We start from the raw sequence: 114,329 nt of genomic DNA, 5'->3' as shown, positions 1-114,329 counted from the left end.
AACCTTCGGCTTAGCCATCTGCTGTGGGGGCGTTTGAATTTGCACCTCTTCTTGCGCTTGTTGTTTGTACTTTACAGCTAAATTAGTCATACCTCTCTCTCCCTTTTATCGTTTTTCAGCGATTCTCAACTTCGCAGAACGCGCACGATTATTTTCTTCTAGCTCTATATCAGAAGGTAAAATCGGTTTTCTTGTAATAAGCTTTAATTTCGGCTTAAATTCATCAGGAATAATCGGTAATCCTGGCGGCAATTGTGGCGTTGTACTATTTCGCTTAAACGTTGTTTTACAAATACGATCTTCTAATGAATGGAATGTTATAACACTAACCCTTCCACCTGGCTTAACCATCTCAATAGCAGATTCCAATGCTTCTTCAAATACTTTTAATTCATCATTTACAGCTATACGAATTGCCTGAAACACTCGCTTAGCAGGATGCCCACCAGTTCTACGAGCAGGAGCCGGAATACCTTCTTTAATTAGCTCTACTAATTCTCCTGTCGTTTCAATAGCTTTATTCTCACGATAAGCTTCAATTTTTCTTGCAATTTGTTTTGAAAATTTCTCTTCACCGTATTGGAAGAAAATCCTTACAAGTTGTTCATATGACCAGCTATTTACAACATCATATGCTGTTAATGGGGCATCTTGATCCATCCGCATATCTAACGGTGCATCATGATGATAACTAAAGCCTCGCTCTGGTGTATCTAATTGTGGGGATGAAACACCTAAATCAAATAAAATACCGTCTACTTCTGTTATACCTATTTCTTGCAGTTTTTCAGCTAAATAACGGAAGTTACTCTTTACTGTTATAAACTGTTCACCGTATGAAGAGAACTTTTCTTTCGCGTTTTGAATCGCTATCTCATCTTGATCAAACGCTATTAATTTTCCACCTTCAGTTAATTGGGATAATAAATAAGAACTATGTCCTCCTCCCCCCAGTGTACAATCTACATATGTACCATCTGGCTTTATATCTAAGCCGTCTACTGTTTCCTTTAAAAGCACTGTTACGTGTTTAAACATTGTTGCACCTACTCTTTTTCCAATTAATTATGTTGAATGTATCCCTTCCTCTAAGCACATATTTCACGCTTAGAGAATGAAATAATACGAAAGAACGACTCATTTAACTTACCAACAAAGGCAACATACTATACAAATCGCTATTTTCTTTTATTATATACTAAATTTTATCATCTTTTGCGGGAATTTAAATAAAAAACTGTCGAAAAAGCGAATAATACGTTTACATTTTGTGCTATTTTGTCATATATTTAAGTATCCAACACAATTACCATATCCAACACTTTTTGATTGATAATTCAGAAAAAAATCACTTCACAGTAAATTCAACGGAATAAAAATAAAATCCTGCTCCAAAGAGCAAGATTTTATAGTTTTATAACATGATGTTTTCCGTCCCAAGAAAAAGGGTTTTCCATTACACGATCAACGAAATCCAAACCAAACTGATTTAAATAATAACATACATTCCACACACGTTCTTGCGGCGCACCTAATGGACGAAGTGCGAATTGTATACGGCGGAATTTATTTAGCTGAACCTCATACTTTTTCTCAACATTTCTTTTCAACATTCTTTCCAGCAGTTCAATTTGTTCATTAATTTTCAATTCGTTTTTCCCTGCAAACGCACCTAATCCTGGCTCTATTTTCTTTACAAATTGCTGTAAAGATATATGAATATCGGCAATTTCTTTTTTCGCCTTTTCAAAATGATCATCAATCGGTTCCTCTACTCGATTAGACAACCAGTTTTCACGCAGTTTATCGACATCATTTAAAAACGGATCACTTTCTCTCAATTGCAGATCGAATAAATCTGTCGCTATATCTCTCTCCACATAAGTAATTGTAAGACGAGGAACGACAGGTGGCATTTGAAAACCGACAGTATGGAATACTTGTTGTAATTCACTCCAATAAGCTAATTCCCCTGGACCTCCAATAAATGCGAGCGTAGGAAATACATACTCTTGCATAAGAGGACGCGTTACAACATTATTACTAAAACGTGCCGGATTTCTCTCCATTTCTTCAATCAACTCTTCATATGAAAAGGAATGCGCCCCATCCTTTCCAACAAACTTACCTTGATGCTCTTCAAGCAATACTCGTTCATTATCTATTTCCATGAATATATGCACTGCATGAGACTTCGTTTCAATAATCGGTTTGTATCCTAGTTCTTTAATTACTTCCTGCTGATTACGAAGCCCCTCTTGCACCTCTTTATACTTACCTATAATTCGCTTAAAAAATGGAATTTCTAACTTTCTTAATTCAGGATGATGTGAATCAACAAGGATTAAACCAGAATTAGCAAAGATTTTCGTAATAAGATGAGCAAAGAAATCTACATACGTATTCGATTTTTTCAAAGCATCATCAACAAATTTTAATACATCCTTTGTAAAATTTGTTTCTGGGTATGTTTTAAAAATCTCTTCAATCCAACTTCTACAATCTTCAACAGAAAGTTCAGACTCAGAAGCACTCGCCTTTTTCGGATTACGATCATAAAAAATAGTTTTTTTCATCTTTTTATTTTTCGCTACAAAAGTATGGTTAATCTCATCCATATCATGATCTTCACCCGCAATCCAGAAGACAGGGACAACTTTAACTCCTAAACTTTCTTCCTTTTCCTTTGCAAGCTGTAAAATTGAAATAACTTTATGAATTGTATAAAGCGGTCCAGTTAATAACCCCGCTTGTTGTCCAGCTATAACAACATATGTATTTTCATCTCCAAGCGCTTTTACATTTTGAAGTGTAGATTCTCCCGCTTGTAATTTTGTATTATATTCTAATAAATGCGCTACTAAATCTTGGCGGAAAAACTCCCTTTCACGCAAATCATGTAAACGTTGTTTAAAAGCATCTTCTGTTAACATATAATCAAAACATGACTGTATCTCTTTTTTACCGTTCATATAGTCCGCTACAACACCTTGTTGCGGAACAGAGATTTCTTTTATCTCCATATAATTCTTCCTTTCGTATCCAGTTCTCTCACCAATCCACATTGTAGTCAATGTTTCACTTAAAAGCAAAGAATAACACTTATACTCTTGTTTCTAACCCCTTTATTGCATCGAACAAAAATTGAAGTGTCGGAACTGGTCGTTGCTGTTTCTTAGCCTCTTCTAATACATACCCAACAATCGCATTAATTTCCGTCTGTCTATTCGCTCTTACATCCGCTAACATAGAGGATGTATTACGAGACGTTCCTTCACACACATTTCGTACCATTTGCCATACCATTTCTTTTTCTCCTCTAATAAGAAATGCGACCTCCTGAAACACTTGCTCCATCATTTGATAAAAAAAACGATTCGTGATTAATTCACCATTCTTTACTCCCAATAACGCCGTCAACGGATTGATACATACATTTACTACTAATTTTTTGCGCATAATCTCTTCCCAATCTGTTTCTATTTGAACTGGAAAATAAGCAACAGGAAAAGAATGAAATATTTTTTTAAAATGTATAGATTGGCCACAAACCACTCCAAATCTCGTTACACCTACTCCAGTATGATGAACGATGTGCCCTCCCTCTTTTTTCGCACCATGTTCTACAATACCAACAGCTATATTTTCACTCCCTATTTGCAGCATCTTTGGGAGATGCGACATTCCGTTTTGCAAAAAGATTAATGATGATGCACCTTCCACAAACGGTAGTATGTCATCTATATGATATTGCTTCACAGCAATAAATATATAATCTAAATTTTGCGCTACCATACTTTCTATCGGTAAAACAGGCGGATATACTGTTTCCCATCTTCCATCTCTAATACAAGTTACACCTGTTTCATTTAATTCTTCAGCCTGCTTAGCTGTTCTTGTAAACAACGTAACATCTTGGTTACTTTTTTGTAAATAAAATGTATACAATAGACCAATAGCACCTGGTCCGACAATTCCAATTTTCATTTTCACACAAGGGATTCACATTAAGTGCCCTTGCCTCCCCCCTTTTTCATATCTTTTTAAAGTACATGAGCACGCCCTATAATTTCGTTGTCCTCTGCCAAACAAATACACTCTCATTTTTCACTATGTATATACTGCCTATTAATACACTTATACTCTTAGTTTAGCAAATCCTCAAAAAAATAATAAAAGAAATATACTATCTTCTTCATAAAAATAAAAAAATGAGTTATACTATTATTATAAATATTTTTACTTTTCTGCATTCAACGAGATAAGAAAAGGATGTGATGTAATGGGATTCCCAAAAGTTGAGCGCTTGCTCATCAATTATAAAACGTTAGATGAATTCAAAAAATTTAAAGGGTGCGGAGCCCAGGAACTATCTATGCTGGAAGAATTGCAAGCAAACATTATTGAAAACGACAGTGAATCTCCATTTTACGGTATTTATTATGGCGGATCACTAATCGCACGTATGAGTCTATATATGAAAAGAAACGGCGGAGAACCATTCGAAATTACAGGTCCTTACCTAGAACTTTATAAACTTGAAGTATTACCAACTTTTCAAAAACAAGGATTCGGACAAATGCTTGTAAATCATGCGAAACAACTGCAATTTCCTATTAAAACGATAGCGCGTATTCATTCAGCTGGTTTTTGGGATAAATTAAATTTCAGCCCCGTATCAGTAACTGATGGAGATTTTTATATTTGGCATCCAGAAACAAATTTGAATGCGGTTACAAATGAAGAATCGGCTTAAGAAATAAAAAAAAACAGCTGTATAACAGCTGTTTTTTTATTTCTTAAGCTTCTCTAACTTCTCAGTCGAGCGAGCATTGTTTCTTTCCGCTACCATTACACTTCTTTTTTGATCGATATAATCAAGCAATGTTCTATACTCTTCCTCATATACTGATAATCGCTCCAGAAGACGCTCTCTTTCTGTTTGTAATGATTCAACTTGTTGTTGCAACACCGTTAAAGAGTTTTCATCTTTATAATTTTGCAAGAAATCAATAACATCATTCAACGTAATTGACGTAGGTTCTAACACCTTTGTCTCTTTCACTTCATAATTTTCTACTTTACGAAGTTGCTTCGCTTCCTCAATACGTTCTTTATATTGCTTTCTTACGTAAGAATTCCATCTAAATCCACATGCTGCTGGTGTACGAGATAAATTTTTCCCCACTTCCTTAAAGGCAGAAAGTTGTGTTCCACCTTCTCGAATATGCCGGAGTACTACTTCTGCCAGAAGCAAATCTTCATCATCAGTCCAAGCATCTTGTCTTGTTGTCGCCATTTCTCTAGTCCTCCCTATGCATTTTTTATTAAGCATATGCAGTTACTAGAAAAGATAGAATACAACAACTAAAGATTAAGACAAAAAAAATAAACGCAGAAGATATCTTCTGCGTTTATTTTCCTGCAATTACTTGCTGATTACTTCTTTACCTTTGTAAGTACCGCATGCTTTACATACACGGTGAGCTAATTTCGCTTCACCACAGCTTGGGCACTCTACCATACCAGGTACTGATAATTTGAAATGCGTACGACGCTTTCTTTTTACTGTTTTAGAAGTTCTTCTAAAAGGTACAGCCATTCTTCCCACCTCCTTAAAAGAAATAGTTATTTTCATATGAAGGCCTGAACCAGTCTTCCGATTATTTGTCAAAAAACTTTGCAAGTCCTGCCAATCTTGGATCAACAGTCTTTTCTTTGTCTTCTTCCGAAATCACTTGCCAGTCTTGACCTTGCGTCGGTGCTCCACCAGAAACATCATCACTGAAAATTTGCATTGGAATCTCCAAAAGTATATTTTCCTTGATTACGGGCAGTAAGTCAAGTACTTCTCCTTCTAAACAATGAATTTCAGCTTCAGTTTCAAATTCTTCTTGTGAAGTTTGGAACACCTCAGTTGTTTTAATGTCAAATGGTAATGTCACATCTACTAAAGAACGAGAACATGGTAAAACCATGCTTCCAGTTATATGTAGATGAAACGTAAACTTACCGGAGCCAAAATCAACTCTTCCCGTTACATGAACAGGATTAATTTCACGAATATCTTTCTCGACCTCTTTTAGCTCACTTACATCTACCATCTCATCCAATGTCAATCCTTTATTTCTCAATTTATTCAATTGATGGATGGACCATTTCATATCATATCACCTCAAGGCAACAAACAAAATTATAGCTAGCCATTTTATATTTGTCAATGTTTTTTCTTTACACTATAATGAAGTCATCATAGTAAATAATATATAGAGTATCACGTTTTTCAAAAAGATGCTACATCGAAAGGAGAGATTACCATAAAAGCTGGTGGTATTGTTGTTGAATATAACCCTTTTCATAACGGTCATCTTTATCATGTGCAAGAGACAAAAAAGTTAACACAATCCGATATAATAATTGCCGTTATGAGTGGTCCTTTTTTACAGCGTGGTGAGCCCGCACTCATTTCCAAATGGTATCGCACTAAAATGGCCTTAGCAAACGGCGTAGACCTTATTGTAGAGCTTCCATACGTCTTTGCAACACAAAAGGCTGAAACCTTCGCAAATGGTGCTATTTCCATTTTAAATGCCCTACGTGTTTCTGAAATTTGTTTCGGTAGTGAGGATGGACAAATCGAAAATTTTTATAATACCATCTCCGTACAAAAAAACGAAGAAGAGACTTTTAACTGCCTTGTAAAACAATTCATGGACGCTGGAAATAGTTATGCAAAAGCAACATCGGATGCTTTCTCACACATTTTAACATCCGAAAAAAACATAGATATGTCACAACCAAATAATATTTTAGGCTTCCAATATATGAAAGCAATTCTGTCACAAAATAGCTCTATACAAGCTCAAACTATAAAAAGATTCGCCTCTCATTATCATGATGAAACATTTAATGACCAACATATTGCAAGCGCGACAAGCATTCGGAAACAACTCTTTAGCGAAGAAGGATCATTTACAACAATTGAACCTTTTCTCCCACAGGCAACCACTTCGCTTTTAGCAAATTACAAACAAAACTACGGGATATTACATAATTGGGAACAATACTTTTCATTTTTTAAATATAAACTCATGACAATGTCTTCAGGAGACTTACGACATATATATGAAATAGAAGAAGGTTTAGAGCATCGTATTTTATCAAAAATACAAAACAGTTCCTCCTTCTATTCATTCATGGAAGCATTAAAAACAAAACGTTATACATGGACTAGACTACAAAGAGCTTGTACACACATTTTAACAAACACAACAAAAGAGGAAATACGTAGCGCAAATATAGAACAACATGCACCATATATCCGCCTGCTAGGCATGTCACAAAAAGGACAAACTTATCTTTCAAAAAACAAGAAAAAAATCGAACTTCCAATCCTTACTCATACAAAAACATTTGACCATGCTGCTTTAGATATAGAGAAAAAAGCAAACTCTGTATATTTCTCCATCATGCACGAACCGTTACGCACGCAACTATTAAAACAGGATATAACACACCATCCTATTCGCTATGATGAAACAACTACAAAATTCCTATAAAAAAACCTCTCTATTTCAGAGAGGTTTTTTCCTTATCCATCTTTTCTAAATATGTTAACGCATCATCCAGCGTATCCACTGGTACAATTTTCATTTTTGTTTTAATGTCCTTTGCAGTCTCAAGTGCATCTTTATAGTTCGATTTCTCCGCTCCTTTTTCATTTGGCGCAAAGAACACCTCGGCCCCAGCATCGCTAGCAGCCACCACTTTTTGATTTATACCACCAATCGGGCCAACTTCTCCTTTTTCATTAATTGTACCTGTTCCAGCTATTTCATGTCCTTTTGTTAAGTCTTCTTCCACAAGTTGATTATATATTTCTAATGTGAACATTAAACCTGCGGATGGTCCACCAATTTCATGAGAATTAATTTTCACTTTCGGATCGACCACTAATTCTCTTTCCGTAACGATAGAAACACCTATACCGACACGTCCATTCCCATTAGGAATCGTCTTTACATTTAAATTTTCTTTCAATTGTTTTCCATTTCTCATGTACTCAATACTTACAGCATCGCTTTCTTTTTTCCCAGTCATATATTCAATAAATTGCTCCGTCTTTTCAAATGTTTTTCCATCAACAGCTATAATAACATCACCAAGCTTAAGCTTTCCTTCTGACGGCATTCCTTTTGCCACACCAGCAACTAATACACCTTTATTTTCAAAAGAAACGGAGCGATTTGCACGTTTATATGCATTATAAATTGCTGCATTTTGTGAATCTTTCATCGCATAATTTTGGCGAAATTGATATTCTTCATTACTCTCACCTTTTTGCAATATTTCTTCCGCTTTTGAAATATGTGTATATTTATTAAACTGTGCCGCTATTAAATTCACCACATTTGCTGGTCCCATTGAAACCGTAACAAGCATAAAATCACCAGATTCTTTCGTTCCACCCTCAACTTGAACGTAAGGCTCTAATTTGGCAGCCATTCCTGGTTTTGTTACATAATACGGTAAACGCACGTAAACAAGTAACATCGCCAATATAACCCCTATTAAGATTGCATATATAAACCGAAAACGCTTAAACATTATGTTTCTCCTTCCACTGCTCAATTAATAAATAAATATTTGAAACATGTTTTTCCGCTTCTACTTCTCCAACTCGAATAATGTCTTCAATGTTTGTAAAAGCACGTGAACTAAATTGCTCTACAGCTGGTCGCATCATTAAATCCGATGCAATTTGCCGATTCATTACAAGCTCATGCTGCATAATTTCTATACTTTGCATGATTACGTCATAAATGGACGTAACATCGCCATTCACCTTAATTGGAGACACATCCACAGCGATAACAATATCGGCCCCTAATTCTTTCACAACCGATACTGGGATACGATCAATAACCCCACCATCCACTAATAATCGTCCATCTATTTTTTCTGGTACAAACACTCCAGGAACAGATATGCTAGCCCTCACCGCATCTGCAACTGGTCCACTTGTAAAAACCACTTTTTCCCCCTTCAATATGTCAGTAGCCACAACAGCCGTTGGGATATCTAACTCTTCTAAATTTTTATTATATGTAAACATTTTAATCATATCTTTGACACGTTTTCCAGCAATAAATCCCATTTTCGGTACCGTGAAATCTAAATAATACTTCCGCTTGAAAACAGATGCCAATTTATACAATCTTTCAACGTTACTACTTGCCGCATAAAACGTACCTATTAGCGCCCCCATACTACTTCCTGCAATCATATGAATAGGGATACCAGCTTCCCTTAAAACCTTTATTACACCAATATGAGCAAACCCTTTCGCTCCTCCAGACCCAAGTGCTAAACCAATCTTTGGTTCTTTCATTTTTCTCACCCTTTAATTTTTTTCATTCCTTTTTCATACTTATGGTCTAAATTCACTACGTATCCACGTATACTGAAATGAACGTTTTTTGGGACAAAGGGGGATTTACTTACATGTATGAAAAATGGAAAACCGCTTTCCTTACCATATCAACGCTTTTTTTAACCTTTTCTCTTGTACTCCACCCCCAAGCCGCTTTACAAGCTTCTATTCGCGGGTTAAATATATGGTGGGAAGTTGTATTCCCTTCACTACTACCGTTTTTCATCATTGCGGAACTTCTAATTAGTATCGGTGTTGTAAAATTTATTGGCGTTATATTAGAACCACTCATGCGCCCACTTTTTCGCGTTCCAGGGATAGGTGGATTCGTTTGGGCAATGGGAATGGCTTCAGGTTTCCCTGCAGGCGCCAAACTAAGCGCTAGACTACGAAAAAGCAACCTTTTAACTCAGATTGAAGCGGAGCGCCTCGTTTCTTTCACAAATTCTTCTAATCCACTTTTTATTTTCGGTGCTGTGTCTATCGGTTTTTTTAATAATCCGAAATTAGGGATTATATTAGCGGCTGCCCATTATTTAAGTAACTTTGCTGTCGGATTAATTATGCGTTTTTACGGCCATAATATCGCTTACAAAAATAATACACACACTACAAAAAAACGCCGCTTTCAAAACCCTTTTTTAATTCTTCACGAGACACGCTTACAAGAAAAAAGACCAATCGGTAAATTACTTGGGGATGCTATCGTTTCTTCTATTCAAACATTACTTATGATTGGCGGATTTATTATTTTATTCTCTGTGTTAAATAAAATGATTACTGTATTCCACATTACAGCAGCTCTTTCTTTTATTATGCAACATATTTTATCATTCTTCCAACTAAGTACAGATTTTAGTATACCTATATTATCAGGTGTTTTCGAAATGACACTCGGAAGCCAAATGATTAGTCAAATAAATGAAACACCCCTCTTACAACAAGCTATGGTAACAAGCTTCATTTTAGCATTTAGCGGTCTTTCTATTCAGGCACAAGTTGCTAGCATATTAGCTGAAACAGACATCCGATTTAAACCCTATTTTTTCGCACGAATTATTCAAAGTATTCTTGCCCCTATTTTTACATTTATATTTTGGACACCATTTTATGAGAAAGTAAGTTCTTTCTCACCTATGCAAAAAGATATTCCTGTATTTTTATCCAAGCACCCTTCTATACTACATGAAATTTGGACATCTTTTATACATTACGGACCAATTTTTACATTATTTTGTCTATATTTATATGTTATTTTATTATTTTTTCGCACGTATAAAGAAAAACCCCGTTCACTTTAACGGGGTTTGAAACTTTTCTTTTAAAGCACGCTCTACAATAGGAGGCACAAGATCTACTACACTTCCTCCATACCTCGCAACTTCTTTCACAATACTCGAGCTTAAAAATGAATATTGGTTGTTTGTCATAATAAAAAATGTTTCAATATTTTCATCTAATTTTCGATTCATAGAAGTAATTTGCATCTCATATTCAAAATCAGAAACTGCTCGTAAACCACGTAATATTGCATTTGCATTACGCATTTTTGCATACTCTACTAACAGCCCACTATGCGAATCTACTTTTACATTCGGGATATCCTTTGTCGCTTCTCGAATTAGTTCTAATCGCTCTTCAACTGAAAAGAATGGTTTTTTAGATGAATTGTTTAAAACGACTACGTACACCTCATCAAATACTTTTGCTCCCCTTTTAATAATATCCAGATGCCCAAGGGTAATTGGATCAAAACTTCCTGAAGAAATAGCTATACTTGTCATTCTGTCCCCTCACCTTCATACTTATAAATCGATATTGCAGTAATCCCATAATTCTCAGCTCGTACTTTTACAAGCTTTCCTATTGAATCAGGTAAAACCACATCATTACCATGCTCTGCCATAATTAATCCATCACTATGTAGCAATCCATGTTGATCCATTACACTAATTAAAGATACAATTTTTTGCTCTTTATATGGTGGGTCTATTAATATAAGATCGAATGACATTTCACGTTTTATAAGCGCCTTTACTGCACGTTCCGCATCATTTCGATATACTTCAGCTTGTTCCTGTATTCTACAACTTTCTAAATTTTGATGAATTACTTTTATCGCTTTACTATCCCTATCAACAAAAATCGCTTTATCGATCCCTCTGCTCAAAGCCTCAATTCCAAGGCCACCACTACCACCAAATAAATCAAGGGCGATACCACCATCAAAATAAGGACCTATCATATTAAAAATAGATTCTTTTACTTTATCTGTCGTTGGACGTGTTGTATTACCAGGAACCGCTTTAAGTGGGTGTCCTTTACATTTTCCTGAAACTACTCTCATCTGTTGTCACTACCTTTATTTCAATCTATCGAGCGATTATAGAAAGCCATTCCCACTTCGGTAACCGTTAACAAATTACATTCACCAAAATATTAGAAAACTCAGCATCAAATAACCACTCATTATTTTTATGTATTCATCTCATCATTCACTAATATGAATCCAATATGTATATTAGTTCCACTTTATCTTTTTTATCCTATCACAAAATAAAAAAAAGAAAAATAAAAAGCCTGACATAAAATTTAATTTCATTATGTATATCTTCATTTAGATTGGACATAAATAATTATAACAACATCACCTTCGATGTTGTTGCCAACCGCGGAGAAGACTTACGTTTCCCCATAAGTTCTTCCTCCGGTTTCTCCTCTCCCTTTGCCTTCTTACTAGTACATGCTAGTATAAGAAGGGCCCTGCTATGCAGGGTTTTTTTTCTTTGTGTGCTTTTCATTTAAAAAGTGAAATGGTACAGTAAAAGAAAGAGGAGGAAAAAATATGATTCAACGCTTTATAGAACTCGGAGAAGGCTACTCTGATTTATATGAATTACTTGAAATTGCCAAAACAAATCAAGAACGTATAGCACATATGTTACAATTTGAAACGATAAAAAACGATAAAAAAGTGTGTTCGCTTGTTGTAATATTAAAACCAACTACTACTGGTGATTTCCAACCATTATACATATGTCGTGAAGGCATTCCTGTATTTGAAAATAAAAAAAGTAAACGTGTCATTTTATTTGAAGAAACGGCAGAGCAACTCGGAAAAAAAGTGGCTACTTTTACTGTAAAGCCATCTACAACTTTCCCAGAAAAAGAACTATTTTTTAATCATTTAATTGGTATTTTACGAATGAACAATTTCATTCCTCCGATGAAATAACACTTTATTTCAATTAAAAAATCCCCCGCTAAATTTAGCAGGGGATTTTTTCTATTAACTATAATCGTATTCTTTTGCTCGATCAGGACGGGAATTTTCAAATTCCGTTTTTAAATACGGGCGATACGACTGTTCTATCTTTTTCACAAAAGGAAGTTTGTTCAATTTATGCATCATATGCTCAATTTGTTCCATGTCACAATATACTACAGCATATTTTAATCGTTTTGATATGTAATGTATGTTACCATATTTCCTTAAAATCTTGGCATGTTTCAATGAATGTAAATAAACAATCATACTTTGTCGTTGCCCGAACATAATCTTCTCCATCTTCTCCTTTTAAAAACATATATTTTATATTCTATGAAAACCAATCAGAAATTTATAACATTACAGGACAAACTCTGTATACGTTTTCTTCCAACTTCTAAAAAACGGGGTACATCACCCCGTTTTTTTACAACCACAACCTCCGCCAGTACCACAACCTCCACCACAGCCACCAGCATCAAAGAATGGATTCCCTGTTGGCACTTTAATGGAAGAAGACACTTCCGAACCGATTGCTACACTAACTTCATCTAATAACTTCTGCAAAGCAGTTTCTGCTCTTTTAAAAGCTGCAACCTTATCATGTAAGTCCACAGAACGCTTTAATTCTCTCATTTTCATCGATACGGTAGTGTAGTCAGGATGGTATTTTCCAAAACGCTGTACTTCCTCATACCGTTCTTTCATCGCTGTAAATTGCTGAATTAACGTCTGAAGTTCCATATCTTCATGTAATTCTCTATAATACTTACGATAATCTTCTGCTATATCTGAACAGATAATCGCTTTTGCAAGCTGCTCTGCCTTATCTAATATTAATACGCTTTCTAGCGTCGCTACAATCATGAGAGACACCTCCGAGTATCCATCATACCACATTTAGATTAGAACTACTAATTGAAGTGACTTACTCAAAAGAAAGATATAATGAAACTATTTTCACACTATATCCGTACACACTTATACAGTAATATGTTCCGCTATATTATATTTAAGAACATCCCATTTCCCACTATTTTGTTTCACATAACTAATACACGCATTTTTTAATGGTGTCTTAAATGTAATTTCATCTGGTTCAATGGCATGTAAAATTGCTTTTATCGCGTGTGAGTGAGCAACAATAATAATACGTTTGCCAAAATGAGTTGTTGCAACATCTTCTAAAGCAGCAAAGCAACGAGCTACAATCTCTTCATCTTGCTCCATACCTTCTACTTTACCCTCAGCAATCAACTCTCTAACAGTCGCAACTGGCTTCCCTGAAGCTTCTCCAAAATTCCGTTCAACAAATCGATCATCTAATAAAATCGATTGTAATCCAGCCGCCTTTGCGATTTCATTAGCCGTTTCTTGCGCTCTAATTAACGGGCTACTTATAATGATATCCCACGTTTCTTCTTGTAAAGCAGCTGCACTTTGACTCGCTTGCTTCTTACCAACTTCATTAAGCGGAATATCTTCTCGCCCCTGAATAATTTCTTGAAAATTCCAATCAGTTTGTCCATGTCGTACTAAACAAATTTCCGTCATGCTGCAACTCCTTTTTAAATAATCAATCTCTATTGTAACAAAAGTTCTGCATGACGGACATATTTTTCACTTGTAATTAGGTTGCATTTTGTTGCTTCATATACTGAAACATATCAATCATGATCGAAGCAACAGCCAATTGATTTTGAAATTTTTCCACTTTATCTGGTATTGTTTTTTTGAAATGTTGCATCGCCGCTAACTCAAAAGCCTCTTTTTCTTCAGGATTTCGTGTTAATTTTCTATACCAGTACGGTTGCTCTCTAATATAGCGAGATAAATCCTCATCAGCCTTTATAAACTCCATAATTTCTGCTCTCATCATCTTTCCCCCCTAATCCTTTTGAAAGAAAAACGGGTTATTTTCTGAAGTACTTTGTTCTTGCTGCGTACGGTTACCTTGAAATTGCTGAATAACTTGTTGCACGCTCCCAATAGCACTCGTCACATTAGCTAAATGGTTCTGCATTTGTTCCACGTCCAACTTTTTAAAAAAAGAAAGCATTTGCCCCATCACATCAGCAGTTTTTTCCTCTTCAGTTCGATTATCTTTTTCTTTTTTATTTTCTTTTACCGAAGAAAACGCAGGCGCTCCATCCGGTCTATAAGTTGCCCATATTGGATCTTCTTCACCAAGTAAGTACCATTCTTCATAAAATTGTTGCCAAGTTTTGTGACCACTTCTAACCTCATGAACCATTTTAGGGTGATGGTTTACAAATTCTTTAAACTGTTGAACCGATGGATGTAACGGCCCTTTTGTTGTTGGCATAATCCTCACCTCTCCATGTATATCTACTATATAGTAAGAAAAAAAAGGCGCATGGTTCGCCTATTTTTAGACGATTCATGCACCTTTTTTTCTGCTATTTGCATACGGTCAGATTCCCACCTACAATTCAGTGAATACGAAGTAACTAATTAGGTGATGTAACACCCCACCGCTTACAGTTTCGCTTTATTTTCGAATAAAGTTTTGTGTATAAAATTTATCGTATACACCAACACCTAATCCTGTAAATTGTTCATTTAATAAATTCTTTCTATGCCCCTCACTATTTAACCAACCTTGCACTGCCGCAATTCCATCACTATGTTGCGCCGCTATGTTCTCACCAGCAAGTTGAAATCCTACTTTCCCGCGCTGCAAACGATCTCCTAGCGTACCTAATGTAGGTGAGTCATGAGAAAAATAATTATTGTCTTTCATATCTTTACTGTGACCAACAGCAACATCTGCCGTTTCCTGATCCCATGTTAATAATGGTAATTTATGACGACTTCGAATGATATTTGTTAAATCAAAAATTTGTTGCATATTCCCATTTTCTACTTGTTTTATCTTTTCTGGAGTCAATGGTTGTTCTGCTATTAATTCACCTGAATAAACGAGCTGATATGGTCTTTGGCGTAATAAAGTTTCGTCATCCATATAACGAACACCCACAAGCTCATGTGTAAATTGATCAAAATACAATTGCGCCCATCCATCTTCTACAGGTATTAACGGTTGTTCCATGACTTCGGTATCAGATAGTTCAAATTGATAACTATTTTTCCCTCTTTTTAATGAAATTTCATGCGAAAGCGGACTTTTTTTATATACTTCTTCATATTTTTCATTTATATAATAAGGTGGAACCTTAACTTGTTCACCAGCAGCGTACGCCGTTATAACTTTACGTTCAGAAACTCCGAATTGAACATACTGAGTTAAATCCTGATTGTATACCCACCATTCATATCCGTATGCAGATGGCTCTATTCGAGAGGGTTCTCCCCACTTCGCTAATAAATTTTCAGAGTCTTCACCAATCATATTTAAAACAGTGTCTGAGGAGTCTTCCTTAATTTGCTTTTTCTTTTTCACAATTTTATTTTCTTGCTTTGATTGAGATGGGGTTAATATATATTGTGAAACGAGTAATTTCCCGTATAAATCAACAGCTAAAATTAAAATTGTAATCATTACGATACGCAATAATTTCTTCAAACGATATACCTCCTGAACAAAACATAAAATTGAGATATACACAAATCCTTTTCTTTCTTTTTGTGTGTACCGTACTCTTTTCACTATATCATATTTTTGTGAAAAAAGTCTGGATTATCCCTTTTCTCTCAATATGAATTGCACTTTCTTATTATTCATACTATTATAAAAATAATGGTGTAACATTAAAAAAGGAGGTATTATATGCAATTTACAAATACGAAATTTAATGGAGCCGTCGTTGAATTAACTCTTTTAACTGAAATCATGGAAAACAACCACTTCGTACTTGCTGGACAGTGGGATTATGAACGGGTTACATACGATTATAAATTTGAAATATTAAAGGATGTTTATTATTTGCGAGTGCAAGGCGTTGCTGTTGAAGGTGACATTGGCAGTAGACACGCTGAAGTAAAACTACTCCCTCCCTTATTAGGAAAACATTATTATCCTCACGGCGTTGAATATGGCGATGATGAGACTTTCCCAACGAATGTACTTCAAAAAAGTGAACAACTCCTACAAAATGTCGAAAAAGAGTTAAAAGAACTTCAAATTATTGATTAACAAAAACAAGCGCATCAATATGATGCGCTTGTTTTTTCCCTCCCCTAAGAATGAATCGTTTTTTTTACTGGATATCCATAAATAGATCCATCTTTTACTTTAATCTCATCTTCCCAAGGAACCTTATATTTACCTTCAGCTAAATCTTTTACAAACGTATATGGATTTTCTTTCACCCCACCAGGAGTTGCTACATATCCTCTTGAACCTAGATTATATATATTATTTTCTAATCCCCATCCTAATCTAGCCTGATCTGCTAGTTCTGGATATACTTCAGCAGTAACAATCTCCCAAGGATTTCGATGCCCCTGTACTAAAGTAGTCCCATCAAAATTACATACTTGTCCTTCACCAAAGTAATAAAATACACCATCATAACCCGCTAAGTTTACCGACAATGTATACATTAAATTCTGCCATGCATTTGAACGATTGGTTAGCATCCATTGTTCACTAACTTGTGTGCTATACCCAGAAATACGAATCAAGACATTTGCACCTTTATAGGCCGCTTCACGAGCTACTTCAGGGAACATGCCATCATGACAAATACAAACAGCTAATTTACTTCCTCCAGGTCCATCACAAACAGGTAAGCCTAAATCTCCAGCTTTCCAAGGCTCGACTGGCACCCAAGGATTTAGCTTACGATACTTCAAAATCATTTCACCTTGTGGATCAATAATAACTGCTGTATTATATGGCTCTCCACCATCAGGGTTTTTTTCCATTATTGAAAAAACACCATATACTTCAGATTCCTTACATGCCTCAGCAAATAAGTCTGTTTCTGGCCCAGGCACTGTACATAAAAATTCTTCTGTAGTCCATTTTTTTGTATTGAGCCCTTGTGTACTATATTCAGGAAATACTATCAATTCTAATCCAGGGTAACCTGATTTGGTCGAATGAATTGTTTTTATGATTTGTTGAATTTGTTTATCAATGTCTGCACGTGACTCTACTACTGGTACTGGATATTGAATTAGCGCTGTCAAAAAACCACTAATCGGCTTTACCATACTTCCACTACTACCCATTTAAATTCCCCCTTAAAATAGTTCGTATTTATTAAAGATAACAATATATATTTGTAACTCTCTAAAAAACTTGCACTACATATGGAATTATTGCGTATGAAAGCTAGTAGTAAATTTTATATCCACTTTTAGTACACGCCTACACTAACTTAACATAAATAATTAGAAAATTCAATTTTTTACAAAAAGCTAAAACTAAAAAAGAAAAAGCGTATGGAATCCCATACACTTTTTTTACTTAGTTTGTAAATACGGCGGCAATTGCTGTAACTGCTCCTTATCCTTTTCACGTTCTCTACGTGCCCATCTAAAGAATACATAGCCTATAATTGTACCGTACACTATTTCCTGGACAATTTTCATTATGATACCACCAGTTTGCTGGTCTTGTACTACTGGCATCCAGTGCAAAAATTCCGGTCCCGTTATATTTAAATCTGATAAAGTGCCCGCTGGTACACATAGTTCCATCGCTTTCATCCAAGCAGCCGGATCCGTATACGTTGCAAATAACGGGGCTGTCGCAAAAATTATTAACGCACAAGCTGGCGTTAATAATATACCATTAGCAAACATGTAACCAAGTTTCTTTATATCACTTAACGTTTGATATTCTGGTAATGGATTTAACATCGGCCACCACATCATGATTGCTGTAAAAAACAATATAGCGAGACAAATAGGATGAGCAATTTGACTTTGTTTTACCGTATCAAAAACAACTGGTAAATGATAAAAAGAAAACAGGCCGTTAAATACAAACAACGCAATAAGTGGTTTAGCAAATACCTTTAATATAATTTGAACGAACTTAAAAGAAGTAATGTAACGATATAACCAAGTTGGTATACCAAGCAACAGTAACGGTGGAACTGCAATATACATGACTGCCATTTCAAACATATGAGCACTAAATATAATATGACCAATTAAATCAATAGGCCCTCCCTTTACAAAATACAAAAGAACAATACCAGTCGTAAAATAAAAAATTTGCTTCTTACTTACCTTCGTCGCATTTTCAAATCGCATTCTATAAGGTCCAATAATTAAGAAGTACCCAATAAGAATCGAAAGCATAAATAATAAAAAAATTGGACTCCATAAAGCCTGAAAACCAAATATCCACAAGTTACTCATTTTCACACCTACCTTCGTAAGGTTATCCCATAATATGAAGAGGGAGCTGTGACAACACAAGCTCCCTTATATTTCACTTTTCAAATCCACACAATTGTCATAAAAGCTAAAATTGTAATTAAACCTATTAGCAGGCCAGAGTAAAGAAAGAAACTTGCTGCTTCATGTCCTTTATGGCTCATATGCATAAAATAATACAATTGAAAAATTACTTGTACCACTGCTAATAGTAAAATAAATGGCACAGAGAAAGTCGGACTAAAAGTTTTTGGATACGCCACTGCTACAAATGCAACTAATGTTAAAAAAATCATTAATGCAAACGTAATAACTTGATGCTTCATTTCCTCCGCACTTTTTCTCTTCCGATAAACAAGATCAACTTTAGGATTATTTGTTTGCTTTATCGCCATTGTTTATCCCACCATTCCCATTAAATATACTACAGTGAAAATAAACACCCAAACTACGTCAATAAAGTGCCAATAAATTGATGCAACATAAAACTTCGGTGCATTGTATAAATTTAGACCTCTCTTCGCATTTCTAAAGATTAATGTTAAAATCCAACACAACCCAAACAATACGTGGAGTCCATGTGTACCAACAAGAGCATAAAATGCAGAGCCAAACGCACTACTTCTCATAGTATGCTTAAATTCATGTGTATAATGATAAAACTCATATATCTCAAACCCTAAAAATCCTAAACCTAGCAATACAGTTACTAGTAACCAAAGTTGCATTTTCTTAAAGTTAAAGTTTTTCATGTGATACATCGCATATACACTTGTTAAGCTACTCGTTAATAAAAGCATCGTCATAATGAAAACGAGTGGCATTTGGAACATTTCTTGAGATGTTGGTCCACCATTTGTAGAATTCTTTAATGCTAAATATGTTCCGAATAAGGAAGCGAACAACACTGTTTCGCCTCCAAGAAATAACCAAAAACCGACAAACTTATTTTTCCCTTCAAGGGTTGCTTTTTCAGGCTCTGCTGGAAATGTTTCATTCGTTAATTTTTCATCTACATGCATTACGCCTTGCCCCCCTTATCATCTAAATCTTCCTTATGAATATGGTATCCATGATCATCGATTACTGAACGTAGGAACATTGCGCCAAATGTAATGATTAAACCAATAATTGCTACTAATAACCAGAACTTATCTTTTCCGCCCTGCATATACATTGCACCAAATGCCGCTATAAACAATCCGAAAGAAATGACAAATGGTGAAAACGAAGGATTTGGCATATGAATATCACCAATTGGTTCCGCTGCTGTCATCTCTTTATTACCTTCACGTTTTTCAATCCAAAACGGATCTAATCCGCGAACAAATGGTAGTTGTTTAAAGTTATATTCTGGTGTCGGTGCTGGCATCGTCCATTCTAATGTACGTGCATCCCACGGATCACGACCAGCTTTTTCTTTTGATACTGTCGTTTTAATTACATTGAATAGAAGAACAATCGTCCCAAGAGCCATAAACACCGCTCCGATAGAACTAATCATATTCCCCATTTCCAACCCTTGCCCTTCAAGATATGTGTAGTAACGGCGCGGCATACCAATCAAGCCAAGGAAATGCTGAATAAAGAACGTTAAATGGAAACCGATAAAGAATAGCCAAAACGTTATCTTTCCTAATGTTTCATTTAATACTTTATTAAACATCAGTGGCCAATAATAATGAGCTCCTGCAAGTAAACCAAATACAACACCGCCAACGATTACATAATGAAAATGTGCTACTACGAAATAATTATCATGAAATTGATAATCAGCTGGTGCAGATGCTAGCATAACCCCTGTAACTCCACCCATGACGAATGATGGAATGAAAGCTACTGCCCACATCATCGGTGTCGTAAAACGAATATTTCCGCCCCACATTGTAAAGAGCCAGTTGAATATTTTGATACCAGTCGGAACCGCAATCGCCATTGTTGCAACTGAGAAAATAGCATTAGCAACTGGACCAAGTCCAACAGTAAACATATGATGCGCCCATACCATAAATCCTAAAAATCCAATTAATACAGTCGCAAACACCATCGATGAATAACCAAACAATCGTTTTTTCGAAAATGTCGCGAAGATTTCTGAGAATATTCCGAAAGCTGGGAGTATAAGAATGTATACTTCTGGATGACCGAAAATCCAGAATAAATGCTCCCATATAATTGTATTCCCACCCAATGCTGGATTAAAGAAACTTGTTCCAAATAAACGATCTAACATTAAAAGTCCTAATCCTACAGTTAACGGTGGAAAAGCGAATAATATAAGCGAAGATGTTACAAATGTCGTCCATGTAAACATCGGCATACGCATATACGTCATTCCTGGCGCACGCATATTAATAATGGTGACAAGGAAGTTAATCCCTCCAATTAATGTACCAATACCTGAGATTTGCAAACCGAGTACATAGAAATCAACACCATGACCTTTAGAGGCTAAAGCTAAAGATGCATAAGATGTCCATCCTGCATCAGGTGCTCCACCTAAAAACCAACTTAAATTTAAAAATACTCCACCAAAGAAAAATAACCAAAATCCGAGTGAATTCAAAAACGGGAACGCTACATCACGTGCACCAATTTGAAGTGGTACAGCGGCGTTCATAAATGCAAACACGAGTGGCATAGCTGCGAGGAAAATCATTGTTGTACCGTGCATCGTCAATACTTGATTATAAGCATCCCCAACAAGAAAAGCGTTGTTAGGAATCGCTAATTGAAGGCGAATAAATAGAGCTTCTATTCCGCCTATTACAAAAAACAATCCACCTGCAATTAAATAGAGAATGGCAATCTTTTTATGGTCTACTGTCGTTAAATAATCCCATATGACAGCACCCATCCCCTGTTTTTTTGCTACAGAACTCACGTTTTCAACCTCCCCTTCGCGAATAATCCCTCTTTACTTTTCAACTTTTAACGTTTGTAAGTATGCATTTAATGCATCAATTTGATCATCCGTTAAGTTGCCATATTTGCCAGTCATTTTGTTTCCTGGCTTCATATTTTCAGGATCTTTCAGCCATTTTTTTAAGTTTTCTTCATTGTTTTCGGCAATACCGGCAACCATATCGCGATCCGCAAAGTTTGCTAAGTTTGGTGCGATACGAGCGGAAGGTGGTCTACTATCATTAGATCCAACTGCGTGACAACCAATACAGCTTTTATTAAATATTTCTTGGCCCTCTTGCGCCTTTGTTGAAGCTACTTCTTTCTTCCCATCAATCTTCTTCATATCAGCAAGCCAATTTTTGTACTCGCTTTCATCTAAAGCTTTCACTTTAAATTGCATTAAAGAATGTGATGGGCCGCAAAATTCTGTACAAAAACCATTATAAGTGCCCGATTTATCTGCCTTTAACCACATTTTGTTCACATTGTCTGTATTTGTATCCATTTTCCCAGCTAAAGATGGAACCCAAAATGAGTGTTTAATATCGGCACCCTTCAAATTTAAATACACTTTCTTACCTGTGGGGATGACTAAATCTTGCGAAGTTACTATCTTTTCTGATTTATAAGAAAATTCCCACCAATAAAGATTCGCTGTTACATCAACAACGATAGTATCTTTATCAATATTCTTTTTCTCCATCGCACTTACATCAGCAAGTTTGAATGTATATGTAACCGTTGGAACAGCTAAGATTAGTAAAAGAATAATCGGAATAACTGTCCATATAATTTCTAGCTTGTGATTTCCTTCAACTTGCTCTGGAATATAATCTTCCTGACCTTTCTTTTGTCGGAAACGCACAATTACATACAAGAAAATAATAGTAACTACTAGTACTACTCCTACCATGATTGCACTCGCCAGTAGAAGTAAATCATATTGCATTTTTGCTACTTCTCCTTGCGGAATTAAAGTAGATTGAAAGGCTTTACCGCATCCCCCTAACAGTAAAGCCAGCAGTGAAACGAACGAAAGCAGTCGCCACTGTTTCTTCATACAAACAACCCCCACTTTCCTTGTGAATTAGATTGTACTTTATAGTTAAGTAAAGTAAATCTCAACGTAAAGAAATCCAATTATGTCGTTGTCTTAGAAGAATGTAACTACAATCATTGATACAAATAAGATTGTTAAATAATTTAGGGAATAAACAAACATTTGCACGGACCATTTTATGTCATCTTTCTTACGGAATCCATAAAATCCTAAAGCGATCCATCCGATGTTAAGCAGTGTTGCAATTACCATAAATGTTATCCCTAGTCCACTCATATAAAATGGTAGTGGTAATAAACATACTGTCCAAATCATAATTTGGCGTTTCGTAATTTCAAATCCATGAACTACAGGAAGCATTGGAATTCCTGCATTTCGATATTCATCAACACGTTTCATCGCTAATGCAAGGAAATGTGGGATTTGCCAAATAAACATAATTAAAAATAACATCCAAGCAATTGGATGACCTAAAGATGGATCGATTGCTGCCCATCCAATTAAAGGTGGAACTGCACCAGATATACTACCTACAACAGTATTTAGTGTATACTTTCTCTTTGTCCATAAACTATATAGAACAACATATGTGAAAGCACCAATAAATCCCATTAAGACTGCCATTGGTGTTGTTAATAATAAAAATACAAAACCAAGAAGTAATATGACTAGTCCAAATGTAAGTGCAAATCCTGGTTTATACTTTCCAGTAACCGTTGGACGGGTCTTTGTTCTTTCCATTAATGGATCGATGTCTCGATCAATGTAGTTGTTTAAACAACATACCCCTGCCATAACTAATCCAGAACCAACGATTGTAAAGAATAACTTATCCAGATTCTCCATTACACTTAATCCATTAAAGTGTAATGCCAACCAAAATCCTGTAAATACAGTAAGTGTATTTGAGTTTACAATCCCCATTTTAACGAGTGCTTTTAAATCTTGTATCCGAGTTGTTTCCGGTACACTTGTAACAGCGGACTCATCATGCAGCTCACTTGTTGCATGGTTCATCACTCTAACCCCCTCTTAAAACTTTCATCTTTCTTTTTGCGCCTATTTCAAATGAAATATTTCGCTTCTATATAGCAATATTATTACAGTAGAAACATTGTTAACCCATTCTACTACTAATCTACGCCCATACTCCAATATATTAAATCATATTTCCCGAACATTTTGTGAAGAAAACATGAACTTTTTGTGTCGAATATAAAAAACTTCATTCTGACTTGTCCTTATCATAACATGATGTTACCTTCTATAATAAACTATTTTATCCTATTTAACACGTATTCTCCCCATTTCTTTTCAAAATAGCCTATTTTTCACCTAAATTTTTCCTTAGGAACCCTGTTTTTACACCTATTTTCTCCCCATTTCCTTTCCCCTCCATTTCTTTGCTATTTTATTATTTTTTATATATCATAGGAACTAGCGCGTTTTATTCTATACATAATGGAATGAAAATATTTCGCAATAACTTCATAGCAGAAAGATGGTGAAAGAGATTGCAACGCTTTATTAAATGGTTAGCAGTCATTACAAGCCTTGATTTATTAATAGTTTTATTAGGAGGCGCTTTAGTTACAAAAACAGGTTCTGGTCAAGGTTGTGGTAAATCATGGCCACTTTGTAACGGTGAATTTGTTCCATCTAATTTATCAATGGAAACTATTATTGAACTTAGCCACCGATTAACATCAGGATCAGCCGGAATTCTTGTCACTCTCCTTTGTATTTTGTCCTGGAAATATTATAAACATGTGCGTGAAACAAAAACGTTAGCAATTTTATCCTTCGTATTTTTAGTTGCACAAGCATTAATGGGAGCAGCAGCAGTTGTTTGGGGACAAATGCCAGCTGTACTTGCTATCCATTTCGGTATTTCCTTAATTTCATTTGCTTCTGTCATTTTATTAACGTGTCTTATCTTTGAAATTGACCAAAAATTTGATGCACGTTCTCTTATTATGGACAAAAAAATGAAATTTCATATTTATGGTGTAACAATTTACAGTTATATCGTTGTCTACACAGGTGCTTTAGTACGTCACGAACGAGCTAGCTTAGCCTGTCCAGACTTTCCTTTATGTAGCAAAAACAGACCTATGCCAACTCAACTACATGAATGGGTTCAAATGGGCCATAGAGTTGCAGCAATGTTAATTTTCGCTTGGATACTTTACGCGATGATTCTCGCTATTCGTCATTACAAACAGCAACCTGTAGTATATTGGGGATGGATCATTTCATTTATCCTTGTTACACTTCAAGCTGTAGTAGGGATTTTAGTTGTATTTACAAACGCTAGTTTAGCAATGGCATTGTTACATTCTCTATTCATTTCTTGCTTGTTTGCCGTACTATGCTATTTAGTTATGTTAGGAACAAGAAGTAAAGTGAATGCAAAAGAAGCCGGATCAACTTCTAAACAAACAATATAATTTAAAACTAAAATCCCTTGCCAATTCGGCAAGGGATTTTTTGCAATAAAGAAAAGAGCTGTATTTACACAGCTCTTTTTTTTATTTTAGTGATCTAATTCAATAAGTAAATCACCCGTTTGAATTGCATCACCATCGTTAACATATACTTTTTTCACTTTACCATTGAACGGCGCTTGAACTGTCGTTTCCATTTTCATCGCTTCTGTAATTGCCATAGAATCGCCTTTTTTCACTTCATCGCCTTCTTTTACAACTACTTTAATTACCGTTCCTGGCATTGTTGCACTAATGTGATTTGGATTTTCACGGTTTCCTTTCACACGTTGTGCAACTGTTGCTTTCACACTCTCGTCTTTCACGACAATTTCACGTGGTTGACCATTAAATTCCAAGTAAAGGACACGATTTCCATCCGGCTGTGGTTCTCCAATTGATACAAGTTTAACCATCAATGTCTTACCTTGTTCAATTTCCACATCAATTTCTTCACCTAGTCTCATACCATAGAAGAATGTCGGTGTATCAAGTACAGATACATTTCCATAAAGCTCAGCAACTTTTTCATAGTCCATAAATACTTTTGGATATAATGCATATGCAACTACATCAAAAATTGTTACTTCGCGTCCAAGTTTATGGAATAATTCTTCTTTTAACGCGTCGAAATCTACTGGCTCTAGTAGTTCACCTGGTCTTACTGTTAACGGCTCTTTCCCTTTTAAAATAATCTTTTGCAATTCTTTCGGGAAACCACCGTACGGTTGACCTAAATCACCAGAGAACATTTCAACAACAGATCCAGGGAAGTCCAAAGCATGTCCACGCTCTAAAACATCTTGTTCTGTCAGGTGGTTTTGAACCATAAATAACGCCATATCGCCAACAACTTTTGATGACGGTGTTACTTTTACAATATCTCCAAACATGTCATTCACACGACGGTACATTACTTTCACTTCATCAAAGCGATCTCCTAAACCAACCGCCTTCGCTTGTTGCTGAAGATTACTATACTGTCCACCTGGCATTTCATGCATATATACCTCTGTGTGAGGTGCATTCATTCCACTTTCAAACGGTGCATAGTATTTGCGTACATCTTCCCAATAATGAGATAGCTTTTCTAAAGAATCGATATTAACATCTGGTTGTCTTTCATTTCCACCTAGTGCATAGAATAATGTGTTCGCACTCGGTTGTGACGTTTGACCAGCCATAGAACTCACTGCTACATCGACAATATCAACACCTGCTTCAATTGCCTTCGTATACGTTAATATACCATTTCCACTCGTATCGTGCGTATGCAGGTGAATCGGAATCGATACCGTCTCTTTTAATGCTGAAACTAAATCATATGCTGCGTTTGGTTTTAGTAAGCCAGCCATATCTTTAATACCTAAAATGTGAGCTCCCGATGCTTCCAACTCTTTTGCTAAGTTTTTATAATAATTCAAATCATATTTACTACGTAATGGATCATGAATATCTCCTGTATAGCACATTGTTGCTTCTGCAATTTTACCAGTATCTCGTACAGCATCAATTGCAACTCTCATACCTTCTACCCAGTTTAAACTATCAAAAATACGGAACACATCAATGCCTGCTTGAGCAGAACACTCCACAAATTTTTGAATTAAATTATCTGGATAGTTTTTGTAGCCAACTGCGTTTGACGAACGTAGTAACATTTGGAATAAAACGTTCGGCATTTTTTCACGAAGATCTAGTAATCGTTCCCATGGATCTTCTTTTAAGAAACGATACGCGACATCAAACGTTGCACCGCCCCACATTTCAGCTGAGAATAGGTTTGGTAACATTCTTGCTGTTGGCTCTGCAATTTGATGTAAATCTTTTGTACGAATACGAGTTGCAAGTAATGACTGATGTGCATCACGGAATGTTGTATCCGTTAAAAGTACACGGTTTTGATCCTGTACCCATTTTACTAATCCATCTGCTCCACGCTCGTCCAAAATTTGTTTCGTTCCATTTTGGATTGGCTCTGAATGTTTTAAACATGGAATACGAGCATCTGGGAATATTGGCTTTTCTTTTTTCCCTACTCCTGGGAAGCCATTTACTGTTACTGAACCAATATAATTTAACATTTTCGTTCCGCGGTCTTTACGTTTCGGGAACAAGAATAGTTCAGGTGACACATCAATAAACGAAGTATCATATTCTCCTGATAAGAAGTTTTTATGTTTTACTACATTCTCTAGGAATGGAATATTTGTTTTAATACCACGAATACGGAATTCTTTTAAGTTACGTTCCATTTTTGCAGCAGCTTGCTCAAAAGTAAGTGCCCAAGTTGTAACTTTTACAAGTAAAGAATCGTAGTATGGTGTAATAACTGCACCTTGGAAGCTATTTCCTGTATCAAGACGCACACCAAAACCACCGCCTGATCGATACGCCATAATTTTTCCTGTATCCGGCATAAAATTATTTAGTGGGTCTTCAGTTGTTACACGAGATTGGATTGCAAATCCGTGTACAACCACTTCCTCTTGCTTCGGAACACCTACTATTTTACTATGTAATGCATGTCCATCAGCTATTAAAATTTGTGATTGAACGATATCGACTCCTGTGATCATCTCTGTAATCGTATGTTCTACTTGAACACGTGGATTTACTTCAATAAAGTAAAACTCATCATCTTTTACAAGGAATTCTACTGTCCCTGCATTTAAATAGTTTACATTTTTCGTTAACTTCACAGCAGCATCACAAATACGCTGACGCAGATCATCTGAAAGTGATACACTCGGTGCTATTTCTACAACTTTTTGATGACGACGTTGTACAGAACAGTCACGCTCGTATAAATGAACAACATTGCCTTCTTCATCTGCTAAAATTTGTACTTCTATATGTTTAGGTTTTTCAACGAATTTTTCGACGTAAACTTCATCATTACCAAAGGCTGCTTTCGCTTCTGATTTTGCTCGATTATATGATTCTCCTAATTCCTCACTAGTACGCACAATACGCATACCACGACCGCCACCACCAAGGGACGCTTTAATAATAATCGGGTAATCATACTTTTCAGCAAATTTTTCGACTTCTTCTAATGAATCTACTGGACCATCACTACCAGGTATAACTGGAATTTGTGCTAGCTGCGCTTGTGTTCTTGCTTTCACTTTATCTCCAAACATATCTAAATGCTTACTTTTCGGACCGATAAAGATAATTCCTTCTTCTTCGCAACGTTTCGCGAATTGAATATTTTCTGACAAGAAACCATATCCAGGGTGGATTGCATCTACATGATTACTTTTTGCAATCTCAATAATGCCTTCAATATCTAGATAAGCATCAATTGGTTTTTTTCCTTCCCCAACTAAATAGGACTCATCGGCTTTATAGCGATGATAAGAACCACTATCCTCTTTCGAATAGATTGCAACTGTTTTTAATCCAAGTTCCGAACAAGCTCGAAACACACGAATTGCAATCTCTCCACGGTTAGCTACCAATACTTTTTGAATACGTTGCAGCTTTGTCATGATTTTCCCCCTCTACTTTCCTACCACTCTAGAGATAAAATATATACACACCTTAAAAAGCGTGAAGTTCTTCACTTTCCACATTATATTATACTTAGAAAGCTTCACTTTATTTTTATCCATCATACCTTATTTTTTAACAAATGATAAGTTTTCTGTGCAATTTGTTTCACAAAAATAGTATAGCATACCTCTTCCTTTTCTAACAACTTAATTGTATATCACATTTAAACAAATGTGATATATCTTTTAACTGAAAGAGAAATTAATACATCATATTTAAAACTACTTGAAAATAAAAAACACATCCTGCTCTAAAGCACGATGTGTTTTTTATTTTACAACTACAAGATGTGGTCCATTTTGTTCTCTTTCTTTTATTACCTCATTCTGCTGTTTTTCTTCTCGTTTTACATGACTAGCAATATTAAGTAGTATTCCCATCGCAAGTAGATTAGCTAATAAAGAACTACCACCATAGCTGACAAACGGTAATGGTACTCCTGTAAGTGGTATTACTCCAGACATACCACCAACATTAATAAACGTTTGAACTCCAAACAAGCTTGCAATTCCGATAGCTATTAAACTTCCAAATGGATCTGTACATTTTTGTGCAACTCTAAATGACCGAATAATAATAAGTAATAAACAGATTAAAATGATAGCTACACCTATAAAACCAAGTTCTTCAGATATAATTGCCATTATAAAATCCGTTTGCGGTTCTGGTAAATAACCATATTTTTGTACACTATTCCCTAATCCTCTACCATTAAGCCCTCCAGAAGCGATTCCAATAAATGAATTCACTAATTGAAACCCATCCTTTTGAGGATCATTAAACGGATCAAGGAAAACAGAAAAACGCGCCTTTTGATATGGATTTAATGCATAATTACCAAGAAGGTATAGTGCCGGAATCCATACTATAGAAGTTAAAGCAATTCGTTTAATCCATAAGTTAACCTGTACTCCCGAACAAAGAAACATAATTCCTACTGTTCCTGCAATTAACAAATCAGTACCTAAATCATTTTGCTTTAATATTAAAAACATGATTATACCAACACCAATAAGTACTGGACCTGACCCTTTGGAAACAGGTGTATTCGTTTCTTGTCTTTTGGCAAAGAAATGAGCTAAGACAAGAATAACTGTTATCTTAACAAATTCTGCAGGCTGTATTCCAAATATCCAGCCGTTTGCACCGTTTACTTTCTTAGTGAAAAAGGCAGCTGCAGCTAATAAGGCAACACTAGCACCGTAACTCCCCAACAAAAAAATTCGTTTTCTCCAAACTTTATATGGGATAGTAGCAATAATTATTAATACTATTGTCCCAACAACTAAAGTAATTAATTGTCTTTTAAAAAAGAAATTTGCTGGTTTATCAAATCTCGAAATCGCAACAATGGAACTAGAACTATATACCATTATTACTCCCAGCACACATAAGATAACAAGAGGAAGTAACAATGAATAATCCATTGATTTCCATACTTTTTTCATTTCATTTCCTCTTTCTGTTTCAATTTAATTATTGTTGTATTCCATATGTACATTGATTCTTCCTGCTTTATTATACAAATAAAAAGCCCAAACTAATTTAGTTTGAGCCCCCTTATTTGAACCCGTTATTGTTGTTTGTTTGTAAACGCTTCATGAAGTGCAGATAACTCACGTTCGAGCTCACCTAACATTGCTTTCCCTTGTTCTTCTGCAATAAGACCAAGGCGAACTGCAAAATCGACCTCGCGGGATAGTCCAAACATTTGTGTGTCTAACACTTCTTCATATAATGGACATTGCGGCATTGTAAGATGGTCCATTTGCACCTTAATAAGTCTTAAAATCTTCTCTGCATCCGCTTGTAGAAGGGCTAGTGCCTTTTCCTGATGATTTGCTACTGTCTCAGACGCCAAATTGATTCCCTCCGTTTCCGTCCTACTCTCCTCTATCCTATCTATTAATATTAGCGATAGTTTTAATAAATTGCAATAGAAACATTTTTTGTGACAACAGTGTCTAATGCTATTATACTGAAAAGTGGGAGTATAACACAAATGGGGGAACAACAATGAGCGAAATTTTATTTATTAACGGAAAAGTACGTTTTCCAATCACTATTGATCCAACTGTTTGGATCTTTGATGATCGAAAAGTAGATTTGACAACTTACTTTGATGAAACTAGAGAAAACACGTCTGAACTAGAAACTTATTTAAAAAACACTTCAGAACATTGGGATCGTGAAATTCGTGATGGTGCTGCCTTCCCGCCGATACAACAAAGTGTAAAGAAATATAAAAAAGAACAGCTAATTACTGGAACATTTGGTATATCATTTCATCCATTCCTTGCTAACGCTGAAATTTTAGAGGACGCTACGCAAGTTGAAATTGAAACTGTAGATCATACAATGACACTTCCATTAGAAACTGTCAAAAATGCTATACTAGGTTTTTCAAAAGAAGGAAAGCCATTAAAAGAAGACGGACCTGTTCATCTCTATTTCAATGATGGATCTAATCGACAAAATCCAATCCGGAACATCCGTAAATTTACAATTATTTAAAGAAAAGGAGTGAGCTTAAGCTCACTCCTTTTTACAATAAATCTGCTGCTAGTTGAGCTAAATTAGATCGCTCCCCTTTAACAAACTTCACATGACCACTAATGCGCTGTTCTTTAAACTTCTCTACAACATACGTTAAGCCATTATTATATTCATCTAAATATGGGTGATCAATTTGCTGAGGATCTCCCATCAATACAATCTTACTCTTTTCCCCTACCCTAGTTAGTATCGTTTTCACTTCATGCTTTGTTAAATTTTGTGCTTCGTCAATGATAATGAACTGATCTGGAATACTTCTCCCGCGTATATAAGTAAGGGCTTCTACTTCAATCGAACCCATTCCAGCTAAAATAGCATCTAACTCTCCTGGCTTTTTCGTATTAAATAAATACTCTAGGTTATCAAAAATTGGTTGCATCCATGGTCTTAACTTTTCTTCTTTTTCTCCTGGTAAATAACCGATATCTTTTCCGACTGGGACAATTGGTCTTGCAACGAGTAATTTTTTATATAACCCTAAGTCTTCTGTTTGCATAAGTCCCGAAGCTAACGCAAGTAACGTTTTTCCTGTGCCGGCTTTCCCCGTTAATGTTACAAGCGGAATATCTTCACGAAGCAACAATTCTAATCCCATAATTTGCTGCACGTTTCGTGGTCGTATCCCCCACACTTGTTCATTGTGAAAAATAAGTTTCTTTACCTTCTTACCTAAGTGATCCACAATGCCAAGCGCAGAACTAGAGCCCCCTAATGCATCTTTCATTACTACAAATTGATTTGGGTAAAAAGGGTGATTCGCAATTTCAGATAGAGGCAATTCACCTTTCTCATAAAAATAATCCAATTGTTCTTTTGATATATATCCTTCTAAAAAGCCAGAATATATATTTTCTACTTCAATTACGCGATCACTTAAATAATCTTCAGCCTTCAAACCAATTGCATCAGCTTTTACCCTTACGAGTACATCTTTACTTACTAAAATAACAGACTTCCCGTCCTCTTTTTCCTGTTCTTCTAAAGATAGATTTTTTGCTACAGCTAAAATTCGATTATCATTTGTTTTTTCTACAAAAATATCTTGTAGTTGCACAAATGAACGATGGTTTAATTCAATACGAAATGTTCCGCCATTTTCTAGCGGGATACTTTCATGCAGCTTTCCTATTTCACGAAATTTATCTATTAACTTAGATACATAACGAGCATTTCGTCCTACTTCATCCATATAACGTTTTTTCGAATCAACCTCTTCTAATACAACTGCTGGAATCACTACTTCATTGGTTTCAAATGAAAAAATAGATAAAGGATCCTGCAAAAGTACATTCGTATCTAACACATAAATTTTATCCAACCTGTTACCCCCTGACTCCACTTTTAAATTTGTAGAACAAGGGTTTCATCCATAAAATATGGACGAACCATTGTTATAATTATATGTACCGTGTAAACGAGGTAGAATCGAAAATCATAGTCATTAAACCTTTTATTTATTCTTTATTCATTTCTATTCAATATATTACTTTTTATTATAATTATTAACGTTAAATCACAATAACCGATTACAAAAGTGAATAAACGAATTTCTTATTTAGCACATTTATAATTCTCTTATTCCTACTAGTACTTCGTTATCCAGCTTTTTGGCCGCCCGAAGATCGTATGTTTTTTCATATGTTGGTTCAATTGCAAGTTTCGCTCCATAAAACATAACATCACGTACTTCTTGCACATTAACTTCTATTACAGTTAATTTCAAAGAAATACCTTCCATTCTATCTGTCAAAATTTCACCTGCACCACTTATAGAAAATACGGATTCATTCGCCATTATAGTCAATACTACACCTGTATTATGCCTTATATTTTCCACAATACGTGAACGTTGATCTACTGCAAATCGAATACTAGTTTTGCTCACTGCATACACCCAAGAAATAGCACTTACGTTAGGAACTTGTTTTTCGAAATCTGTCGTTGCTATCATCACAATACACTCTTTACGCAACGTTTGTACTAAACCCTCTGTTAAAGTAGGCTCTACTACATTCGCCATATTTTCACCTCCAAACATACTTGGTATATCCTTATCATAACTTATTTTTCGAATTGCGAAAATATTATTTTTTCCCACTATTATTCAAAAACATTATACTTCCATGATATACTTATACTGATAGAATTCGTATTGAGGTGACGAAATGAGAGTCAAATGTATGATTTGTGATAAAAAAGATATGTTAGATGATGAAAATCCTACGGCAAAAAAACTGCGTAATCGCCCTATTCATACATATATGTGCATGGAATGTTCGGAACGAATTGCAGAGCGTACAATGGAACGTCATGCAAGTGGTAATTTTCGATTATATCGTGATAAAAAAGTCGAAGACGATTGGTAAAATGTAAATAAGTCCTTACTCATATAGATAAGGACTTATTTATATTTTTCTGGCTCGCGGTTCATCTGATCCAAGAAACAATCAATGGCTTCTAGCGGAAACCTTGCAGATTTCCTTTCCCCATTCATTTCATATGTAATTAAATACATTTCCTCGTTCTTTTTAACTTCCACATCTTTTAATTTATGTTCTTCATATATCATATTTTGAAATAACAAATACGTTTCTTTTGCAGCACTATCATCCGGACGTGCTTCCGCAACTGTTTTAATTGTTAACCAATTATATAGTGCATCTTGTACTGAACGCATAAAACTTCGCCCCCTCACCCTGCTTTTTGTTGTTTCGCTTGACGCAAACGCAATCTATAAATTCCAAGTACAATTGCCGCTACAACAAGCCCTTCTCCAACAGGTAAAAATACAGCAAAAAAGGTTAATACTGTACATCCAATTGCTAATGATATGTATATTACTATATTTTTTAGTACAGACAACTTTCTAGCAAATCCTAAATTATAGACGAGAGCACTTAATATAATAATCGTCCCATAAAGTAACCACATTCCTAACTCTGGATTTTCATCAACTTTACATAATTTCGCAAAAAAAGACATTCTTTCTAACACTATTTATCCCCCCTTCTCATAAAAAACAAAATTTCTTTATGTACTTAATACAAGAGTAACCTGCGAAAAAAATACTGTCCACTAAAAAGAGTAAATATTCTAAAAAATAAACATAAAAAATAAAACAGCTACCTTAAAGGTAGCTGTTTTATTTTTTATGCTTCTACAGATTTCTTTTTCTTAGCAGCTCTTTCACGTTCGCTCTTATCAAGAATCTTTTTACGTAAACGAATTGATTCTGGAGTTACTTCACAGAACTCGTCATCGTTTAAGTACTCTAATGACTCTTCTAGAGTCATTAAGCGTGGTTTTTTCATTGTTGAAGTTTGATCTTTCGTTGCAGAACGAATGTTAGTTTGTTGTTTCATTTTCACAACGTTAACTGTTAAGTCGTTCTCACGAGTATGTTCTCCTACGATCATACCAGCATATACTTCTGTACCTGGTTCAACGAAGATTACACCACGGTCTTCAACTTGCATAATGCCGTATTGTGATGCTTTTCCTGTTTCAAGTGAAACTAGAACACCTTGGCGACGTCCACCCACTTGTCCAGCATGTACTGGTTGGTAGCAATCGAATGTATGGTTTAAAATACCGTAACCACGAGTTAATGTTAGGAATTCTGTTGTGTAACCAATTAAACCACGTGCCGGAACCATGAAAGTAAGGCGAACTTGACCGTTTCCGTTATTCACCATATCTAACATTTCACCTTTACGTGCACCCATTGATTCCATAATAGAACCAGTGTATTCTTCAGGAACATCGATTTGTACGCGCTCTACAGGTTCACATCTTACGCCATCGATATCTTTAATAATTACTTCAGGCTTAGATACTTGTAGTTCATAACCTTCACGACGCATGTTTTCAATTAAGATAGATAAATGCAATTCCCCGCGTCCAGATACGATCCATGCATCAGGAGAATCTGTATTATCTACACGTAAACTTACATCTGTTTCTAATTGTGAACGAAGACGCTCTTCAATTTTACGAGATGTAATAAATTTACCTTCACGACCTGCAAATGGGCTGTTATTTACAAGGAATGTCATTTGTAGCGTTGGCTCATCAATACGTAATAATGGTAAAGCCTCTTCATGCTCAACCGGACATACCGTTTCACCTACGTTGATGTCTTCCATACCTGAAACAGCTACTAAATCTCCAGCTTTTGCTTCTTCAATTTCTTGACGTTTTAATCCAATGTAACCGAATAATTTCGTTACGCGGAATTGTTTTACACTTCCGTCAACTTTCATTAAAGCAACTTGTTGTCCAACCTTCATTGTACCGCGGAATACGCGTCCAACTCCAATACGTCCAACGTAGTCGTTGTAATCAAGAAGTGCTACTTGGAATTGAAGTGGCTCTTCGCTGTTATCAACTGGTGCTGGAATATGTTCGATAATTGTATCGAATAATGATTTCATATTCTCTTCTTGATTTGCCGGATTTGAATCCAAGCTTGCTGTTCCGTTCATTGCTGATGCAAATACAACTGGGAACTCTAATTGATCTTCGTTTGCACCAAGTTCGATGAATAAGTCAACTACTTCATCAACTACTTCATCAGGGCGAGCGAAGTCACGGTCAATTTTGTTTACTACAACGATTGGAGTTAAGTTTTGCTCAAGAGCTTTCTTTAAAACAAATCGTGTTTGTGGCATACAACCTTCATATGCATCAACAACAAGTAGAACACCATCAACCATTTTCATGATACGTTCTACTTCTCCACCGAAGTCAGCGTGACCTGGTGTATCTAAAATGTTAATTCTTTTATCTTCATAGTGAATCGCTGTATTCTTCGCTAAAATTGTAATACCGCGTTCTCTTTCTAGATCATTTGAATCCATTGCGCGTTCTTCAATATGTTCATTCGCACGGAATGTCCCCGCTTGACGTAATAACTGGTCAACAAGTGTTGTTTTACCATGGTCAACGTGGGCAATAATTGCTATATTACGTAAATCTTGTCGTTTTTTCAACATGTCCAACTCCTAATGTCTTTTTAATCCTTCTCTATTATAAGAGCGAAGGGGATACAATAGCAATTAAAATAAAAGCAAGAATGAAAATATAGTTGTATTCTCACTTTTGTGAAAGTAAAATGAGATTGGAGGGTGAAGAAATGGAACACATTCAATATCGCTTTTTATTAACCGCAATTATCGGTGTTATTTTCTTAATCGGTATCGGCATTATGATTGCTGAAAATAGTCCAATCGGTATTATTATTTGCATTATCGGTACATTTGTTGCAGTTGGATACGGTTTTGTAACAAAAAGAAAAATGCGCAAATCACAATAACGCTAAAAAGTAAGAAGCTTATACATAGCCTCTTACTTTTTTTGTGGCTCTGATATAAAAGATAACACTTCTTCATACACTCCTGGTTTTGCAACTAGCACACTGCTCTTCTCTATGATAGAAAGTTTCGCTCCAGAAAATGTCGTTACCTTCCCTCCAACTTCTTCTACAATTATCTGTCCTCCGCCAAAATCCCATGGTGATAATCTCGGCGTTACATATGCATCTATTCTTCCTGTTGCAACGTACACCATCTCTAACGCTGCACAGCCATACGATCTCGTGCCCCTTGCTTTCTTAACAAGTGCCATCATACTTTCCATATTAAGCAATGGATTATCTGTAAGCCATATCGCATTTAAAGCTACAATACCTTGCTCTACAGTTCCTTTTTCCAATGGAGGAATTGATATATCATTACAAAAAGCTCCAGATCCCTTGACTGCATGATATAGTTCATCATGTACTGGATCATAAATAAGTCCAATCTTTCCGATACCGTTCTCATAAATCCCAATTGAAATTGCAAAATTTCTTTTTTGATGAACAAAGTTCATCGTGCCGTCAATTGGATCAATTAACCAAACAACCCCGTCAGAAGACGTTATCTCGTCTCCATAACCTTCTTCTCCTAAAATATTATGATTCGGGAATGTTTCTTTAATTTTCCCAATTAAAAACTGTTCTATCTCTCGGTCCATATTTGTAACTAAGTCAGCTGCATTGGATTTTGTTTCTATAATAAGTGCTTTTTTCATGGATGCCATTAAATGCTCTCCTGCATCCCGAATCCACCGTTTGGCGTGTGCATCGATGTCTTTCCATACTTCTTGCATGTTTAAACACTCCGATCTTTACTGTTCACAGAAAAAACGAACCCTTTATAAGGTTCGCACCAACTAATTTTTTATACATATACTATTATTACGCTTCTAAACGAATCATTTCAAGTCTTAACACTTCTAACTTTTGTACACACTCTTCTTTTTTCTGTTTATCATCTTCCATCATCGCATCATATAAAGTTGCTAATTCATAATCTAGCTCCAAACGTAGCACCGGTATTCTCTTTTCGGCATCTGTTCTCTTTAACGCATTAATCACCTGTCTCATATTATTTGCCTCCTCCCAATATTCGTCTGCCCTCGGACTAGAATTAATTCAATTTTCTGATTTTTTGTTTTATACTATACTATGTTGGATAAATCATCTATGCAACAAAATTATATTTTTTTATTTAAATTTTTTTGTGCTGTTTTTTTTATGAATAGTACAAGCTATGCTAAAATAAAAGCAAAATAGGAGTTGGAGGAACAATCATGACAATACAAACATTCAAGTCAACTGATTTTGATGTCTTTACAGTTGATGGTCTCGAAGAACGAATGAGTGCAATTAAAACGAACATTCATCCTAAGCTAGAAGCTTTAGGGGAACAATTTGCAGAATACTTATCCCAACACACTGATGAGAACTTTTTTTATCATGTTGCAAAACACGCACGTCGCAAAGTCAATCCACCAAACGATACTTGGGTTGCTTTTTCAACAAATAAACGAGGATATAAAATGCTACCGCATTTCCAAATCGGCTTATGGGGTACTCATGCCTTCATATACTTTGGTTTAATCTATGAGTGTCCACAAAAAGTTGAGACGGCTCATGCCTTCTTAGAACATTTAAATGATTTAAAAACAAATATTCCAAATGACTTCGTTTGGTCCATTGACCATACTAAACCAAGTGTGAAATTACATAAAACACTTGAAACCGAAGACTTACAAAAGATGATTGAACGACTAGCTACTGTAAAAAAAGCAGAATTATTAGTTGGTATTCATATATCACCAGAGGAGTTTTCAGCAATGACCAACGAACAATTCCTTGCTAAGATTGAATCTACGATGCAATCACTCCTTCCTTTATATGCACTTTGTAATCGATAGTAGAAAACGGACAATTTATATTGTCCGTTTTTAGTTGTTATCACATTATATCACTTCAGTTTTTATTTTTCAAAATATTTTTTACATTTTTACGAGCTTTTGTTCTTCGACTTCCTTTGCTCTTTGAATAGCACGATATATAGAGTATCCACTTACTTCTTGAAACTCTTTATCAATTTTCTTTTCTTCTGCTTTCGATGGAACAATCTCTTTAAAACGACGATATAAACCCATTAATTCTTCTCTTATAATTCCTTTTTCATAAGCTTTCTCAATTGCTTCATAAAACTTCACAATTATAACCATTTCCTCATTTGACCAATCATAATCTAACGGATATTGATATTCCATTTCGCACCTCATTTATCATTTCTTCTTGTTTCATTATGCTATCTTAAAGAGAATGTTTTATTCTTCATTATAGCCACTCTGCATTATACACTATTTATTCATTTTAATGGAATTGTCTTCCTCCATTCATTAGTTGAGGCTAACTATTAAACATACTCACCTTAAAAATATTTTTTTCTATACATCTATAATTATTGGTGATATAATGCTTTTGTTTTATAGAAAATAAAGTGAAGCTACCATCTCAAAACCGATTTTTTGAATGGCAGAAAAACAAGCCTCATTCTAAAAAAGGACTTACCTTTTTTAGAGCAGGATTATATAAAACAAATTAAATATTATGAAGAAGAAGGGGTGTATAGATTGTCCCAATACGAAACACCATTGTTTACCGCTTTAGTTGAGCACAGTAAGCGAAATCCAATTCAATTCCATATTCCTGGTCATAAAAAAGGACAAGGCATGGATCCTACATTTCGCGAATTTATTGGGCATAATGCATTAGCAATTGATTTAATTAATATTGCGCCACTCGATGATTTACATCATCCAAAAGGTATGATTAAAGAAGCACAGGATTTAGCAGCCGCTGCATTCGGTGCAGATCATACTTTCTTTTCTATTCAAGGTACAAGTGGCGCTATTATGACAATGGTGATGAGCGTTTGCGGTCCTGGTGACAAAATCCTAGTACCACGAAACGTGCATAAATCAGTAATGTCAGCTATTATTTTCTCAGGTGCAAAACCGATTTTCATGCATCCTGAAATCGATCCGAAACTCGGTATTTCTCATGGAATCACAATTCAATCTGTCAAAAAAGCACTTGAAGAGCACTCAGATGCAAAGGGCTTACTTGTTATTAATCCAACGTACTTTGGATTTGCTGCAGACTTAGAACAGATTGTACAATTAGCACATTCTTATGACATCCCTGTACTAGTCGACGAGGCTCATGGTGTTCATATTCATTTTCACGATGAATTGCCGATGTCAGCGATGCAAGCTGGTGCAGACATGGCAGCAACAAGTGTTCACAAATTAGGAGGCTCTTTAACTCAAAGTTCTATTCTTAATGTGAAAGAAGGCTTGGTGAATGTAAAACATGTCCAATCTATTATTAGCATGCTTACAACTACATCAACTTCTTACATCTTGTTAGCATCACTTGATGTTGCGAGAAAACGTCTTGCTACAGAAGGAACAGCACTCATAGAACAAACAATACAATTAGCTGAACATGTTCGTGATGCTATAAATTCTATTGAGCATCTTTACTGTCCTGGAAAAGAAATGTTAGGTACAGATGCTACCTTTAACTATGATCCTACAAAGATAATTGTATCTGTAAAAGATTTAGGTATTACCGGCCACCAAGCTGAAGTATGGCTTAGAGAGCAATATAACATTGAAGTAGAACTCTCAGATCTATACAACATACTATGTCTTATCACTTTAGGAGACACAGAAAGTGATACAAATACACTTATTGCAGCATTACAAGATTTAGCAGCAACATTTAGAAATAGGGCAGATAAAGGTGTTCAAGTACAAGTAGAGATTCCAGAAATTCCAGTGCTAGCACTTTCTCCTCGAGATGCTTTTTATTCGGAAACAGAAGTCATTCCATTTGAAAATGCAGCGGGTCGTATTATAGCTGATTTTGTTATGGTTTATCCGCCAGGGATTCCAATCTTTACTCCGGGGGAAATTATTACACAAGAAAACTTAGAGTATATTCGTAAAAACTTAGAAGCAGGTTTACCTGTACAAGGTCCTGAAGATATGACATTACAAACATTACGTGTTATTAAAGAGTACAAGCCTATCAGTTGATAGGCTTTTTTTTCACCTTTTTTCCTTTTCTTCATACGATACTAAAGAATGTAACGTATAGGTGGGGATACTATTATGATTGTAATAGGCCGTTCTATTGTACATCCTTATATTACAAATGAATATGAGCCATTTGCAGCAGAGAAACAACAAATTTTATCAATAATGGCAGGAAATCAAGAAGTTTATTCCTTCCGAACAGCTGATGAACTCAGCTTTGATCTCAATTTACGAGTTAATATTATTATCTCTGCACTAGAACTTTTTCAAAGTGGATTTCAGTTTCGCACATTTCAACAATCCTTTTGCAACCCCCAGTATTGGAAAAGAACATCCCTTGGAGGATTCGAGCTTCTTCCAAACATACCACCTTCTATTGCCATACAAGATATTTTCAAAAACGGAAAACTATATGGAACTGAATGCGCAACCGCTATGATCATTATTTTTTATAAAGCTTTATTATCATTGTATGAGGAAGAAACTTTCAATCGTCTATTTGCAAACCTTTTACTTTATACATGGGACTACGATCAAGATCTAAGACTCATAACAAAAAACGGTGGCGATCTTGTTCCAGGTGACCTCGTTTACTTTAAAAATCCACAAGTGAATCCAGCTACGATTGAGTGGCAAGGAGAAAACACAATCTATTTAGGAAATTTCTTTTTTTACGGACATGGCGTAGGTGTAAAAACAAAAGAAGAAATTATTTATTCATTAAATGAACGACGAGTCCCTTACGCTTTTATTTCAGCTTTCTTGACCGATACTATTACCCGTATAGATAGCCGTATAATGAGCCAATACGCTTCTTCTAGTACACCACAGACATCCATAAGCTTTATTCCAATTAGAGATGATGCAATCGTTGCAACAGTTGGCCATACAACTACAATTTATTAAAAAAGCGCCTACACATGTAGGCGCTTTTTCTTATTATTAAGCTTTTGTATGTTCTTTATGGTCACATTCGCAATGAGATCCACATTTCCCGTATAGTACTGTTGATTTTTCATCTTCAAAATGTCCAATTGTTCCTTCACATACTTGGCATACGATTGTTCCCATTTTCATTTCCCCCTGAGTTTTAATAGTAATCTATTTATCTATCATTAAGCTTTCGCATTATCTTTTCTAGCACAGTCACAATTTGTTCCACATTTTCCGTAAAGTACTGTGGTTTTCTCATCTTCAAAATGTCCGATTGTTCCTTCACATACTTGGCATACGATTGTTCCCATTTTTCATTTCCCCCTAAGTTTATGGTCCTAAAAACTTTTAGCTGTCCATTTCCTATCAATTATTGGGCTTTTGTATGCTCTGTGTGATCACATCCGCAAGATCCACATTTCCCGTAAAGTACCGTTACTTTCTCATCTTCGAAGTGTGCAATTGTACCTTCACAATCTTGACATACGATTGTTCCCATTTTTCATTTCCCCCTAAGTTTATAATCCCAAAAACTTTTTTGTAACCGCTTAACTTTCTGTCTTTATTTTAATATGTTATACTTTTTACGTCAATAGGTTTTTAGTATAACACATTAAATATTTTAAATTTTAATTAGTATGCGATATTCAAATAAAAAACAGCCATATTTATAAGTACGACTGTTTCACATTAATTATTCTTCATATTCCGCATGTAAAGAAGTTGACGGAACTAGAAATTTGAAAAACTGAGCTAACTCCTTCGCTTCCTCTTCTGATCCTAATTTAAAAATCTCCTGTATATATTGAACATTCTCTACATCATCTCTTCCGAGTAAAGTAGACCTTCCTGTTTGCATACAAACAATGAGCGGTTTTCCAAAAAACATATTTGTATAAATAACACCAAAATCATAACGTGTATCATGTGTCATAAACCCTAAAAATCGTACCTTCACACTTTCATGCTCATCATACAATTTTTCAAACATTGGTTTCCACCTTTCTACATCACGTTTCATTAATAGTATATTAAACAAAACATGTAATACTCCTTTTAATTGTCAAAAAATTCAGTAGGATGTAGAATGATAGTATTCTACTAAGTTAGGGGGAACTTATATGCAACACGCCTTTATTACGCTTGTACCAAAATCCAAACAACAATCTGTTTCAATAGATGATATAAAACAACTTTTTCATTATTATAAAACAGTTACTTCTAAAACTGGTGCCCAAATTAATTACACGTATACAAATACCGCTTTTCCTTATGAAATTTTAGATACATCTACAACAACATTAAAACTTCAATCCAATCACGACCGGTATGACTCAATTTATATTGGTGTTGGTATAGAAAATGAACAATTTTTCATCCAAGTTTCTTTACCACCTAATGCAACATATGGTGACAAAGGGAAAGCAAATGAATTTTGCCGTTTTTTAGCGAAGAAATTAGAAGGAGAGTTACAATTATTTAATGGAAGAACAATGTATTTTTATAAACGTTAATTTAAAAAATAAATAATACGATTAAAAATAGTATACAATTCGAACATGTAAGAAATAACGCTTGCTTTCTTACGTGTAATACAAAATACGCTATTACATAGGCTAAATACAGGAATACGAAAAAAAGAATAACTTTATAATGAAACTTATCACCATTCGATAATGTTAATACAGTGGAAAAGCCACTCCATAGTAGTAAATGATAAAATATAACATGTAATATTTTCATGGAACCTTCTCCTTTGACATGCTCTATTTTATTAATATATGGGGTTAAGTTTGAATCAATTACATATTATAGGATGATATATATTACCTTTGAAGTAAGTTACGCCTAAATCATTTGTTAAAGTATTATATATTCATTCGACAAGTACGTTTAAAGACCTTGCAAGTCATTTGATGAAAATAAAAATAGCCCCTCTCTTACAATAAGAGAGGGGCTATTTACATTACTTAAATTATTTTACAATGTGAATTGGCATTCCAAGAGCAACTTCAGCTGCTTCCATTGTGATTTCACCTAATGTTGGGTGAGCATGGATTGTTTGAGCGATATCTTCAGCTGTCATTCCAGCTTCGATAGCTAAACCAATCTCAGAGATAATATCAGAAGCACCTGCACCTGCAACTTGAGCACCTACAAGAAGACCATCTTCTTTACGTGTTACAAGTTGTAGGAAACCGTCAGTGCTGTTTAATGATAATGCACGACCGTTAGCAGCGAATGGGAACTTAGATACAGTTACAGTCATTCCAGCTTCTTCAGCTTGTTTTTTAGTGTAACCAACAGATGCTAATTCTGGATCAGTGAAGCATACTGCAGGAATTCCGATGTAATCGATAGCTGATGCATGGCCACTAATTGCTTCTACAGCTACTTTACCTTCGTAAGAAGCTTTGTGAGCTAATGGTGGTCCAGGAACGATATCACCGATTGCATAGATGTTTGGTACATTTGTACGACATTGCTCATCGATTTCGATGATGCCGCGGTCAGTCATTTTAACTCCAACTTGCTCAAGACCGATTTCTTGAGTGTTTGGACGACGACCTACAGTTACTAATACGTAATCTGCTTCTACAGTTTGGATTTCACCTTTAACTTCAAAGCTAACTTTTACGCCAGTTTCTGTTTCTTCAACGCCTTTAGCCATAGCTTTTGTATGGATATTTACGTTACCTTTTTTCTGTAGAGCACGTTTAACAACAGAGCTCATAGCTTTTTCGAAACCAGCTAAGATTTCGTCGCCAGCTTCTACTACAGTAACTTCTGTACCGAAGTTAGCATATGCAGTACCTAATTCCATACCGATGTAACCGCCGCCGATTACAACAAGTTTTTTAGGAATTTCAGGTAAGCTTAAAGCACCTGTAGAGTTGATAACACGTTTAGAGTATTTGAATCCTGGAATTTCGATTGGTGTAGAACCAGTTGCAAGAACAGCATTTTTAAACGTATAAGTTTGAGCTGCATCTTCAGTCATAACGCGTAATGTATTAGCATCTACGAAGTAAGCTTCACCGCGAATGATTTCAACTTTGTTACCTTTAAGAAGGCCTTCAACACCGCCAGTTAATTTCTTAACTACGCCGTTTTTCCATTCTTGAACTTTTGTAAAGTCAACTTTTACGTTCTCTGCAGTGATACCCATGTCATCAGAATGCATTGCATTCTCATAACGATGACCTGCATTGATTAACGCTTTTGAAGGAATACATCCAACGTTTAAGCATACGCCACCAAGGTTAGCTTTTTCAATGATTGCTACCTTTTGACCTAATTGTGCTGCACGAATTGCCGCAACGTATCCACCAGGACCTGCACCAACAACGACTGTATCTAATTCAATTGGGAAATCTCCTACTACCATTGTTATTACGCCTCCATTACTAATAATTGTGGGTCATTCAATAGACGTTTAATTTGGTTTAACGCTTTTTGAGCAGTTGCGCCGTCAATTAAACGATGGTCAAAGCTTAGAGATAATGCTAATACTGGAGCTGCAACGATCTCACCATTTTTCACAACTGGTTTTTCAGCGATACGGCCGATACCAAGGATTGCTACTTCTGGGTGATTGATAACTGGAGTGAACCATTGTCCACCTGCAGAACCAATGTTTGTAATTGTGCAAGAAGCACCTTTCATTTCAGTTGGAGCTAGACGACCTTCACGTGCTTTACCAGCAAGATCATTGATCTCGTTAGAAATAGTGAAGATAGACTTACGATCTGTATCTTTAACAACTGGTACTAATAGACCTTTGTCTGTATCAGCTGCGATACCGATGTTGAAGTAATGTTTATGAACTACTTCTTGAGATGCATCGTCTAAAGAAGTGTTTAACATTGGGTATTCACGTAATGCAGATGTTAAAGCTTTAACAACGTATGGAAGGTAAGTTAATTTAATACCTTTGTCAGCTGCTACTGCTTTGAACTTCTTACGGTGAGCAACAAGCTCAGTTACATCAACTTCATCCATTAATGTTACGTGAGGAGCTGTATGCTTAGAGTTAACCATTGCTTTCGCAATCGCTTTACGGATACCACTCATTTTCTCACGAGTTTCTGGATATTCACCAGCTGGAATTGGTTGTGCTTTTGGTGCTTCTTCTTTCGCTGCTGCTGGAGTAGCTTCTACTGCTGCTGGAGCCTCAGTTGCTGCTACAGTTTGTCCACCATTTGCAAATGCATCGATGTCAGCTTTTACGATACGGCCGTTCTTACCAGTACCAGCTACTTTATGAATGTCTACACCTTTTTCACGAGCGTATTTACGAACAGATGGCATAGCGATTACGCGCTCATTTACTACTTCTGCAGTTGCTGCTGGAGTAGCTTCCGCTGCTGGAGCTTCTACTGCTGCTTCTTCAGCTTTTGGAGCTTCATCATGATCGTCACCTTTAAATTTAAGGTTTTCGTATCCAGGAGCATCAAATTTAATTAATGTATCTCCTACGATTGCAACTGTTCCTTCTTCTACAAGTACTTCAAGTACTTTACCTTTAACAGGAGAAGGGATTTCTACTACTGCTTTATCATTTTGCACTTCAAGAAGTACATCGTCTTCATTTACTTCATCGCCTGGTTTAATAAACCATTTTACGATTTCACCTTCGTGGATACCTTCACCGATATCTGGTAGTTTAAATTCAAATGCCACGGAATTCAGCCCCCTGATTCATTTCATTATTATGGAATATGTACAAAAGAAACCAGCATGTGCTGATTTCTTTTGCACATGAAAAACTAAAAATTAGAAGTTCATTACTTTGTTTACAGCTTCAACAATATCCTTGTGGTTTGGTAACCATACGCTCTCTGCTTGAGAGAATGGGAATACTGTATCAGCAGCTGCAACACGTACAACTGGAGCTTCTAAGTTTAAGATTGCACGGTCGTTAATTTCCGCTACAACGTTAGCTGCAATACCAGCTTGTTTTTGAGCTTCTTGAACTACAACTACGCGACCTGTTTTTTCAACAGAAGCGATGATTGTTTCGATATCTAATGGTTGAACTGTACGTAAGTCAACAACCTCTAAAGAGATACCTTCTTTTTCAAGTTCTTCAGCAGCTTTTAATGCAGCGTGAACCATAGCACCGTAAGCGATAACAGATACATCTGTACCTTCACGTTTGATATCAGCTTTACCTAAATCAATTGTGTATTCGCCTTCTGGTACATCTTGACGGAATGAACGGTACAATTTCATATGCTCTAAGTAGATAACTGGATCGTTGTCACGAATCGCAGAGATTAAAAGACCTTTAGCATCGTATGGAGTAGATGGAATAACAACTTTTAGACCAGGTTGTTGAGCCACTAATCCTTCTAAGCTATCAGCATGTAGTTCAGGAGTATGAACACCACCACCGAATGGAGAACGAACTGTTACTGGAGCAGTCCAACGTCCACCAGAACGGTAACGCATACGAGCCAATTGACCAGAAATTGAATCCATTACTTCAAAAACGAAACCGAAGAATTGGATTTCTGGAACTGGACGGAATCCTTCAAGTGCAAGACCAACTGCAAGTCCACCAATACCAGACTCTGCAAGTGGAGTATCCATTACACGATCTTCACCAAATTCAGCTTGTAAACCTTCAGTAGCACGGAATACACCACCGTTTACACCAACGTCTTCACCAAATACAAGTACGTTAGGATCATTTTTCATTTCAACGCGTAAAGCATCAGTGATTGCTTGAATCATTGTCATTTGAGCCATGGCTTACTTCGACTCCTTTTCTTTGTAAATTTCATATTGTTCAGCTAAGTTGTAAGGCATTTTTTCGTACATGATTTCCATTAAATCAGTTACTTTTTGTTTTGGAGCTTGGTCAGCCTTAGCAATTGCTTGTTTGATATCTTCTTTTGCTTCTTCGATTACTGTCTCTTCAACTTCTTGAGACCATAGGCCTTTAGCTTCTAAGAACTTACGGAAGCGTACGATTGGGTCTTTTTGTTCCCATTCGTTTTCGATATCTTTTGTACGGTAACGAGTTGGGTCATCACCAGCCATTGTATGTGGACCGTAACGGAATGTTAAAGTCTCGATTAAAGTAGGGCCTTCGCCATTTACTGCGCGCTCACGAGCGAAAGCAGTTGCTGCGTATACAGCTAATGGATCCATACCGTCTACTTGAATTCCGTAAATACCTGCTGCTACTGCTTTTTGTGCTACAGTTTTAGCTGCAGATTGCTTTTCTACTGGAGTAGAAATTGCATAACGGTTGTTTTGAACAACGAAGATTGCTGGAGCTTTGAATGCACCTGCAAAGTTCATACCTTCGTAGAAGTCACCTTGTGAAGCACCACCGTCACCAGTGTAAGTAATTGCAACAGATTTTTTACCACGTAGTTTCATACCTAACGCAACACCAGCAGTTTGGATGATTTGCGCACCGATAATGATTTGTGGAGCTAATGCATTTACATTCTCAGGCATTTGGTTACCCATGAAGTGTCCACGAGAGAATAAGAATGCTTGGTATAATGGTAATCCGTGCCATACTAATTGTGGTACATCACGGTACCCTGGTAAGATGAAGTCTTCTGCTTCAAGTGCGAAATGACTCGCTAATTGAGAAGCTTCTTGTCCAGCTGTAGGTGCGTAGAAACCTAAACGTCCTTGACGGTTTAAAGAAATAGAACGTTGATCTAATACGCGTGTATACACCATACGACGCATTAATTCTTTTAATTGATCATCAGATAATTCAGGCATAGCTGCTTCATTCACAACTTCACCGTTTTCATTTAAAATTTGTAATGTTTCAAATTGAGCTGCGATAGCTTTCATTTGCTCATCAACATTAAATAGGGTCTTTTTTGTTTTAGTACCCATTCCGTTCACCTCTTCCTCTCTTGAACCATATTCTGAAACGCTTTCACTGGCTATTTTCCAGTTTAAAAAGCGCAACGATGTAAACCAACATGTTTGTCTGTCGGTTGAGAATAATTTTGTGTACCTAACAATCTGTACTAATGTTTTTTCAGAAACATATTAATACAATCTTGATCACGTTTTTTAGTTTACAACTATTCTAATTACGATGTCAATTACTTTGAATACGTTTTTTTATAAATAATATGCAGGTTTCTACTACACAAACGTGTTTTTATTTTTTACATCTGTATTAGTAAGCATTGACCTACTGTTATATTATTCCCTTTTTCACTTATTTTTTCTCTTAGAATAATATGTAAACGATTTAATTCTCTTTAGTTTTTCTCTCTTCGTAACAAAAATATACAAACTACTCTTCCTTTTTTAGGTAAATACCTATACATTTCCACCCTCTCTTCCATACATTATAGTAACCGCAGTATTAGCGGGAAATGATAAAGGAGGTCATCTCATGTACGGATACTCATATTGCTATCCAACTTGTTCATATCCTTCCTACGGTTATGGCGGTTCTTGTGGCGGGTCTGGACGCGGCTTCGCCTTAATCGTTGTGTTGTTTATTCTTTTAATTATCGTTGGTGCTGCTTGCATTCGCTAATGTAAAACGAAACAACTATGGAAAGAAAAAGACGGCTTTGCCGTCTTTTTCTGTTTATCACATACATAACTACTCTATAATAGTACGATTTCCAAAATGCCTACCCTTTCTTGCCGATGACTTTTTCCATCTCCTTTGGTAGACTAAAGAGGAAAGGAGAGATTACATATGCTTACAATGAAAGATGTTATTCGCGAAGGAGATCCTATTTTGCGCAACGTTGCAGAAGAGGTGTCATTACCGGCAAGCGAAGAAGATACAACTACCTTAAAAGAAATGATTGAATTCGTAATAAATAGCCAAGATCCTGAAATGGCTGAAAAATATAGTTTACGCCCTGGAATCGGATTAGCGGCTCCGCAAATCGGTGTTTCAAAAAAAATGATTGCAGTTCATGTAACCGATGCGGATGGTACATTATATAGCCATGCATTATTCAATCCAAAAATCATTAGCCATTCTGTTGAACGTACATATTTACAGGGTGGTGAAGGCTGTCTATCTGTAGACCGCGAAGTACCTGGTTATGTTCCTCGTTATACAAGAATTACAGTAAAAGCAACTTCTATTAACGGCGAAGAAGTAAAATTGCGTTTAAAAGGTTTACCAGCAATCGTATTCCAACACGAGATTGACCATTTAAATGGCGTTATGTTCTATGACCATATCAATAAAGAAAATCCTTTTGCCGCTCCTGATGATTCCAAACCTCTAGAGCGATAATAATAAAGAGGCGGAAGTTAATCTTCCGCCTCTTTATTATGAAATGGGTTCCATATTCACTTATAGCAATCCAGCCCACTTTAGTCCATGATATATACCGTCTTCACTAACATCCTTTGTCACATGATTTGCAAGTTTTTTCAAGTCTTCATGGCCATTTCCCATCACAATACCTGTGCCAACGGCTTCGATCATTTCTAAATCATTTAAACCATCTCCAAATGCATACACTTGATCACGATTAAAACCTAACTTTTCAATGTATTTCTCAATTCCTTTTGCCTTAGAACCACCATTCGGAATGATATCCATTGAATATGCATGCCAACGAATAAAATGAAAATCTGGATAATGATTAATAAACTTTTCCTCTTCATTTACTTCACAAAAAAGTAGTGTTTGATAAATATTACGTTCCTCATAAAAATTAGGCTCATATGGTGGATGCTCAAAGTTTAAGCTTCCAAAGCCTTCTTTCACATAATCATGATATTCCACTGATGCTCTCATATCTTGATGGTCAAGATATACAAGTGGATATCCTTCTTGTTTTGCAAACTGAGTAAACTTATGTAAAGCATCTGGATGTAACGGATTATTAAATATTACATCATCTTCAAAGACAACGTATTGTCCATTAAAACTAACATAATTATGTATATCAAGTTCCTTACGAATATCTTCGAACATAAATGGCGCGCGCCCTGTCGCAATTGCTACATGTACACCTTTTTCTTGTAACTGTTTTACTGCATCTCGTGTAGATTGTGGAATTTTTTTATCATGATCTAATAATGTTCCATCAATATCAAAAAAGACAATTTTATCATTCATTTGTCAAAATCCTTTCTGGCACTCTATATTCCTATTTTGAATATCACTTTTCAAATTCTAAAAAAAAGTATAACATATTAAACATCTGTGAAGAAAGCGTTCCCTTTCTGACCTTATTTGTAAACTTTGCATATATATATTAGTAAAACATGTGGATACTTGTTCGGATGAATTTTCTTTTCCATTCTTCCTCATACTATACCTATAACTAACGGCTACTAATCGTTACTATAGAATAACTTTCACTGTATGGGAAAGGACAAGACTCACCATTCACTTTTGTCCTATCTCTTATATCAGAGATAGAATTTTCACTAGTAATATGCATGTTTAAAATAAGGAAAGGAAGGAGTAATCATGCTGAAGAAGCTGAAGAAAAAGCTCAAGCGTTATTTAAACGGTCTAGTCCGTAAAAAGACAATCGCTTAAATTGTGCCCATTTCGGGCTTTTTCTTCATTCTCATTCGAAAAAACATGAAAATCGTGACTGTTTGCTTTATAATAAGTAACAGATAATGCAAAACATAGACAAGGAGAGGTTTTCCAAATGATTTTTAAAGTATTTTATCAAGAAAAATTAACTGAGGTTCCAGTACGTGAAAATACAAAAGTTTTATATTTAGAGGCTACGTCTGAAAAGGATGTTCGTACAAAATTAAATAAGTTCGCATATAATATCGAGTTTGTTCAGTCTGTTACTGGCGCTCATCTTGAATATGAAAAAGAAAACGCTGATTTAACATTAGCGGAAATCGTATAGCGATATGAAATTTCTAAAAAACGACCAAGTTGCTGTATTTGCTCTCGGTGGGCTTGGTGAAATCGGTAAAAATACATACGCTGTTCAATTTCAAGATGAAATTATTATAATTGATGCTGGAATTAAATTTCCAGAGGACGAACTTCTCGGAATCGATTATGTAATACCAGACTACACTTATTTTGTGCGAAACGAAGATAAAATTAAAGGGTTATTCATTACACATGGTCACGAAGATCATATCGGCGGAATCCCTTACCTATTACGTCAAGTGAACATCCCGATTTACGGCGGAAAATTAGCAATTGCACTCATCAAAAACAAATTAGAAGAACACGGCTTACTTCGTAAAGCAAAACTTTACGAAATTCAAGAAGATGACGTTATTAAATTCAAAAAAACGTCTGTATCCTTCTTCCGTACAACTCACAGTATTCCAGATTCGTACGGCGTTGTTGTGAAAACACCTCAAGGTCAAGTTGTTCATACAGGTGATTTCAAATTTGATTTCACACCAGTTGGTGAACCAGCTGATTTAACAAAAATGGCTGAAATCGGTAAAGATGGCGTGCTATGTCTATTATCTGATAGTACGAACAGTGAAGTTCCAAACTTTACTATGTCTGAGCGTCGCGTTGGTGATAGCATTCAAGACATTTTCCGTAAAGTAGACGGACGGATTATATTCGCAACCTTTGCATCAAATATTCACCGCTTACAACAAGTTATTGAAGCTGCTGTTGAAAACAACCGTAAAGTAGCTGTGTTTGGTCGAAGTATGGAAGCAGCGATTGAAATCGGACAAAACCTTGGTTATATTCGTTGCCCGAAAGATACATTCATAGATGCATCTCAACTAAACCGTTTACCAGCTAATAAAGTTGTTATTTTATGTACAGGTAGTCAAGGTGAACCGATGGCAGCACTTTCACGTATTGCAAACGGTACACACCGCCAAATTCAAATTATTCCTGGAGATACAGTTGTTTTCTCTTCTTCACCAATTCCAGGAAATACAATTAGCGTAAGTCGTACAATTAACATGTTGTACCGCGCTGGCGCTGATGTAATTCACGGGAAACTTTCAAATATCCATACAAGTGGACACGGTGGACAAGAAGAACAAAAGTTAATGTTACGTCTAATTAAACCGAAGTACTTCATGCCAATTCATGGTGAATATCGTATGCAGCGTATGCACATGAACATAGCAAATGATTGTGGTATCCCTGAAGAAAATTGCTTCATTATGGATAATGGCGATGTTCTTGCTTTACGTTCGGATGAAGCTAGCGTAGCTGGAAAAATCCCATCTGGTTCGGTCTACATTGATGGAAACGGTATTGGAGATATTGGCAATATCGTATTACGAGATCGTCGTATCCTTTCTGAAGAAGGACTTGTAATTGTAGTTGTAAGCATTGATATGAAAGAATTTAAAGTTGCAGCAGGACCTGATATCATCTCACGCGGTTTCGTTTACATGCGTGAAAGCAGCGATTTAATCAATGATGCACAAACATTAATTACAACTCATTTAGAAAAAGTAATGGAGCGTAAAACAACACAATGGTCTGAAATTAAAAATGAAATTACAGACACATTAGCTCCATTCCTATATGAGAAAACGAAACGCCGTCCAATGATTTTACCAATCATTATGGAAATATAAGAAAAAGGACAATGCTATGAAGGCATTGTCCTTTTCTTTTCTCTTATCTTAAAAAATGTTTAAATCGATCCACTTCATCGTCATGACCAATGACAATTAATATATCTCCTGCTTGAATATTCTCCGTAGCCCGAGGGGATACGATAACTTCTTTACCTCGTTTAATTGCTACAATATTCAATCCAAACTTCGCACGAATATCTAATTCAATTAAAGAGTGCCCATCAATTTTTTTATTCGCAATAATCTCTACAATACTATGCTCATCTGAAAGCTCAAGGTAGTCTAACACATTGCTTGATGCAATATTATTAGCAATCCTTTTTCCCATATCACGTTCTGGATGCACAATATGATCTGCACCTATTTTACTTAACACTTTTTCATGATAATCATTTTGAGCTTTTACAGTAATATTTTTTACACCCAATTCTTTCAAAATCAAAGTAGTTAGAATACTTGAATTTAAATTATCTCCAATAGCAACGACTACGTGATCAAAATTTCGAATACCAAGGCTTTTTAATACCATCTCATCTGTTGAATCTGCAATTACAGCATGCGAAGCTATATTTGCAAATTCATTAATTTTATCCTCATCTGAGTCGATTGCCATTACTTCCATACCTAATTGAGCTAGTTCTCGGCAAATACTTCCACCAAAGCGACCAAGTCCAATGACAGCAAATTCTTTTTCTTTCTCACCCACAGGAATTCCTCCAATAACTTCAAGTACTATTTATTTTCAGTGTAACACACTTTATATGCGTCACAAAAACTGTAATTAGCTCTTATTTTTGTTTTTGTATATAAAAATATTGTTGCAAGTAAAAAGCGATACCAACAAGTAACATAGCAAATACAAATATATTTCCAAACGAACTAAATGTTTCAAAAACGAATAATAATGTTTCTTGACCAAAAAAGGCAAATAGAAGCTGTATGAATGCAAATAACAACGCCCATATGTAATGATGTTGATGGAATAAATAATGCGTTGCACCTAAAAAAGCAATAAACGAAAAGATAAAGATCCACCAATTTTCTAAAAATAGTTGCCAACTAGAAAATTGATATCCATTTACTAATATCGCAATAAGCGCGATAACTGCCATCGTCGGCACACTCCAAAATAATGCCCGTCCTCTAAAGAAACGAGTGCCTTTAACATCACCTTTTTCATGTGCAATATATGTTAGTACTACTGTGCTTATATACAAAACAGAAAGAATTGTTAAAACGATAATAAGCCAAAAATGTAATTGATAATATTCATGTTCTATATTTGTCACGATTGCAGCTAACATGCATGGAATTAACATTCCCGTCCAACCATCTACTTTTCTTTCATTCCAAAAGACCGTATTACCAATCCTTATTCCTAACAACATAAAAATAATGATACCCAATACAAATAACGTAGTTTTATTCCCTACTAAACTCGTTGAGAAAGCAATTAATCCAATAAATAAAAAGAGCACAAACCCATTCATAATTTCTAGTACAGGTGATAAATATCTCTTCACCCATTTGTATGTTTCGTCATATTCATTATTATCTACTAAACGATAGGCATAAAAACTTATCCCAAAATAAACCGCCGCAATAATAACATACGCATATAAGACGAAACATAAAATCGCACTGCTAATTTGCACGTAATTCCCCACCCTTTTTTCTATGTTTCACATTGATTTTACACACTTTTCATACTAAAAGTAAACATATATAAGTTAGTCAAATAATTAATAATGAGCAGTGGCTAAAAACCCCCCTGCTCATTATTAAAACAGTCCAATTAACTTTATTCTTTCATTTGTATGTAAATGTCTAAAATCACTCTATACGAGCGTTACTTACACCTCATAACAAAAAGTTTTTTGGAACCTTCAATAAAGCGGAAGTTTTATTTTCTATTCCCTTTCCACTTTACATATTGGCTTAAAAATGTAATTGCCTTTTCAATCACTTCTTCGTCTGGTTTTAATTTTGCATGATGTAAACCATATTCTGAATTTACTCCAAGCCAAAACATAAATCCAGGGATTTCTCGAAGCATATAACCAAAATCTTCACCTGTCATTGCCTCAGTACATGTAATAACATTCATATCTGTTTGTTTATGTACAAATTGCATAAACTCTCTTGTTAACTCTTCATGGTTATATACTTGATGATACATTGCTCCGTAATCTATAATCGCCTCACACTGGAAAGAAGCTTCGATACCTGCAACAATTGCCTCAATTCTGCTTTTCACACGCTTCATTGATTCCACTGATAATGTTCGAATCGTTCCTTCTAAACGAGATTTTTCTGCAATAATATTTTGAACCGTACCACCTGTAATTTTCCCGATTGTAATTACTGCACTATCAAGAGGATTTACATTGCGACTAATAACGGATTGAAGCTGTGTAACAAGATGACTCGCTGCAACAATCATATCATTTGCAGTATGCGGATAGGCAGCATGGCCACCTTTCCCTTTTAAATCAATATATAATTCTGAAGTATTAGCAAATAACAGTCCTTCTTTCGTTGCAATTGTCCCTACAGCGTATTCTGGTGCAATATGAAGACCAAGAATTATATTTGGTTTCCATTCTTTTAACTCTTCACTTTCTAACATAGGAAGAGCACCGCCTGGTCCTTCTTCTGCTGGCTGGAATAGAAATACAAGGTCATCATCTATTCTTTCGCTCACAGCTTTCGTTAGAAGGCCTAAACCGATTGTTGTATGTACATCGTGGCCACATGCATGCATCATTCCTTCATGAATAGAAGCAAACTCATATCCAGTTTCCTCTGTAATTGGCAGACCATCTATATCTGCACGATAACCTATTATTTTTTCTGGATTTTTTCCATTTACTTTAACGATTACACCCGTTTTCCATGTCTTCACTTCCACAAATTCATGAGAAAGTGTTCCTATATAATCTAAAATATACTGTTGTGTTTTCCATTCCTTAAATCCGATTTCTGGAATTCTATGTAGATCTCTACGAATTTGGACAAATTTGCTTACTGTCATTTTTGCACCTCTATCTATAAAAAGCGTAAGAGCCCATTTACGCTCTTACGCTTTTTTTACTTTTTATTTCTCTGGGTTTAATTGACGAAGCTCTTGTTTAATTTCTGTTTTTGCTTTTGTCTTCTCATCAATTTCTTTAATTACACGTGCTGGAGTACCTGCAACAACTGTGTATGGAGGCACATCTTCTGTTACAACAGCTCCTGCTGCTACAACTGCACCTTTACCTACTGTAACACCCTCTAAAACAACTACGTTTGCACCGATTACTACATCATCTTCAACGATAACTGGTTTTGCAGAAGGTGGCTCAATAACACCTGCAAGTACAGCACCTGCACCTACGTGACAGTTTTTACCGACTGTTGCACGTCCACCAAGTACTGCGTTCATGTCGATCATAGAACCTTCGCCAATTACAGCACCAATGTTAATTGTTGCATTCATCATAATTACAGCGTTGTCACCAATTTCAACATGGTCACGAATAATAGCACCTGGCTCGATGCGAGCTTTAATACCTTTTAAATCAAGCATTGGAATTGCAGAATTACGACGATCGTTTTCTACAACGTAGTCAACGATGTGCTTATTATTTTCATCAAGAATTGTCTTAATTTCAGACCATTCTCCGAATAATACACCTGATTTTTTATTCACAAATGCTTGTACTGTTTCAGGGAATGTTACTTCTTTTAAATCCCCTTTTATGTATACCTTTACAGGAGTTTTCTTTTCACTTTTTTGAATAAACGAAATAATTTCGTTAGCGTCCATCATTTTCATTCTTGTTGCCTCCTAAATCCATTTATAATGTTACTCTACCAAACGAAAGAGCGAGTAGCAAGATAATAATCTTATTTTTCCCTTTGAATTTCTTCTATAATTTCTAAAAATGCTTGTACTTGCTTCAACTGCCTTGCCGAGTCACTTGTTAACAACCATGTTTCTCTCGTCAGTTGAACAGGTGTTTTATACATATTTTCCTGTACTTCCTTTAAAACAGTAGAAGGTAAAAGGGCGTAACCTATACCATTTAAAACAAGTTGTTTGCATGTTTCAATTTGGTCAACTACAATCGTTCGCTTAGGCGGATTAGAAAATAAACCATACCACCAATTTTGTATTTGTCCATAATAAGTTGAGTCACTTTTAAATTGAATGAACGGTCTATTTGTTTCTTTTAGCATCGAAATATCTTTTATTTCTTTATCAACTAAATACAGTTCATCTTCAAATAATTGTTGCTTTTGACCTTTATATTCTTGTGTTCCCCTCAGTATAGCAACATGAACGTCTCCTTCATAAAACTGCTTTTGCACTTCACTACTCCATCCAGTAAACAGCGATATCTTTACAGAAGGATATTTATGCACAAACTTTTTCAAAACAGGAGGGAGCCAATATTGACCAATAACTGATGCAACAGCTATTTTTAAAGTTCCATGAGTTTCCGTTCTAAAAACAGCTAGCTCACTTTTTATATCCTCTTCCTTTTGCAACATTTCTTTGGCATAATTTGCAACTTTTTCCCCTTCAGGTGTAATTGTCAATCCTTTTTGTGAGCGAATAAAAAACTTCATTCCCCATTGTTTCTCCATAGATTGTAATCGTTGACTCAGCGCAGGTTGTGAAACAAATAAACGTTCCGCCGCTTTTCTCATATTTGATTCCTGAGCTAACACAACCATCATTTGAAAATCATCAATTTGCAACTTTCTCCCTCTTTCCTTAGCTTCCATACACCTTATTCCATTAAGCTTTCATTCAGAAAATACAATTTTTCAGCGCAAACTTCCCTTATGTTTTATGTCTTTTTTAATATAATACATACACAAGTGATATGCACGAAAAAAAAGTGACTTCTTCGTTTCTATGAAGTCACTTTTCTCACGTTATCGATTATGTTGCCTTACTTTCTTATTCAACAATTTTAAAATAGCCCGACGTGTTAAAATCCCCTCAAAATAGCCTTCTTCATTAACAGCGCAAATAAAAGGATGATCAATTGTCATTTCTAAAGCTTTTGCAAATGAATCTTCTAATTTAAGAAAAGGTATATCTTCCTTCATCACCTGCTCTACTTTCATATCATCAAGTCTTTCAAACTCAATACGCTCTAATCCTAACATACCATCTAATATCATGGCCGTACTAATCAAACCATGTAATTTATACATTGGATCTAAGACAGGTATCGCCGAATATCCAGATTTCACAAGAACGAGTAAAGCATGTTCTAAACCATTTCCAATTTGGACATGAGCTACTTTTTCCGATGAAATCATTAAATCCTTCACAAGAATTTGTTGAAATTCGTCTTTCGGAATACTAATCATATTACATCCCCCATTTTCCCTTTTTCCTGCTTATGTTCATAACTCTATTCACATTTTATGACAGCGTTTTCATATTATTATTTTGTCCTAAATTTATTTCAATAAAAATACAATCACACAGCTATTTTAGCATACAGCACAAAAAAAAGACTACCATTCCGGTAGCGCTTAATACCCTTTATTTTTTAATCTGTAAAATAACCTTGTGATTTTTTTATATTGCATCACATCTGTCTGTTTCAAACCATTCTCAATGTCCGTAAGTTCCACAGCTAAAATTTCACTTGCATAATTTTGCTGAAATAAAATATCTAGTAGTAAACTTTCTTCTTCCTTCGTTAAAACAACTTCCCTTTGCATATACCCCTCTCCTTACACTCGCATCGTTACTCACTCTTATTATATAAAAAATTTAACCTATTTAATAGATGTAATATTCAGTTTTTGCCGAAAGATATGTAGCAATTATAAACATACAAAAAATCATTTCGTATATCGATTTGCATAACTAAACGCCGCATAAGCATCCGGCTTAATTTTTGCAGTTAATCCCATCGCTCGAATTTTTTCTGTCATATCTAAAATAAATTCTCTTGTTAAACCATCATTCCCAATGTCTAAATGAATTTCCATTATGAATCCAGCCCCATCTTGAGCATAAGGATGCAATAACTCCCATATTGTTTGTATATGAGTAGGCGTAAATAGACATGCGATTTCTTGACTAAACTGCGTTTCTAAATATATTTTCTCACGTAAGGTCGCTGGCTTATCTTTTACTGATCTATGGTGTAAACAACCCCAGGCACCTTTTCCAACACGATGAATATGGATTGCTGTAATAAACCTCGTATCCTTTTGATGCGCTTGCGAGTCTGTCCCAATGGATAATCGATACAAATTTCGCGGATCCTTTTCAATGAAACTACAAATACGGTTAAAGACCATATCAAAATTTAAATGTCTCTCTGAAACATTGTAAAATTTATGTGCACCGTCCACAGAGTCACGTCCTTTCAATTAGACAGACTTTTCGTATTCTCATTGTATGGGACAAAAACTAAAATTATAACTTCCTATCCTTTATTCGTTTCAATATTTCGAATTACAAAGTGACAAACTTGACACGTATAAATTACATTTTGATTAGATTGAGCCGTTAATACATGAATAATCTCAGCAGAACTTTGACAATTAGGACAAATCACAACTGGTAAACGTTCCATACGATAACCTCCTAGTTATATTTCTCCCGCTATTTGCAGAACCCAGCAATTGTGAGAAGTTTAGCTTCACATATTCACCCGGTTGACGGGACTACTTATCCACATGGATAAGCAAACTTGCACGGATTAAATTTTCATTTTAATACCATTGTAGGAAAAATAAAAAACTTCTATACATTACGCTGGAAAGTAATAGAACTAAAAAAGGTACTGCCATATGGCAGTACCTTTTTTATATGTATCAAGAAATGATATCGTAAATCTCAATTGCAACCATGTCGATATTATCGAATTGGTACACTTGAGGTTTTTCACCTTGTTGATACACTTCTAACTCATACATTTCACTTTTATCGAAAAATTTCACGCTACATTTGCGCTCACCGTTCACTTCAAAATAGCGTTGTGCTACTTCACCGCTTTCAGCTTGTTCTTGTAGACTAACAAGTCGAGTTAAAATTCCTTGGAGTAGAGACATGAAATCTCTCCTTTCTCTGATCTTCCTACCAATAGGTTTTACAGCTATACTCATTCTATCCGTCATAACAGAAAAAATGTTCCACACTCTAGGATAAAGGTTATTAGCCAGAAACTCAACTAAAATTTGTCGAAATGCGAAGGAAAAAACAGAAAGAACATATTTCCCCTTCTTTATTGCGGTTTTTATACTGGAAGAATATAATAAAAAACAGAAAAAGGGAGGGATTACAATGAAAAAAATTGAGGTTTATACACAACCTGATTGTCCGCCATGTGTTATTGTGAAAGAATTTTTGAAGCATAATAACGTTGCATATGAAGAATTTGACGTAAAAAAAGACGCTGCTGCTCGCAACCGTCTTTTAAACGACTATGATTCCTATTCAACTCCAACAGTCGTAATTGATGGCGAAGTAGTTGCAGGTTTTCAAATTGAAAAGTTACAACAACTACTCAATATAGAATAGGAATAGGTAAATACCTATTCCTATTCTTATCCCGCTGTTTGTAGGTAGTAAAACTCCCACTAATTAAAAGTTTCACTTTATAATTGTTGCAACCTTTTTATTTCAGTTAAAAGTTCCTGACTTTCATGATATCCTGCTAACTTCCATTTATCTTGATCCCTTTTCAATGTTACAATTTGATATTGTCCACTTTTTGTCCGCTCATATACATATAAATTTTTATGCTCTTGATCATACGACATTTTCGTTTCTGAATTAAAAGAAAACGGCGCTTCTTTTGCCGGAAGTAAATATTCACCACTTTGTTTATCACTTCTGCTATTTTCATCTGTAAATACTTGAAGGAAATTATCTGTAAAATACGGTGATAACGTCTCTATCATCTTATTCATCGGCAAATGCTTCCCACGAATTGAAAACTGGGTTTCATAGCCTTTTTGTATCGTTGTAAATACTTCTTTCCGATCCACTTCCACTTCCTCTTTCCCTAAAACAGTCGTAACACTATAACCAACTAGAAAGGCAACACATACAAATAGAACAAGCCATATTCCATATTTCCTCATTTTTTCACCTTCCTTTTAAAAGAACTTGTCTTTGTAGTATTCATTGTAACAATGATTATGCAAAGAAAGGACAGATTTCGTTCGTAAAATCTTTACAACGATAGACAGCATTTTCATCACCATTTTCACTATTACCAATTTATGATAAAAACAAACAAAAAATGCACGAATCTCTTCGTGCATTAAAATAAAACATCTTCTTCATATAAATATTCATATGATAAATCTATAAATAAAAAGTTGTCATCATCTATTGGGAAAGAAAATGTTCGTACCATTTCGCCCGTTTCGATATCTGCATATAAATCTGAAAGCCTTGCCTTATTCTCAAAACGCATTTTCATGATATTCTCGAGAAAATACGGGCGCCAACTCCAGTTCTTCATATAATAATCCGGCATCACAATCCATTCTCCATCTTTTTTCATAACATTTCCTGATTGTTGGAAACCATCTTCATTACAAATAAATATGCGAAAACTATACTGTGATACACTTTGACTAAATTGTAATAACCAATCATTGATATCTTCATTCTTTTTTTGTTTTGATAAAACATCGCCAATGCGATCGCGTAACATCTCTGTTAAATTATAAATTTTTTGTAACTTCTTCTTTTCATGTTGAATAAACTGATGACATTCATTACCAAGTCGCTCTTTCAAAACATTCGTTTCAATAAAATCAGGTAAACATTCTTTCAAATAATTACCTTGATAATATCTTCCGCCGTTCTTCCAAGCATATTGCAGTTGATAAAAAGCATCTATTTCTTCATATAACAAAGTTGCACCAATTCTTCTAGCAAGTAATGATAAAGAATATAAAATATCTTGATAAGATTGTAAAAGTGCTGTTTGCCTTAAGTTCGTTAAATCTACTTTTAAAATATCAGGTGCTAACACGCTAATACGCTCTAAATTACTTGTGCCCGTTCCGACCTTATTAATCGAAATTTGAATACCATATGTACGATAATACATAAGCAAATGATTAAATTGCTCTATATCTTCTTTACATTCATGCTCTGTAATCTCTAAAACAATTTGTTTTAAATTTAAACCTTGTTCTTCATACCTCAATAAAAGTTGAAGCAAGCTTTCTTCATCATCATTCATTAATACATTAGCATTCCGATGTATAAATAATAATAATTTTTGATCGCTTTCTAAATAACGATTTAAAGCTTTTTCTACTATAATATTATCCGCTTCCAGTTGAAATTCACTTGGAATCGAATCATCGTGAAAGAAAGAAGCTAAACTTTGTATGCCCTCTTCTGTTTGAATACGTCCTACTACTTCATATCCAATTACAGTATGCTCATCAGCACTAAAAATAGCTTGATAATAAGGAAGGACTTTATCCAAGTTACTCATTACATCTAATGCATCTATCAACGTGCTTCCCTCCCTTTACTTTTCAAAAATTATAACATGATATTTACGGAAAAATAATAAAAAATCCCTTCAGTTTTCCTGAAGGGATTAGAGGGGTAAAATGCTAAGGGGAATTAGCAATTCTACTATGAAGAAAAAAGAGGTCTTAAATATAACGTATATATGACCTCTTGTAAACACTTTTCTTTCATATGTCACAATTCCGTCACATTTAACCATAAAAAATGAATCAAACATTCATTTTTTATCCCTTTTAAAATGGATATTGATGTAAATGTTGTCCTCCATCCATTGTCATGCAAGTTCCATTTATGTACGCCGCTTCATCTGAGCATAAATAATAAGCTAGACCAGCGATTTCTTCTGGCGTACCCAGCCTTCCAAGCGGAACACTTTGTATCGTACGCTTAGCCATTTCTTCTGAAATCCATAATTTATCAGCACCGCCCGTACGTTCAATTGGTCCTGGCGCGATAGCGTTAACTCGTATTCCATATTTACGCCCCCACTCAACAGCGAGCGTCTTCGTCATCGCTAATACCCCTGCCTTCGCTGCAGCCGAATGAATCACTCCTGGACCTGCATCCCATGCATACGTTGCTACCATGTTAATGATATTCCCTTTTATACCTTTTTCAATCCAATATTTTCCGACAGCATGACTACAGTAAAACGTACCGTTTAACACAATATTAATGACTGAATTCCAGCCATTCACAGATAAATCTTCTGCTGGACAAATAAAGTTTCCAGCTGCATTATTTATTAAAACATCAATTCTACCAAACTTCTCATCAATCTGTTCAATCATTTTCTGAATGTCATCCGTATTTCTTACATCCATTTGTACAGGTAATACTTGCCCTGGAAATTGTTCAATTTCCAACTTTGTTTCCTCTAGTTTTTCCTTTGTACGTCCGGTAATAACAACTCGTGCCCCTTCTTTTGCAAAACGAGTCGCCATTCCTTTTCCCATTCCACTCGATCCACCTGTTATAATAACTACCTTTTCTTTCACATACATCCCCTCCAAAAAATGAATACACATTCATTTTATCACTTTATTTAATAGAAATCTTTATATTTTTAAACTTTTCTGATATTTTAACGTAAAGAACTTTCTTTTTATTCATTTTTTTTCGTAATCTATACTACTTTTTTATTATGTAAAGTATATTTTAAATAAACTGAAAGGAGATTTGAGTAGCCTATAAATGGAATAAAAACATTGAGGTATACTCATATTTTTATGAAGCACATTACAAGAAGAAATTTTTTAAAAATTGGTATGCGTACTTGTCTCTATTCATTTATAACCAGTAGCATCGGATACTACTATGCTAAATATATAGAGCCCCATTTCATTTCTTTTACACAGCACACATTAAAATCACAACTCATCCCAAAAAGTTTTCATGGTATAAAAATTCTTCAATTCAGCGATTTACATCTCGGATACTATTTCTCGCTTCAACATTTATCTAAAGTTGTTTCTAAAATTAATGCTGTAAATCCAGATATTGTCCTTTTTACCGGAGATCTCATTGATAATTATCAAACGTATACTGACACTCCTTTCGTTGCATCCATTTTAAAAAATATACAAGCCCCCTTCGGTAAATTCGCTATTTATGGTAACCATGATCACGGTGGATATGGAACTGAATACTATGAGCACATCATGCGTGAATCTGGATTTGAACTATTGCTAAATAGTGAAAAAAGAATTCGTTTAATGGATAATAGTGAAATTTCTATTTTCGGTCTCGATGATATACTACTAGGCAGACCAAAAATAGAGAAAACATTAGAGCATGCACGGCAAAGTACTTATAACATTGTTCTTGTTCACGAACCAGATATCGCGCCCAAAGTTTCTAAATATCCAATCAACTTGCAACTTTCTGGTCATAGTCACGGCGGACAAGTACAAATTCCTTTTTTAGGACCTATTATTACACCAGCACTCGCCCAAGACTATATTGAAGGCTTCTATACAATTCAGGATTTAACTCTCTATGTCAATCGAGGCCTCGGAAGAACACGTGTCCCATTCCGTTTTATGTCAAAACCTGAAATTACACTTTTTATACTTCAACATTCGTAATAATTCGCCTATTTTCTTGCATATCCTTTCTTGTACGCGCTCATCCATGTTTCATTTACCATATGATGAAAGTGAGTCCAATAAAGGAGGTATGTTCATGTATCCATATTATCAACCAATCCCAGTCCGTTCAGCACCTATTGGTCCAGTAGGCGACTCACGCTTCTTTCCGTTTTTTGGCGTTCCCTTTCTAGCTGGAATTGCTGGTGGATTGCTCGGCGGAGCATTAGCTTTCGGCCCTCGACCGTTTTATCCACCTTATCCACCACCTTTCCCGCCGCCAGCACCTTATCCTTGTTACGGTGGACCCTGTCAACAACCATACTACTACTAAGTTAAAATAACAATTCTTTCAAATGTTATTCTCTCAACGAACCACCTTATTACACGCTTATAATAAAACTATTGTTTCTACTCATCCTTCCATTTTGGGAGCATATGAGTAGAAAAAAGTAAAAACCTCTTATGGACATAAGAGGTTTTTACTTTTTTCATTATTCAGCGTCTGTATTTTGATATGCCATCTTAAACAACTTCACTTGGCTATCAATTTCTTCTGTACTACCATTAATAACATAATAGTAATCACCATCTTTATTTTGTTCACGTGTTTTCACATTATCAGCTAATGTAAGCTGTAAAATCGCCTTAATTCGTGCCTTCATTTCAATATCTAATATCGGGAAAGATATTTCCACTCGCTTCTCCATATTTCGCGTCATCCAATCAGCTGAAGATAAATATATTTTCTCCTCCCCATTATGATGGAAATAATAAATACGGCTATGTTCTAAATATCTTCCAACAACACTAACTACACGAATATTTTCACTTACATTTGGAATACCAGGTCGTAGGCAACATGTTCCTCGAACAATGAGCTCTACCTTTACTCCAGCTTGTGATGCTTCGTACATTTTTTTAATTAATGGTTTATCTGTTAATGAATTCATCTTAGCGATAATATATCCATTTCCGTATTGCCTATGATAACGGATTTCTTCATCTATTAAATCCATAAATTGTTCTCTTATATCAAATGGAGCAACCGATAAATGATGAAAATGTGGCTTTGTTGTATAACCACTTAAATAATTAAAGAAATTGGTTGCATCAACCCCAAAGTCTTTTCTTGATGTAATATATCCAAAATCAGTATATAACTTCGCTGTTGCATCATTATAGTTTCCAGTTCCAAGATGTACGAACCTTTCAATTTTTCCGTTTTTTCTTCTTACAACTAACGTAATTTTACTATGTGTTTTCAAGTGACTTACACCGTAAATAACATGACAGCCTGCCTGTTCTAATTCTTTAGCCCAATGAACATTGTTTTCTTCATCAAACCTTGCCTTTAATTCAACCAATACCGTCACTTGTTTTCCCTTTTCAGCCGCTATCTTTAACGCCTGAATAATCGGTGAATCACCACTTACACGATATAACGTTTGTTTAATCGCAAGTACATTCGGATCGTCTGCCGCATCACGAACAAAATCAACTACCGGCTGAAAGGATTCAAAAGGATGATGTAATAAAATATCATGCTCAATTGCTTTTTCAAATACATCTTCTTCATCACCTAAATCTTGAGGCGGTTGCGGAATAAGAGCTGGATATACAAGATGTTCATATAAAGGAGCTAGTTTTTTATATAAAGAAAACAAACATGTTAAATCTAATGGACCATCCATTATATATACATCTTCATCTTTTACTTCTAGAACCTCATATAATAACGCTAATACTCTTTCATCAATGTGTTCTTTCCCAACCTCTAAACGAACAGCAGCCCCCCACTTACGCTTTTTTAATTCTTTTTCAATTACCTTTAATAAATCTCTCGCACCTTCTTCATGAATCGTTAAATCTGCATTGCGTGTAATACGGAAACGAGTAACAGATGATACTGTATATCCCGTAAATAATTTATGAGTAAAGCTACTAATTACGTCTTCTAATAAAATAAATTTATGCTTTTGCCCTTCGCTCGGTAAAATTATGAAGCGCTCAAGTAATGAAGGAACTTGCACAATTCCTAATTTCGTCCTGTTTTCTTCTTCCGCTTGCTTCTCATCATATAAAAGAGTAGCCAAATTCAAACTTTTGTTTAATAACATTGGAAATGGGCGATATGCATCAATAGCTACAGGAGTTAACACCGGAAAAATTTGCTCATCAAAATACTCTTCTATAAATTCTCGCTGCTCTTTCGTCAAATCATTGAATGTTAAACGTTCAATTCCCTCTAACTCAAGCGCTGGTAATACATAATTTTTAAATGTATCATATTGTACTGTCATTAGTGCATGGGCTTTTATCGCAATTTTATTTAATTGCTTTTTTGGTGTTAAGCCAGCTTTATTTTCTGGTTGATTAAATCCAGCACTCACTTGATCCTTTAATCCCGCTACACGCACCATAAAAAATTCATCTAAATTCGAACTAAAAATACTAATAAATTTCAATCTTTCCAAAAGTGGATTATTTGCATCTTGCGCTTCTTGTAAGACACGTTCATTAAATGCTAACCAACTTAACTCTCGATTATTGTAATAAGCTGTATCATTTAAATTTACTGCATTCCCCTTCAATAATTCCATTCTCTTCACACTTCCCCTTGAAACTTTTTTACTATAATTTAGTTACTTTTATTTTAGCAAATTACAATATTATAAAGTGTAAATTTTTTGTAAAGACATCCGTACAACCTAATGTTTTAGTTCAAATAACAAGTTAATATTCGTTTTTAATACTCTTTCTAACTGTTTTTTTTGTTTTTCAGCTTGCACTTTTTCCGCTAATGCTGATTGTTCGCATAAAACTTTAAACGTTAACCCTTCTTCGTTTTCTGTTATAGATATGGTATCAACAAGCGATCGTTGCCTTACATTTAAAGTAGCTGAAAATTGTAAAACAGCTCCTAACAGGCGGATTTTTTTTTGTTCGCTTTTATCAAACCAACCTTCAAATGGTGATAAATGTTGTTTAAATAACATTTTTGATTTATACGATGCAATAAGTGCTAGCCTTACTCGATCTTTATGCATCATGCCATCAATTGTCTTATTCGCTAATAAATAAAACGTATGTAAACGGCTCGCTTCTTCGTCTATATATTTGCCTATATTAAATACTTTCGCTGCTTGATGGAACACTTCCCAGTCTTTTACTGACATAGAAATAAGCCCTATTTCCTCAAGTTGTTTGCAAATTAGTCTTCCATGTTTAATAAGTTGAATAACAAATTCCATATCCATTTCGTATTCATGTGATAGTAAATGCAAACTTTCTTCAACTACGTTCGGATAATATGAAATCCCCAAATCTTTTGTCAACTCTTCATAGAAAACACCTTCTCTTAACCCTTTTCTACTTAATACAAATGCCGGTGCCTCTATAACATGAACAAGTGTATGAAATACTTCAACCGCTGGAATAATCGTATCCGCTCGATCTTTTGCCAATCCTTCCAATTTCTGAAGTTCTATGAACGACAATTTTTCTAATTCATCTTTTACATTTTCAATATCTTCTTCTTTCATCTTGTATAAATGTAATCCTGCTATAGGATAACATATTAAATTTTGATGGATTTTTACTAAGTTCCTCGCACTACCACCAATTGCAATAAGAGGCAATTTCTTATTGCTTAACCATGGTAACGTTCGAAATTGAAACTCTAAATACCGTTGCATTCCTTCTAACTCATCTTTAGTAGGAATATCACCTTTAATAAATTGTTGCTTTAAAGAAAGTGCCCCAAAAGGAAAACTATGGTACTCTAAAATCTCTCTATTTCTAAAGTATGTAACTTCCGTACTTCCCCCACCAATATCTACCGTTATTCCTTCTGAAAACGATGTAGAATTCATAACCGCCAAGTATCCGTAACGCGCTTCCTCATACTCTGATAATACTCTAAGAGTAAAGTCCGTTTGTCCTTCAATAAGCTTTTTAATTTCCTCTTGATTCTCAGACTGTCTAATTGTTGCTGTTGCAACACAAAGTACATGATGCAACTGATGGAACCTTGTACTTTCTTGAAATTGAAATAATGTCTGTAATAATACTTCTATTCCCTCTTCATTCAACACACCATCAATTAAGTAATTTCTTAACCTAGCAACCACTTTCGTATTTTCAATCTCTTTATAAAAACCTCCATTTTGCTTTTCATAAATAACTAAACGCATTGTATTAGATCCAATATCTATAATGGCATACTGTTGTTTTAATATTTCTTTCAAACTTCTCACTCTTTCATTATCAAATTTCAAAAGCATATTCTATTACTATTATACAAAATAGTTGTTTTTTGTAACAATATTGCTTTAATATTGAAAATATATACAATCACTTTTTGCATATAATAAAAACCTCTTTATTTATGGTATAATAATGAAAAATTGAAAGGAGATTCAATATGAAACCTTCACAACCACAATCTCAATTACAAAACCAACATTCTATTAATCGACTAGCTCAATCTATTTTCGTTGTGAATCGTCATGCTAAAGCAGCTACTAATCCTAAATATTTATACTGGTTAAAAAAGACAGCTTTAGAACGTTTGATTGCTGAAAAAAAAGCAATTAAAGAAGGATTACATTTTTCTAGAAACCCACGTTTTAGCCAACAACAATCTGATGTCCTTATACGTTTAGGCGATTATTTTTTCCACATCCCTCCTACGAAAGAAGATTTTCGAATTCTACCGCATCTTGGTCATCTTGAATCCTCCTATCGAAATCCGAAAACAACCTTATCTTTAACAGTAGCAAAAAAAACACTTCAAGATTATATTGGTCCTGAAGCATTGAAACAAGAAAAAAAATTAAGTGAACCTGTTCCATGGTATAGTCGTACTTATACAAAAAAATAAAACAGTTTGGCCAAGTGTAGGCCAAACTGTTTTATTTTTTCTCTTCTTTAATTTTAATATTTGCTTGTTTATAAAAAGCTACTTTTTCTGTATTATAAGACTTTGTGAATTCATTAAATTTATCTTTTTCTGACTCAATATCCTTATAAGATTGATTTACTACTTTTACTTTTTCACTAATATCTTTTAATTTAGTACCTTTATCTTGTAACATTGTGTATAACTCTTTTTCTTGTTTTAAAGATTTATTATAGCTGTCATACATTTTATTAAATGAATCGTGTCGTTTCTCATAGGTGCTTTTCACTTTATCAGCTTGATTTTTCAACTTATTATCTTCAATTTTCTTCACATACTTATCAGCTGACTTCACTTCTTCTTGCGCTTTATTTAAAGCCTCTTTTTCTTTTGTAAGTACTTTTTCTCGTTCAGTTGTATTCTTTGCTGCTTGATTCAATTTTTCTTTAACAGTTTGATTATTATCTTTTCCTTCTTGCACAATCTGGTTATATAATTCTTGTCCTTCTTTCTCTAAAGCCTCAAGTTTTTTTGCATCTTCAAACATTGTTTTTTCTTGTTTAGCAGCGTTTTCAAACGCTACATATAATTCTTCTTCTGGTTTCGGTCCAAAACAACCGGCTAATAAAGTCATTGATAATGCAGTTATAATTGCTAATTTACTATATTTCAACATCTCTTCCTCCTATTTATAAACGACCATCGTGTAATATAAAAAAGTTATAAAATATGTAATTGTTCTATACACTCGCATCTTTTTTACGAAGATCATTAATATTGTTTGTACGAATTATTACTTAATATTACATTATTCTTTTTGAAGTATTTAGCAGTTCCATATCCATCTTTAAGTATAGTTCTTCGTGTTTTTTAAAACCTGTTCACACTATGTATTACCTTAATGGCCACAGAATTTCACCTCAGTCTTAATAAGACTATAATAGTTCACCTGATAAAAGGTGATCGTTCCGCTCTCACGTCTATCATTCCCTTTCCAGCTTTCTATCAAATAATCTCTTTGTTCATTTTACACAGTACAATCGATATCTCGCAACAACTTACAAATATTCTTTTCATTTCCTAAAAAGGAAAAGTGTAGAGCTTGCTTTCCTCTACACTTTTAAAATAAAACACATTGTGCAAATTGCATTGGCACTACCATCATAATTATATGCTTATTTCATATATTTTTAAAGACTTTTATTACAAACGCAACGTTTTTTGTAATAAAAGTCAAAAAAATGTTACAAATAAAACTTCTTCCTATCATATATCTTCAAATCGAAGCTTCACTCATTTTCTTGCAAATTTCTATACTGATACAATTGATTTTGCGACTTTCTCAACAGTTCTTCAAACGTTTTTCCTTCTACTGGATAGCTAGCTGCTCCAAATAAAAGAGTGACACTGAGTAAATCACCTTCTATTTCACTTTCAATATTTTTCATTAATCTGTTTGTTATTGTTGATGTTTCATGACCATTATCAATTGCTACAATAACATACTTATTTTCATCCCACTTTGTAACAACATCTCCCTTCCGAATTGTCTTTACAATGGTACTCTCTAATTTTTGTACTAACACTCCCAATTTTTTTTCTTGCAACGTGTCTTTTAATCCTTCCCATTCTTTTACAGAAAGAATGTAAACTGTAATATTACGGGAATCTCTTTCAGATAAAGCGGCTACTTTCCCAAAAAAATCAACAACAAAATCGTTGCTTGCCATTCCTCCTACTTCCACATTCATACGCTTGTTCGCTCTTTTATCGTACCAATGTCCAAAATAATAACTTAGTATCATTTGCAGTATATAAATAATAAAGACGGTATAAAATGATCGTGAATCCAGTTTTGCAATTACATCCTGAAGTGCAATCCATTCTGTAACTGCCACTGTATTTCCAAGTAATAATCCACTAATTTTCCCTTTATGTTTCATACTTCTCCCCCTTTTATACCAATATATGTTTCTATATCAATAATGTTTTTCTACAAAATAAAAAATGTACATATGCAATGTACATTTCTGCTTAAGCTTGTATACCTTTCCTACTCTATTTCATATATATAATATATAACTTTTATAGAAAGGAGTAATCTATATGCTACAAAAAGAGAATCTATCAGATGCTATGCGTTTACTAGCTGGTTTTCTATTATCATTAAAATTATTATTTACCTCTTTCGGCATACACTTTATTACAAACGATCAAATCGATGCAATTGTAAATGTTGTTTCATTTTTATTTATTCTATACTTTGGCTACAAAAATAACTATGTAGGAAAAAAAGGAATAGAGCAAAAGAAAATACTCAAAAAACACAACCTTCACTAAAAAAGGAACCTTTTGTACAGGTTCCTTTTTATCATTGCCGCACAACAACTTCATTTGTTTGCAGTGGACCATATGATATCTCTTTATCTTGAAATGTATATGTAGCCTGAAAGAATGCTTGTTTAAGAGCTTTATCTTTATTAGCTTTTATTTTGCAACGTAGTTCCACCTTTTCATTTGGTAACAAATCATCAATTCGCCACCTTACAAGCTGGAATAAAAACTCACTTATCCCCTTATCAACTTTTAAAGAATTAGGAATATAAGCAAAGTAATCTCGAATCATATGACTTACAACAACTCTCGAAATCATTTCTACCCCTTTATTTTCCACTTCAATTCGCATAATAAGTATGTCGTTTACATCGTAGGTCAATTCATACGAAAATTGTTCTGTATACATACTACCAATTTGCAATGTAACGGCTACTTGAGGAAATTCATTTTCCTTTTTCGATCCTTCAATCCACAATACTGGTTGTAGCGGTATTGAATACTTTCCTGTATCCGAAATTCGTCCCCATATTTTCATAATATATATTCACCTCATTTCAGATGTACCATACACACAATGAATTCCCCAACTTACTAAAGCTTGCTACAAGTAATGTTTAATATTTCTCTTCCTTTTATCCTATTCGACAATATGAAGAAAAAACCATTTTTCATCTATTAACAGAAGGTGTTCTTTATGAAATTTTTTTACAATTCACTTCATTTCCTTTATAGCAATATTCGTATCGCTCACTCGTTCTCTACTTATATGAAAGAATATTTTGACGGAAGAAAAAATTTGCCTTATAGTCAAATTTGACTATAATATTCTTTATGGCATATTAGTGCACTTATGGAAAAGAAATTAAAATTAACTATACATTTAAATTTTTTATCCACTGCACTCAAAACTTAATATAGTTTACTTATTTCTAAAGGAGGGTTATATTTGGAAACTCAACCATTAAAAAAAGACACCAACAAGACAAAATTTGTTGTTGCTGGTTTGCTACTTGGTATATTAATGGCCGCAATGGATAATACAATCGTTGCAACCGCAATGGCAACAATCGTTGGAGACCTAGGAGGCTTTGATAAGTTTGTTTGGGTCACATCAGCTTATATGGTAGCAACAATGGCAGGGATGCCTATCTTTGGGAAACTTTCTGATATGTACGGGCGGAAACGTTTTTATATTGGGGGCCTCATTCTTTTCTTATTCGGTTCTGCGCTTTGCGGAACAGCTTCAAGTATTGAGCAATTAAGTATTTATAGAGCTATTCAAGGTATCGGTGGTGGTGCCCTTATGCCTATCGCCTTTACAATTATGTATGATATCTTCCCACCAGAAAAACGCGGGAAGATGACAGGGCTATTCGGTGCTGTTTTCGGGACATCTAGTGTATTCGGTCCTTTATTAGGTGCTTATATTACAGACTATATAAGTTGGCATTGGGTCTTCTATATCAATATTCCATTAGGACTTATCTCCTTTTTCTTCATTACTAAATACTACAGTGAGTCTCTAGAATTTAGAAAACAAAAAATTGATTGGGCTGGTGCTATTACACTTGTCATAAGTATCGTTTGCTTAATGTTCGCATTAGAACTTGGTGGTAAGGAATATGCCTGGAATTCCACTGTAATTATTGGCTTATTTACAACAGTAGTTATTGCGCTTATTATTTTCTTCTTTGTAGAAAGAAAAGCAACCGAGCCTATTATTTCGTTCCATCTATTTAAAAAACCTTTATTCGCAGCTAGTCAAGGAGTTGCCTTTTTCTATGGTGCTGCTTTTATTATCTGTACAGTTTATATTCCAATCTTCATTCAAGGCGTTCTTGGAGGTTCGGCCTCTAATGCTGGATTAATTTTAACACCAATGATGGTTGGTTCTGTAATTGGAAGTCAAACAGGAGGACAATTAGCTTCTCGAACAAGCTATCGTAACATTATGATGGTATCTGGTGTCTTCTTCGTTCTTGGTATTTATTCATTAAGTACTTTAACAATGGACACACCTCGTTTACTCGTAACACTATTTATGATTCTCGCTGGGCTTGGTGTTGGCTTCTCATTCTCAGTATTAAGTATGTCTTCTATTCACAAGTTAGAAATGCGAGACCGCGGTTCGGCGACATCAACAAACTCATTCTTCCGATCACTCGGTATGACTCTTGGTGTAACGATTTTCGGTACAATTCAAAATCATATTTTTACAGATAAACTAAACTCTGTGTTCCCCCCTGAACTAGCAAAATTAGCTCCAAAAGGCGGAGACACAAGTTTCTTATTATCACCAGGCGCTACCGCAAAAATTCCTGCTGAAATATTAGCGGGTATTAAAGAAGCTCTCGCTACATCTATTGCGAACACATTCTTCTGGGCACTCATCCCGGCTGTACTAAGTGTTATTTGTATTTTACTAATGGGAAATGAACGCCTCTTTACAGGCCCTAAAAAGAAAGAAAAACAAAAGCAAGTCAGTTAATATAAAAAAGAAGCGGCATATCCCTTTATGAAAAAGGATATGCCGTTTATAATATGTATAAAGTTTTTATATACAGGAGTTGAGACAGCATGAGCATGAAATTAGTCATTCTCGGCTTGCTACTCGAAGGAGATAAACATCCATATGAAGTGCAGCATATTATGAAAGAACGACAAATGGATTGTTATATTAAATATGCTAAAGGATCACTTTATTACGCTTTCGAGCAATTAGAAAAGCAAGGCGCAATTCACATTACAAATGTAATTAGAGACACAAACCGACCTGACAAAACGATTTTTCATATAACAGAAGAAGGCAAAAAACTATTCCACACTTTACTATTAAAACAATTCGAAGCAAAAAACCAAATATATAAACCTATTTATTCAGCCCTATCTTTCGCTCACTTTAGCAATGATCATGAATTAGTTCCTATTTTAGAAAAAAAGAAAAATGATACTCTTCAATATTTACATACTATGCAAACGATATATGATTGTAATAAAGGAAAGGTTCCACGTGCACAACTATATATCTTGCAAAGTGTAATTGAGCATATTACAGTTGAATTACAATGGCTAAACACCCTCCTTAAAGATGCTATAGCAGGCCGACTTTCAGAAGTTGCTATAGATGAAAATTGAGCTATGAAAGAAGACATCCCTACTTCTTTCATAGCTCAATTTCTCTTTTTATACTGTAATATTATTAGTTACTTCAGAATAAAAAGTCAGAATAATAAGAAATAAAAACTTTGGAATTTTCTTATTTTAAAACAGTAGACAAAATTCCAAAAATTATGTTAGAATTTGTTTCAATATCATATCGCTTGTTAAATTCCTTTCAAAAGGAAAATAGGTACACGAACATTTCGTTTCGTGTTTAAAAGGGAAGCTTGGTGAAACTCCAACACGGTCCCGCCACTGTAAATGCTGAGATTTCTTTTTGGTGCCACTGTGAAAACGGGAAGGTGAAAGAAATTATATGAAGCATAAGTCAGGAGACCTGCCTGTTTTAACAACACTGATAGATTCACGGATGATGATGAGGTGTTAAAACAAAAAGGAAGGCTTATTTTCTATGTCTTTGCACTTTTTGTTATAAGTATTTCCTAGTAAACGGAAATGCTTACTTTCAATTAGGGAGGAATTTAAAATGGCAATTCAAACAAGTAACTTAGGTTATCCACGTATCGGACTACAACGAGAGTGGAAAAAAACATTGGAAGCTTTTTGGTCCAATAAAATTGATGAAGAACAATTTTTAACAACAATGAAAGAAATTCGCCTTCAACACGTAAAAGTACAGCAAGAAAAAGGGATTGAACTCATTCCAATTGGCGACTTTACATATTATGATCACGTTTTGGATACTGCCTATATGCTAGGATTTATCCCATCACGTTTTTCTGAGTTTACATCTTACCTTGATGTATATTTCGCAATGGCGCGTGGCTCTAAAAATCACGTAGCTTCCGAAATGACAAAATGGTTTAACACAAACTATCACTATATCGTTCCTGAATATGAAGAGGGATTACAAATCTCTTTAAAAGATAATCGTCCACTTCGCTTATACGAAGAGGCAAAACAAGAATTAGGAGTAGATGGAAAGCCTGTTATTTTAGGTCCATATACTTTCTTAAAATTAGCTAAAGGCTATACAAAAGAACAATTCCCTTCCATTTTAAAACAGTTAGTTGCACCTTACGTACAACTGCTTTCAGAACTACATGCAGCTGGTGCACAAGCCATTCAAGTTGATGAACCAATTTTCGCTTCTTTAACGAAAGAAGAAGTTCAACAAGCAAAAGAAATTTATGAAGCTATTCGTAAAGAAGTTCCAAATGCGACTCTTCTTTTACAAACGTATTTTGATAGCGTGGAAGAAAACTATGAAGAAATTATTACATTCCCGGTATCCGGTATTGGATTAGATTTCATTCATGGTAAAGAAGGTAATTTAAATGCTATTTCAAAATATGGATTCCCAGCTGATAAAACTTTAGCTGTCGGTTGTATAGATGGCCGTAACATTTGGAGAGCTGACCTTGATGAAGTTCTTGAGTTATTTACAACGTTACAAAAACAAGTCCAAACGAAAGATTTCATCGTTCAGCCTTCTTGTAGCTTATTGCATACACCGATCGATAAAACAGAAGAAACTCACTTATCGACTGAGCTATTTGATGCATTAGCATTTGCAAATCAAAAATTAGAAGAGTTAGTTCTTATTCATTCCGCTCTCACTCAAGGTACAGAAAGCATTAGTAATGAGCTGGAAACATATCGAAACGTACATCATACAATTCGCTCATCTGCTGCACGTAACCGAGAAGATGTCAAAGCAGCACGAACAGCACTAAAAGAAGAAGATTTTTCACGCCCTCTTCCATTTGAAAAACGATACGAATTACAACAAGTTGCCCTGGAGTTACCGCTATTACCAACAACGACCATTGGTAGCTTCCCGCAAACAACTGAAGTTCGTCAAACGCGAAAAGAATGGCGTAACGGTGTTATTTCAAATGAACAATATGAACAATTTATTGAAAAAGAGACAGAAAAATGGATTCGTTACCAAGAAGAAATTGGGCTTGATGTCCTTGTACATGGTGAATTTGAAAGAACTGACATGGTCGAATATTTTGGTGAGCGCCTTGCTGGTTTCTCATTCACTAAAAACGGTTGGGTACAATCATACGGTTCCCGCTGCGTAAAACCACCTGTTATTTATGGTGATGTAGCCTTTATTAACGGCATGACTATTAAGGAAACAGTTTATGCACAAAGCTTAACGGAGAAAGTTGTAAAAGGAATGTTAACTGGACCTGTTACGATTTTAAATTGGTCCTTCGTTCGAAATGACATTCCAAGAAAAGAAGTTTCGTATCAAATTGCACTAGCTCTTCGTCACGAAATTGAACTACTTGAATCTTCCGGAATTAGAGTAATTCAAGTCGATGAGCCAGCACTTCGTGAAGGAATGCCACTAAAAGAAAAAGATTGGGATGCTTATATTACATGGGCAGTACAATCCTTCCTTTTAGCAACTTCTTCTGTAGCAAATGAAACACAAATTCATACTCATATGTGTTACAGTAACTTCGAAGATATTGTTGACGCGATTCGCGCATTAGATGCAGATGTAATTTCTATCGAAACATCAAGAAGTCACGGAGAATTTATTGATACGTTAAAACATACAACATATGAAAAAGGCATCGGTCTAGGTGTATATGATATTCATAGCCCACGTGTACCGAGTAAAGATGAAATGTATAAAATCGTAGAACAATCTTTAGAAGTATGCGATCCTAAATATTTCTGGATTAATCCTGATTGTGGTTTAAAAACGAGAAGAACAGAAGAAGTTATTCCAGCTTTAGAACATATGGTTCAAGCAGCGAAAGATGCTCGTTCCCTTTTAAAAACAAACGCATAACAAAAATGGGTTATCCTTTTCTCAGGATAACCCATTTTTTATTCTTTACTTTCAAAGAAGAATTCGTATTGTATTTTATATAATTCATCATCCGTTGGCTCTTCAAGAGGAATTGCTTGTAAGACAACTGTATACTCACCATTTGGAATAGATATTTGAAATTTGTTTGAAAGAATACTCGTTATAACGATACTTTCATTTTCAACCGTAAAAGGAACCGTAATCGTTCTAACCACTTCTTCTTTTTCAATATGTTTCCCTGGGGTCACTTTCACTTCACAAGTATAATCAGAAAGTGCTTCAAAAATAACAGTTCCCTCTGCCTCAGCATAACCTCTTTCAAAATCTTCATCCGTCCAGTCTACATAAGGCTGCTCACCGTCATAGTTCATCAACATTAATTGCGAATAAGAAATTGTTAACTCCATAGTTCCCCTTCTCCTTCATTATGAAATGTACAAATACTACTTCACTTCAAATTTCACACGCGTACCATCTGGATATTTATCTAACTTATTCCCTACCCAAGAGCCTGCTCCCCGGTTATCCGCCGGACTTATATATTCAATATGTGCTCCTTTTCCGCCTTCCTTGCACATCGCCATTGGCCATTCATCACGATCATACCCTTTTTTTGATGGATACGGTGCTAACGACAATTTCCTTCTATCTGCAGCACCACCACGATCGATTGTACAAACTTCTGAATGCCCTTCTTTTATAGCATCCGTAATATGTTTTCCTGTCTCTGGATAACGTTCTTTCGGAAATTCTAACACTTGATCATACGTATTCGTTTTCTTTACACTTGTTTCCTCTGGCACAAGTACTTCATAAACTGCTACTAAAATAGACAGAACTGCAATAATTGAAATGATAATACCTTTTAATTGCTTCATGTATACCTCCATGTTTCTACCAGTTTCTTTTCCTCAGTTATTATAACAAACTTCTCCTGTATATGTTTTCAGACATTATTTTAGTTATTCCTTGCCATTCCGCCAAAAAATTTCATTTTTTCACTAATGCTGTAGAAAACTAATAGCCTTCCGACATTCTTTTTCAAAGGAAGTCCTCATAAAAGATTGAAATGATATATACGATACTTTTTGGGGAGGAAATATCATGGAAGCTACCTATAAAACGAAAGATGTCACGAATAAAACAGGCATCCCAAAACATATAGTCCGCAAATATAGTCAACTGTTAGAGGAACATGGTTATATGATTTCTAAAACAGCTGATGCTCGTATTTATAAACTTGATGATTTAAAACTATTGAAATCTATACATGAAAGAGCTGCCACATTACAAGAAGATATTTCAGAAACGATACCGATTATTTTAAAAGAAAAAGAGGCCCCACCTGTACCAGTTATACAAGATAAGCAAGAGATACAACCGAAAGAAAAAGAAGATGGGCGTAACTTTGAGGAGTTCATGTTGAAACTTGAAATGCTAGCTCAATTAAATGAAGCAATTATTCATCAAAATTCTACTCTAATTACACAAAATCGTTTAAAGGATGAGAAACTAGATGAATTGATGCAACAAGTGTATGTAAAAGAAGGCTCTCAAGAAAAAATGCTTCAAGAGTTAGTCGAGCACGCCGCTCAAACAGATGCATTGCAAAAAGAAAAAATGGACTTATTAATGAATCATATGTATAAACGAGAATCCAAACAAGAAGAAAAAATGAATAAACTTGTTAGTCAAATTTATAACAAGGACAGTAATCGTGATGCACAGCTTATGCAAGTTATTCGAGAAATTCAAGAAACAAAAAGAATGGTCGCTGCCTCAAAAGAGCAAAGCTTCTTTCAATCATTTAAAAGTTTATTTAGCCGAGCAAAACAAGAAAAAACAAATGAATAAACAATATAAAATAAAAAGTTACCTTCCATCGGTAACTTTTATTCCTTATTTTGTACAGCTGGTAATATAATAATTGCTTCAGTGCCTTTTCCACTTTCACTCTTATATTCCAATGTACCATTATGCGCTTGTAAAATACTAAATGTTACCATAAGCCCTAATCCTGTCCCTTTTTCTTTTAAAGAATAATATGGTTGCCCCAGCCTTGCTAACTGTTCTTTCGTCATACCAACACCACTATCTTTAACTCTTATTATGATTGTTTCGTCTTTTTGAATAGCTGTTACTTTTAAATATCCTTTATTTCCTTGAATTGCTTCAATACCATTTTTAACAACATTCATAATAGCTTGCTTCAATTTTGTCTTATCACCAATCGTATAAAGACTTTCTGAAATTTCAACTTGTAAATATACACCTTGCATTGCTGCAAATGACGACATAAGAGTGGTCATTTCTATTAATTGGGCTGATAAACAAATGTGTTCTTTTTTCTCAATTTGCGGCCTTGCTAAATTCAAATAATCTGAAATAATTTGTTCCGCCCGATCCAATTCAGCTAATACGAGACGCATATAATCCTTATTCTTCACATCTTCCGTACTTTCTAGCAATTGGATAAATCCACGAACAACAGTAAGTGGATTTCGAACTTCATGTGCCACACTTGCTGCTAACTCACTTACAATATTAAGCTTTTCTGATTTTTGCATCTCTGTACGTAGCAATGCATTTTCATTTAAATATTCAGTTAAATACACCTGAAATACCATTGTCATGACCATGATAAGCGAGGCAAATATAAATCCGCTATATATTTGCGAAATATACGGTGTAAATCCTGTTTCCAAAAGAACATTAATCATGCCTAATACTAAAGAAACAAGCACATAAAATGATGAAATCATAAATGCTAAAATTAATTTCTTATCTCTTGAAAAAAGAGACCATTTCTTTGATAAAAATAGCGGAACTATCAATAGAAATGTTACTTCTAAAACTGGAAGAAAGCTCATTCCCTTTAGTAACCATTCATATGCAACAAAAATAACCGCTGGGATTAAACCAACAATCCCACCATATAAAAAACCACTGACAATTGGAATTGGGTGAAAGTTATACCCACACACATTGCCAAAACAAATAGAGTATGTCATGGAGAGAACGAGCGTAACGCTAGATAAAAACATAATAAAGTAACGATTTGGCTTCGGAGGCATTTCTTGATAGCGATTTAAACGAATCGCTTCATATAAAAATAGTGGTAAAATTATGATGGCAATTTGAATCAACAAATCACGGATAAGCTCCATAACCTCTCATCCCCTATATGTATTTTGATATGATTATATCATTTTATAGGTTTATTTGTTTTAAAATTTTGATTTTTCTTAACATATTTGTTAATTCTTTGTTAACAACTCATAATAATTGTTACAGATTTTCGAAATGATTGTAAACCCTGTACCAAATTTCCTTCGTGCAGTATACAATGAATACGGATTACAAAGAAAATGTAAAAATACTTTTTTAGACGGACAACTATAGCAAAATACAGCATATAATCCATACTATCTATGTTTACAAATAAGTGATCATTACTTTAGTAGGAGGAAGATAAATATGGCGGGTACTACGCTTGTTTTAAAAGAAGAAAATTTGGTTGTTCTAGAAAATGTTGAAAAATCAGTATATGAAGAGTTACAGCATAAAGCAGGAGATGAAGATTGCACATGTGCTGTGAACGAATCAGTTGTTCACCTTGGCAAGGTATCCTCTGTACTCTGGAATGAAGATGAAATAGATTGGGAATACGGATATTAAAAAGTCGCTTATAGCGGCTTTTTTTTTCTTTTCTCTCTCTTTCTAAATTACATATACAAAGCGCAATCATAGAAAATATGATAAAATGAACTTAATTTTCAAACGGAAGAAAGGGAGATACAATGGAACAATTCATTAACCCTAGAGTGAAGGATATCCAAATTTCTGGAATCCGTCAATTCTCTAACATGATTCAAAACTATGATAATTTGATTTCTTTAACAATCGGACAACCCGATTTCCCTACACCTTCTCTCGTAAAAGAAGCGGCAAAACGGGCTATTACAGAAAACTATACAAGCTATACACATAACGCTGGTTTACTAGAATTACGTAAGGCAGCTTGTAACTTCGTAAAAGATAACTACGATTTACATTACTCACCTGAAAACGAAACCATCGTTACAATTGGTGCTAGCGAAGCAATTGATGTTGCATTCCGAACGATTTTAGAGCCAGGAACAGAAGTAATTTTACCTGCTCCTATTTATCCAGGTTACGAACCTATTATTCGATTATGCGGTGCAACGCCCATTTTTGTAGATGTTCGTGAAACTGGATTCCGTTTAACAGCTGACGCGCTAAAAAATGCTATTACAGAAAAAACAAGATGTATCGTACTACCATATCCTTCTAACCCAACTGGTGTAACTTTATCCATAGAAGAATTAAAAGATATTGTAGATGTTTTAAAAGATAAAAATATTTTCGTCCTTTCAGATGAAATTTATAGCGAGCTTGTGTATGAACAAAAGCATACATCTATCGCTCATTTCCCAGAAATGCGTGAAAAGACAATTGTCATTAACGGTTTATCTAAATCACATTCTATGACTGGCTGGCGTGTTGGACTTTTATTCGCACCAAGCTATTTAGCAGGACACATATTAAAAGTTCATCAATACAATGTAACGTGTGCTACTTCAATCGCTCAATACGCTGCGATTGAAGCATTAACAGCTGCTAAAGACGCACCCAAAATGATGCGCCACCAATATAAAAAACGCCGTGATTACGTATATAATAGACTCACTCAAATGGGATTAGCAGTTGAAAAGCCAACAGGTGCATTTTACTTATTCCCATATGTCGGTCATTTGACATCTTCATCATTTGATTTTGCACTTGATCTTGTCAAAGAAGCTGGACTAGCTGTAGTTCCTGGAACAGCATTCTCTGAATACGGTGAAGGCTACCTTCGCTTGTCCTATGCGTATAGTATCGAAACTTTAAAAGAAGGCTGCGACCGATTAGAAGCCTTTCTAATAAAAAAAGCTAAGAGTTAAACTCTTAGCTTTTTTATGCATAATGATCACAAGTTTGACGTTTTAGTAATTTATGAGGAATAATGATACACTTTGCAGTGGATTCTGCATTCTCTACTTTATCAACTAAAGCTTTTGCTGCCTCATATCCTAGCTGATAAATATTCACATCAACTGTCGAAAGTGGAGGGCTCGCAATTTCTGATAATAAAGCATTATTAAAGCTTACAATAGAAACATCCTTCGGTACAACGAACCCTTTTTTAGAAAGAGCACTTAACACACCAAGTCCAATTAAGTCATCCGTTGCCATAATTGCCGTTGGCGGTTGCTGCAGTCCCATTAATTCCTCAACGGCTTGTTGACCACTTTCTCTCGAAAAATCAAAATGTAAAATATATTCTTTTGGTAATACAATGTCTGCTAATTTCAAGGCATCACTCATACCAGCTAAACGATCTCTCGTTACAAGTAAATCTGATCCACCACCAATGAACGCGATTTGCTTATGCCCTAATGAAATTAAATATTCTGCCACTTCTCTTGCAGCTGTATAATTGTCATTATCTACATATGTAATTTCATCTTTTCGATCATATGGTTTTCCTATTAAAACAAACGGGAAATTTTGTTCATGTAAATATTGAATAATCCGATCATTCTCCCTTGAATATAAAAGAATAATACCACCAATTTGACGTCCCTGTACCATCTTTACGACACCATTAAAAATTTCTTCTTCCGTTTCACCTGTCGACATGTAAAGCGCATAACCTTCTACGTGTGCAAATGAACTAATCCCTCTTATAACTTCTGGGAAAAATGGATTTTGAAAAGCTTTACTTGCAGAACTTGGCATAACAAGACCAAGTGTTTTCGTCGTTTGGTTCGCAAGATTTCTTGCATTTAAATTGGGATGATACCCTAATTCACTCATCACTTTCCTAACACGGCGCTTTGTCTTTTCACTTATACTTGGATTATCAGCAATTACACGAGAAACTGTTGATGGTGCAACATTCGCTTGCTTCGCCACATCTTTAATTGTAACTGTCATAAAAATCCCCCTCCTCTCATTTCTCTGCCATTTTTCATATATTTTATCTCGCACTCATTGCAAGTCATAAACTTTCATTTCTTATATCTTGCAAAACTAATCCTATTCTCCCTCTTCATGTATTGTAAGGGATATAGCTATTTTTTCCTATACTATAATATACTATTTATTTCACTTCTTTTCACATGTGATGTCAAATCTCTTTTCATCTCCCTATAAAGTTATTTATAGGGAGATGAAAAGAAAAATGGGACGTAATGTCCCATTTTTCATCCTTTTGTACCTCCAGCTGTTAAACCAGAAATAAAGTATTTTTGTAGTGATAGGAATAAAATTGAAATTGGGATCGCAATTAACACAGAACCCGCTGCAAACGTTGTAAATTCATTACCGAATTTCTTCGCAACCATTTCATATAATCCAACTGCTAAAGTATAATTTTCTGGTGTTCGCAAAATAATACTCGCTAAAATGAAATCTGTAAATGGACCAATGAAAGTAAATAACGCTACAACCGCTACGATTGGCTTTGCAAGTGGCATAATGATTTGCCAAAAAATACGGAAATGTCCTGCTCCATCCATACGAGCTGATTCATCCAGTTCTTTCGGAATCGTATCAAAATACCCTTTCATAAGCCATGTATTCATCGGAATGGCCCCGCCTACATAAATTAAAATTAATGCAAGGTGTGTATCAATTAATCCTGTTAATTGAGCTAATACGTATAGAGCAATTAACGCTGCAAAGTTTGGAATCATTTGCAGGATTAAAAATGTTAATAAACCATTTTTTCTTCCAACAAAACGATATCTCGAAAATGCATAAGCAGTAAAGCTAATTGCTAACACTGAGAAAATCATCGTTAAAACACTTACTTTTAATGTGTTTTTATACCATAGTAAGTAATTACTATTCTCTAGATCTAATAACTTACGATAATGATCTAACGTTGCATTTTGTGGAATAATACTTGATCCAGATAAACTATCACCTGGATTAAACGATGAGCCAATAATCCATAATAACGGATAGAAAATGATGGCACACATTACGAAAATAACTAAATAACTTAATGAGAGACGTAACATCTTCTGTCTTTTAATATTCATTTACATCATATCCTCTTCTTGGAATGATTTTGTTCTCTTAAATTGCCATAACGCAACTGTAATAACGATTAACGATAATATCATTGTAAGAGCTGCTGCTTTTCCGTACTGCGCTGAAGTCATCGTTAACTTATAAATCCATGAAATTAAAATATCCGTTCCACCTGCGTCTTGTCCAGCTACAGCAGGACCTCCACCGTTAAATAGATAGATGATACTAAAGTTATTAAAGTTAAACGTATATTGCGTAATTAATATTGGTGCTGTTGCATATAACACAAGTGGCAATGTAATTTTACGAAACTGTTGCCAAGCTGTCGCTCCATCTACTGTAGCCGCTTCATATAATTCTCCCGGAATCGATTGCAGTATACCTGTTGTCATCGCAAAGATAAACGGGAACCCAAGCCACGTTTGAATCATAATTAAAGCAATCTTCGCCCAAAATGGATCTGTCATCCAAGCAATTTTTTCAATTCCGAATAAAGCTAATACTTGATTGTTAATCGCTCCGAATGTTTCATTAAACATACCAGAGAAAACAAGAATAGATACGAATGCTGGAACCGCCCACGGTAAAATGAAGATTGTTCGAATAATCGCCTTTCCTTTAATACCAGGCTGATTTACGATAATCGCTAAGAAAATACCGAGCGCAACTTGTAATGTTGTTGCAACGAATGTCCAAATGACAGTCCAAGAGAATACACTTACAAATGTCTCTCTCCACATCGGTAAAGTGAAAATATCAATAAAGTTTTTAAAGCCCACCCAATCTACTAATTTAGCTGGAGGAGAATGATATAAATCATAGTTTGTAAATCCAATTAAAATTACGAAGATGATTGGAAATACGACAACAAAGATAAGTAGTAGAAAACCTGGTGAAACCATTAAATAAGGAAAACCTTGATCTAACAAATTACGGTATTGCTCTTTTACAGAATTTAACGGTGTTCCGATATCACGTTTCTTTCCATTTTGGTATGCATCGTATAAGTTAAATGCATATATGCCGAGCCCAAAAACGATAACGATAAGGGCCAAGATTCCTTCTACTAATAGAAAGACAGAATGGTCACGTGGAACTTCTGTACCGAGCGTTACAATACCCCATAATCCCATATTTAATAAATCAGCAAAGGCTACAATAAATGAACCTGTTAATACTAGAAAAATAAGACCTTTTACAAATTGTTTATTATACATTTGGCCCACGCCTGGAATGATTGATAACATGGTTGCCATTTTTCTATGCTTTGAATGGTTTAACCCATTTGCTGGTTCCATAGATGTTTGCATGTTCCTTCCCCCTTTTTTCTTCCTACATGGAAGGGAGAGAATTCGTGCCTCTCATATTAGAGGCACGAATTTCACCTTATTTTTTCTTGTTATGATTTGCCTCAATATTACCTTTAATTTGTTTCACTGCACTATCAAGCGCCGCTTTTGGTGCCTCTTTATCTGTAACAACTAATTGAAGCGCATCTCCAGCTGGTTTCCAAACTTCTTGCATTTCTGGAATGTTTGGCATTGGAATTCCATTTTCAGATTGCGTTGCAACTGCTTTTGCAGCTTCGTTATCTTTAATAATTGGATCTTCCATTACTGATTTTACTGGAGGAATTTCTTTTGTTTTCTCAAATCGAATTTTTGCGTTTTCTTCATTTGTTACCCACTCAGTGAATTTTGTAGCTAAATCATTTTGTTTAGAAAAACTTGTTACATGCCATCCTTTAACCCCAACAAACGTTTTCATCGGTTGACCATTTGGTAATTTCGGCATTGGAGCAACGCCATAATCAATCCCGTTCTTTTCCATTGCTTGGAACGCCCATGGGCCATTCATGATAGATGCTGCTTTTCCTTCATTGAATAGTCCATCAGCAGCAGGCCCACCTGATTCACCGATAATACCTTTCGGGAATAATTTTTCTTTGTACCATTTTTGAAGATATTCAGCACCTTGTACTGCTCCGCTATTATTTAATCCAACATCACTTGCATTTGGCTTTCCATCTTTTTCACCAAATACATAACCGCCCATACCTGCCATGAATGCATTAGCAAAGTAGAAGTTATCTCCTAATGCTAAAAATCCGTACTTGCCATCTTTCGTAAATTCTTTTGAGAAGTTAAACAGCTCGTCCATCGTTTCTGGCGCTTTTGGCATTAGTTTTTTATTATAAATAAAGACTGGTGTCTCAATTGCTTTTGGTAAACCATATAATTTTCCGTTATATGTCTGTGCTTCTATTGATGAATTAGTAAATTTACTCTTTACAGCATCATCTGCTTTCACTTCAGAAAGTAAACCTTCTGTTACTGCATTTCCGATTTGATCATGTGGCAATGTTACAACATCTGGTCCAGTCCCCGCTGGCCCATCAAGGCGTAACTTCTTCACTTGATCTGTCATTTGCATTTCAACAACTTTTACTTTTACTTTATATTTTTCCTCAAAGCTTTTCACTGCTGGTTCTAAACCAACACCTTTTTTATCATCTTCCCAAACAAGAAGATCATAGTCTTTTTTCGCTTTACTTTCCTCTTTTTTCCCTGAATCTTTCGGTCCACATGCAGATAACATACCAATAGATAATGCTGAAACCGTTAATAATGATAATGCTTTCTTCATCCCAAAAACCTCCCTAAATTGTCTATGTACCTCAGTAACTGAAAACGTTTGCATTTAATAGTTTAATTGAAGCGCAAACAATATCTCAAGTCTATGAAAACGTTTGCGCTATTTGTCTATCATTATACATTCTTTTATTCATTTTGCAAATATTAATTTAAAAATTATGTCATTATACTCTTTATACATTGACTTTATATGAAATGAATACTACTCTTATAAGCAACATTAAAGCTATAAGAAAGGCAATCGTTTGCAATATAGGCTTTATTATTACACTTCAGGGAATACTATGTATAGAGATATTGAAGGGGGATTTTCTATATGTTTAAAGAAGCCATTTATCATAGGCCGAAAGATAATTATGCATACGCTTACGATGAACAAACTATTCACATCCGAATACGTACTAAGAGAGATGATGTTCAAAGCGCCGATCTTATTTACGGTGATCCTTACGAATGGAAAGACGGGAAATGGATTTCATTAAGTACACCAATGAAAAAAACGGGTTCTACTGCATTATTTGATTATTGGTCCATTTCGATCGAACCGAAATTTAAGCGCTTACGTTATGGGTTTGAATTAAAATCTGAAACAGACACTCTTATTTATACAGAGCGAGGATTCTTTTCTAACATTCCAAATGATGATGTTGGTAACTTTTTTTGTTTTCCATTTATTCATGCAGATGATGTATTCAAAGCACCATCTTGGATTAAAGACACCATTTGGTATCAGATTTTCCCTGAACGATTCGCTAATGGCGATAGTACGCTGAATCCAGAAAACACCCTTCCTTGGGGAAGTGCGAATCCTACTCCAACTAATTTTTTCGGTGGGGATTTTGCTGGTGTTATTCAAAACCTTGATTACCTTGTTAAGCTTGGCATTTCCGGAATATATTTCACACCTATTTTCAAAGCTCATTCAAACCATAAATATGACACAATTGACTATATGGAAATTGATCCACAATTTGGGACGAAAGAAACTTTTAAAGAGCTCATTGAAGAATGTCATAAACACGGTATAAAAGTAATGCTCGATGCTGTGTTTAATCATAGTGGATACTTTTTCGAGAAATTTCAAGACGTTCTAGAGAACGGTGAGAAGTCTGCATATAAAGAGTGGTTCCACATTCATGAATTTCCAATTATAACCGATCCACTTCCCAATTATGATACTTTCGCCTTTACACCGTATATGCCTAAATTAAATACAGCTCATCCAGATGTAAAAGAATACTTACTTGAAGTAGGACGTTATTGGGTACGAGAATTCAATATAGATGGCTGGCGCCTTGATGTCGCAAATGAAGTCGATCACAACTTTTGGAGAGAATTCCGAACTGAAATAAAGACATTAAATCCTGAAGTATATATTTTGGGAGAAATTTGGCACGATGCCCTTCCGTGGCTACAAGGCGATCAATTTGATGCTGTCATGAGCTACCCTGTTACAAACGCTCTACTTTCTTACTTTGCTAACGATTCCATTAAAGCAAGTGAATTTATGAAGCAAATTACAGAATCTCTACATTCCTACTCTATGAATGTAAATGAAGCAGCCTTTCATTTATTAGATAGCCATGATACTCCAAGAATTTTAACAACATGCAATGGAGATAAAAATAAGTTGAAATTGCTCTATGTATTCCATCTTTCTTTCATCGGCTCTCCATGTATTTATTACGGAGATGAAATCGGCATGGATGGTGGTATGGACCCCGATTGCCGTAAATGTATGATTTGGGATACTAAAGAACAAGATCATGCATTATTTACACATATACAAACATTGATTTCATTACGAAAACAACATGCAGCTTTTGGAGGACATGGTACTTTTCAATTCATCGAAGCAAATGATGAACATAATTATATTTCTTATACGAAAACATATGAGGATGAAACTATCTTTTTCGTTTTAAACCCTACTAATAGTGAAGTTACAGTTTCACTCCCTCTTCATGTTACTGGTAAGAAAATAATTAACATTTATACAAATGAAGAATTTTCAGCAGAAGCAAGTGTATTACAAGTTACACTTCCTCCATATGGATTCTCCATATTAAAATGGTAACCCAAAAAATCCTTATGCCAAGGTGGCATAAGGATTTTTCTTATTTCAATTTGAATACCATCGCTTCATACGGACGTAATGTAATGTTATCTATCAATCCGATTTCTACATCGTAATTGTGTATGAATAATTCTGATTCACTATAACTAATATCCTCAGGCATTTCAAATACACTTTCATCCGCAGTAAAGTTTGCAATAACAAGTAGTTTTTCGTCTCCATATGTTCTTACATAAGCAAAAATAGAAGGATTATTCTCTAATATTAAATCATATGATCCATATACAACTATTTCATTATTTTTGCGTAGCTCAATTAATTTCTTATAGTAATAAAAAATTGAACCTTCATCTTGGATTGCTTGTTTCACATTAATCTCTTTATAGTTAGGATTTACAGTAATCCAAGGCTCACCCGTTGTAAATCCAGCGTGATTCTGATCATCCCACTGCATCGGAGTTCTAGCATTATCACGACCCTTTATATAAATAGATTCCATTACTTTTTCTATATCTTCACCATGGTCTATCACTTTTTCTTTATACATATTTAACGTTTCAATATCTCGATATTCATCAATTGATTGGAATCGAACGTTCGTCATTCCGATTTCTTCACCTTGATAAATATATGGCGTTCCCTTCATCATATGAAGAACTGTCGCTAACATTTTCGCAGATTCAATGCGATACATTCCATCGTTACCAAAACGAGATACAACGCGAGGCTGATCATGGTTATTCCAATAAAGGCTATTCCATCCGGTATGCTCTAATGCTTTTTGCCACTTTGTTAAATTCTCTTTTAAAGTAAGAAGTGAGCATGGTTTTACATCCCACTTTCCACCTTCTCCTGAATCTAAATCCATATGTTCAAATTGGAATACCATTTGCAACTCTTTTCGTTCTTCTCCAGTATACAATTTAGCTTCTTCTGTCGTTACACCAGGCATTTCACCAACCGTCATAATATCATAATTCGATAATACTTCCTCATTCATTTCATGCAAATATTTATGAATGTTTGGACCGTTCATAAAATGTTTATGACCTGAAACATAACCATCTTCATCTGTTTCAACTGTTGGTAACCCTTCTTCTTTAGAAATAAAATTGATAACATCCATGCGGAATCCATCAATTCCTTTTTCTAACCAAAACTTCATCATCTCATAAACATCTTGTCTTACCTTTTCATTATCCCAGTTTAAATCCGGTTGTTTTTTAGAAAACAGATGTAAATAATATTCATCCGTCATTTCATCATACTTCCATGCAGATCCACTAAAAGCAGCTCCCCAGTTGTTTGGTTCTTTCCCTTCTTTTCCAGGACGCCATATATAGTAATCTCTATATTTATTATCTTTTGATTTACGTGATTCAATAAACCAATTATGTTCATCAGATGTATGATTAACAACTAAATCCATCATCAATTTCATATTACGTTCATGCATTTCATGTAATAGTTCATCCCAATCTTCCATTGTTCCGAACTCGTTCATAATTTTACAATAATCGCTTATATCATAACCATTATCATCATTTGGAGATTCATAGATTGGTGATAACCAAATCACATCAATCCCTAACTCTTTTAAGTAATCTAGCTTTGAAATAATCCCTTGAAGATCTCCTATACCATCACCATTACTATCCATAAAGCTACGAGGATAAATTTGATATACTACACTTTCTTTCCACCATTGTTTTTCCATTATGCTACCCCATTTCATTCATTTTTCTCTTTTTCCAAGGCGCAAACGTTTTCATTAATGAATGATAACAGATTCTATCTCAATTTAAAATAGCGCTTACAATTTTTATTGTTCTTTTTCTAAGAAAACATATGAAAACCACTAATAAATCTCCAATAAATGAAAACGTTTTATTTTTTTATTTATTTTTTGAATCTATTCGTTTATAATGAACTCAAAGAAAACGTTTGCATAATTATTTCTAGGGGGAAATACCATGGCAGAACTTAAATTAGAAAACATTTATAAGATATATGATAATAACGTAACAGCTGTAACTGATTTTAATTTACACATTCAAGATAAAGAATTTATTGTATTTGTCGGTCCTTCTGGATGCGGAAAGTCTACAACGTTACGAATGGTAGCTGGACTCGAAGATATTTCAAAAGGCGAGTTTTCAATTGATGGTAAACTAATGAATGATGTTCCTCCAAAAGATCGAGATATCGCAATGGTATTCCAAAACTACGCTCTTTATCCACATATGAGTGTATATGATAATATGGCATTTGGATTAAAACTTCGAAAAATACCAAAAGATGAAATCGATCGTCGTGTAAAAGATGCAGCAAAAATTTTAGGACTTGAACAATATTTAGATAGAAAACCGAAAGCATTATCAGGTGGACAGCGCCAACGTGTTGCGTTAGGTAGAGCAATCGTTCGAGATGCAAAAGTTTTCTTAATGGACGAGCCATTATCAAACTTAGATGCTAAACTCCGTGTTGCAATGCGCTCAGAAATTTCTAAGCTACATCATCGCCTTGGAACAACAACAATTTATGTAACACATGACCAAACAGAAGCAATGACTATGGCTTCGCGTCTTGTCGTTATGAAGGATGGAAAGATTCAACAAATTGGAACACCAAAAGAAGTATATGAAACACCAGAAAACATTTTCGTGGGTGGATTTATCGGGTCACCAGCGATGAACTTCTTCCGTGGTAAATTGACTGAAACCGATTTCGTTATAGACAATACTATAAAAATCAAAGTATCTGAAGGAAAAATGAAGATGCTACGTGAACAAGGCTATGTAAATAAGGAAATTGTTTTAGGTATTCGCCCGGAGGACATTCATGATGAACTACTATTTTTAGAAGCTTCACAATCTACTACTTTCACAACAAAAATTGAAGTTGCTGAATTGTTAGGTGCTGAATCTATTTTATATATGAAACTTGGAAATCAAGATTTTGCAGCACGTGTTGATGCAAGACATATATTCTCACCTGGAGACCAAATTAAATTGGCATTTGATTTAAATAAAGCGCATTTCTTTGACAACCAAACAGAACAACGTATTCGCTAAAAAAATTTCCTTCTATATAACATACAAAAAAACCGTCCACATATATTGAGGGCGGTTTTCATTATTATACTAGGGCTTCTACTGTATGAAATGATTGTCCTTTCGTGCCAATAATACCGAAAATCGGTAAATCACTAAGCACCACTTCTTCTTGCTGTTTCATAAAAGATGACGTTAATTGTTTTATCTCTATCCAAACGTCATTAATACAAAGTACATTGGAATCGTTCTCTTGTTGGCGAGAAAAAATAGAATCTATTTTATATAAACCAGCATTTTGAAAAAGCATGTCAATGCGACTGAATGCATTCAAAGTAATGCTAATAACGCGTTGCCAATCTCCTTGCTTTTCCATATCATAGAATACAAAAAGGGCTTCTCCGCCTAGATTCGTAATTTCCTCCACTGTTGCTTGTCCACTTTCTTGATCAATGTCCGTCACAATTACTTTTGCGCCTTGTTTAGCCAACAAAAGAGCTGTATTACGTCCAATACCGATGCCACCGCCAGTTACGATAGCAACTTTTCCTGCAAGCTTCATTTTCATTACCCCTTCTATAAGTCTTACCGTCATTCAGTATACTCCTTTATGAGATTATTCTGCAAGCAAGAAAAATTGCTATTCAATTTGTAAACGTTTACTTTTTATCCTTCTTTTTTCTTACTCTTACGCTGATCAAGAACTAGACCGATAAAAATGAGAATGCCCCAAAAAATTATGCTACCTCCTGTCATCTCAACTTCCCCCTTATTATATAAAGTAAAACTTTAATCAGCCCCAAATGGTGAGATAAAGATATTATTTTTAATTATTATATCATTATCTTAATTTTCAATCTATTATAAATAGAAATGACACATTTTAGCTTTTCCTTACTGTAAATATTCACAATATACTTATAAAATAAAAAAAGACCCTTTTATATATAAAAGGGGCTTTTTTTATTTTATTTTATTATACAAGACTTATTATTTTCGTCTTTGTAATTAAGTCCTGAAAACCGCAATTGTCTTTGCGGAACAACATCATATATACGTTACATATTAATGGAATTCCTAATAGCAATACGTTCGGTAATAACACTACAAAAAATCTTATAATTAATGTTTGCAACGTTAGTTTTTCACTCTTCAATGAAATTAATTTTATTCTCGTTACCTTTTTGCCAAGTGTAACACCGTTCCAAATAAAGGGTAACACAATAAAATATATCGCCATTAATATGAAAACTACTGCGAAATCATATCTAAAATCACCTAAGCTTATATTAAAGCGCTTAAACATAGCACTATAGTTTCCGGTCATAATAGCTACTACTGCACCATACATAACCGAGATTAAAAACATGTCAATTAGGGAAGCACCTATGCGATTCATTACAAGCGCTGGACGATGCATCTTTAACTTCATTTTATGTCGACTCCTTCATATCCTTCTTTACCCGTCTCATCGTACCACTTCTAAAAAACATTGTAAACTAGCGTTTCTCTTACTTTTCTTGTACAATTTGTTACAATAGCATTATAAAGGAGGTTCCCATATTGAAAAAATGGATAATCCTATTCGTCGCCTTCCTATTAACTGGTTGTGCAGGAAACACTAGTCACTTAACTTATACGGTTAACGATGAATACGAACTCATACGTACTTCTGGAAATGCATTTGAACTTTTCCCCTCGCAAGATGCTGTATATGCCACACAATACATCCCTGCAAAAATTACAGACATTGCTTGGGATGATAAATACATTATTGCAAAACAAACTGAGGAAAAATCAGATCCAAATAACCCTGACGCAGCAATTGCAAATAAAAAAAGTGAACATTATTGGATTATTGACGTAAAGCACAATAAACGTTTCGGTCCCTACAATGAAAAGCAATTTAACGAACAAAAAGATGCGTTTAAAATTAAGGTGCCTTTTCAAAATGTAGATTCATACATAAAAGAAATAAAAAAACAGTCAGCATAATATTTGAGTGCTGACTGTTTTTCTTACATTATTTTAAAAACACCTTACTCCGAAAGTGAGATATTAAACGTTTGTGACTCTTTTACAACATCTTGTGTTTCTGAATCTCCTGCAAGTAAATCATCAGTTGTAAACTGAATATCCTTTACTTTGTCTTTTCCATCGTCAAGTATTAAACCAATAATACCATCTCTTGTTTCACCAGGCTTATAGTCTTCTCTTGACACATTTTTTGTACCAACTAACGTATCTTCATCATATAAAAAGTTTTGAGTCGCTACTTTAAAATGTTGCTTACCATTAATCATAACATCATTCATAGAGAAAAATTGCATATTTTTATTCCCGCTATTCTCCACTTTATATGTAATCTCAACATAACGAATTGTATTACTAATCTCTGTTCCACTTAGCGATGCATATAATTCTGCATCTTCTTGGCTTACTTTATCCCCTAATCTACGTTTTACTTCTTCAGGAGTTAGTGCCGTGTATACTTTCAATGTATTTTTTGCTTTTTCACTCATCTGTGATAAAGAGATTACTTTCACATCTTGTACGTGAATTTTCATTGGCGCTACTTCAAATGTTTGATTCACAGAGTGCATCTGCTCTAACTTGAAAGTACCCCATCCTGTTTCTTTCACTTTTTGTCCTACTTTTTTCAGCTCACGCCCACCATATTCTTTCGTTTCAGGAATAGATTCTTTCTTCTTCGGTTCAGCTTTCTTTTCTTCTTGATGGAAGCAACCACTTAACATAAGAAGAAAACTACATAAAACAAAAATACTTTTCCATGCTTTCATCATTTCATTTCTCCTAACACTATCATTCATGAATATAAAATTAGTCCCTTGCCTTGTAAACTATAGAAACAATGAAAAGTCCACAAAATGAACTTGTCAGTCCAGATACTATTATACCTCCAATTTGGAAAATATGAAAATAGGGATCTAGGAACGCATGCACGATAAATATAATAGTTGCCACAACAATTACTGAAATCCAATACTTTCTTTTTTCCGAAGCTAAAATAAGATCTTTACCCATTCCATTTCTATACTTCCATAAAACGTATACTAATAATAGAAAACCAATACATGTACTTCCATGTTGCATATATTTATAAACAGGGATACCGTACCATTCTCTTTGCAATAATGGTATTTTCATAACAAAATAGCCTGTCTTATGAGTGAATGCATCCCAAACAACATGCGTTAACATACCGAATAATGCTGAATAACAAAATACAAAAAGATCCTCCCATGTATGAAGCCCCCATCTCTTGTCTATTGCATATGTATAGTAGCCAGCAAATGGTTTAGGTAAATGTGTTATAAAAGGCTTTTTTAAAACGTAATGATATATACATGCTAATAAGAAGACAAGTGGTAAATTTAAATATAAGAACCCAAGCCACGTATGCCCAATAACACCATACGGTCTAAAGTGTAAAAAATATTCAAAGTCAGGCGCCATACTACCTAATATAAGAGCCGTTACTGACATATATTTAGAATGCTTTTTCGCAAAAGGAAGAACTGCTGCTGGATGTGCAAATGTAAACGGCATACTTTAACTCCTTCTCACATTTTCAGTAGAATACCATATATCATAACGAGAGAATGGATCTTCATGCAATATTTATTTTCACATTGGAATATGATAGTTTAAATGATATAATCCACATAAAATATTCAGAAAATAAGGAAGGGATTCAGGTGTCATTAACACTTGTATTTGCTGCTTTTTTAGAATTAAAATCCGTTATGAATTGAGGTTTATATATTGATTGACGTACCCTTTTTACAAAATGTCACATTAAAAAAAGAAAATATCCCTAGTTTTTCCGCATATCCTTACTGCTTACCCGCTATTCGAACATTACAATCACTAGCTTTCCATCCAAATGTAACATTCATTATTGGAGAAAACGGAACAGGTAAATCAACATTACTTGAAGGAATTGCAATTGCGTTAGGTTTTAATGCAGAAGGTGGAACGAAGAACTTCCGTTTTAGCACAAACGATTCCCATTCACCTTTACATGAATACCTTCGAATTTCAAAAAGTTTCAATACACCAAACGACGGTTTCTTTCTTCGCGCTGAATCTTTTTATAACGTTGCTTCTTATATTGATGAAATGGATGCTGATCCAGAAGCACGCGGAAATCCAGTTATTGATTCATATGGTGGTGTCTCACTTCACAAACAATCACACGGTGAATCATTCTTTTCCTTATTTATGAATCGTTTTTCAGGACAAGGTTTATACATTTTAGATGAGCCTGAGGCCGCTCTATCACCAATGAGACAACTTTCCATGCTCATTCGAATGCATGAACTAGCGGAACAAGGCTCACAATTTGTTATTGCGACGCATTCTCCTATTTTAATGGCTTACCCTGAATCTACTATATACTCTTTAACACAAGAGGGGATTCACGAATCCACATTAGAAGAAACCGAGCATTACCAAACAACGAAACTTTTCTTTGAAAATCGTGATCGATTATTTCATCATCTATTTGAGTCATAAAAAAAGAAGCAGCAATAGCTGCTTCTTTTTTATAGTGCTTCTATAAATAAGGCAACCCCGATACCGCCACCGACGCATAAAGAGGCAATTCCTTTTTCTAACCCACGTCTTTTTAATTCGTGAATTAAACTTACCGTAATACGAGCCCCTGTACAACCAATTGGATGCCCAAGTCCTACGCCACTACCGTTTACATTCACTTTTTCACGGTCTAAACCTAACTCTTTCTCTACAGCTAAATATTGAGCCGCGAAAGCTTCATTAATTTCAAGTAAATCTGCATCTTCTAATGACCAATCCACTTTTTCTAAACCTTTACGAATTGCTGGTGCTGGTCCAATACCCATAATTTTCGGGTCTACTCCAGCTACTGAATATCCAACAATTCTAGCTAACGGTTGTAAACCTTTTTCTTTTGCTTTTTCTTCGCTCATTAATACTAGAACTGCACTTCCGTCATTCAGGCCAGATGCATTACCTGCAGTTACAGACCCATCTTTACGGAATGCTGGTTTTAACCCTGCTAATTTTTCCGCTGTAATATCTGCACGTGGATGCTCATCCTTCGAAAATACTACTTCTTTTCTACGTTCTTTTATTGTAATAGGAACAATTTGATCGTCAAAGTGTCCAGACTCGATTGCCTTCAGTGCCAATGTATGACTGCGAAGAGCAACTTCATCTTGTTCCTCTCTTGTAATTTCATATTGTTCAACTAAATTTTCCGCTGTTTCACCCATCATAATATGGTGAATCGGATCTTCTAACACTTCCCACACCGTATCACGAATTTCTCCGTGCTGTAGACGTTGTCCCCAGCGGTGCTGTTTCAATGCATAAGGGCTCGAACTCATCGCTTCTACTCCACCTGCAACAACAACATCACTTACACCTAATTGGATTTGCATTGCAGCTGACATAATTGCTTGCATACCTGAAGAACATTGACGTTGGATTGTATATCCCGTAACTGTGTCAGGAAATCCTGCCGCTAATGCAGCTGTTCTCGCCGTATTTGCTTCATCAGTTCTTTGAATACAATGGCCTAAAATTACTTCATCAACTTCATGTGGTTCTACCCCGCCTCGTTTTACAGCTTCCTGAAGTACAGGAACAGCTAATTCTACTGGCGTTACATTTTTTAGCGCTCCTCCAAAAGTTCCAATTGGCGAACGAACTGCAGCTGTAATAACAACATTATGCATTTTGTACTTGCCCCTCTCTTATGTACCCTAGTAAGTTTTTAGGTGAAATTCCATAAGATGTATATCTATAACTATCATACTATAAACATACTAAAAAATCAAAATATTTCATATAATAAAAATAGAAGGAATTAACCTTCTATTCTGTCAGTGCATATAAAAACTTTTGCAAAATTTTCTCTGTCGTTTCATTCAATTTTGGCAACTTATCTACTGGAAAATATTGAAGTTTCAACCCTTCATGATCGAGCTTTAATTCCCCGCTCACATGATGTGCCTGATACAGATGAATGACATTGAAAATTTCATCGCCATTCGGATAACGGAAATATACTTCTTTTCCTGATAGAACACCAAGAAATTGCATTATTTTTGCAGTTAACCCCGTTTCCTCAAATAACTCTCTACGTGCCGTTTCTTCTGTCGTTTCACCCAGTTCCATCGCCCCACCAGGTACACCCCAATCATATGTATCTGAACGATATTGAAGCAATACTTCTTGTTTATCATTTAATATAATGATTGCTGATCCTACGAGAATAAGCGGTCTTGTACCAACGACTTTTCGTAACTCTTCAATATACCCCATATGTAAATTCCCCTTTCCCTAACCTCCCTTATCATAACAAAATTTCTCTCTTTTTGTTCATGTAATTTTAAAGAAAAAAAGGAAGCTTTCGCCTCCGTTTTTTCATCTTTATTTCTTAAAACTTTCATATTTTACAGCTTCAAAAGCTTCCTCAATTTCATCATTACGATAATGGACATATGTAAAACGACCCAATTCTACTAATCTTGCTATTTCCTGTAACGCTTTATGCTGCTCATATGTTTCTTTCAGCTTAATATGTACATAAAACTTCATTAAAGGATGTTCATATAAAGGTTCTCCCACCTCTACATATACATCTTCAACCCCTTGTACAACTCTTACATAACTCGCAAATTGATAAAGTGCTTCTCTGTCTGAAACGATTTTTAATGTATACATATATTCTCCCCCTTTCCTTTACTATATCAAAAAGACGACCATACCATGTTATAGAACTATGAAATTTTTTCGACTTGTCATCTATATATTCAATAAAGAAGGCGTTTATCCATACATGACATCTTTTTCCCACATATATTATAGGAAGAACTTTTTTTCATTTGAGGTGTTCCTTATGGATCCATACGTCAATATATGTATTTGCATTACTCCCGGCGCCGATATTTCTGATGACCGCATCGCAAAAGATTTAGCTGTTGCAGAATCAATTTGGCACCCCATTACATTTCAAATTCAAGAAGTAATTGTATTAAATGAACTTTTCCGTTTTTTTGACCGTGAAATCAGTTATAAAAATTCCATTCAAAGTCAAGAAAAGTTGGCATCCTTTTTCCAAACATGTGTAAATGAAGCTCCTGAATGCGACCTTTATATTTGTTATATTGGCAGTGATTATTTCAAAGAAACAGCAGTAATTGCCTGCGCTTATTCTTTAGCAAAACAACAGCAACTTACTGGCTATATCGTTTTAACAAATTCGGCTGCCCCTATGAAAAATATATATACGCTCGCTCACGAAATCGGTCATATTTTATTTACAAGACGTATTCATGGAAAACTTACTCATGCAGATCCTCATTCTCCAACCGGTTCGGAGCACCACCCTTCTCCAACAAATCTTATGTATCCAATAGTCCCTCGTCCAGAAAACGTTCATATTCATTCCTTATTAACAACAGAACAAAAAGCGCTCTCTTTACAAAGCTCTTTACTACAAAGAAAAAAACAGTAACCCTCATGTTACTGTTTAAAACAACTTGTTCCAATCAACAAACCAAATCCCGGCTGCTAGAAATAAAAATAGACAACTAAATGTAAATGTAATCCCTCTAAAAATCCCTATATAATATTTCTTTGGAAATAATTTTTTGTATATCCAAAGCAGCCCTTTTCCAATTAAACCGAAGAACAGAATATAACCCGATGTGTCATCTAATAAAGTATCGAAATAGTCATCATGTACCTTTTTCGAAAAGGTAGTATAGAGCCCAAAAATCGTTAAACCTAAAAACACAATAGACAATATACCTAGAAATATACTTTGCATATTCGTTCCCCCCTTGATAAAAAATTCAGTTCGTTCACTTCACTATTAGTATAAAACTAACTTACAGTTTTTTCCTCTTCATTTTTAAAAGACCATCTCATTAATACATATAAACTTCCGTACAGAAGTAAAGGCTCTAACATTCCCCAATATGGGTTTTGCTTCCCTAATTCTTTAAATACAAACATAATTAATAACGGTATGATAACAGCTAATATTCCAATCCATCCCAGTATGTACGCTTCACCAATTAGCAGTACTAATAAGATTATTCCAGCTAGTATATAACTTTGCATTGTAGTTAATTGCAATACAGGTGTCCCGTACCATTTATTCATAAACATTAATAGTACTAGTAATAAAATTGGTAGCAAAGCTGCTACATAAATAATGCTAAATTCTTTTATTTTGCTCTTAAATGATGACATTTTAAAAGCAAATATAACGCCTGCAACAGTAACCATTAATATAATTGGATATCCAATCAACTGCACATTCGTTAATACAAATTCATGATTAGAACTTTCAAATAAAATATTTGTAAGTAACCAATATCCTCCTATTCCAATTATCATTCCTAAAATAGTCTTTATACTCCCGCTTTTATCCTTCTCCATCTCTTTCGCTAATTCTTCCGCATACTCTTTTGGTGAGTCACCAAATATGTCCCTTACCGTCTTCCCCTTTTTTTCACCTTCTATTAAATGAAGCTCTGCATCTTCTAGAAAGGCGTCCACCTCTTCTTCTTTAATCCCTTTTGTTATTAAATATACTTTCGTATCGATTAAAAACTTTTCTCCTTCTTTAGAAACATTCATTATAACCCCTCCCTTATTTAACCATTTCTCTTCTATTCGTCTTCATCATAATTTCAAAGAAAATTAAAATAAACAAACTTCCGTATAAACATATAATTTGAAATAACATTGGCATGAGATCTTCAGATGTAAATGTTTTAAACAGTAACATAATAGAAAGTGGAATGATTAAATATAAGTTTTTAAACCATCCTTCAAAATATATATTTATCGCTACTGTGATGATAAAAATCCCACCAGCTACTATATAACTTTGGACTTCGGTGAATGTGAGCATTTTTGTAGGATATATCACATCTAATATCGTAACAGCTCCTAATAAAAACAATGGAGCAATCATAACTAAAGACCACATGGAAAACCATGTTTTTGTAAAGCTTGTGACGAAGGTCATTTTGCGAAGTAGAAAATTAGGACCCATAACAACTAAAATCAATGAAAAACTGTAACCAATACACTGAATAAGTGAAATCTGTAACATTCCATTACTCACTATTAAGATAGAAGCAATAATCCAAAAAGATACGATATTCATTACTGTAAAACCAATTTGCTTCCACGTTTCCTGTCTATCTCTTTCCATCACTTTTACAAGTTCATTTGCATATTCTTTCGGTGAGCTTCCGAAAATATCTTCTACACTCTTCCCCTCACTCTCACCTTCTATTAAATGAAGTTCTGCGTCTTCTAAAAAGTTTTCAATATCACTTTCTTTCACACTCTTTGCCGTCAAAAATAATCTCATATCTAACAAAAACTTTCGTGCTTCACTTGATAACATTATTTTCTCCTTCCCTTCCCTTCAAGTAGACGTTCTACACTACTTTGCATCGCTTCCCAGCGATCCATAAATTCATCAAGTGCTTCCTCGCCTTTTTCTGTTAATGTGTAATATTTTCTCTTTGGACCAGATGGAGATTCCTTCATTACGCTTGTTATTAGTCCTTCTTTTTGCATTCGTATTAATAACGGATAAATACTTCCCTCACTCGCCATTGTAAAACCATACTTTGCTAGCTTCTCACTCATTTCATAACCGTATATTTCGCCTTCAGAAATAATAGCAAGTAAGCATCCTTCTAAGATCCCTTTCAGCATTTGACTTGTCGACATAATTCAAATCCTCCTACTATCTTGTTTTACAAGATAGATAAGCGTAAGTATCTTGCTTTACAAAATAGTATAGCAAAGACTATTTTGCAAAACAAGATAGCTAACGATTTTTTTCCAAATGTTTGCAGGATTTTCATTATAACCTCTCTAAATAGAGCACTATGAAAACTTTATTATGAAGGGATGTTTTTCATCATGGTTACAAATCGAGTTGTCTTTTTAACAGGTGCTGCGAGTGGTATTGGATATGAAATGGGAAGTGCTTTTGCAAAAGAAGGTGCAAAAGTTGTGATTACTGATCGTCTTGAAGAACGTGCGAAAGAAGCTGCTGAGCAATTACAAAGTGAAGGTTTTCAAGCTATCGGTTTAAAATGTGACGTTACATCTGAAGAGGAAATTACAGCATCAATTTCTCAAACAGTTAGTCATTTCGGTTCATTAGATATATTAATTAACAACGCAGGAATGCAACACATTTCACCCATTGAAGACTTTCCAACGGAAAAGTTTGAGCTACTAATTCAAATTATGCAAATTGCTCCGTTTATCGCAATTAAGCATGCCTTTCCGATTATGAAAAAACAAAAATATGGTCGTATTATTAATGTCGCTTCTATTAACGGCCTTGTCGGGTTTGCTGGAAAAGCTGCCTACAATAGTGCAAAACATGGCGTAATTGGATTAACAAAAGTTGCCGCTTTAGAAGGTGCTACGCATGGTATTACTGTTAATGCCCTTTGCCCTGGTTATGTCGATACCCCTCTTGTACGTAATCAACTACAAGACTTAGCTACTACACGAAATGTACCACTTGAAAATGTTTTAGAAGATGTTATTTATCCACTCGTCCCACAAAAGCGCTTATTACAAGTACAAGAAATCGCTGATTATGCTATGTTTTTAGCGAGTGAAAAAGCTAAAGGTATTACTGGTCAAGCTGTCGTTATCGATGGTGGCTATACTGCTCAATAAAAAATAAAGTTTGCTCAAGAAGAGCAAACTTTATTTTTTATTGCGAGGATCTTCGTACTTTAGTAATTGCCGCGGGAGCTTCTCAATTGCAACAATTACCCCCTCTAATTTACTTTCAATACGGTGGAGTAAATATAATGTTACAACAATTGGAAACCCTACATTACCTATCATCTTGATCCACTCTTCCATCCTCTTCTCCTCCTTTCATTATATAAGTAAGAGAAAACAATGCATTTAGGCATAAAAAAACAAGCTATTATGTATTAGCCTGTTTTTCAAATAATGATGCAATTTCTCGTTTATAATCCCCGCTTATAATACCTTTCTCAGTAATAATTCCTGTAATTAATTCGTTCGGTGTTACGTCAAATGCAGGGTTATAAACATTCGTTCCAATTGGTGCTACTTGTTTTCCAAAGATTTTCGTAACTTCTGTTTCATCTCTTTCTTCAATAATTATTTCGGCTCCAGTTTCTTTCGTAACATCAAATGTTGACAGTGGCGCAGCAACATAAAATGGGATATCAAAGTGCTTTGCTAAAATAGCTAAATTCATTGTCCCTATTTTATTTGCCGTATCTCCATTTGCGACAATTCGATCCGCCCCTACAATAATTGCATTTATTTCTTTCGTTTGAATAGCATGAGCTGCAGTATTATCTGTAATAAGGGTCACATCAATATTTGCTTGCTTCAATTCCCAGGTCGTTAAGCGACCACCTTGTAAAACTGGTCTCGTTTCACACGCATATGCATGTAAACGCACACCTTTCTCTTTTCCAATATAAAAGGGAGCTAATGCAGTTCCATATCTGGCAGTTGCGATACTTCCAGCGTTACAGATTGTTAAAATATTATCGCCATCTTTAAAACATGTTAACGCATATTCCCCAATATTTCGGCACACCTCTTCATCTTCCTGCTGAATGCGAAGCGCTTCTTCTTCTAATGTTTTTTGTGCTTCTTTTATTGTAGTAATCTCTCGAATAGATTCTCTCATACGATCAATTGCCCAAAATAAATTTACTGCTGTCGGGCGTGACGTTCCTAAATAATTACAATCTCTATTAAACTTCTTTTGAAATTCTTCAATATGTACAATGTTATATTTTTTTGATGCAAGCGCCAAGCCAAATGCAGCTACAATTCCAATTGCAGGCGCTCCTCGTACTTCTAACATTACGATGCTTTTCCAAACCTCTTCAATAGTCGTCAATGTTTTGTATTCTGTGCTATGCGGCAATTTCGTTTGATTTAATACCGCAATTGCATCACCTTTCCAGCTTACAGATCTCGGAACAGTAACAATTGTACTCACGCTTTTACGCCCCCTGAAACTGTCTGTTGAAATAATGTTCGAAACAGTTGAATATCAGCACTTTTAGATTCATATTTTATTAGTTCTTTACCTAAGGATAGCGCTTGTTTCTTAGCTTGAATTCTTGTTTCTTTATTTTCTATTTCATCTAAATCTGCTACATGAGCTAAACCAATTGTTCTACGAATCAGTTCACATCCGGCAAATCCAACTGCATCAGTAAAGATATTTTGCAAAATAATTGGTAACCATTGTTTTTCTTTCGTATATGCTTCTACACCTTCTCCAATCCATAACTTTGTAAAAGTTTCTACAAAATAACTCCACGTCTTTTCTATATGGAAAAATAGTACACTTCTTTTCTCTTCTTCTCTAGATAAAGCATTTAATAATAGATTTGCAATAAATTGACCTATGTCAAATCCAAATGGGCCATATGTCGCAAATTCTGGATCAATCACTTTCGTTTCAGAAGGTGACGAAAAAATACTACCAGTATGTAAATCACCATGAATAAGAGTTTCTTTTCTTGTTAAGAACTTATATTTATATTGTGCTACTTTTAGTTTTAAAGTTTTATCACTCCAAAGTTCATCAACCACGAGCTGTAAATCTGGCTCATAATCATTTGTATCATAATGTCCAAACGGATCTGTAAACACTAAATCCTCTGTAATTTTACAAAGGTCCGGATTTACAAAGGTACCTTCTAGTACCCTCTTCTCTTCCGACTGTAAACCAAAATCTGAAGTGTAAAATAAAACATGTGCTAGAAAACGGCCGATATGCTGGGATAAAAGCGGATATTCTTCTCCGTCTATTAATCCTTTTCTTGTAATTGTTAGTCTTGATAAGTCTTCTATTACCGTTATCGCTAACTCTTCATCATGACTGTACACTACTGGAACATAATCCGGTACATACTGCGCAAAAATTTGTAATGCCTTGCTTTCAATCGTTGCTCTTTTTATAGACAATGGCCAGCTTTCACCAACTACTTTCGCATAAGGCAGTGCTTGTTTTATTATAATCGATTTCTCTCCATCATCTAATTTGAACACGTAATTTAAGTTTCCGTCTCCAATTTCATGACAAACGACATTTGCCTTCGCTTCAAAGTAGCCATGATCTTTCGCATATTGTACAGCTGTTATTTCTGTTAATGAATAATATCCCATCGTCTTCTCCCCCTTTTTAAATTCAGAGGTTTTTCTAACATAGAAAAACCTCTTTCCACTAAGAAAGAGGTTTGAAGTTTATCTTCTCCCCTCTTATCTGCCAGAAAGTTTTACTTTCTGCTGGAATTAGCACCGTGCCTTTTGGCGTAATAAACGCCCCATTTCACAATGGTATTACGGTCGGTTGCTGGGCTTCATCGGGCCAAATCCCTCCACCTGCTCTTGATAAGAGTTGTATAATTTTTTGAATTTTTAACTTTATGTTGAAGACTATACCAAGAATAAAAATCACTTGTCAACATTTTATTTGTATAATTCTGGACGGCGATCCGCAAAAACTGGAATTCCTTTACGTACTTCTTTAATTTTCTCGAATTCAAGCTCTCCAAATAAAATTGATTCCTCTTCATTCGCCTCTACTACAACTTCACCCCAAGGGTCCACAATTAAAGAATGACCCGCAAATACATTATTTGGATCCTTTCCCGCTCTATTACATGCAACAACATAACACTGATTTTCAACTGCTCTTGCTTGCAATAGCAAACGCCAATGTGCTAAACGAACTAATGGCCATTCTGCTACAACAAATAATACTTTTGCCCCTTTAGCAGTATGGACACGCATCCACTCTGGAAAACGAATATCATAACAAATTGTTCCAGCGCATTCAACATCATCCAGCTTAAATTCGCCCGTACCATTACCGGCTATTAAATATTTATGTTCATCCATAAGCTGAAATAAATGTACTTTACTATATTCGTTGACTAGCTGTCCTTCATTATTTACAACATACATCGTATTTGTAACGCCTTGCTCTGTTTGCTTTGCTATAGAACCACCAACAATATGTACATCATATTGCTTCGCCCATTCTATTAACTTTTCTTTCGTTTCCACTCCATCCCTATCTGCAATTTCAGAAAGTCTCGTTAAATCATATCCTGTTGTCCATAGTTCTGGTAAGACGATAACATCTGGCCTTTCCTTCATAGCTTCGCTTATTTTATTTTTAGCATTCTCAATATTTTTTTCTACATCTCCAAAAACAATATCCATTTGAATACATGCGACTTTCATTTTTTCAGCCCCATTCTTATTTTTTTCTTTACAAAATACTGGAAAGATTATATCATTTGTCACTAGAATTGTAACAACTTTCAAAAGAGGTGGAAAGTATGAAATTATTTCAACCTTCTGAGATAGTAACATCATTGCCAACACAATTTTTCGCTTCACTTGTTGCAAAAGTTAACAAAGTCGTTGCAGCTGGTCACGATGTTATTAATCTAGGTCAAGGTAATCCAGATCAACCAACACCGCAGCATATCGTAAAAGCTTTACAAGATGCTGCCGAAAAGACCATTCATCATAAATATCCGCCATTTCGCGGACATGAAAGCTTAAAGGAAGCCGTGACTACATTCTATAAACGTGAATACGGCGTCGAATTAAACCCAAAAACTGAAGTTGCTATTTTGTTTGGTGGGAAGGCTGGACTAGTAGAATTACCAATTTGTTTTACAAATCCTGGTGATACAATTCTCGTTCCGGATCCAGGCTATCCAGATTATTTATCTGGGGTTGCCTTAGCAAAGGCACACTTTGAAACCATGCCGCTTATTGCAGAAAATCATTTTTTACCGGATTATAAAAAAATTGACGACTCTATCGCTGAACGGGCAAAGTTAATGTTTTTAAACTATCCAAATAACCCTACAGGTGCTACTGCATCAAAAGATTTTTTTGATACAACCATTCATTTTGCTAATAAACATAATATATTAGTTGTTCACGATTTCGCTTACGGTGCTATCGGATTTGATGGTCAAAAACCTGTTAGTTTCTTGCAAGCAGATGGTGCGAAAGATATAGGAATTGAAATTTACACGTTATCAAAAACTTTCAATATGGCTGGCTGGCGTATTGCTTTTGCAGTTGGAAATGAAAGTGTCATCGAAACCATTAACCTATTGCAAGATCATATGTATGTTAGTATTTTTGGTGCAATTCAAGATGCTGCTCGCGAAGCACTATTAAGTTCACAGTCTTGTGTAGTAGATCTTGTAAATAGTTACGAATCTCGGAGAAACGCTCTTATTTCAGCTTGTCACTCAATTGGTTGGAATGTAGACATTCCAACCGGATCATTCTTTGCATGGCTTCCTGTACCAGAAGGTTATACATCCGAGCAATTTTCTGATATTTTACTAGAAAAAGCACACGTTGCAGTTGCTCCTGGTGTTGGATTTGGTGAACATGGCGAAGGGTATGTCCGTGTTGGTCTCTTGCATACAGAAGATAGATTACGAGAAGCCATTAATCGAATTGATAAATTAAATTTTTTCAAAAAGTAATTGACAACATGAAAAATATCTGACAAAATTCAGTTATCTTAAAAATTTAAACATTTCTAAATACTTCTTATCAAGAGCAGGTGGAGGGACGAGCCCGACGAAACCCGGCAACCGATCTACAATCGTAGACACGGTGCTAATTCTCGCAGCATTATGCTGACAGATAAGGAGCTGGTTGTAAAAAAACCTCTCCTTAGCTGAGAGGTTTTTTTATTTAACTAGGAGGTTATAACAATGAGCGGAATTATAGCGACGTATTTAATCCATGATGATTCACATAACTTAGAAAAAAAGGCTGAGCAAATTGCACTTGGTTTAACAATTGGCTCTTGGACTCATTTGCCACAATTATTGCAAGAACAATTAAAACAGCATAAAGGCAACGTCATTCATATTGAGGAATTAGCTGAACATGAACATACGAATTCGTATTTACGTAAAAAAGTAAAACGCGGAATTATTAAAATCGAATATCCGTTATTAAACTTCAGTCCAGATTTACCAGCAATTTTAACGACTACATTTGGAAAGCTATCCCTTGATGGCGAAGTAAAATTAATTGACTTAACTTTTTCAGAAGAATTGAAAGAACATTTTCCTGGTCCAAAATTCGGGATAGATGGGATTCGAAACCTTTTACAAGTGCATGATCGTCCCCTTTTAATGAGTATTTTTAAAGGAATGATTGGACGAAATATTGGGTATTTAAAAACGCAATTACGTGATCAAGCAAGTGGTGGTGTAGATATAGTAAAAGATGATGAAATATTATTTGAAAATGCATTAACACCACTTACGAAACGCATTGTATCTGGAAAAGAAGTTTTACAATCCGTATATGAAACATACGGACATAAAACGTTATATGCCGTAAATTTAACAGGACGAACTTTTGATTTAAAAGAAAATGCGAAACGTGCAGTGCAAGCTGGAGCTGATATTCTATTATTTAACGTATTTGCTTACGGACTAGATGTACTGCAATCACTTGCAGAAGATGATGAAATCCCAGTTCCTATTATGGCACACCCTGCTGTAAGTGGTGCTTATTCAGCATCTAAGTTATATGGAATTTCATCTCCATTATTACTCGGAAAGCTACTACGCTATGCTGGGGCTGACTTTTCATTATTCCCATCTCCATACGGAAGTGTTGCGCTAGAAAAAGAGGAAGCTCTTGCTATCTCAAAATATTTAACTGAAGACGATGCATTTTTCAAGAAGAGCTTTTCTGTTCCATCTGCTGGTATTCACCCTGGTTTCGTTCCCTTTATTGTACGAGATTTCGGTAAAGATGTTGTTATTAATGCTGGCGGCGGGATACATGGACATCCAAATGGAGCGCAAGGCGGTGGTAAAGCTTTCCGTACTGCAATTGATGCTACTTTGCAAAATAAACCACTCCATGAAGTAGATGACATAAATTTGCATAGTGCACTACAAATATGGGGAAATCCCTCTCATGAGGTGAAATTATGAGTATTCAAGTATTTTGTGATTTCGATGGCACGATTACAAATAATGATAACATTATGTCCATTATGGAAAAATTCGCACCACCAGAAGCTGAAGAAGTAAAGAATAGAATTTTATCACAAGAGCTATCTATTCAAGAAGGTGTTTCTCAATTATTTCGATTAATACCTACTCATCTGCACGATGAAATTATTCAATTTTTAATAGAAACTGCTGAAATTCGTAATGGTTTTCATGAATTTATACAATTTGTAAATGAAAATAACATTTCTTTTTACGTTATATCAGGTGGAATGGATTTCTTCGTCTATCCACTCTTACAAGGACTCATTCCAAAAGAGCAAATTTACTGTAATGAAACAGATTTTTCAAATGAATACATTACGGTGAATTGGCCTCATCCTTGTGATCATCATTGTCAAAATCATTGCGGATTATGTAAATCATCACTCATCCGAAAATTAAGTGATACGAATGACTTCCATATTGTGATTGGAGATTCAATTACTGATTTACAAGCTGCGAAACAAGCAGATAAAGTATTTGCTCGTGACTTCCTTATTACAAAGTGTGAAGAGAATTATATTGCTTATACACCGTTTGAAACATTCCATGATATTCAAAATGAATTAAAACATTTGTTGGAGGTGAAATCATGAAACAACTTTTTCGTCAATGGTATGACTTAAGCGAGATAAAAAAAGAATTAACAACTCGAAATTGGTTCCCAGCAACAAGTGGTAATATTTCTATAAAAGTTAGTCATGAGCCACTTACTTTTCTCATTACAGCAAGCGGTAAAGATAAAACAAAAACCACTCCAGATGATTTTCTATTAGTAGATCATGTAGGAGTTCCCGTTTTAGAGACTGAATTACGCCCTTCAGCAGAAACAATATTGCATACACATATTTATAACAATACGAATGCCGGGTGCGTACTTCATGTTCATACAACTGATAATAATGTCATCACAAATTTATATAGTGATGCAGTTACCCTTCAAAATCAAGAAATTATTAAAGCTCTCGATATTTGGGAAGAAGGTGCAACAATTCACATTCCTATTATCGAAAACCATGCCCATATCCCAACGCTTGGAGAAAACTTTCGAAAGCATATACAAGGTGATTCGGGAGCGGTATTAATCCGTAACCACGGTATTACCGTATGGGGCCGAGATAGCTTTGATGCAAAGAAGAGATTAGAAGCTTATGAGTTTTTATTCCAATTTCATATAAAACTACTATCAATTCAAGGAGGCGTTTCTAATGGCGCAAATTCGTATTCATGAAGTAAATACTCGTATTGAAAATGAAGTGGAAGTATCTAAATTTCTACAAGAGGAAGGCGTTTTATATGAGAAATGGAATATTTCTAAACTTCCTACTCATTTAAATGAAAATTATTCTTTAACAGATGAAAACAAAGCTGAAATATTAGCTGTTTTTTCAAAAGAAATCGCTGATGTTTCAGCACGTCGAGGTTATAAAGCACATGATGTAATTTCACTTTCAAATAGCACACCTAACCTTGACGAATTATTAATTAATTTCCAAAAAGAACATCATCATACAGACGACGAAGTCCGCTTTATCGTCAGTGGTCATGGCATTTTCGCTATTGAAGGCAAAGATGGGAAATTCTTTGATGTTGAACTTGAGCCAGGCGATCTAATATCTGTTCCAGAAAATGCAAGACATTATTTTACCTTGCAAGATGATCGTCAAGTTGTAGCTATTCGTATTTTTGTGACAACTGAAGGCTGGGTTCCAATCTATTAAGGTAGTTAGTTGAATAAAAGGACTTGGATCCCCTTTTCCAAACTTTTATTCACTCTACATATATACATCCTCCTATGGAACAGGCTTATTTCACTTTTGAAATAAGCCTGATTTTTTATTTACTCAAAAGTACCATTTCATCACAAATTTAACGCCTTGATTTTTCAAGTGTATTTTTTGAACATTTATTGAACATTTATTGAAATTTTTCTGAAAATTCTGTTTTGCATGTGATATACTACAATTAACTAAGAAGGAAAATAATATCGCAAACAGAGGGGGATAATCATGAGCTTACTTATCGCACTTATACTTGGAGTTACATGTGGGGCATTTCCTGTTATTTTAGGAGCTATTATGGAAGAGTTAGAAATTGGTGTTTTAGGATTTGTCGCATCTTGTGTAAGCGCTTTATTATTTGGTTTATTCGGCGCTATTCCTGTTTCAATTCTGTGTGCTTTTTATATAATACGCCATGCTCGTACAAAACAATTTGGTCCTAATCACATCGCACAAATTATCCCATTCCCAGTTGAACGATGTCGCCGCGCTTCTAACTTATAATGACTAAATAAATAAAAGTCCTCAAATGAGGACTTTTATTTATTTTCTTCTAGAAATTGAAACAATTCTTGTAGATGTAGGGCATCTTCACCATAGCTAACAGATACATGAAATATACCGTCAATCTCAGCTTGCATATAAAGATCCACTCCATCACGATCATATTTCAATGCCAAATAAAACTCCATTTCTTCTAACATCTTTTTAGAGGTTCGAATTACATAATGCCCCTTCTCATCTCTTCCATATTCAAAGTCTGGTTCAAAATCATATTTTTGTTTAAAAGCTTCTTTTTGTTTTTCATTAATTTGCATACAAGTAGCTCGCTGTACAGTATCAATCATCTCATCAAACTTTTGAAGGTCCACCTCGTTTACCCCCTTATATATTTTTTATATAATACTTGTGTTCCACTATTTTCTTCGCCATCCTTAACTAACTCTTCATACAATTCTTTCGCCAAACTTAAGCCTGGGACTGGTAATTGTAATTTTTCTGCTTCCTCTAAAGCAATTTTCATATCTTTCATAAAATGCTTTACATAAAATCCTGGCTCAAAGTCTCCTTTTAACATTCGAGGAGCTAAATTACTTAATGACCAACTACCTGCTGCCCCTGTTGAAATACTCTCTAACACTTTATCTGGATTCAGTCCAGCCTTCTTCGCGTAAGCAACAGCCTCACATACTCCAATCATATTGGAAGCAATCGCAATTTGATTGCACATTTTTGTATGTTGTCCACTCCCAGCTGGTCCTTGTAATTGAATGTTTGTTCCTAACTTTTCAAGTAAAGGTAAGCATCTATCATATATTTCTTTCTCTCCACCTACCATAATTGCGAGTTTTGCTTCTTTCGCACCAACATCTCCTCCTGAGACAGGTGCATCTAACGTATATATATTTTTGCTTTTTGCAACTTCATTAATACGTTTTGCTAAAGTAGGTGTAGATGTCGTAAAGTCAATTGCTATCGTACCTTCTTTTGCATGTTCTATAATTCCTTCTATACCAAAATACACTTCTTCTACATCATGTGGATATCCAACCATTGTCATTACAATATCAACTTGCTTCACTAACTCTTTTGGCGTATCACACCATTGTGCACCATCTTGCACTAAAGAATCTGTTTTTGCTTTCGTTCTATTATATACATATACTTTATGACCATCTTGCATTAAGTGATAAACCATACTTTTTCCCATTACGCCAATACCAATGAAACCTATTGATAAAGTTTTATGTTCCATTTTCTCATCCCCTTTGTTCTAATAAATCATTTACCATCTTTCGGAACTCTTTATTAAAGTCATCATCCATACTATTTTTTACATTTGAAAATAACATAACAAAAATTCCTTTTTCTTTATTAAAATTATTGAAAGTGTTCCAACCAGATAATACACCATGATTATGAAAATAATCTGGATATATATAAAAACTAAATGCATATTTCCGTTCTGCTGAAGGCGAAAACATTGCTTGTATACTTTGTTCAGAAAGAAGTTTTCCACTTATAATTGCTTCGTCTAACTTCTTCATATCTCCAACTGTCGTATACATCTCACCACAACCATATAGCCAATCCATGCCTAACTTCTGCGCTGGTACAAGCTCTTGATTTTTTTTCACATAACCCTTTGTAAAATTTTTATCTCCAGGTACCATATTTCCCATACCGGATTCATGCATATCTGCTT

The 114,329-nt window shown here is 35.0% G+C and carries 130 protein-coding genes and 3 riboswitches (2 of these 133 cut by a window edge); of the genes, 40 read left to right on the top strand and 90 right to left on the bottom strand.

The window, feature by feature from the left end; translation table 11 throughout:
- The 4 genes from ftsL to panE form a co-directional block, all read right to left on the bottom strand.
- Positions 1-90 carry the 5' portion of a cell division protein FtsL gene (gene ftsL / locus MRP26_RS07270; protein WP_000182804.1) on the bottom strand. Its footprint begins 273 nt before the window's first position, so only the first 90 of its 363 coding nucleotides appear in the window; its start codon is at positions 88-90; its stop codon lies off the left edge, out of view.
- A gap of 15 nt (positions 91-105) precedes the next feature.
- On the bottom strand, positions 106-1,038 hold the full coding sequence (gene rsmH / locus MRP26_RS07265; protein ID WP_000472508.1) for a 16S rRNA (cytosine(1402)-N(4))-methyltransferase RsmH: 933 nt from the start codon (positions 1,036-1,038) through the stop codon (positions 106-108).
- Positions 1,039-1,406: 368 nt separating this feature from the next.
- Positions 1,407-3,023, bottom strand: a complete 1,617-nt coding sequence (bshC, locus tag MRP26_RS07260) for a bacillithiol biosynthesis cysteine-adding enzyme BshC (RefSeq protein WP_069356136.1) — start codon at positions 3,021-3,023, stop codon at positions 1,407-1,409.
- 79 nt (positions 3,024-3,102) lie between these two features.
- Positions 3,103-3,987: a 2-dehydropantoate 2-reductase gene (gene panE, locus MRP26_RS07255; protein WP_014482115.1), complete on the bottom strand. Its 885-nt coding sequence runs from the start codon at positions 3,985-3,987 to the stop codon at positions 3,103-3,105.
- A 295-nt stretch (positions 3,988-4,282) separates the two neighbouring features.
- On the opposite strand from panE, the gene MRP26_RS07250 reads away from it, so the two are divergent.
- Positions 4,283-4,756, top strand: a complete 474-nt coding sequence (locus MRP26_RS07250; RefSeq protein ID WP_000506690.1) for an N-acetyltransferase — start codon at positions 4,283-4,285, stop codon at positions 4,754-4,756.
- A gap of 36 nt (positions 4,757-4,792) precedes the next feature.
- Here the strand turns inward: MRP26_RS07250 and MRP26_RS07245 are convergent, their stop codons facing one another.
- From MRP26_RS07245 to MRP26_RS07235, 3 genes are all read right to left on the bottom strand, one after another.
- Complete coding sequence (locus MRP26_RS07245) at positions 4,793-5,299, bottom strand: RsfA family transcriptional regulator (protein ID WP_000246469.1); 507 nt, start codon at positions 5,297-5,299, stop codon at positions 4,793-4,795.
- A gap of 129 nt (positions 5,300-5,428) precedes the next feature.
- Positions 5,429-5,602, bottom strand: a complete 174-nt coding sequence (rpmF, locus tag MRP26_RS07240; RefSeq protein WP_001984764.1) for a 50S ribosomal protein L32 — start codon at positions 5,600-5,602, stop codon at positions 5,429-5,431.
- A gap of 61 nt (positions 5,603-5,663) precedes the next feature.
- Entirely contained in the window at positions 5,664-6,164 is a 501-nt protein-coding gene (locus MRP26_RS07235) for a YceD family protein (protein WP_000872146.1), read from the bottom strand.
- Between the two features lie 213 nt (positions 6,165-6,377).
- On the opposite strand from MRP26_RS07235, the gene MRP26_RS07230 reads away from it, so the two are divergent.
- Positions 6,378-7,559, top strand: a complete 1,182-nt coding sequence (locus MRP26_RS07230) for a nucleotidyltransferase (protein WP_242806064.1) — start codon at positions 6,378-6,380, stop codon at positions 7,557-7,559.
- 10 nt (positions 7,560-7,569) lie between these two features.
- Here MRP26_RS07230 and MRP26_RS07225 read toward each other — a convergent pair whose 3' ends face one another.
- Positions 7,570-8,607, bottom strand: coding sequence for a SepM family pheromone-processing serine protease (locus tag MRP26_RS07225; protein ID WP_053563741.1), 1,038 nt, complete (start codon positions 8,605-8,607; stop codon positions 7,570-7,572).
- Positions 8,600-9,391 (bottom strand): patatin-like phospholipase family protein, encoded by a 792-nt coding sequence (locus tag MRP26_RS07220; protein WP_000662590.1) that lies wholly within the window; start codon positions 9,389-9,391, stop codon positions 8,600-8,602. Before MRP26_RS07220 ends, MRP26_RS07225 begins: the two co-directional genes overlap by 8 nt.
- A gap of 113 nt (positions 9,392-9,504) precedes the next feature.
- On the opposite strand from MRP26_RS07220, the gene ylbJ reads away from it, so the two are divergent.
- Entirely contained in the window at positions 9,505-10,734 is a 1,230-nt protein-coding gene (gene ylbJ, locus MRP26_RS07215; RefSeq protein ID WP_098678932.1) for a sporulation integral membrane protein YlbJ, read from the top strand.
- Here ylbJ and coaD read toward each other — a convergent pair.
- Both coaD and rsmD read right to left on the bottom strand, forming a co-directional pair.
- Positions 10,726-11,217: a pantetheine-phosphate adenylyltransferase gene (gene coaD / locus MRP26_RS07210; RefSeq protein WP_000200601.1), complete on the bottom strand. Its 492-nt coding sequence runs from the start codon at positions 11,215-11,217 to the stop codon at positions 10,726-10,728. The two genes, ylbJ and coaD, sit on opposite strands and share 9 nt — an antisense overlap.
- A complete protein-coding gene (rsmD, locus tag MRP26_RS07205; RefSeq protein WP_001266976.1) occupies positions 11,214-11,780 on the bottom strand; it encodes a 16S rRNA (guanine(966)-N(2))-methyltransferase RsmD in 567 nt (188 codons plus the stop codon). The genes coaD and rsmD overlap by 4 nt, the downstream gene beginning before the upstream one ends.
- Before the next feature lie 498 nt (positions 11,781-12,278).
- Here rsmD and MRP26_RS07200 point away from each other — a divergent pair, with 498 nt between their 5' ends.
- On the top strand, positions 12,279-12,668 hold the full coding sequence (locus MRP26_RS07200) for a DUF7147 family protein (protein ID WP_000616017.1): 390 nt from the start codon (positions 12,279-12,281) through the stop codon (positions 12,666-12,668).
- Positions 12,669-12,722: 54 nt separating this feature from the next.
- Here MRP26_RS07200 and MRP26_RS07195 read toward each other — a convergent pair whose 3' ends face one another.
- The 6 genes from MRP26_RS07195 to MRP26_RS07170 all read right to left on the bottom strand — a co-directional run bounded on the left by MRP26_RS07195 (position 12,723) and on the right by MRP26_RS07170 (position 16,248).
- Positions 12,723-12,989, bottom strand: coding sequence for a YlbG family protein (locus MRP26_RS07195; protein WP_002082261.1), 267 nt, complete (start codon positions 12,987-12,989; stop codon positions 12,723-12,725).
- Positions 12,990-13,115: 126 nt separating this feature from the next.
- Positions 13,116-13,568: a YlbF/YmcA family competence regulator gene (locus MRP26_RS07190; RefSeq protein WP_000634366.1), complete on the bottom strand. Its 453-nt coding sequence runs from the start codon at positions 13,566-13,568 to the stop codon at positions 13,116-13,118.
- A 114-nt stretch (positions 13,569-13,682) separates the two neighbouring features.
- The gene (locus MRP26_RS07185; RefSeq protein WP_053563739.1) at positions 13,683-14,255 is read right to left on the bottom strand and encodes a histidine phosphatase family protein; all 573 of its coding nucleotides are present in this window, start codon (positions 14,253-14,255) and stop codon (positions 13,683-13,685) included.
- A gap of 76 nt (positions 14,256-14,331) precedes the next feature.
- Complete coding sequence (locus MRP26_RS07180) at positions 14,332-14,577, bottom strand: YlbE-like family protein (RefSeq protein WP_001200990.1); 246 nt, start codon at positions 14,575-14,577, stop codon at positions 14,332-14,334.
- A gap of 12 nt (positions 14,578-14,589) precedes the next feature.
- Entirely contained in the window at positions 14,590-15,027 is a 438-nt protein-coding gene (locus MRP26_RS07175) for a YlbD family protein (RefSeq protein ID WP_001143346.1), read from the bottom strand.
- A 186-nt stretch (positions 15,028-15,213) separates the two neighbouring features.
- Positions 15,214-16,248, bottom strand: a complete 1,035-nt coding sequence (locus MRP26_RS07170) for a CAP domain-containing protein (protein WP_000735387.1) — start codon at positions 16,246-16,248, stop codon at positions 15,214-15,216.
- A gap of 204 nt (positions 16,249-16,452) precedes the next feature.
- On the opposite strand from MRP26_RS07170, the gene MRP26_RS07165 reads away from it, so the two are divergent.
- On the top strand, positions 16,453-16,818 hold the full coding sequence (locus MRP26_RS07165) for a YugN family protein (protein WP_001160948.1): 366 nt from the start codon (positions 16,453-16,455) through the stop codon (positions 16,816-16,818).
- A gap of 44 nt (positions 16,819-16,862) precedes the next feature.
- Here MRP26_RS07165 and MRP26_RS07160 read toward each other — a convergent pair whose 3' ends face one another.
- The 7 genes from MRP26_RS07160 to ctaB form a co-directional block, all read right to left on the bottom strand.
- Positions 16,863-17,861: a formamidase gene (locus tag MRP26_RS07160; RefSeq protein WP_065229293.1), complete on the bottom strand. Its 999-nt coding sequence runs from the start codon at positions 17,859-17,861 to the stop codon at positions 16,863-16,865.
- Positions 17,862-18,095: 234 nt separating this feature from the next.
- Positions 18,096-19,001, bottom strand: coding sequence for a cytochrome c oxidase assembly factor CtaG (ctaG, locus tag MRP26_RS07155; RefSeq protein WP_000069031.1), 906 nt, complete (start codon positions 18,999-19,001; stop codon positions 18,096-18,098).
- An 80-nt stretch (positions 19,002-19,081) separates the two neighbouring features.
- Positions 19,082-19,414 (bottom strand): cytochrome c oxidase subunit IVB, encoded by a 333-nt coding sequence (gene ctaF, locus MRP26_RS07150; RefSeq protein ID WP_000985703.1) that lies wholly within the window; start codon positions 19,412-19,414, stop codon positions 19,082-19,084.
- A 3-nt stretch (positions 19,415-19,417) separates the two neighbouring features.
- Complete coding sequence (gene ctaE, locus MRP26_RS07145; protein WP_000557861.1) at positions 19,418-20,041, bottom strand: cytochrome c oxidase subunit III; 624 nt, start codon at positions 20,039-20,041, stop codon at positions 19,418-19,420.
- Positions 20,041-21,876, bottom strand: a complete 1,836-nt coding sequence (ctaD, locus tag MRP26_RS07140; protein ID WP_170924972.1) for a cytochrome c oxidase subunit I — start codon at positions 21,874-21,876, stop codon at positions 20,041-20,043. Before ctaD ends, ctaE begins: the two co-directional genes overlap by 1 nt.
- A 60-nt stretch (positions 21,877-21,936) precedes the next feature.
- Positions 21,937-22,986, bottom strand: a complete 1,050-nt coding sequence (coxB, locus tag MRP26_RS07135; RefSeq protein ID WP_000745273.1) for a cytochrome c oxidase subunit II — start codon at positions 22,984-22,986, stop codon at positions 21,937-21,939.
- 93 nt (positions 22,987-23,079) lie between these two features.
- Positions 23,080-24,003: a protoheme IX farnesyltransferase gene (gene ctaB / locus MRP26_RS07130; protein ID WP_242806063.1), complete on the bottom strand. Its 924-nt coding sequence runs from the start codon at positions 24,001-24,003 to the stop codon at positions 23,080-23,082.
- 497 nt (positions 24,004-24,500) lie between these two features.
- Here ctaB and ctaA point away from each other — a divergent pair, with 497 nt between their 5' ends.
- On the top strand, positions 24,501-25,436 hold the full coding sequence (gene ctaA / locus MRP26_RS07125; RefSeq protein WP_242806057.1) for a heme A synthase: 936 nt from the start codon (positions 24,501-24,503) through the stop codon (positions 25,434-25,436).
- Between the two features lie 86 nt (positions 25,437-25,522).
- Here ctaA and pyc read toward each other — a convergent pair whose 3' ends face one another.
- The 3 genes from pyc to MRP26_RS07110 form a co-directional block, all read right to left on the bottom strand.
- Entirely contained in the window at positions 25,523-28,969 is a 3,447-nt protein-coding gene (gene pyc, locus MRP26_RS07120; RefSeq protein WP_000164055.1) for a pyruvate carboxylase, read from the bottom strand.
- Between the two features lie 333 nt (positions 28,970-29,302).
- On the bottom strand, positions 29,303-30,481 hold the full coding sequence (locus tag MRP26_RS07115) for an FtsW/RodA/SpoVE family cell cycle protein (protein WP_071729772.1): 1,179 nt from the start codon (positions 30,479-30,481) through the stop codon (positions 29,303-29,305).
- 125 nt (positions 30,482-30,606) lie between these two features.
- Positions 30,607-30,894: an Fpa/YlaN family protein gene (locus MRP26_RS07110; protein WP_000135694.1), complete on the bottom strand. Its 288-nt coding sequence runs from the start codon at positions 30,892-30,894 to the stop codon at positions 30,607-30,609.
- Between the two features lie 155 nt (positions 30,895-31,049).
- On the opposite strand from MRP26_RS07110, the gene MRP26_RS07105 reads away from it, so the two are divergent.
- The gene (locus MRP26_RS07105) at positions 31,050-31,547 is read left to right on the top strand and encodes a molybdopterin-binding protein (protein WP_001289813.1); all 498 of its coding nucleotides are present in this window, start codon (positions 31,050-31,052) and stop codon (positions 31,545-31,547) included.
- Positions 31,548-31,578: 31 nt separating this feature from the next.
- Here the strand turns inward: MRP26_RS07105 and MRP26_RS07100 are convergent, their stop codons facing one another.
- Entirely contained in the window at positions 31,579-32,907 is a 1,329-nt protein-coding gene (locus MRP26_RS07100; RefSeq protein ID WP_000358083.1) for a PhoH family protein, read from the bottom strand.
- A 246-nt stretch (positions 32,908-33,153) separates the two neighbouring features.
- The gene (locus MRP26_RS07095; RefSeq protein ID WP_000024600.1) at positions 33,154-33,609 is read right to left on the bottom strand and encodes a pyridoxamine 5'-phosphate oxidase family protein; all 456 of its coding nucleotides are present in this window, start codon (positions 33,607-33,609) and stop codon (positions 33,154-33,156) included.
- Between the two features lie 145 nt (positions 33,610-33,754).
- Between MRP26_RS07095 and MRP26_RS07090 the strand changes: the two genes are divergently transcribed.
- A complete protein-coding gene (locus MRP26_RS07090) occupies positions 33,755-33,955 on the top strand; it encodes a YlaI family protein (protein ID WP_002093346.1) in 201 nt (66 codons plus the stop codon).
- A gap of 35 nt (positions 33,956-33,990) precedes the next feature.
- On the opposite strand, the gene MRP26_RS07085 is transcribed toward MRP26_RS07090, so the two are convergent.
- The 3 genes from MRP26_RS07085 to typA form a co-directional block, all read right to left on the bottom strand.
- A complete protein-coding gene (locus MRP26_RS07085) occupies positions 33,991-34,266 on the bottom strand; it encodes a hypothetical protein (protein ID WP_001258136.1) in 276 nt (91 codons plus the stop codon).
- Between the two features lie 14 nt (positions 34,267-34,280).
- Positions 34,281-34,583 (bottom strand): YlaH-like family protein, encoded by a 303-nt coding sequence (locus MRP26_RS07080; protein WP_000893662.1) that lies wholly within the window; start codon positions 34,581-34,583, stop codon positions 34,281-34,283.
- A 155-nt stretch (positions 34,584-34,738) separates the two neighbouring features.
- Positions 34,739-36,583: a translational GTPase TypA gene (gene typA, locus MRP26_RS07075; RefSeq protein WP_000914752.1), complete on the bottom strand. Its 1,845-nt coding sequence runs from the start codon at positions 36,581-36,583 to the stop codon at positions 34,739-34,741.
- A gap of 140 nt (positions 36,584-36,723) precedes the next feature.
- On the opposite strand from typA, the gene MRP26_RS07070 reads away from it, so the two are divergent.
- The gene (locus MRP26_RS07070) at positions 36,724-36,903 is read left to right on the top strand and encodes a DUF5325 family protein (RefSeq protein ID WP_000400123.1); all 180 of its coding nucleotides are present in this window, start codon (positions 36,724-36,726) and stop codon (positions 36,901-36,903) included.
- Positions 36,904-36,935: 32 nt separating this feature from the next.
- Here MRP26_RS07070 and MRP26_RS07065 read toward each other — a convergent pair whose 3' ends face one another.
- Both MRP26_RS07065 and MRP26_RS07060 read right to left on the bottom strand, forming a co-directional pair.
- Positions 36,936-37,739, bottom strand: a complete 804-nt coding sequence (locus MRP26_RS07065) for an inositol monophosphatase family protein (RefSeq protein WP_069356138.1) — start codon at positions 37,737-37,739, stop codon at positions 36,936-36,938.
- An 88-nt stretch (positions 37,740-37,827) separates the two neighbouring features.
- Positions 37,828-38,016 (bottom strand): hypothetical protein, encoded by a 189-nt coding sequence (locus MRP26_RS07060; protein WP_001250164.1) that lies wholly within the window; start codon positions 38,014-38,016, stop codon positions 37,828-37,830.
- Positions 38,017-38,222: 206 nt separating this feature from the next.
- On the opposite strand from MRP26_RS07060, the gene MRP26_RS07055 reads away from it, so the two are divergent.
- On the top strand, positions 38,223-38,849 hold the full coding sequence (locus MRP26_RS07055) for a YktB family protein (RefSeq protein WP_000155318.1): 627 nt from the start codon (positions 38,223-38,225) through the stop codon (positions 38,847-38,849).
- 81 nt (positions 38,850-38,930) lie between these two features.
- On the opposite strand, the gene MRP26_RS07050 is transcribed toward MRP26_RS07055, so the two are convergent.
- Positions 38,931-39,200 (bottom strand): UPF0223 family protein, encoded by a 270-nt coding sequence (locus tag MRP26_RS07050; RefSeq protein WP_000456546.1) that lies wholly within the window; start codon positions 39,198-39,200, stop codon positions 38,931-38,933.
- A 363-nt stretch (positions 39,201-39,563) separates the two neighbouring features.
- Here MRP26_RS07050 and speA point away from each other — a divergent pair, with 363 nt between their 5' ends.
- Positions 39,564-41,036 carry an arginine decarboxylase gene (gene speA, locus MRP26_RS07045; protein WP_000084899.1) on the top strand — a complete coding sequence of 491 codons (1,473 nt, stop codon included), beginning with the start codon at positions 39,564-39,566 and terminating at the stop codon, positions 41,034-41,036.
- Between the two features lie 75 nt (positions 41,037-41,111).
- On the top strand, positions 41,112-41,942 hold the full coding sequence (locus MRP26_RS07040) for a protein-glutamine gamma-glutamyltransferase (RefSeq protein WP_000635337.1): 831 nt from the start codon (positions 41,112-41,114) through the stop codon (positions 41,940-41,942).
- Between the two features lie 36 nt (positions 41,943-41,978).
- Here the strand turns inward: MRP26_RS07040 and MRP26_RS07035 are convergent, their stop codons facing one another.
- From MRP26_RS07035 to MRP26_RS07020, 4 genes are all read right to left on the bottom strand, one after another.
- Positions 41,979-42,107, bottom strand: a complete 129-nt coding sequence (locus MRP26_RS07035; protein ID WP_000536796.1) for a GapA-binding peptide SR1P — start codon at positions 42,105-42,107, stop codon at positions 41,979-41,981.
- Between the two features lie 44 nt (positions 42,108-42,151).
- On the bottom strand, positions 42,152-42,280 hold the full coding sequence (locus tag MRP26_RS07030; RefSeq protein ID WP_000536803.1) for a GapA-binding peptide SR1P: 129 nt from the start codon (positions 42,278-42,280) through the stop codon (positions 42,152-42,154).
- Positions 42,281-42,339: 59 nt separating this feature from the next.
- Positions 42,340-42,468, bottom strand: coding sequence for a GapA-binding peptide SR1P (locus tag MRP26_RS07025; protein ID WP_000536778.1), 129 nt, complete (start codon positions 42,466-42,468; stop codon positions 42,340-42,342).
- A 195-nt stretch (positions 42,469-42,663) separates the two neighbouring features.
- Complete coding sequence (locus tag MRP26_RS07020) at positions 42,664-42,960, bottom strand: DUF3055 domain-containing protein (protein WP_000462038.1); 297 nt, start codon at positions 42,958-42,960, stop codon at positions 42,664-42,666.
- Between the two features lie 130 nt (positions 42,961-43,090).
- On the opposite strand from MRP26_RS07020, the gene MRP26_RS07015 reads away from it, so the two are divergent.
- Positions 43,091-43,483 (top strand): DUF1885 family protein, encoded by a 393-nt coding sequence (locus MRP26_RS07015; RefSeq protein WP_023522926.1) that lies wholly within the window; start codon positions 43,091-43,093, stop codon positions 43,481-43,483.
- A 1-nt stretch (position 43,484) separates the two neighbouring features.
- Here the strand turns inward: MRP26_RS07015 and MRP26_RS07010 are convergent, their stop codons facing one another.
- The 5 genes from MRP26_RS07010 to pdhA form a co-directional block, all read right to left on the bottom strand.
- Positions 43,485-43,712 carry a hypothetical protein gene (locus tag MRP26_RS07010; protein WP_000697470.1) on the bottom strand — a complete coding sequence of 76 codons (228 nt, stop codon included), beginning with the start codon at positions 43,710-43,712 and terminating at the stop codon, positions 43,485-43,487.
- 232 nt (positions 43,713-43,944) lie between these two features.
- Positions 43,945-45,357 carry a dihydrolipoyl dehydrogenase gene (gene lpdA / locus MRP26_RS07005; RefSeq protein ID WP_000260104.1) on the bottom strand — a complete coding sequence of 471 codons (1,413 nt, stop codon included), beginning with the start codon at positions 45,355-45,357 and terminating at the stop codon, positions 43,945-43,947.
- Positions 45,358-45,362: 5 nt separating this feature from the next.
- Positions 45,363-46,652, bottom strand: a complete 1,290-nt coding sequence (pdhC, locus tag MRP26_RS07000; protein ID WP_000863420.1) for a pyruvate dehydrogenase complex dihydrolipoyllysine-residue acetyltransferase — start codon at positions 46,650-46,652, stop codon at positions 45,363-45,365.
- Positions 46,653-46,745: 93 nt separating this feature from the next.
- The gene (gene pdhB / locus MRP26_RS06995; RefSeq protein WP_000068163.1) at positions 46,746-47,723 is read right to left on the bottom strand and encodes a pyruvate dehydrogenase complex E1 component subunit beta; all 978 of its coding nucleotides are present in this window, start codon (positions 47,721-47,723) and stop codon (positions 46,746-46,748) included.
- A 3-nt stretch (positions 47,724-47,726) separates the two neighbouring features.
- Positions 47,727-48,842 (bottom strand): pyruvate dehydrogenase E1 component subunit alpha, encoded by a 1,116-nt coding sequence (pdhA, locus tag MRP26_RS06990; RefSeq protein ID WP_000536895.1) that lies wholly within the window; start codon positions 48,840-48,842, stop codon positions 47,727-47,729.
- Positions 48,843-49,356: 514 nt separating this feature from the next.
- On the opposite strand from pdhA, the gene MRP26_RS06985 reads away from it, so the two are divergent.
- Both MRP26_RS06985 and def read left to right on the top strand, forming a co-directional pair.
- Complete coding sequence (locus tag MRP26_RS06985) at positions 49,357-49,503, top strand: YjcZ family sporulation protein (RefSeq protein ID WP_000274562.1); 147 nt, start codon at positions 49,357-49,359, stop codon at positions 49,501-49,503.
- Between the two features lie 168 nt (positions 49,504-49,671).
- Positions 49,672-50,226 carry a peptide deformylase gene (gene def, locus MRP26_RS06980; RefSeq protein ID WP_000957048.1) on the top strand — a complete coding sequence of 185 codons (555 nt, stop codon included), beginning with the start codon at positions 49,672-49,674 and terminating at the stop codon, positions 50,224-50,226.
- Between the two features lie 60 nt (positions 50,227-50,286).
- On the opposite strand, the gene MRP26_RS06975 is transcribed toward def, so the two are convergent.
- Positions 50,287-51,060, bottom strand: coding sequence for a Cof-type HAD-IIB family hydrolase (locus MRP26_RS06975; protein ID WP_053563732.1), 774 nt, complete (start codon positions 51,058-51,060; stop codon positions 50,287-50,289).
- 547 nt (positions 51,061-51,607) lie between these two features.
- On the opposite strand from MRP26_RS06975, the gene MRP26_RS06970 reads away from it, so the two are divergent.
- Positions 51,608-51,820, top strand: coding sequence for a DNA-dependent RNA polymerase subunit epsilon (locus MRP26_RS06970; protein ID WP_000576435.1), 213 nt, complete (start codon positions 51,608-51,610; stop codon positions 51,818-51,820).
- 4 nt (positions 51,821-51,824) lie between these two features.
- On the top strand, positions 51,825-53,492 hold the full coding sequence (gene rnjA, locus MRP26_RS06965) for a ribonuclease J1 (RefSeq protein WP_000670375.1): 1,668 nt from the start codon (positions 51,825-51,827) through the stop codon (positions 53,490-53,492).
- 43 nt (positions 53,493-53,535) lie between these two features.
- Here the strand turns inward: rnjA and MRP26_RS06960 are convergent, their stop codons facing one another.
- From MRP26_RS06960 to MRP26_RS06915, 10 genes are all read right to left on the bottom strand, one after another.
- Positions 53,536-54,201, bottom strand: coding sequence for a potassium channel family protein (locus tag MRP26_RS06960; RefSeq protein ID WP_000504032.1), 666 nt, complete (start codon positions 54,199-54,201; stop codon positions 53,536-53,538).
- Between the two features lie 82 nt (positions 54,202-54,283).
- Positions 54,284-55,150, bottom strand: a complete 867-nt coding sequence (locus MRP26_RS06955; RefSeq protein WP_001167322.1) for a hypothetical protein — start codon at positions 55,148-55,150, stop codon at positions 54,284-54,286.
- Positions 55,151-55,398: 248 nt separating this feature from the next.
- Positions 55,399-56,529 (bottom strand): N-acetyldiaminopimelate deacetylase, encoded by a 1,131-nt coding sequence (locus MRP26_RS06950; RefSeq protein WP_000218671.1) that lies wholly within the window; start codon positions 56,527-56,529, stop codon positions 55,399-55,401.
- A gap of 63 nt (positions 56,530-56,592) precedes the next feature.
- Positions 56,593-57,315, bottom strand: coding sequence for a 2,3,4,5-tetrahydropyridine-2,6-dicarboxylate N-acetyltransferase (dapD, locus tag MRP26_RS06945; RefSeq protein WP_000783241.1), 723 nt, complete (start codon positions 57,313-57,315; stop codon positions 56,593-56,595).
- 71 nt (positions 57,316-57,386) lie between these two features.
- The gene (locus tag MRP26_RS06940) at positions 57,387-58,271 is read right to left on the bottom strand and encodes a LysR family transcriptional regulator (protein WP_002094125.1); all 885 of its coding nucleotides are present in this window, start codon (positions 58,269-58,271) and stop codon (positions 57,387-57,389) included.
- Positions 58,272-58,424: 153 nt separating this feature from the next.
- A complete protein-coding gene (gene cbpB, locus MRP26_RS06935) occupies positions 58,425-58,868 on the bottom strand; it encodes a cyclic-di-AMP-binding protein CbpB (protein ID WP_000623573.1) in 444 nt (147 codons plus the stop codon).
- A 168-nt stretch (positions 58,869-59,036) separates the two neighbouring features.
- Positions 59,037-59,228 (bottom strand): antirepressor AbbA, encoded by a 192-nt coding sequence (abbA, locus tag MRP26_RS06930; protein ID WP_001188692.1) that lies wholly within the window; start codon positions 59,226-59,228, stop codon positions 59,037-59,039.
- Between the two features lie 123 nt (positions 59,229-59,351).
- A complete protein-coding gene (locus MRP26_RS06925; protein WP_000348490.1) occupies positions 59,352-59,870 on the bottom strand; it encodes a ribonuclease H-like YkuK family protein in 519 nt (172 codons plus the stop codon).
- A gap of 74 nt (positions 59,871-59,944) precedes the next feature.
- Positions 59,945-60,094, bottom strand: a complete 150-nt coding sequence (locus MRP26_RS06920) for a hypothetical protein (RefSeq protein WP_000440540.1) — start codon at positions 60,092-60,094, stop codon at positions 59,945-59,947.
- A 241-nt stretch (positions 60,095-60,335) separates the two neighbouring features.
- Positions 60,336-60,572 carry a YkuJ family protein gene (locus MRP26_RS06915; protein ID WP_000055151.1) on the bottom strand — a complete coding sequence of 79 codons (237 nt, stop codon included), beginning with the start codon at positions 60,570-60,572 and terminating at the stop codon, positions 60,336-60,338.
- Between the two features lie 232 nt (positions 60,573-60,804).
- Here MRP26_RS06915 and MRP26_RS06910 point away from each other — a divergent pair, with 232 nt between their 5' ends.
- A complete protein-coding gene (locus MRP26_RS06910) occupies positions 60,805-61,041 on the top strand; it encodes a glutaredoxin family protein (RefSeq protein WP_000717873.1) in 237 nt (78 codons plus the stop codon).
- Positions 61,042-61,118: 77 nt separating this feature from the next.
- Here the strand turns inward: MRP26_RS06910 and MRP26_RS06905 are convergent, their stop codons facing one another.
- The 3 genes from MRP26_RS06905 to fadH all read right to left on the bottom strand — a co-directional run bounded on the left by MRP26_RS06905 (position 61,119) and on the right by fadH (position 64,025).
- On the bottom strand, positions 61,119-61,607 hold the full coding sequence (locus MRP26_RS06905) for a DUF3993 domain-containing protein (protein WP_001233805.1): 489 nt from the start codon (positions 61,605-61,607) through the stop codon (positions 61,119-61,121).
- 182 nt (positions 61,608-61,789) lie between these two features.
- Positions 61,790-63,007 (bottom strand): EAL domain-containing protein, encoded by a 1,218-nt coding sequence (locus tag MRP26_RS06900; protein WP_098678449.1) that lies wholly within the window; start codon positions 63,005-63,007, stop codon positions 61,790-61,792.
- 253 nt (positions 63,008-63,260) lie between these two features.
- Positions 63,261-64,025, bottom strand: coding sequence for a 2,4-dienoyl-CoA reductase (gene fadH, locus MRP26_RS06895; RefSeq protein ID WP_000660913.1), 765 nt, complete (start codon positions 64,023-64,025; stop codon positions 63,261-63,263).
- Positions 64,026-64,256: 231 nt separating this feature from the next.
- Here fadH and MRP26_RS06890 point away from each other — a divergent pair, with 231 nt between their 5' ends.
- The gene (locus MRP26_RS06890; protein ID WP_053565477.1) at positions 64,257-65,114 is read left to right on the top strand and encodes a metallophosphoesterase; all 858 of its coding nucleotides are present in this window, start codon (positions 64,257-64,259) and stop codon (positions 65,112-65,114) included.
- A 97-nt stretch (positions 65,115-65,211) separates the two neighbouring features.
- Entirely contained in the window at positions 65,212-65,448 is a 237-nt protein-coding gene (locus MRP26_RS06885) for a hypothetical protein (RefSeq protein ID WP_000283738.1), read from the top strand.
- A gap of 160 nt (positions 65,449-65,608) precedes the next feature.
- On the opposite strand, the gene MRP26_RS06880 is transcribed toward MRP26_RS06885, so the two are convergent.
- Both MRP26_RS06880 and ppx read right to left on the bottom strand, forming a co-directional pair.
- A complete protein-coding gene (locus tag MRP26_RS06880) occupies positions 65,609-67,717 on the bottom strand; it encodes a polyphosphate kinase (protein WP_053563730.1) in 2,109 nt (702 codons plus the stop codon).
- Positions 67,718-67,825: 108 nt separating this feature from the next.
- Entirely contained in the window at positions 67,826-69,400 is a 1,575-nt protein-coding gene (gene ppx, locus MRP26_RS06875) for an exopolyphosphatase (RefSeq protein WP_140155653.1), read from the bottom strand.
- Between the two features lie 140 nt (positions 69,401-69,540).
- Between ppx and MRP26_RS06870 the strand changes: the two genes are divergently transcribed.
- Positions 69,541-69,999 (top strand): YkyB family protein, encoded by a 459-nt coding sequence (locus MRP26_RS06870; protein ID WP_000804864.1) that lies wholly within the window; start codon positions 69,541-69,543, stop codon positions 69,997-69,999.
- Positions 70,000-70,030: 31 nt separating this feature from the next.
- On the opposite strand, the gene MRP26_RS06865 is transcribed toward MRP26_RS06870, so the two are convergent.
- Together MRP26_RS06865 and MRP26_RS06860 are read right to left on the bottom strand one after the other, a co-directional pair.
- Entirely contained in the window at positions 70,031-70,693 is a 663-nt protein-coding gene (locus tag MRP26_RS06865) for a YkyA family protein (protein WP_000922469.1), read from the bottom strand.
- Positions 70,694-71,306: 613 nt separating this feature from the next.
- Positions 71,307-71,960: a diguanylate cyclase domain-containing protein gene (locus MRP26_RS06860; RefSeq protein WP_053563727.1), complete on the bottom strand. Its 654-nt coding sequence runs from the start codon at positions 71,958-71,960 to the stop codon at positions 71,307-71,309.
- Positions 71,961-72,123: 163 nt separating this feature from the next.
- Here MRP26_RS06860 and MRP26_RS06855 point away from each other — a divergent pair, with 163 nt between their 5' ends.
- Complete coding sequence (locus MRP26_RS06855; RefSeq protein ID WP_000939446.1) at positions 72,124-72,357, top strand: SPP1 phage holin family protein; 234 nt, start codon at positions 72,124-72,126, stop codon at positions 72,355-72,357.
- A 31-nt stretch (positions 72,358-72,388) separates the two neighbouring features.
- On the opposite strand, the gene MRP26_RS06850 is transcribed toward MRP26_RS06855, so the two are convergent.
- A complete protein-coding gene (locus MRP26_RS06850) occupies positions 72,389-72,889 on the bottom strand; it encodes a hypothetical protein (RefSeq protein ID WP_242806055.1) in 501 nt (166 codons plus the stop codon).
- A 411-nt stretch (positions 72,890-73,300) separates the two neighbouring features.
- Between MRP26_RS06850 and MRP26_RS06845 the strand changes: the two genes are divergently transcribed.
- The 3 genes from MRP26_RS06845 (at position 73,301) to metE (ending at position 78,289) form a co-directional block, all read left to right on the top strand.
- On the top strand, positions 73,301-74,842 hold the full coding sequence (locus tag MRP26_RS06845; RefSeq protein WP_053563725.1) for an MDR family MFS transporter: 1,542 nt from the start codon (positions 73,301-73,303) through the stop codon (positions 74,840-74,842).
- 89 nt (positions 74,843-74,931) lie between these two features.
- Positions 74,932-75,489 (top strand): PadR family transcriptional regulator, encoded by a 558-nt coding sequence (locus MRP26_RS06840; RefSeq protein ID WP_000062063.1) that lies wholly within the window; start codon positions 74,932-74,934, stop codon positions 75,487-75,489.
- A 195-nt stretch (positions 75,490-75,684) separates the two neighbouring features.
- Positions 75,685-75,872, top strand: a riboswitch (cobalamin riboswitch).
- A 128-nt stretch (positions 75,873-76,000) separates the two neighbouring features.
- A complete protein-coding gene (gene metE, locus MRP26_RS06835) occupies positions 76,001-78,289 on the top strand; it encodes a 5-methyltetrahydropteroyltriglutamate--homocysteine S-methyltransferase (RefSeq protein WP_078400477.1) in 2,289 nt (762 codons plus the stop codon).
- Positions 78,290-78,327: 38 nt separating this feature from the next.
- Here metE and MRP26_RS06830 read toward each other — a convergent pair whose 3' ends face one another.
- The gene (locus tag MRP26_RS06830; protein ID WP_000424024.1) at positions 78,328-78,717 is read right to left on the bottom strand and encodes a competence protein ComJ; all 390 of its coding nucleotides are present in this window, start codon (positions 78,715-78,717) and stop codon (positions 78,328-78,330) included.
- Between the two features lie 36 nt (positions 78,718-78,753).
- The gene (gene nucA / locus MRP26_RS06825) at positions 78,754-79,188 is read right to left on the bottom strand and encodes a DNA-entry nuclease (protein WP_242806053.1); all 435 of its coding nucleotides are present in this window, start codon (positions 79,186-79,188) and stop codon (positions 78,754-78,756) included.
- A 226-nt stretch (positions 79,189-79,414) separates the two neighbouring features.
- Here nucA and MRP26_RS06820 point away from each other — a divergent pair, with 226 nt between their 5' ends.
- The gene (locus tag MRP26_RS06820) at positions 79,415-80,164 is read left to right on the top strand and encodes a DUF3967 domain-containing protein (RefSeq protein WP_000388467.1); all 750 of its coding nucleotides are present in this window, start codon (positions 79,415-79,417) and stop codon (positions 80,162-80,164) included.
- 38 nt (positions 80,165-80,202) lie between these two features.
- On the opposite strand, the gene kinB is transcribed toward MRP26_RS06820, so the two are convergent.
- Positions 80,203-81,477: a sporulation sensor histidine kinase KinB gene (kinB, locus tag MRP26_RS06815; RefSeq protein ID WP_000420372.1), complete on the bottom strand. Its 1,275-nt coding sequence runs from the start codon at positions 81,475-81,477 to the stop codon at positions 80,203-80,205.
- 310 nt (positions 81,478-81,787) lie between these two features.
- Here kinB and MRP26_RS06810 point away from each other — a divergent pair, with 310 nt between their 5' ends.
- Both MRP26_RS06810 and MRP26_RS06805 read left to right on the top strand, forming a co-directional pair.
- Positions 81,788-81,988, top strand: a complete 201-nt coding sequence (locus MRP26_RS06810; RefSeq protein WP_000929276.1) for a hypothetical protein — start codon at positions 81,788-81,790, stop codon at positions 81,986-81,988.
- A 122-nt stretch (positions 81,989-82,110) separates the two neighbouring features.
- Positions 82,111-83,274: an aminotransferase A gene (locus tag MRP26_RS06805; RefSeq protein ID WP_053563723.1), complete on the top strand. Its 1,164-nt coding sequence runs from the start codon at positions 82,111-82,113 to the stop codon at positions 83,272-83,274.
- A gap of 13 nt (positions 83,275-83,287) precedes the next feature.
- On the opposite strand, the gene malR is transcribed toward MRP26_RS06805, so the two are convergent.
- From malR to MRP26_RS06785, 4 genes are all read right to left on the bottom strand, one after another.
- Positions 83,288-84,310 carry a maltose operon transcriptional repressor MalR gene (gene malR, locus MRP26_RS06800; protein ID WP_000219053.1) on the bottom strand — a complete coding sequence of 341 codons (1,023 nt, stop codon included), beginning with the start codon at positions 84,308-84,310 and terminating at the stop codon, positions 83,288-83,290.
- Between the two features lie 269 nt (positions 84,311-84,579).
- On the bottom strand, positions 84,580-85,422 hold the full coding sequence (gene malD, locus MRP26_RS06795) for a maltosaccharide ABC transporter permease MalD (RefSeq protein ID WP_001022608.1): 843 nt from the start codon (positions 85,420-85,422) through the stop codon (positions 84,580-84,582).
- Positions 85,423-86,724 (bottom strand): maltosaccharide ABC transporter permease MalC, encoded by a 1,302-nt coding sequence (gene malC / locus MRP26_RS06790; RefSeq protein ID WP_069356146.1) that lies wholly within the window; start codon positions 86,722-86,724, stop codon positions 85,423-85,425.
- Between the two features lie 76 nt (positions 86,725-86,800).
- Positions 86,801-88,060: an extracellular solute-binding protein gene (locus MRP26_RS06785; protein ID WP_000709923.1), complete on the bottom strand. Its 1,260-nt coding sequence runs from the start codon at positions 88,058-88,060 to the stop codon at positions 86,801-86,803.
- 324 nt (positions 88,061-88,384) lie between these two features.
- On the opposite strand from MRP26_RS06785, the gene MRP26_RS06780 reads away from it, so the two are divergent.
- Positions 88,385-90,145: an alpha-glycosidase gene (locus MRP26_RS06780; RefSeq protein WP_197234472.1), complete on the top strand. Its 1,761-nt coding sequence runs from the start codon at positions 88,385-88,387 to the stop codon at positions 90,143-90,145.
- Between the two features lie 40 nt (positions 90,146-90,185).
- Here MRP26_RS06780 and malL read toward each other — a convergent pair whose 3' ends face one another.
- Positions 90,186-91,862 (bottom strand): oligo-1,6-glucosidase, encoded by a 1,677-nt coding sequence (gene malL / locus MRP26_RS06775; protein ID WP_242806052.1) that lies wholly within the window; start codon positions 91,860-91,862, stop codon positions 90,186-90,188.
- Positions 91,863-92,118: 256 nt separating this feature from the next.
- Here malL and MRP26_RS06770 point away from each other — a divergent pair, with 256 nt between their 5' ends.
- The gene (locus MRP26_RS06770) at positions 92,119-93,219 is read left to right on the top strand and encodes an ABC transporter ATP-binding protein (RefSeq protein WP_069356149.1); all 1,101 of its coding nucleotides are present in this window, start codon (positions 92,119-92,121) and stop codon (positions 93,217-93,219) included.
- Between the two features lie 64 nt (positions 93,220-93,283).
- On the opposite strand, the gene MRP26_RS06765 is transcribed toward MRP26_RS06770, so the two are convergent.
- The 3 genes from MRP26_RS06765 to MRP26_RS06755 all read right to left on the bottom strand — a co-directional run bounded on the left by MRP26_RS06765 (position 93,284) and on the right by MRP26_RS06755 (position 94,630).
- Positions 93,284-93,793 (bottom strand): SDR family NAD(P)-dependent oxidoreductase, encoded by a 510-nt coding sequence (locus tag MRP26_RS06765; RefSeq protein ID WP_000218413.1) that lies wholly within the window; start codon positions 93,791-93,793, stop codon positions 93,284-93,286.
- A 71-nt stretch (positions 93,794-93,864) separates the two neighbouring features.
- Positions 93,865-93,954, bottom strand: a complete 90-nt coding sequence (locus MRP26_RS06760; protein WP_000145638.1) for a hypothetical protein — start codon at positions 93,952-93,954, stop codon at positions 93,865-93,867.
- A 220-nt stretch (positions 93,955-94,174) separates the two neighbouring features.
- Positions 94,175-94,630, bottom strand: a complete 456-nt coding sequence (locus tag MRP26_RS06755) for an RDD family protein (protein ID WP_000769080.1) — start codon at positions 94,628-94,630, stop codon at positions 94,175-94,177.
- Between the two features lie 131 nt (positions 94,631-94,761).
- Here MRP26_RS06755 and MRP26_RS06750 point away from each other — a divergent pair, with 131 nt between their 5' ends.
- On the top strand, positions 94,762-95,193 hold the full coding sequence (locus tag MRP26_RS06750; protein WP_000758789.1) for a DUF3997 domain-containing protein: 432 nt from the start codon (positions 94,762-94,764) through the stop codon (positions 95,191-95,193).
- 44 nt (positions 95,194-95,237) lie between these two features.
- Here the strand turns inward: MRP26_RS06750 and MRP26_RS06745 are convergent, their stop codons facing one another.
- Together MRP26_RS06745 and MRP26_RS06740 are read right to left on the bottom strand one after the other, a co-directional pair.
- Complete coding sequence (locus tag MRP26_RS06745; RefSeq protein ID WP_000973900.1) at positions 95,238-96,002, bottom strand: hypothetical protein; 765 nt, start codon at positions 96,000-96,002, stop codon at positions 95,238-95,240.
- A 37-nt stretch (positions 96,003-96,039) separates the two neighbouring features.
- Positions 96,040-96,768: a DUF4184 family protein gene (locus MRP26_RS06740; protein ID WP_053563719.1), complete on the bottom strand. Its 729-nt coding sequence runs from the start codon at positions 96,766-96,768 to the stop codon at positions 96,040-96,042.
- A 216-nt stretch (positions 96,769-96,984) separates the two neighbouring features.
- Between MRP26_RS06740 and MRP26_RS06735 the strand changes: the two genes are divergently transcribed.
- Positions 96,985-97,737 carry an AAA family ATPase gene (locus MRP26_RS06735; RefSeq protein ID WP_053563718.1) on the top strand — a complete coding sequence of 251 codons (753 nt, stop codon included), beginning with the start codon at positions 96,985-96,987 and terminating at the stop codon, positions 97,735-97,737.
- Positions 97,738-97,766: 29 nt separating this feature from the next.
- Here the strand turns inward: MRP26_RS06735 and MRP26_RS06730 are convergent, their stop codons facing one another.
- From MRP26_RS06730 to MRP26_RS06720, 3 genes are all read right to left on the bottom strand, one after another.
- The gene (locus MRP26_RS06730) at positions 97,767-98,942 is read right to left on the bottom strand and encodes an acetyl-CoA C-acetyltransferase (RefSeq protein WP_000552075.1); all 1,176 of its coding nucleotides are present in this window, start codon (positions 98,940-98,942) and stop codon (positions 97,767-97,769) included.
- Between the two features lie 139 nt (positions 98,943-99,081).
- Positions 99,082-99,531: an NUDIX hydrolase gene (locus MRP26_RS06725; RefSeq protein ID WP_002005651.1), complete on the bottom strand. Its 450-nt coding sequence runs from the start codon at positions 99,529-99,531 to the stop codon at positions 99,082-99,084.
- A 108-nt stretch (positions 99,532-99,639) separates the two neighbouring features.
- Positions 99,640-99,933: a DUF3928 family protein gene (locus MRP26_RS06720; protein WP_000288330.1), complete on the bottom strand. Its 294-nt coding sequence runs from the start codon at positions 99,931-99,933 to the stop codon at positions 99,640-99,642.
- Positions 99,934-100,108: 175 nt separating this feature from the next.
- On the opposite strand from MRP26_RS06720, the gene MRP26_RS06715 reads away from it, so the two are divergent.
- The gene (locus MRP26_RS06715) at positions 100,109-100,726 is read left to right on the top strand and encodes an ImmA/IrrE family metallo-endopeptidase (RefSeq protein WP_000371606.1); all 618 of its coding nucleotides are present in this window, start codon (positions 100,109-100,111) and stop codon (positions 100,724-100,726) included.
- A gap of 15 nt (positions 100,727-100,741) precedes the next feature.
- Here MRP26_RS06715 and MRP26_RS06710 read toward each other — a convergent pair whose 3' ends face one another.
- Genes MRP26_RS06710 through MRP26_RS06695 form a run of 4 tightly spaced genes read right to left on the bottom strand, consistent with a single transcriptional unit; the run spans position 100,742 to position 102,972 of the window.
- Positions 100,742-101,041 carry a hypothetical protein gene (locus tag MRP26_RS06710; protein ID WP_050844468.1) on the bottom strand — a complete coding sequence of 100 codons (300 nt, stop codon included), beginning with the start codon at positions 101,039-101,041 and terminating at the stop codon, positions 100,742-100,744.
- 56 nt (positions 101,042-101,097) lie between these two features.
- Positions 101,098-101,859: a DUF1129 domain-containing protein gene (locus tag MRP26_RS06705; protein ID WP_197242708.1), complete on the bottom strand. Its 762-nt coding sequence runs from the start codon at positions 101,857-101,859 to the stop codon at positions 101,098-101,100.
- 13 nt (positions 101,860-101,872) lie between these two features.
- Positions 101,873-102,640: a DUF1129 domain-containing protein gene (locus tag MRP26_RS06700; RefSeq protein ID WP_168410254.1), complete on the bottom strand. Its 768-nt coding sequence runs from the start codon at positions 102,638-102,640 to the stop codon at positions 101,873-101,875.
- Positions 102,640-102,972 carry a PadR family transcriptional regulator gene (locus MRP26_RS06695; protein ID WP_000107977.1) on the bottom strand — a complete coding sequence of 111 codons (333 nt, stop codon included), beginning with the start codon at positions 102,970-102,972 and terminating at the stop codon, positions 102,640-102,642. The genes MRP26_RS06700 and MRP26_RS06695 overlap by 1 nt, the downstream gene beginning before the upstream one ends.
- Positions 102,973-103,167: 195 nt before the next feature.
- On the opposite strand from MRP26_RS06695, the gene MRP26_RS06690 reads away from it, so the two are divergent.
- Positions 103,168-103,944: a 3-hydroxybutyrate dehydrogenase gene (locus tag MRP26_RS06690; RefSeq protein ID WP_098126057.1), complete on the top strand. Its 777-nt coding sequence runs from the start codon at positions 103,168-103,170 to the stop codon at positions 103,942-103,944.
- Positions 103,945-103,974: 30 nt separating this feature from the next.
- On the opposite strand, the gene MRP26_RS06685 is transcribed toward MRP26_RS06690, so the two are convergent.
- The 4 genes from MRP26_RS06685 to MRP26_RS06670 all read right to left on the bottom strand — a co-directional run bounded on the left by MRP26_RS06685 (position 103,975) and on the right by MRP26_RS06670 (position 107,610).
- Positions 103,975-104,136 carry a YvrJ family protein gene (locus MRP26_RS06685; RefSeq protein ID WP_000393338.1) on the bottom strand — a complete coding sequence of 54 codons (162 nt, stop codon included), beginning with the start codon at positions 104,134-104,136 and terminating at the stop codon, positions 103,975-103,977.
- Positions 104,137-104,203: 67 nt separating this feature from the next.
- Positions 104,204-105,265 (bottom strand): S-methyl-5-thioribose-1-phosphate isomerase, encoded by a 1,062-nt coding sequence (gene mtnA / locus MRP26_RS06680; RefSeq protein WP_071713530.1) that lies wholly within the window; start codon positions 105,263-105,265, stop codon positions 104,204-104,206.
- On the bottom strand, positions 105,262-106,443 hold the full coding sequence (gene mtnK, locus MRP26_RS06675; protein WP_000542674.1) for an S-methyl-5-thioribose kinase: 1,182 nt from the start codon (positions 106,441-106,443) through the stop codon (positions 105,262-105,264). The genes mtnA and mtnK overlap by 4 nt, the downstream gene beginning before the upstream one ends.
- 90 nt (positions 106,444-106,533) lie before the next feature.
- Positions 106,534-106,675, bottom strand: a riboswitch (SAM riboswitch).
- 71 nt (positions 106,676-106,746) lie between these two features.
- Positions 106,747-107,610, bottom strand: coding sequence for a carbon-nitrogen family hydrolase (locus tag MRP26_RS06670; protein ID WP_016512349.1), 864 nt, complete (start codon positions 107,608-107,610; stop codon positions 106,747-106,749).
- A 14-nt stretch (positions 107,611-107,624) separates the two neighbouring features.
- On the opposite strand from MRP26_RS06670, the gene MRP26_RS06665 reads away from it, so the two are divergent.
- From MRP26_RS06665 to MRP26_RS06640, 6 genes are all read left to right on the top strand, one after another.
- Positions 107,625-108,803 carry a pyridoxal phosphate-dependent aminotransferase gene (locus tag MRP26_RS06665; protein WP_053563713.1) on the top strand — a complete coding sequence of 393 codons (1,179 nt, stop codon included), beginning with the start codon at positions 107,625-107,627 and terminating at the stop codon, positions 108,801-108,803.
- Between the two features lie 64 nt (positions 108,804-108,867).
- Positions 108,868-108,973, top strand: a riboswitch (SAM riboswitch).
- 64 nt (positions 108,974-109,037) lie between these two features.
- Entirely contained in the window at positions 109,038-110,282 is a 1,245-nt protein-coding gene (gene mtnW / locus MRP26_RS06660) for a 2,3-diketo-5-methylthiopentyl-1-phosphate enolase (protein WP_000014203.1), read from the top strand.
- Positions 110,279-110,938: a 2-hydroxy-3-keto-5-methylthiopentenyl-1-phosphate phosphatase gene (mtnX, locus tag MRP26_RS06655; protein ID WP_000027487.1), complete on the top strand. Its 660-nt coding sequence runs from the start codon at positions 110,279-110,281 to the stop codon at positions 110,936-110,938. The genes mtnW and mtnX overlap by 4 nt, the downstream gene beginning before the upstream one ends.
- Complete coding sequence (locus MRP26_RS06650; protein ID WP_000811341.1) at positions 110,935-111,573, top strand: methylthioribulose 1-phosphate dehydratase; 639 nt, start codon at positions 110,935-110,937, stop codon at positions 111,571-111,573. Before mtnX ends, MRP26_RS06650 begins: the two co-directional genes overlap by 4 nt.
- Positions 111,551-112,063, top strand: coding sequence for a 1,2-dihydroxy-3-keto-5-methylthiopentene dioxygenase (locus tag MRP26_RS06645; RefSeq protein WP_000057317.1), 513 nt, complete (start codon positions 111,551-111,553; stop codon positions 112,061-112,063). Before MRP26_RS06650 ends, MRP26_RS06645 begins: the two co-directional genes overlap by 23 nt.
- A gap of 288 nt (positions 112,064-112,351) precedes the next feature.
- Positions 112,352-112,627 (top strand): hypothetical protein, encoded by a 276-nt coding sequence (locus MRP26_RS06640; RefSeq protein WP_000054659.1) that lies wholly within the window; start codon positions 112,352-112,354, stop codon positions 112,625-112,627.
- Between the two features lie 35 nt (positions 112,628-112,662).
- Here MRP26_RS06640 and MRP26_RS06635 read toward each other — a convergent pair whose 3' ends face one another.
- The 3 genes in view from MRP26_RS06635 to MRP26_RS06625 are tightly spaced (at most 5 nt apart) and all read right to left on the bottom strand, a layout consistent with a single transcriptional unit that may run on beyond the window.
- Complete coding sequence (locus MRP26_RS06635; RefSeq protein WP_000365617.1) at positions 112,663-112,995, bottom strand: DUF3909 family protein; 333 nt, start codon at positions 112,993-112,995, stop codon at positions 112,663-112,665.
- Positions 112,996-113,000: 5 nt separating this feature from the next.
- On the bottom strand, positions 113,001-113,879 hold the full coding sequence (locus tag MRP26_RS06630) for an NAD(P)-dependent oxidoreductase (RefSeq protein WP_053563711.1): 879 nt from the start codon (positions 113,877-113,879) through the stop codon (positions 113,001-113,003).
- Between the two features lie 4 nt (positions 113,880-113,883).
- Positions 113,884-114,329: the 3' end of a serine hydrolase gene (locus tag MRP26_RS06625; RefSeq protein WP_142245152.1), read on the bottom strand. The gene runs 691 nt beyond the window's last position; only the last 446 of its 1,137 coding nucleotides appear in the window; its start codon lies off the right edge, out of view — the gene reads right to left on this strand; it ends in the stop codon at positions 113,884-113,886.

Source organism: Bacillus sp. CCB-MMP212, from assembly GCF_022748145.1.
In the GTDB taxonomy this organism is placed as follows: domain Bacteria; phylum Bacillota; class Bacilli; order Bacillales; family Bacillaceae_G; genus Bacillus_A; species Bacillus_A cereus.
The sequence above is the reverse complement of the archived record's forward strand: the minus strand, read 5'-3'. Positions and strand labels throughout refer to the sequence as shown.

What these genes read in the sequence shown, in the direction of transcription:
- rsmH (WP_000472508.1), bottom strand. Translation starts at nt 1,038, where the DNA reads ATGTTTAAACACGTAACAGTGCTTTTAAAGGAAACAGTAGACGGCTTA.
- bshC (WP_069356136.1), bottom strand. Translation starts at nt 3,023, where the DNA reads ATGGAGATAAAAGAAATCTCTGTTCCGCAACAAGGTGTTGTAGCGGAC.
- panE (WP_014482115.1), bottom strand. Translation starts at nt 3,987, where the DNA reads ATGAAAATTGGAATTGTCGGACCAGGTGCTATTGGTCTATTGTATACA.
- MRP26_RS07250 (WP_000506690.1), top strand. Translation starts at nt 4,283, where the DNA reads ATGGGATTCCCAAAAGTTGAGCGCTTGCTCATCAATTATAAAACGTTA.
- MRP26_RS07245 (WP_000246469.1), bottom strand. Translation starts at nt 5,299, where the DNA reads ATGGCGACAACAAGACAAGATGCTTGGACTGATGATGAAGATTTGCTT.
- rpmF (WP_001984764.1), bottom strand. Translation starts at nt 5,602, where the DNA reads ATGGCTGTACCTTTTAGAAGAACTTCTAAAACAGTAAAAAGAAAGCGT.
- MRP26_RS07235 (WP_000872146.1), bottom strand. Translation starts at nt 6,164, where the DNA reads ATGAAATGGTCCATCCATCAATTGAATAAATTGAGAAATAAAGGATTG.
- MRP26_RS07225 (WP_053563741.1), bottom strand. Translation starts at nt 8,607, where the DNA reads ATGTTTAAGCGTTTTCGGTTTATATATGCAATCTTAATAGGGGTTATA.
- MRP26_RS07220 (WP_000662590.1), bottom strand. Translation starts at nt 9,391, where the DNA reads ATGAAAGAACCAAAGATTGGTTTAGCACTTGGGTCTGGAGGAGCGAAA.
- ylbJ (WP_098678932.1), top strand. Translation starts at nt 9,505, where the DNA reads ATGTATGAAAAATGGAAAACCGCTTTCCTTACCATATCAACGCTTTTT.
- coaD (WP_000200601.1), bottom strand. Translation starts at nt 11,217, where the DNA reads ATGACAAGTATAGCTATTTCTTCAGGAAGTTTTGATCCAATTACCCTT.
- rsmD (WP_001266976.1), bottom strand. Translation starts at nt 11,780, where the DNA reads ATGAGAGTAGTTTCAGGAAAATGTAAAGGACACCCACTTAAAGCGGTT.
- MRP26_RS07200 (WP_000616017.1), top strand. Translation starts at nt 12,279, where the DNA reads ATGATTCAACGCTTTATAGAACTCGGAGAAGGCTACTCTGATTTATAT.
- MRP26_RS07195 (WP_002082261.1), bottom strand. Translation starts at nt 12,989, where the DNA reads ATGTTCGGGCAACGACAAAGTATGATTGTTTATTTACATTCATTGAAA.
- MRP26_RS07190 (WP_000634366.1), bottom strand. Translation starts at nt 13,568, where the DNA reads ATGATTGTAGCGACGCTAGAAAGCGTATTAATATTAGATAAGGCAGAG.
- MRP26_RS07185 (WP_053563739.1), bottom strand. Translation starts at nt 14,255, where the DNA reads ATGACGGAAATTTGTTTAGTACGACATGGACAAACTGATTGGAATTTT.
- MRP26_RS07180 (WP_001200990.1), bottom strand. Translation starts at nt 14,577, where the DNA reads ATGAGAGCAGAAATTATGGAGTTTATAAAGGCTGATGAGGATTTATCT.
- MRP26_RS07175 (WP_001143346.1), bottom strand. Translation starts at nt 15,027, where the DNA reads ATGCCAACAACAAAAGGGCCGTTACATCCATCGGTTCAACAGTTTAAA.
- MRP26_RS07165 (WP_001160948.1), top strand. Translation starts at nt 16,453, where the DNA reads ATGCAATTTACAAATACGAAATTTAATGGAGCCGTCGTTGAATTAACT.
- MRP26_RS07160 (WP_065229293.1), bottom strand. Translation starts at nt 17,861, where the DNA reads ATGGGTAGTAGTGGAAGTATGGTAAAGCCGATTAGTGGTTTTTTGACA.
- ctaG (WP_000069031.1), bottom strand. Translation starts at nt 19,001, where the DNA reads ATGAGTAACTTGTGGATATTTGGTTTTCAGGCTTTATGGAGTCCAATT.
- ctaF (WP_000985703.1), bottom strand. Translation starts at nt 19,414, where the DNA reads ATGGCGATAAAGCAAACAAATAATCCTAAAGTTGATCTTGTTTATCGG.
- ctaE (WP_000557861.1), bottom strand. Translation starts at nt 20,041, where the DNA reads ATGCATGTAGATGAAAAATTAACGAATGAAACATTTCCAGCAGAGCCT.
- ctaD (WP_170924972.1), bottom strand. Translation starts at nt 21,876, where the DNA reads ATGGGTGCTGTCATATGGGATTATTTAACGACAGTAGACCATAAAAAG.
- coxB (WP_000745273.1), bottom strand. Translation starts at nt 22,986, where the DNA reads ATGAAGAAACAGTGGCGACTGCTTTCGTTCGTTTCACTGCTGGCTTTA.
- ctaB (WP_242806063.1), bottom strand. Translation starts at nt 24,003, where the DNA reads ATGAACCATGCAACAAGTGAGCTGCATGATGAGTCCGCTGTTACAAGT.
- pyc (WP_000164055.1), bottom strand. Translation starts at nt 28,969, where the DNA reads ATGACAAAGCTGCAACGTATTCAAAAAGTATTGGTAGCTAACCGTGGA.
- MRP26_RS07115 (WP_071729772.1), bottom strand. Translation starts at nt 30,481, where the DNA reads ATGAAAAAAGTATGGAAATCAATGGATTATTCATTGTTACTTCCTCTT.
- MRP26_RS07105 (WP_001289813.1), top strand. Translation starts at nt 31,050, where the DNA reads ATGAGCGAAATTTTATTTATTAACGGAAAAGTACGTTTTCCAATCACT.
- MRP26_RS07095 (WP_000024600.1), bottom strand. Translation starts at nt 33,609, where the DNA reads ATGGCGAATGTAGTAGAGCCTACTTTAACAGAGGGTTTAGTACAAACG.
- MRP26_RS07090 (WP_002093346.1), top strand. Translation starts at nt 33,755, where the DNA reads ATGAGAGTCAAATGTATGATTTGTGATAAAAAAGATATGTTAGATGAT.
- MRP26_RS07085 (WP_001258136.1), bottom strand. Translation starts at nt 34,266, where the DNA reads ATGCGTTCAGTACAAGATGCACTATATAATTGGTTAACAATTAAAACA.
- typA (WP_000914752.1), bottom strand. Translation starts at nt 36,583, where the DNA reads ATGTTGAAAAAACGACAAGATTTACGTAATATAGCAATTATTGCCCAC.
- MRP26_RS07070 (WP_000400123.1), top strand. Translation starts at nt 36,724, where the DNA reads ATGGAACACATTCAATATCGCTTTTTATTAACCGCAATTATCGGTGTT.
- MRP26_RS07065 (WP_069356138.1), bottom strand. Translation starts at nt 37,739, where the DNA reads ATGCAAGAAGTATGGAAAGACATCGATGCACACGCCAAACGGTGGATT.
- MRP26_RS07060 (WP_001250164.1), bottom strand. Translation starts at nt 38,016, where the DNA reads ATGAGACAGGTGATTAATGCGTTAAAGAGAACAGATGCCGAAAAGAGA.
- MRP26_RS07055 (WP_000155318.1), top strand. Translation starts at nt 38,223, where the DNA reads ATGACAATACAAACATTCAAGTCAACTGATTTTGATGTCTTTACAGTT.
- MRP26_RS07050 (WP_000456546.1), bottom strand. Translation starts at nt 39,200, where the DNA reads ATGGAATATCAATATCCGTTAGATTATGATTGGTCAAATGAGGAAATG.
- MRP26_RS07040 (WP_000635337.1), top strand. Translation starts at nt 41,112, where the DNA reads ATGATTGTAATAGGCCGTTCTATTGTACATCCTTATATTACAAATGAA.
- MRP26_RS07035 (WP_000536796.1), bottom strand. Translation starts at nt 42,107, where the DNA reads ATGGGAACAATCGTATGCCAAGTATGTGAAGGAACAATTGGACATTTT.
- MRP26_RS07030 (WP_000536803.1), bottom strand. Translation starts at nt 42,280, where the DNA reads ATGGGAACAATCGTATGCCAAGTATGTGAAGGAACAATCGGACATTTT.
- MRP26_RS07025 (WP_000536778.1), bottom strand. Translation starts at nt 42,468, where the DNA reads ATGGGAACAATCGTATGTCAAGATTGTGAAGGTACAATTGCACACTTC.
- MRP26_RS07020 (WP_000462038.1), bottom strand. Translation starts at nt 42,960, where the DNA reads ATGTTTGAAAAATTGTATGATGAGCATGAAAGTGTGAAGGTACGATTT.
- MRP26_RS07015 (WP_023522926.1), top strand. Translation starts at nt 43,091, where the DNA reads ATGCAACACGCCTTTATTACGCTTGTACCAAAATCCAAACAACAATCT.
- MRP26_RS07010 (WP_000697470.1), bottom strand. Translation starts at nt 43,712, where the DNA reads ATGAAAATATTACATGTTATATTTTATCATTTACTACTATGGAGTGGC.
- lpdA (WP_000260104.1), bottom strand. Translation starts at nt 45,357, where the DNA reads ATGGTAGTAGGAGATTTCCCAATTGAATTAGATACAGTCGTTGTTGGT.
- pdhB (WP_000068163.1), bottom strand. Translation starts at nt 47,723, where the DNA reads ATGGCTCAAATGACAATGATTCAAGCAATCACTGATGCTTTACGCGTT.
- pdhA (WP_000536895.1), bottom strand. Translation starts at nt 48,842, where the DNA reads ATGGGTACTAAAACAAAAAAGACCCTATTTAATGTTGATGAGCAAATG.
- MRP26_RS06985 (WP_000274562.1), top strand. Translation starts at nt 49,357, where the DNA reads ATGTACGGATACTCATATTGCTATCCAACTTGTTCATATCCTTCCTAC.
- def (WP_000957048.1), top strand. Translation starts at nt 49,672, where the DNA reads ATGCTTACAATGAAAGATGTTATTCGCGAAGGAGATCCTATTTTGCGC.
- MRP26_RS06975 (WP_053563732.1), bottom strand. Translation starts at nt 51,060, where the DNA reads ATGAATGATAAAATTGTCTTTTTTGATATTGATGGAACATTATTAGAT.
- MRP26_RS06970 (WP_000576435.1), top strand. Translation starts at nt 51,608, where the DNA reads ATGATTTTTAAAGTATTTTATCAAGAAAAATTAACTGAGGTTCCAGTA.
- rnjA (WP_000670375.1), top strand. Translation starts at nt 51,825, where the DNA reads ATGAAATTTCTAAAAAACGACCAAGTTGCTGTATTTGCTCTCGGTGGG.
- MRP26_RS06950 (WP_000218671.1), bottom strand. Translation starts at nt 56,529, where the DNA reads ATGACAGTAAGCAAATTTGTCCAAATTCGTAGAGATCTACATAGAATT.
- dapD (WP_000783241.1), bottom strand. Translation starts at nt 57,315, where the DNA reads ATGAAAATGATGGACGCTAACGAAATTATTTCGTTTATTCAAAAAAGT.
- MRP26_RS06940 (WP_002094125.1), bottom strand. Translation starts at nt 58,271, where the DNA reads ATGGAAGCTAAGGAAAGAGGGAGAAAGTTGCAAATTGATGATTTTCAA.
- cbpB (WP_000623573.1), bottom strand. Translation starts at nt 58,868, where the DNA reads ATGATTAGTATTCCGAAAGACGAATTTCAACAAATTCTTGTGAAGGAT.
- abbA (WP_001188692.1), bottom strand. Translation starts at nt 59,228, where the DNA reads ATGCAAAGGGAAGTTGTTTTAACGAAGGAAGAAGAAAGTTTACTACTA.
- MRP26_RS06920 (WP_000440540.1), bottom strand. Translation starts at nt 60,094, where the DNA reads ATGGAACGTTTACCAGTTGTGATTTGTCCTAATTGTCAAAGTTCTGCT.
- MRP26_RS06915 (WP_000055151.1), bottom strand. Translation starts at nt 60,572, where the DNA reads ATGTCTCTACTCCAAGGAATTTTAACTCGACTTGTTAGTCTACAAGAA.
- MRP26_RS06910 (WP_000717873.1), top strand. Translation starts at nt 60,805, where the DNA reads ATGAAAAAAATTGAGGTTTATACACAACCTGATTGTCCGCCATGTGTT.
- MRP26_RS06905 (WP_001233805.1), bottom strand. Translation starts at nt 61,607, where the DNA reads ATGAGGAAATATGGAATATGGCTTGTTCTATTTGTATGTGTTGCCTTT.
- MRP26_RS06890 (WP_053565477.1), top strand. Translation starts at nt 64,257, where the DNA reads ATGAAGCACATTACAAGAAGAAATTTTTTAAAAATTGGTATGCGTACT.
- MRP26_RS06885 (WP_000283738.1), top strand. Translation starts at nt 65,212, where the DNA reads ATGTATCCATATTATCAACCAATCCCAGTCCGTTCAGCACCTATTGGT.
- MRP26_RS06880 (WP_053563730.1), bottom strand. Translation starts at nt 67,717, where the DNA reads ATGGAATTATTGAAGGGGAATGCAGTAAATTTAAATGATACAGCTTAT.
- ppx (WP_140155653.1), bottom strand. Translation starts at nt 69,400, where the DNA reads ATGCTTTTGAAATTTGATAATGAAAGAGTGAGAAGTTTGAAAGAAATA.
- MRP26_RS06870 (WP_000804864.1), top strand. Translation starts at nt 69,541, where the DNA reads ATGAAACCTTCACAACCACAATCTCAATTACAAAACCAACATTCTATT.
- MRP26_RS06865 (WP_000922469.1), bottom strand. Translation starts at nt 70,693, where the DNA reads ATGTTGAAATATAGTAAATTAGCAATTATAACTGCATTATCAATGACT.
- MRP26_RS06860 (WP_053563727.1), bottom strand. Translation starts at nt 71,960, where the DNA reads ATGAAACATAAAGGGAAAATTAGTGGATTATTACTTGGAAATACAGTG.
- MRP26_RS06855 (WP_000939446.1), top strand. Translation starts at nt 72,124, where the DNA reads ATGCTACAAAAAGAGAATCTATCAGATGCTATGCGTTTACTAGCTGGT.
- MRP26_RS06850 (WP_242806055.1), bottom strand. Translation starts at nt 72,889, where the DNA reads ATGAAAATATGGGGACGAATTTCGGATACAGGAAAGTATTCAATACCG.
- MRP26_RS06840 (WP_000062063.1), top strand. Translation starts at nt 74,932, where the DNA reads ATGAGCATGAAATTAGTCATTCTCGGCTTGCTACTCGAAGGAGATAAA.
- metE (WP_078400477.1), top strand. Translation starts at nt 76,001, where the DNA reads ATGGCAATTCAAACAAGTAACTTAGGTTATCCACGTATCGGACTACAA.
- MRP26_RS06830 (WP_000424024.1), bottom strand. Translation starts at nt 78,717, where the DNA reads ATGGAGTTAACAATTTCTTATTCGCAATTAATGTTGATGAACTATGAC.
- nucA (WP_242806053.1), bottom strand. Translation starts at nt 79,188, where the DNA reads ATGAAGCAATTAAAAGGTATTATCATTTCAATTATTGCAGTTCTGTCT.
- MRP26_RS06820 (WP_000388467.1), top strand. Translation starts at nt 79,415, where the DNA reads ATGGAAGCTACCTATAAAACGAAAGATGTCACGAATAAAACAGGCATC.
- kinB (WP_000420372.1), bottom strand. Translation starts at nt 81,477, where the DNA reads ATGGAGCTTATCCGTGATTTGTTGATTCAAATTGCCATCATAATTTTA.
- MRP26_RS06810 (WP_000929276.1), top strand. Translation starts at nt 81,788, where the DNA reads ATGGCGGGTACTACGCTTGTTTTAAAAGAAGAAAATTTGGTTGTTCTA.
- MRP26_RS06805 (WP_053563723.1), top strand. Translation starts at nt 82,111, where the DNA reads ATGGAACAATTCATTAACCCTAGAGTGAAGGATATCCAAATTTCTGGA.
- malR (WP_000219053.1), bottom strand. Translation starts at nt 84,310, where the DNA reads ATGACAGTTACAATTAAAGATGTGGCGAAGCAAGCGAATGTTGCACCA.
- malD (WP_001022608.1), bottom strand. Translation starts at nt 85,422, where the DNA reads ATGAATATTAAAAGACAGAAGATGTTACGTCTCTCATTAAGTTATTTA.
- malC (WP_069356146.1), bottom strand. Translation starts at nt 86,724, where the DNA reads ATGCAAACATCTATGGAACCAGCAAATGGGTTAAACCATTCAAAGCAT.
- MRP26_RS06785 (WP_000709923.1), bottom strand. Translation starts at nt 88,060, where the DNA reads ATGAAGAAAGCATTATCATTATTAACGGTTTCAGCATTATCTATTGGT.
- MRP26_RS06780 (WP_197234472.1), top strand. Translation starts at nt 88,385, where the DNA reads ATGTTTAAAGAAGCCATTTATCATAGGCCGAAAGATAATTATGCATAC.
- malL (WP_242806052.1), bottom strand. Translation starts at nt 91,862, where the DNA reads ATGGAAAAACAATGGTGGAAAGAAAGTGTAGTATATCAAATTTATCCT.
- MRP26_RS06770 (WP_069356149.1), top strand. Translation starts at nt 92,119, where the DNA reads ATGGCAGAACTTAAATTAGAAAACATTTATAAGATATATGATAATAAC.
- MRP26_RS06765 (WP_000218413.1), bottom strand. Translation starts at nt 93,793, where the DNA reads ATGACGGTAAGACTTATAGAAGGGGTAATGAAAATGAAGCTTGCAGGA.
- MRP26_RS06760 (WP_000145638.1), bottom strand. Translation starts at nt 93,954, where the DNA reads ATGACAGGAGGTAGCATAATTTTTTGGGGCATTCTCATTTTTATCGGT.
- MRP26_RS06755 (WP_000769080.1), bottom strand. Translation starts at nt 94,630, where the DNA reads ATGAAGTTAAAGATGCATCGTCCAGCGCTTGTAATGAATCGCATAGGT.
- MRP26_RS06745 (WP_000973900.1), bottom strand. Translation starts at nt 96,002, where the DNA reads ATGATGAAAGCATGGAAAAGTATTTTTGTTTTATGTAGTTTTCTTCTT.
- MRP26_RS06740 (WP_053563719.1), bottom strand. Translation starts at nt 96,768, where the DNA reads ATGCCGTTTACATTTGCACATCCAGCAGCAGTTCTTCCTTTTGCGAAA.
- MRP26_RS06730 (WP_000552075.1), bottom strand. Translation starts at nt 98,942, where the DNA reads ATGCATAATGTTGTTATTACAGCTGCAGTTCGTTCGCCAATTGGAACT.
- MRP26_RS06725 (WP_002005651.1), bottom strand. Translation starts at nt 99,531, where the DNA reads ATGGGGTATATTGAAGAGTTACGAAAAGTCGTTGGTACAAGACCGCTT.
- MRP26_RS06720 (WP_000288330.1), bottom strand. Translation starts at nt 99,933, where the DNA reads ATGTATACATTAAAAATCGTTTCAGACAGAGAAGCACTTTATCAATTT.
- MRP26_RS06715 (WP_000371606.1), top strand. Translation starts at nt 100,109, where the DNA reads ATGGATCCATACGTCAATATATGTATTTGCATTACTCCCGGCGCCGAT.
- MRP26_RS06710 (WP_050844468.1), bottom strand. Translation starts at nt 101,041, where the DNA reads ATGCAAAGTATATTTCTAGGTATATTGTCTATTGTGTTTTTAGGTTTA.
- MRP26_RS06705 (WP_197242708.1), bottom strand. Translation starts at nt 101,859, where the DNA reads ATGAATGTTTCTAAAGAAGGAGAAAAGTTTTTAATCGATACGAAAGTA.
- MRP26_RS06700 (WP_168410254.1), bottom strand. Translation starts at nt 102,640, where the DNA reads ATGTTATCAAGTGAAGCACGAAAGTTTTTGTTAGATATGAGATTATTT.
- MRP26_RS06695 (WP_000107977.1), bottom strand. Translation starts at nt 102,972, where the DNA reads ATGTCGACAAGTCAAATGCTGAAAGGGATCTTAGAAGGATGCTTACTT.
- MRP26_RS06690 (WP_098126057.1), top strand. Translation starts at nt 103,168, where the DNA reads ATGGTTACAAATCGAGTTGTCTTTTTAACAGGTGCTGCGAGTGGTATT.
- MRP26_RS06685 (WP_000393338.1), bottom strand. Translation starts at nt 104,136, where the DNA reads ATGGAAGAGTGGATCAAGATGATAGGTAATGTAGGGTTTCCAATTGTT.
- mtnK (WP_000542674.1), bottom strand. Translation starts at nt 106,443, where the DNA reads ATGGGATATTATTCATTAACAGAAATAACAGCTGTACAATATGCGAAA.
- MRP26_RS06665 (WP_053563713.1), top strand. Translation starts at nt 107,625, where the DNA reads ATGAAATTATTTCAACCTTCTGAGATAGTAACATCATTGCCAACACAA.
- mtnW (WP_000014203.1), top strand. Translation starts at nt 109,038, where the DNA reads ATGAGCGGAATTATAGCGACGTATTTAATCCATGATGATTCACATAAC.
- mtnX (WP_000027487.1), top strand. Translation starts at nt 110,279, where the DNA reads ATGAGTATTCAAGTATTTTGTGATTTCGATGGCACGATTACAAATAAT.
- MRP26_RS06650 (WP_000811341.1), top strand. Translation starts at nt 110,935, where the DNA reads ATGAAACAACTTTTTCGTCAATGGTATGACTTAAGCGAGATAAAAAAA.
- MRP26_RS06645 (WP_000057317.1), top strand. Translation starts at nt 111,551, where the DNA reads ATGGCGCAAATTCGTATTCATGAAGTAAATACTCGTATTGAAAATGAA.
- MRP26_RS06640 (WP_000054659.1), top strand. Translation starts at nt 112,352, where the DNA reads ATGAGCTTACTTATCGCACTTATACTTGGAGTTACATGTGGGGCATTT.
- MRP26_RS06630 (WP_053563711.1), bottom strand. Translation starts at nt 113,879, where the DNA reads ATGGAACATAAAACTTTATCAATAGGTTTCATTGGTATTGGCGTAATG.